Annotated in this window: 113 protein-coding genes, 1 tRNA gene and 1 pseudogene (1 of these 115 only partly in view); 68 read left to right on the forward strand and 47 right to left on the reverse strand. The window is 68.8% G+C overall.

Features of this window, described 5'->3' with window-relative positions; genetic code table 11:
• Window positions 1-38: 38 nt before the first annotated feature.
• Together DEIMA_RS11970 and DEIMA_RS11975 are read left to right on the forward strand one after the other, a co-directional pair.
• The gene (locus DEIMA_RS11970) at window positions 39-425 is read left to right on the forward strand and encodes a nuclear transport factor 2 family protein (protein WP_013557526.1); all 387 of its coding nucleotides are present in this window, start codon (window positions 39-41) and stop codon (window positions 423-425) included.
• Between the two features lie 40 nt (window positions 426-465).
• On the forward strand, window positions 466-1,236 hold the full coding sequence (locus DEIMA_RS11975; RefSeq protein ID WP_043816703.1) for a glutaminyl-peptide cyclotransferase: 771 nt from the start codon (window positions 466-468) through the stop codon (window positions 1,234-1,236).
• A gap of 15 nt (window positions 1,237-1,251) precedes the next feature.
• Here DEIMA_RS11975 and tmk read toward each other — a convergent pair whose 3' ends face one another.
• The 5 genes from tmk to DEIMA_RS12000 all read right to left on the reverse strand — a co-directional run bounded on the left by tmk (window position 1,252) and on the right by DEIMA_RS12000 (window position 5,773).
• A complete protein-coding gene (tmk, locus tag DEIMA_RS11980) occupies window positions 1,252-1,881 on the reverse strand; it encodes a dTMP kinase (RefSeq protein WP_013557528.1) in 630 nt (209 codons plus the stop codon).
• Window positions 1,878-2,648 (reverse strand): Nif3-like dinuclear metal center hexameric protein, encoded by a 771-nt coding sequence (locus tag DEIMA_RS11985; RefSeq protein WP_013557529.1) that lies wholly within the window; start codon window positions 2,646-2,648, stop codon window positions 1,878-1,880. Before DEIMA_RS11985 ends, tmk begins: the two co-directional genes overlap by 4 nt.
• An 18-nt stretch (window positions 2,649-2,666) precedes the next feature.
• Window positions 2,667-3,050, reverse strand: a complete 384-nt coding sequence (locus DEIMA_RS11990; protein WP_013557530.1) for a VOC family protein — start codon at window positions 3,048-3,050, stop codon at window positions 2,667-2,669.
• A 658-nt stretch (window positions 3,051-3,708) separates the two neighbouring features.
• A complete protein-coding gene (locus DEIMA_RS11995; protein ID WP_043816706.1) occupies window positions 3,709-4,377 on the reverse strand; it encodes a TrmB family transcriptional regulator in 669 nt (222 codons plus the stop codon).
• Between the two features lie 64 nt (window positions 4,378-4,441).
• Window positions 4,442-5,773 (reverse strand): S41 family peptidase, encoded by a 1,332-nt coding sequence (locus DEIMA_RS12000; RefSeq protein WP_013557532.1) that lies wholly within the window; start codon window positions 5,771-5,773, stop codon window positions 4,442-4,444.
• 179 nt (window positions 5,774-5,952) lie between these two features.
• On the opposite strand from DEIMA_RS12000, the gene ftsE reads away from it, so the two are divergent.
• The 13 genes from ftsE to DEIMA_RS12065 all read left to right on the forward strand — a co-directional run bounded on the left by ftsE (window position 5,953) and on the right by DEIMA_RS12065 (window position 20,004).
• Window positions 5,953-6,636: a cell division ATP-binding protein FtsE gene (gene ftsE / locus DEIMA_RS12005; protein WP_013557533.1), complete on the forward strand. Its 684-nt coding sequence runs from the start codon at window positions 5,953-5,955 to the stop codon at window positions 6,634-6,636.
• Window positions 6,633-7,496, forward strand: a complete 864-nt coding sequence (locus DEIMA_RS12010) for a cell division protein FtsX (protein ID WP_013557534.1) — start codon at window positions 6,633-6,635, stop codon at window positions 7,494-7,496. The genes ftsE and DEIMA_RS12010 overlap by 4 nt, the downstream gene beginning before the upstream one ends.
• Window positions 7,493-8,983: a peptidoglycan DD-metalloendopeptidase family protein gene (locus tag DEIMA_RS12015; protein WP_013557535.1), complete on the forward strand. Its 1,491-nt coding sequence runs from the start codon at window positions 7,493-7,495 to the stop codon at window positions 8,981-8,983. Before DEIMA_RS12010 ends, DEIMA_RS12015 begins: the two co-directional genes overlap by 4 nt.
• A gap of 308 nt (window positions 8,984-9,291) precedes the next feature.
• Complete coding sequence (gene rpsP / locus DEIMA_RS12020) at window positions 9,292-9,540, forward strand: 30S ribosomal protein S16 (RefSeq protein WP_013557536.1); 249 nt, start codon at window positions 9,292-9,294, stop codon at window positions 9,538-9,540.
• A gap of 104 nt (window positions 9,541-9,644) precedes the next feature.
• On the forward strand, window positions 9,645-9,887 hold the full coding sequence (locus tag DEIMA_RS12025; RefSeq protein WP_013557537.1) for a KH domain-containing protein: 243 nt from the start codon (window positions 9,645-9,647) through the stop codon (window positions 9,885-9,887).
• Between the two features lie 62 nt (window positions 9,888-9,949).
• Entirely contained in the window at window positions 9,950-10,459 is a 510-nt protein-coding gene (rimM, locus tag DEIMA_RS12030) for a ribosome maturation factor RimM (RefSeq protein WP_013557538.1), read from the forward strand.
• Window positions 10,456-11,265, forward strand: coding sequence for a tRNA (guanosine(37)-N1)-methyltransferase TrmD (trmD, locus tag DEIMA_RS12035; RefSeq protein WP_013557539.1), 810 nt, complete (start codon window positions 10,456-10,458; stop codon window positions 11,263-11,265). Before rimM ends, trmD begins: the two co-directional genes overlap by 4 nt.
• Window positions 11,266-11,385: 120 nt before the next feature.
• Window positions 11,386-11,982: an LON peptidase substrate-binding domain-containing protein gene (locus DEIMA_RS12040; RefSeq protein ID WP_013557540.1), complete on the forward strand. Its 597-nt coding sequence runs from the start codon at window positions 11,386-11,388 to the stop codon at window positions 11,980-11,982.
• Window positions 11,983-12,287: 305 nt separating this feature from the next.
• Entirely contained in the window at window positions 12,288-14,744 is a 2,457-nt protein-coding gene (gyrA, locus tag DEIMA_RS12045; RefSeq protein ID WP_013557542.1) for a DNA gyrase subunit A, read from the forward strand.
• Window positions 14,745-15,117: 373 nt separating this feature from the next.
• On the forward strand, window positions 15,118-15,717 hold the full coding sequence (locus DEIMA_RS12050; protein ID WP_013557543.1) for a helix-turn-helix domain-containing protein: 600 nt from the start codon (window positions 15,118-15,120) through the stop codon (window positions 15,715-15,717).
• 133 nt (window positions 15,718-15,850) lie between these two features.
• The gene (locus DEIMA_RS12055) at window positions 15,851-17,218 is read left to right on the forward strand and encodes an FAD-dependent oxidoreductase (RefSeq protein WP_013557544.1); all 1,368 of its coding nucleotides are present in this window, start codon (window positions 15,851-15,853) and stop codon (window positions 17,216-17,218) included.
• 129 nt (window positions 17,219-17,347) lie between these two features.
• Window positions 17,348-19,024: a sensor domain-containing protein gene (locus DEIMA_RS12060; RefSeq protein WP_013557545.1), complete on the forward strand. Its 1,677-nt coding sequence runs from the start codon at window positions 17,348-17,350 to the stop codon at window positions 19,022-19,024.
• A gap of 20 nt (window positions 19,025-19,044) precedes the next feature.
• A complete protein-coding gene (locus DEIMA_RS12065) occupies window positions 19,045-20,004 on the forward strand; it encodes an NAD(P)/FAD-dependent oxidoreductase (protein WP_013557546.1) in 960 nt (319 codons plus the stop codon).
• Window positions 20,005-20,020: 16 nt separating this feature from the next.
• On the opposite strand, the gene DEIMA_RS12070 is transcribed toward DEIMA_RS12065, so the two are convergent.
• Both DEIMA_RS12070 and DEIMA_RS12075 read right to left on the reverse strand, forming a co-directional pair.
• Complete coding sequence (locus tag DEIMA_RS12070) at window positions 20,021-20,827, reverse strand: AAC(3) family N-acetyltransferase (RefSeq protein ID WP_013557547.1); 807 nt, start codon at window positions 20,825-20,827, stop codon at window positions 20,021-20,023.
• 114 nt (window positions 20,828-20,941) lie between these two features.
• Window positions 20,942-23,095, reverse strand: coding sequence for a glutamine synthetase III family protein (locus DEIMA_RS12075; protein ID WP_013557548.1), 2,154 nt, complete (start codon window positions 23,093-23,095; stop codon window positions 20,942-20,944).
• Between the two features lie 277 nt (window positions 23,096-23,372).
• Between DEIMA_RS12075 and glnA the strand changes: the two genes are divergently transcribed.
• The 9 genes from glnA (at window position 23,373) to DEIMA_RS12120 (ending at window position 34,473) form a co-directional block, all read left to right on the forward strand.
• Window positions 23,373-24,713, forward strand: a complete 1,341-nt coding sequence (gene glnA / locus DEIMA_RS12080; protein ID WP_013557549.1) for a type I glutamate--ammonia ligase — start codon at window positions 23,373-23,375, stop codon at window positions 24,711-24,713.
• Between the two features lie 330 nt (window positions 24,714-25,043).
• Window positions 25,044-26,201 (forward strand): branched-chain amino acid ABC transporter substrate-binding protein, encoded by a 1,158-nt coding sequence (locus DEIMA_RS12085; RefSeq protein ID WP_013557550.1) that lies wholly within the window; start codon window positions 25,044-25,046, stop codon window positions 26,199-26,201.
• Window positions 26,202-26,294: 93 nt separating this feature from the next.
• On the forward strand, window positions 26,295-27,308 hold the full coding sequence (locus DEIMA_RS12090; RefSeq protein ID WP_013557551.1) for a branched-chain amino acid ABC transporter permease: 1,014 nt from the start codon (window positions 26,295-26,297) through the stop codon (window positions 27,306-27,308).
• Window positions 27,305-28,930, forward strand: coding sequence for a branched-chain amino acid ABC transporter permease (locus DEIMA_RS12095; RefSeq protein WP_013557552.1), 1,626 nt, complete (start codon window positions 27,305-27,307; stop codon window positions 28,928-28,930). The genes DEIMA_RS12090 and DEIMA_RS12095 overlap by 4 nt, the downstream gene beginning before the upstream one ends.
• Window positions 28,931-29,731 (forward strand): ABC transporter ATP-binding protein, encoded by an 801-nt coding sequence (locus DEIMA_RS12100; protein ID WP_013557553.1) that lies wholly within the window; start codon window positions 28,931-28,933, stop codon window positions 29,729-29,731.
• Complete coding sequence (locus DEIMA_RS12105) at window positions 29,724-30,434, forward strand: ABC transporter ATP-binding protein (protein ID WP_013557554.1); 711 nt, start codon at window positions 29,724-29,726, stop codon at window positions 30,432-30,434. The genes DEIMA_RS12100 and DEIMA_RS12105 overlap by 8 nt, the downstream gene beginning before the upstream one ends.
• Window positions 30,435-30,739: 305 nt before the next feature.
• Entirely contained in the window at window positions 30,740-32,314 is a 1,575-nt protein-coding gene (locus tag DEIMA_RS12110) for an ABC transporter substrate-binding protein (protein ID WP_013557555.1), read from the forward strand.
• A 110-nt stretch (window positions 32,315-32,424) separates the two neighbouring features.
• Complete coding sequence (locus DEIMA_RS12115) at window positions 32,425-33,459, forward strand: ABC transporter permease (protein ID WP_013557556.1); 1,035 nt, start codon at window positions 32,425-32,427, stop codon at window positions 33,457-33,459.
• 9 nt (window positions 33,460-33,468) lie between these two features.
• On the forward strand, window positions 33,469-34,473 hold the full coding sequence (locus DEIMA_RS12120) for an ABC transporter permease (RefSeq protein WP_013557557.1): 1,005 nt from the start codon (window positions 33,469-33,471) through the stop codon (window positions 34,471-34,473).
• Window positions 34,474-34,584: 111 nt separating this feature from the next.
• Here DEIMA_RS12120 and rdgB read toward each other — a convergent pair whose 3' ends face one another.
• The 7 genes from rdgB to DEIMA_RS12155 form a co-directional block, all read right to left on the reverse strand.
• Window positions 34,585-35,208: an RdgB/HAM1 family non-canonical purine NTP pyrophosphatase gene (gene rdgB, locus DEIMA_RS12125; RefSeq protein ID WP_013557558.1), complete on the reverse strand. Its 624-nt coding sequence runs from the start codon at window positions 35,206-35,208 to the stop codon at window positions 34,585-34,587.
• A gap of 51 nt (window positions 35,209-35,259) precedes the next feature.
• Window positions 35,260-35,970: a ribonuclease PH gene (rph, locus tag DEIMA_RS12130; RefSeq protein ID WP_013557559.1), complete on the reverse strand. Its 711-nt coding sequence runs from the start codon at window positions 35,968-35,970 to the stop codon at window positions 35,260-35,262.
• Between the two features lie 8 nt (window positions 35,971-35,978).
• Window positions 35,979-36,818 carry a glutamate racemase gene (gene murI, locus DEIMA_RS12135; protein ID WP_013557560.1) on the reverse strand — a complete coding sequence of 280 codons (840 nt, stop codon included), beginning with the start codon at window positions 36,816-36,818 and terminating at the stop codon, window positions 35,979-35,981.
• Window positions 36,819-36,877: 59 nt separating this feature from the next.
• Window positions 36,878-37,858 (reverse strand): 4Fe-4S binding protein, encoded by a 981-nt coding sequence (locus tag DEIMA_RS12140; protein ID WP_013557561.1) that lies wholly within the window; start codon window positions 37,856-37,858, stop codon window positions 36,878-36,880.
• 45 nt (window positions 37,859-37,903) lie between these two features.
• Entirely contained in the window at window positions 37,904-38,668 is a 765-nt protein-coding gene (locus DEIMA_RS12145; protein ID WP_013557562.1) for a WD40 repeat domain-containing protein, read from the reverse strand.
• A 33-nt stretch (window positions 38,669-38,701) separates the two neighbouring features.
• The gene (locus DEIMA_RS12150; RefSeq protein ID WP_148234960.1) at window positions 38,702-38,947 is read right to left on the reverse strand and encodes a hypothetical protein; all 246 of its coding nucleotides are present in this window, start codon (window positions 38,945-38,947) and stop codon (window positions 38,702-38,704) included.
• 111 nt (window positions 38,948-39,058) lie between these two features.
• On the reverse strand, window positions 39,059-39,973 hold the full coding sequence (locus tag DEIMA_RS12155; protein ID WP_013557564.1) for a LysR family transcriptional regulator: 915 nt from the start codon (window positions 39,971-39,973) through the stop codon (window positions 39,059-39,061).
• Between the two features lie 121 nt (window positions 39,974-40,094).
• On the opposite strand from DEIMA_RS12155, the gene DEIMA_RS12160 reads away from it, so the two are divergent.
• Window positions 40,095-40,346 (forward strand): hypothetical protein, encoded by a 252-nt coding sequence (locus tag DEIMA_RS12160; RefSeq protein WP_013557565.1) that lies wholly within the window; start codon window positions 40,095-40,097, stop codon window positions 40,344-40,346.
• Window positions 40,347-40,353: 7 nt separating this feature from the next.
• Here the strand turns inward: DEIMA_RS12160 and DEIMA_RS12165 are convergent, their stop codons facing one another.
• The 4 genes from DEIMA_RS12165 to glyA form a co-directional block, all read right to left on the reverse strand.
• Window positions 40,354-40,647, reverse strand: coding sequence for a YkgJ family cysteine cluster protein (locus DEIMA_RS12165; protein WP_013557566.1), 294 nt, complete (start codon window positions 40,645-40,647; stop codon window positions 40,354-40,356).
• Complete coding sequence (locus DEIMA_RS12170; RefSeq protein WP_013557567.1) at window positions 40,644-41,096, reverse strand: GNAT family N-acetyltransferase; 453 nt, start codon at window positions 41,094-41,096, stop codon at window positions 40,644-40,646. Before DEIMA_RS12170 ends, DEIMA_RS12165 begins: the two co-directional genes overlap by 4 nt.
• Window positions 41,097-41,140: 44 nt before the next feature.
• The gene (locus tag DEIMA_RS12175) at window positions 41,141-42,127 is read right to left on the reverse strand and encodes a quinone oxidoreductase family protein (protein ID WP_013557568.1); all 987 of its coding nucleotides are present in this window, start codon (window positions 42,125-42,127) and stop codon (window positions 41,141-41,143) included.
• 97 nt (window positions 42,128-42,224) lie between these two features.
• Window positions 42,225-43,442, reverse strand: coding sequence for a serine hydroxymethyltransferase (gene glyA, locus DEIMA_RS12180; RefSeq protein WP_043816708.1), 1,218 nt, complete (start codon window positions 43,440-43,442; stop codon window positions 42,225-42,227).
• A gap of 104 nt (window positions 43,443-43,546) precedes the next feature.
• Here glyA and DEIMA_RS16990 point away from each other — a divergent pair, with 104 nt between their 5' ends.
• The 8 genes from DEIMA_RS16990 to DEIMA_RS17345 all read left to right on the forward strand — a co-directional run bounded on the left by DEIMA_RS16990 (window position 43,547) and on the right by DEIMA_RS17345 (window position 54,258).
• The gene (locus tag DEIMA_RS16990) at window positions 43,547-44,626 is read left to right on the forward strand and encodes a GGDEF domain-containing protein (protein WP_013557570.1); all 1,080 of its coding nucleotides are present in this window, start codon (window positions 43,547-43,549) and stop codon (window positions 44,624-44,626) included.
• Between the two features lie 174 nt (window positions 44,627-44,800).
• Entirely contained in the window at window positions 44,801-47,896 is a 3,096-nt protein-coding gene (locus tag DEIMA_RS16995; RefSeq protein WP_013557571.1) for a PAS domain S-box protein, read from the forward strand.
• Window positions 47,893-49,599, forward strand: coding sequence for a GGDEF domain-containing protein (locus tag DEIMA_RS12195; protein ID WP_013557572.1), 1,707 nt, complete (start codon window positions 47,893-47,895; stop codon window positions 49,597-49,599). Before DEIMA_RS16995 ends, DEIMA_RS12195 begins: the two co-directional genes overlap by 4 nt.
• Before the next feature lie 82 nt (window positions 49,600-49,681).
• A protein-coding gene (gene prfB / locus DEIMA_RS12200) for a peptide chain release factor 2 (protein ID WP_013557573.1) occupies window positions 49,682-50,774 on the forward strand; the annotation gives its coding sequence in 2 pieces (ribosomal slippage) (window positions 49,682-49,726 and window positions 49,728-50,774; 1,092 coding nt in all).
• Between the two features lie 428 nt (window positions 50,775-51,202).
• A complete protein-coding gene (locus DEIMA_RS12205) occupies window positions 51,203-51,586 on the forward strand; it encodes a hypothetical protein (RefSeq protein ID WP_013557574.1) in 384 nt (127 codons plus the stop codon).
• A gap of 1 nt (window position 51,587) precedes the next feature.
• The gene (locus DEIMA_RS12210; RefSeq protein ID WP_013557575.1) at window positions 51,588-52,754 is read left to right on the forward strand and encodes a glutathionylspermidine synthase family protein; all 1,167 of its coding nucleotides are present in this window, start codon (window positions 51,588-51,590) and stop codon (window positions 52,752-52,754) included.
• Window positions 52,755-53,072: 318 nt separating this feature from the next.
• Entirely contained in the window at window positions 53,073-53,324 is a 252-nt protein-coding gene (locus DEIMA_RS12215; protein ID WP_043816709.1) for a hypothetical protein, read from the forward strand.
• Window positions 53,325-53,328: 4 nt separating this feature from the next.
• The gene (locus DEIMA_RS17345; RefSeq protein ID WP_013557576.1) at window positions 53,329-54,258 is read left to right on the forward strand and encodes a recombinase family protein; all 930 of its coding nucleotides are present in this window, start codon (window positions 53,329-53,331) and stop codon (window positions 54,256-54,258) included.
• 500 nt (window positions 54,259-54,758) lie between these two features.
• On the opposite strand, the gene DEIMA_RS17350 is transcribed toward DEIMA_RS17345, so the two are convergent.
• The 4 genes from DEIMA_RS17350 to DEIMA_RS12235 form a co-directional block, all read right to left on the reverse strand.
• Window positions 54,759-55,202, reverse strand: a complete 444-nt coding sequence (locus DEIMA_RS17350) for a type II secretion system protein (protein WP_083810865.1) — start codon at window positions 55,200-55,202, stop codon at window positions 54,759-54,761.
• Window positions 55,203-55,221: 19 nt separating this feature from the next.
• Entirely contained in the window at window positions 55,222-56,298 is a 1,077-nt protein-coding gene (locus DEIMA_RS17565) for an O-antigen ligase family protein (protein WP_169311938.1), read from the reverse strand.
• Window positions 56,299-56,601: 303 nt separating this feature from the next.
• The gene (locus tag DEIMA_RS12230; RefSeq protein WP_013557578.1) at window positions 56,602-57,045 is read right to left on the reverse strand and encodes a prepilin-type N-terminal cleavage/methylation domain-containing protein; all 444 of its coding nucleotides are present in this window, start codon (window positions 57,043-57,045) and stop codon (window positions 56,602-56,604) included.
• Window positions 57,046-57,118: 73 nt separating this feature from the next.
• The gene (locus DEIMA_RS12235) at window positions 57,119-57,538 is read right to left on the reverse strand and encodes a type IV pilin protein (RefSeq protein WP_013557579.1); all 420 of its coding nucleotides are present in this window, start codon (window positions 57,536-57,538) and stop codon (window positions 57,119-57,121) included.
• 484 nt (window positions 57,539-58,022) lie between these two features.
• Here DEIMA_RS12235 and DEIMA_RS18965 point away from each other — a divergent pair, with 484 nt between their 5' ends.
• From DEIMA_RS18965 to DEIMA_RS12245, 3 genes are read left to right on the forward strand one after another with little or no spacing between them, the layout of a single operon-like run.
• Window positions 58,023-58,124 (forward strand): hypothetical protein, encoded by a 102-nt coding sequence (locus DEIMA_RS18965; RefSeq protein WP_425358182.1) that lies wholly within the window; start codon window positions 58,023-58,025, stop codon window positions 58,122-58,124.
• On the forward strand, window positions 58,102-58,584 hold the full coding sequence (locus DEIMA_RS12240; RefSeq protein WP_169311939.1) for a recombinase family protein: 483 nt from the start codon (window positions 58,102-58,104) through the stop codon (window positions 58,582-58,584). The genes DEIMA_RS18965 and DEIMA_RS12240 overlap by 23 nt, the downstream gene beginning before the upstream one ends.
• Window positions 58,585-59,250, forward strand: a complete 666-nt coding sequence (locus DEIMA_RS12245) for a hypothetical protein (RefSeq protein ID WP_043816714.1) — start codon at window positions 58,585-58,587, stop codon at window positions 59,248-59,250.
• Between the two features lie 118 nt (window positions 59,251-59,368).
• Here DEIMA_RS12245 and DEIMA_RS17955 read toward each other — a convergent pair.
• Window positions 59,369-59,469: transfer RNA gene (locus tag DEIMA_RS17955), tRNA-Cys, on the reverse strand.
• Window positions 59,470-59,789: 320 nt separating this feature from the next.
• Between DEIMA_RS17955 and DEIMA_RS12250 the strand changes: the two genes are divergently transcribed.
• From DEIMA_RS12250 to DEIMA_RS17000, 5 genes are all read left to right on the forward strand, one after another.
• The gene (locus DEIMA_RS12250) at window positions 59,790-60,989 is read left to right on the forward strand and encodes a glycosyltransferase (RefSeq protein WP_013557580.1); all 1,200 of its coding nucleotides are present in this window, start codon (window positions 59,790-59,792) and stop codon (window positions 60,987-60,989) included.
• A gap of 90 nt (window positions 60,990-61,079) precedes the next feature.
• Window positions 61,080-61,754 (forward strand): endonuclease III, encoded by a 675-nt coding sequence (nth, locus tag DEIMA_RS12255; protein ID WP_013557581.1) that lies wholly within the window; start codon window positions 61,080-61,082, stop codon window positions 61,752-61,754.
• A gap of 8 nt (window positions 61,755-61,762) precedes the next feature.
• Window positions 61,763-62,977 (forward strand): MFS transporter, encoded by a 1,215-nt coding sequence (locus tag DEIMA_RS12260; RefSeq protein WP_043816716.1) that lies wholly within the window; start codon window positions 61,763-61,765, stop codon window positions 62,975-62,977.
• A gap of 19 nt (window positions 62,978-62,996) precedes the next feature.
• Window positions 62,997-63,716 (forward strand): zinc ribbon domain-containing protein, encoded by a 720-nt coding sequence (locus tag DEIMA_RS12265; RefSeq protein WP_013557583.1) that lies wholly within the window; start codon window positions 62,997-62,999, stop codon window positions 63,714-63,716.
• Between the two features lie 3 nt (window positions 63,717-63,719).
• Window positions 63,720-64,367: a class I SAM-dependent methyltransferase gene (locus DEIMA_RS17000; RefSeq protein ID WP_013557584.1), complete on the forward strand. Its 648-nt coding sequence runs from the start codon at window positions 63,720-63,722 to the stop codon at window positions 64,365-64,367.
• A 41-nt stretch (window positions 64,368-64,408) separates the two neighbouring features.
• On the opposite strand, the gene DEIMA_RS12275 is transcribed toward DEIMA_RS17000, so the two are convergent.
• Window positions 64,409-65,770: a hypothetical protein gene (locus DEIMA_RS12275; protein ID WP_043816718.1), complete on the reverse strand. Its 1,362-nt coding sequence runs from the start codon at window positions 65,768-65,770 to the stop codon at window positions 64,409-64,411.
• 115 nt (window positions 65,771-65,885) lie between these two features.
• Between DEIMA_RS12275 and DEIMA_RS12280 the strand changes: the two genes are divergently transcribed.
• Window positions 65,886-66,308, forward strand: a complete 423-nt coding sequence (locus DEIMA_RS12280) for a hypothetical protein (RefSeq protein ID WP_013557586.1) — start codon at window positions 65,886-65,888, stop codon at window positions 66,306-66,308.
• A 256-nt stretch (window positions 66,309-66,564) separates the two neighbouring features.
• On the forward strand, window positions 66,565-67,215 hold the full coding sequence (locus DEIMA_RS12285; RefSeq protein ID WP_013557587.1) for a hypothetical protein: 651 nt from the start codon (window positions 66,565-66,567) through the stop codon (window positions 67,213-67,215).
• 42 nt (window positions 67,216-67,257) lie between these two features.
• Here DEIMA_RS12285 and DEIMA_RS12290 read toward each other — a convergent pair whose 3' ends face one another.
• A complete protein-coding gene (locus DEIMA_RS12290; RefSeq protein ID WP_013557588.1) occupies window positions 67,258-67,605 on the reverse strand; it encodes a carboxymuconolactone decarboxylase family protein in 348 nt (115 codons plus the stop codon).
• Window positions 67,606-67,665: 60 nt separating this feature from the next.
• On the opposite strand from DEIMA_RS12290, the gene DEIMA_RS12295 reads away from it, so the two are divergent.
• On the forward strand, window positions 67,666-68,253 hold the full coding sequence (locus DEIMA_RS12295; RefSeq protein WP_043816719.1) for a GNAT family N-acetyltransferase: 588 nt from the start codon (window positions 67,666-67,668) through the stop codon (window positions 68,251-68,253).
• An 819-nt stretch (window positions 68,254-69,072) separates the two neighbouring features.
• Here the strand turns inward: DEIMA_RS12295 and DEIMA_RS18910 are convergent.
• Window positions 69,073-69,756, reverse strand: a pseudogene (locus DEIMA_RS18910) (phytoene desaturase family protein); the annotation flags it as partial.
• A 118-nt stretch (window positions 69,757-69,874) separates the two neighbouring features.
• On the opposite strand from DEIMA_RS18910, the gene DEIMA_RS12305 reads away from it, so the two are divergent.
• Together DEIMA_RS12305 and DEIMA_RS12310 are read left to right on the forward strand one after the other, a co-directional pair.
• A complete protein-coding gene (locus tag DEIMA_RS12305; protein ID WP_013557590.1) occupies window positions 69,875-70,381 on the forward strand; it encodes a hypothetical protein in 507 nt (168 codons plus the stop codon).
• 135 nt (window positions 70,382-70,516) lie between these two features.
• A complete protein-coding gene (locus tag DEIMA_RS12310; protein ID WP_013557591.1) occupies window positions 70,517-70,702 on the forward strand; it encodes a DUF1540 domain-containing protein in 186 nt (61 codons plus the stop codon).
• Window positions 70,703-70,726: 24 nt separating this feature from the next.
• Here the strand turns inward: DEIMA_RS12310 and pdxR are convergent, their stop codons facing one another.
• Entirely contained in the window at window positions 70,727-72,229 is a 1,503-nt protein-coding gene (pdxR, locus tag DEIMA_RS12315) for a MocR-like pyridoxine biosynthesis transcription factor PdxR (RefSeq protein ID WP_013557592.1), read from the reverse strand.
• Window positions 72,230-72,333: 104 nt separating this feature from the next.
• Here pdxR and DEIMA_RS12320 point away from each other — a divergent pair, with 104 nt between their 5' ends.
• From DEIMA_RS12320 to DEIMA_RS12340, 5 genes are all read left to right on the forward strand, one after another.
• Window positions 72,334-72,972 carry a pyridoxamine 5'-phosphate oxidase family protein gene (locus tag DEIMA_RS12320; protein WP_013557593.1) on the forward strand — a complete coding sequence of 213 codons (639 nt, stop codon included), beginning with the start codon at window positions 72,334-72,336 and terminating at the stop codon, window positions 72,970-72,972.
• On the forward strand, window positions 72,969-74,207 hold the full coding sequence (locus DEIMA_RS12325; RefSeq protein WP_013557594.1) for an aspartate aminotransferase family protein: 1,239 nt from the start codon (window positions 72,969-72,971) through the stop codon (window positions 74,205-74,207). Before DEIMA_RS12320 ends, DEIMA_RS12325 begins: the two co-directional genes overlap by 4 nt.
• A 95-nt stretch (window positions 74,208-74,302) precedes the next feature.
• Entirely contained in the window at window positions 74,303-74,926 is a 624-nt protein-coding gene (locus tag DEIMA_RS12330) for an HAD-IA family hydrolase (protein ID WP_013557595.1), read from the forward strand.
• A 4-nt stretch (window positions 74,927-74,930) separates the two neighbouring features.
• Entirely contained in the window at window positions 74,931-75,290 is a 360-nt protein-coding gene (locus DEIMA_RS12335) for an ArsC/Spx/MgsR family protein (protein ID WP_013557596.1), read from the forward strand.
• A 119-nt stretch (window positions 75,291-75,409) separates the two neighbouring features.
• Entirely contained in the window at window positions 75,410-76,342 is a 933-nt protein-coding gene (locus DEIMA_RS12340; protein ID WP_013557597.1) for a DUF4384 domain-containing protein, read from the forward strand.
• 68 nt (window positions 76,343-76,410) lie between these two features.
• Here DEIMA_RS12340 and DEIMA_RS12345 read toward each other — a convergent pair whose 3' ends face one another.
• From DEIMA_RS12345 to DEIMA_RS12365, 5 genes are all read right to left on the reverse strand, one after another.
• Window positions 76,411-77,280 (reverse strand): carbohydrate ABC transporter permease, encoded by an 870-nt coding sequence (locus DEIMA_RS12345; protein ID WP_013557598.1) that lies wholly within the window; start codon window positions 77,278-77,280, stop codon window positions 76,411-76,413.
• Window positions 77,277-78,386 carry a carbohydrate ABC transporter permease gene (locus DEIMA_RS12350; protein WP_013557599.1) on the reverse strand — a complete coding sequence of 370 codons (1,110 nt, stop codon included), beginning with the start codon at window positions 78,384-78,386 and terminating at the stop codon, window positions 77,277-77,279. The genes DEIMA_RS12345 and DEIMA_RS12350 overlap by 4 nt, the downstream gene beginning before the upstream one ends.
• A gap of 148 nt (window positions 78,387-78,534) precedes the next feature.
• A complete protein-coding gene (locus DEIMA_RS12355; RefSeq protein WP_013557600.1) occupies window positions 78,535-79,776 on the reverse strand; it encodes an ABC transporter substrate-binding protein in 1,242 nt (413 codons plus the stop codon).
• The gene (locus DEIMA_RS12360; RefSeq protein WP_013557601.1) at window positions 79,773-81,116 is read right to left on the reverse strand and encodes an ROK family transcriptional regulator; all 1,344 of its coding nucleotides are present in this window, start codon (window positions 81,114-81,116) and stop codon (window positions 79,773-79,775) included. Before DEIMA_RS12360 ends, DEIMA_RS12355 begins: the two co-directional genes overlap by 4 nt.
• Window positions 81,117-81,500: 384 nt before the next feature.
• On the reverse strand, window positions 81,501-82,400 hold the full coding sequence (locus DEIMA_RS12365) for a cation diffusion facilitator family transporter (RefSeq protein ID WP_043817370.1): 900 nt from the start codon (window positions 82,398-82,400) through the stop codon (window positions 81,501-81,503).
• Window positions 82,401-82,501: 101 nt separating this feature from the next.
• Between DEIMA_RS12365 and DEIMA_RS12370 the strand changes: the two genes are divergently transcribed.
• On the forward strand, window positions 82,502-83,749 hold the full coding sequence (locus tag DEIMA_RS12370; RefSeq protein ID WP_052303314.1) for a hypothetical protein: 1,248 nt from the start codon (window positions 82,502-82,504) through the stop codon (window positions 83,747-83,749).
• A 45-nt stretch (window positions 83,750-83,794) separates the two neighbouring features.
• Here DEIMA_RS12370 and lysS read toward each other — a convergent pair whose 3' ends face one another.
• The 3 genes from lysS to DEIMA_RS12385 form a co-directional block, all read right to left on the reverse strand.
• Complete coding sequence (gene lysS / locus DEIMA_RS12375) at window positions 83,795-85,318, reverse strand: lysine--tRNA ligase (protein ID WP_013557604.1); 1,524 nt, start codon at window positions 85,316-85,318, stop codon at window positions 83,795-83,797.
• Between the two features lie 87 nt (window positions 85,319-85,405).
• Window positions 85,406-85,888 carry a GreA/GreB family elongation factor gene (locus DEIMA_RS12380; RefSeq protein WP_013557605.1) on the reverse strand — a complete coding sequence of 161 codons (483 nt, stop codon included), beginning with the start codon at window positions 85,886-85,888 and terminating at the stop codon, window positions 85,406-85,408.
• 165 nt (window positions 85,889-86,053) lie between these two features.
• The gene (locus DEIMA_RS12385) at window positions 86,054-86,428 is read right to left on the reverse strand and encodes a hypothetical protein (RefSeq protein WP_013557606.1); all 375 of its coding nucleotides are present in this window, start codon (window positions 86,426-86,428) and stop codon (window positions 86,054-86,056) included.
• Window positions 86,429-86,511: 83 nt separating this feature from the next.
• On the opposite strand from DEIMA_RS12385, the gene recO reads away from it, so the two are divergent.
• The 3 genes from recO (at window position 86,512) to DEIMA_RS12400 (ending at window position 90,060) form a co-directional block, all read left to right on the forward strand.
• Window positions 86,512-87,246 (forward strand): DNA repair protein RecO, encoded by a 735-nt coding sequence (recO, locus tag DEIMA_RS12390; RefSeq protein ID WP_013557607.1) that lies wholly within the window; start codon window positions 86,512-86,514, stop codon window positions 87,244-87,246.
• Between the two features lie 181 nt (window positions 87,247-87,427).
• Window positions 87,428-88,645, forward strand: a complete 1,218-nt coding sequence (locus DEIMA_RS12395) for a PQQ-dependent sugar dehydrogenase (RefSeq protein WP_013557608.1) — start codon at window positions 87,428-87,430, stop codon at window positions 88,643-88,645.
• Window positions 88,642-90,060: a superoxide dismutase family protein gene (locus DEIMA_RS12400; protein WP_013557609.1), complete on the forward strand. Its 1,419-nt coding sequence runs from the start codon at window positions 88,642-88,644 to the stop codon at window positions 90,058-90,060. The genes DEIMA_RS12395 and DEIMA_RS12400 overlap by 4 nt, the downstream gene beginning before the upstream one ends.
• 84 nt (window positions 90,061-90,144) lie before the next feature.
• Here the strand turns inward: DEIMA_RS12400 and DEIMA_RS12405 are convergent, their stop codons facing one another.
• Window positions 90,145-91,989: a glycosyl hydrolase family 18 protein gene (locus DEIMA_RS12405; RefSeq protein ID WP_013557610.1), complete on the reverse strand. Its 1,845-nt coding sequence runs from the start codon at window positions 91,987-91,989 to the stop codon at window positions 90,145-90,147.
• 212 nt (window positions 91,990-92,201) lie between these two features.
• Between DEIMA_RS12405 and DEIMA_RS12410 the strand changes: the two genes are divergently transcribed.
• Both DEIMA_RS12410 and DEIMA_RS12415 read left to right on the forward strand, forming a co-directional pair.
• Window positions 92,202-92,390 (forward strand): hypothetical protein, encoded by a 189-nt coding sequence (locus tag DEIMA_RS12410; protein ID WP_013557611.1) that lies wholly within the window; start codon window positions 92,202-92,204, stop codon window positions 92,388-92,390.
• 303 nt (window positions 92,391-92,693) lie between these two features.
• A complete protein-coding gene (locus DEIMA_RS12415) occupies window positions 92,694-92,882 on the forward strand; it encodes a helix-turn-helix transcriptional regulator (RefSeq protein ID WP_013557613.1) in 189 nt (62 codons plus the stop codon).
• A gap of 32 nt (window positions 92,883-92,914) precedes the next feature.
• On the opposite strand, the gene DEIMA_RS12420 is transcribed toward DEIMA_RS12415, so the two are convergent.
• The 3 genes from DEIMA_RS12420 to DEIMA_RS12430 are packed head-to-tail and all read right to left on the reverse strand — an operon-like array spanning window position 92,915 to window position 95,990.
• The gene (locus DEIMA_RS12420; RefSeq protein WP_013557614.1) at window positions 92,915-94,276 is read right to left on the reverse strand and encodes a phytoene desaturase family protein; all 1,362 of its coding nucleotides are present in this window, start codon (window positions 94,274-94,276) and stop codon (window positions 92,915-92,917) included.
• The gene (locus tag DEIMA_RS12425; protein ID WP_013557615.1) at window positions 94,273-95,148 is read right to left on the reverse strand and encodes a UbiA family prenyltransferase; all 876 of its coding nucleotides are present in this window, start codon (window positions 95,146-95,148) and stop codon (window positions 94,273-94,275) included. Before DEIMA_RS12425 ends, DEIMA_RS12420 begins: the two co-directional genes overlap by 4 nt.
• Window positions 95,145-95,990, reverse strand: a complete 846-nt coding sequence (locus DEIMA_RS12430; protein WP_013557616.1) for a beta/alpha barrel domain-containing protein — start codon at window positions 95,988-95,990, stop codon at window positions 95,145-95,147. The genes DEIMA_RS12425 and DEIMA_RS12430 overlap by 4 nt, the downstream gene beginning before the upstream one ends.
• Window positions 95,991-96,236: 246 nt before the next feature.
• Here DEIMA_RS12430 and DEIMA_RS12435 point away from each other — a divergent pair, with 246 nt between their 5' ends.
• The 3 genes from DEIMA_RS12435 to DEIMA_RS12445 are packed head-to-tail and all read left to right on the forward strand — an operon-like array spanning window position 96,237 to window position 98,631.
• A complete protein-coding gene (locus DEIMA_RS12435) occupies window positions 96,237-97,139 on the forward strand; it encodes a MerR family transcriptional regulator (RefSeq protein WP_013557617.1) in 903 nt (300 codons plus the stop codon).
• Complete coding sequence (locus DEIMA_RS12440; protein ID WP_013557618.1) at window positions 97,136-97,750, forward strand: helix-turn-helix domain-containing protein; 615 nt, start codon at window positions 97,136-97,138, stop codon at window positions 97,748-97,750. The genes DEIMA_RS12435 and DEIMA_RS12440 overlap by 4 nt, the downstream gene beginning before the upstream one ends.
• Window positions 97,747-98,631, forward strand: coding sequence for an NAD-dependent epimerase/dehydratase family protein (locus DEIMA_RS12445; RefSeq protein WP_013557619.1), 885 nt, complete (start codon window positions 97,747-97,749; stop codon window positions 98,629-98,631). Before DEIMA_RS12440 ends, DEIMA_RS12445 begins: the two co-directional genes overlap by 4 nt.
• Before the next feature lie 61 nt (window positions 98,632-98,692).
• Here DEIMA_RS12445 and DEIMA_RS12450 read toward each other — a convergent pair whose 3' ends face one another.
• The 4 genes from DEIMA_RS12450 to DEIMA_RS12465 all read right to left on the reverse strand — a co-directional run bounded on the left by DEIMA_RS12450 (window position 98,693) and on the right by DEIMA_RS12465 (window position 102,831).
• Complete coding sequence (locus DEIMA_RS12450) at window positions 98,693-99,169, reverse strand: transcriptional regulator (protein ID WP_013557620.1); 477 nt, start codon at window positions 99,167-99,169, stop codon at window positions 98,693-98,695.
• A 331-nt stretch (window positions 99,170-99,500) separates the two neighbouring features.
• The gene (gene crtI, locus DEIMA_RS12455; RefSeq protein ID WP_013557621.1) at window positions 99,501-101,168 is read right to left on the reverse strand and encodes a phytoene desaturase family protein; all 1,668 of its coding nucleotides are present in this window, start codon (window positions 101,166-101,168) and stop codon (window positions 99,501-99,503) included.
• A gap of 61 nt (window positions 101,169-101,229) precedes the next feature.
• The gene (locus tag DEIMA_RS12460) at window positions 101,230-102,093 is read right to left on the reverse strand and encodes a phytoene/squalene synthase family protein (RefSeq protein ID WP_013557622.1); all 864 of its coding nucleotides are present in this window, start codon (window positions 102,091-102,093) and stop codon (window positions 101,230-101,232) included.
• A gap of 57 nt (window positions 102,094-102,150) precedes the next feature.
• The gene (locus DEIMA_RS12465) at window positions 102,151-102,831 is read right to left on the reverse strand and encodes a class I SAM-dependent methyltransferase (protein WP_013557623.1); all 681 of its coding nucleotides are present in this window, start codon (window positions 102,829-102,831) and stop codon (window positions 102,151-102,153) included.
• A gap of 73 nt (window positions 102,832-102,904) precedes the next feature.
• On the opposite strand from DEIMA_RS12465, the gene DEIMA_RS17005 reads away from it, so the two are divergent.
• From DEIMA_RS17005 to DEIMA_RS12480, 3 genes are all read left to right on the forward strand, one after another.
• Complete coding sequence (locus DEIMA_RS17005) at window positions 102,905-103,504, forward strand: phage holin family protein (RefSeq protein WP_013557624.1); 600 nt, start codon at window positions 102,905-102,907, stop codon at window positions 103,502-103,504.
• Complete coding sequence (locus DEIMA_RS12475; RefSeq protein WP_013557625.1) at window positions 103,501-103,962, forward strand: hypothetical protein; 462 nt, start codon at window positions 103,501-103,503, stop codon at window positions 103,960-103,962. The genes DEIMA_RS17005 and DEIMA_RS12475 overlap by 4 nt, the downstream gene beginning before the upstream one ends.
• An 84-nt stretch (window positions 103,963-104,046) precedes the next feature.
• Window positions 104,047-104,439, forward strand: a complete 393-nt coding sequence (locus DEIMA_RS12480; protein ID WP_013557626.1) for a Fur family transcriptional regulator — start codon at window positions 104,047-104,049, stop codon at window positions 104,437-104,439.
• Window positions 104,440-104,499: 60 nt separating this feature from the next.
• Here DEIMA_RS12480 and DEIMA_RS12485 read toward each other — a convergent pair whose 3' ends face one another.
• Window positions 104,500-105,318, reverse strand: a complete 819-nt coding sequence (locus DEIMA_RS12485) for a M12 family metallopeptidase (RefSeq protein ID WP_013557627.1) — start codon at window positions 105,316-105,318, stop codon at window positions 104,500-104,502.
• A gap of 230 nt (window positions 105,319-105,548) precedes the next feature.
• On the opposite strand from DEIMA_RS12485, the gene rpmB reads away from it, so the two are divergent.
• From rpmB to mntB, 4 genes are all read left to right on the forward strand, one after another.
• Window positions 105,549-105,782 carry a 50S ribosomal protein L28 gene (gene rpmB, locus DEIMA_RS12490; RefSeq protein WP_013557628.1) on the forward strand — a complete coding sequence of 78 codons (234 nt, stop codon included), beginning with the start codon at window positions 105,549-105,551 and terminating at the stop codon, window positions 105,780-105,782.
• On the forward strand, window positions 105,779-106,669 hold the full coding sequence (gene mntC / locus DEIMA_RS12495) for a manganese ABC transporter substrate-binding protein MntC (protein ID WP_013557629.1): 891 nt from the start codon (window positions 105,779-105,781) through the stop codon (window positions 106,667-106,669). The genes rpmB and mntC overlap by 4 nt, the downstream gene beginning before the upstream one ends.
• 77 nt (window positions 106,670-106,746) lie before the next feature.
• Window positions 106,747-107,487, forward strand: a complete 741-nt coding sequence (mntA, locus tag DEIMA_RS12500) for a manganese ABC transporter ATP-binding protein MntA (RefSeq protein WP_013557630.1) — start codon at window positions 106,747-106,749, stop codon at window positions 107,485-107,487.
• Window positions 107,488-107,505: 18 nt separating this feature from the next.
• Complete coding sequence (mntB, locus tag DEIMA_RS12505) at window positions 107,506-108,345, forward strand: manganese ABC transporter permease MntB (RefSeq protein ID WP_013557631.1); 840 nt, start codon at window positions 107,506-107,508, stop codon at window positions 108,343-108,345.
• A gap of 81 nt (window positions 108,346-108,426) precedes the next feature.
• Here mntB and DEIMA_RS12510 read toward each other — a convergent pair whose 3' ends face one another.
• Window positions 108,427-108,885: a hypothetical protein gene (locus DEIMA_RS12510; RefSeq protein ID WP_013557632.1), complete on the reverse strand. Its 459-nt coding sequence runs from the start codon at window positions 108,883-108,885 to the stop codon at window positions 108,427-108,429.
• Window positions 108,886-109,244: 359 nt separating this feature from the next.
• The gene (locus DEIMA_RS12515) at window positions 109,245-109,865 is read right to left on the reverse strand and encodes a nitroreductase family protein (RefSeq protein ID WP_013557633.1); all 621 of its coding nucleotides are present in this window, start codon (window positions 109,863-109,865) and stop codon (window positions 109,245-109,247) included.
• A gap of 87 nt (window positions 109,866-109,952) precedes the next feature.
• On the opposite strand from DEIMA_RS12515, the gene DEIMA_RS12520 reads away from it, so the two are divergent.
• On the forward strand, window positions 109,953-110,300 hold the full coding sequence (locus DEIMA_RS12520) for a winged helix-turn-helix transcriptional regulator (RefSeq protein WP_013557634.1): 348 nt from the start codon (window positions 109,953-109,955) through the stop codon (window positions 110,298-110,300).
• Between the two features lie 3 nt (window positions 110,301-110,303).
• Here DEIMA_RS12520 and DEIMA_RS12525 read toward each other — a convergent pair whose 3' ends face one another.
• On the reverse strand, window positions 110,304-110,966 hold the 3' portion of the coding sequence (locus DEIMA_RS12525; RefSeq protein ID WP_013557635.1) for an LLM class flavin-dependent oxidoreductase. 345 nt of this gene lie beyond the right edge of the window; only the last 663 of its 1,008 coding nucleotides appear in the window; the start codon falls outside the window, past its right edge; the stop codon is at window positions 110,304-110,306.

The raw sequence follows: 110,966 nt of genomic DNA on the forward strand, positions 1-110,966 counted from the left end.
CTCAGGTGGCAGCCATACGGGCGTGCTGTGCTGAGCGCATGAACCTGACGGAACGATTCATGCAGGCCCTGCAGAGCACCGAGCAGCAGCGCGACCCGGCCCCCCTGGTGGAGCTGTACACCGAGGACGGCACGAGCGAGAACCTCACGCGCGAGACGCACCGCGGCCACGACGGCGCGCAGCAGTTCTGGACGGCGTACCTGGGGAACTTCCAGGACATCCGCAGTGAATTCACGCATCACGCGGACGGGGAGCGACTCGGCGTGATGGAGTGGGTGTCGCGCGGCACCCTGAAGGATGGTCGGCCCATCGAGTACCGCGGCGTGAGCATCATCGAGAAGGACGGGGAGCGCGTCGCGGCGTTCCGGACGTACTACGACAGTGCCGCGTTCGTAGCGCCCGCCGCGGACACGAACGGCGCCTGACGTGCCCGGTTCGCTCACCTGACTCGGGTAACGTGAGGGCATGGTCGTTCGTCCTGTCATGGTCCTGTTGTCGGCGGCGCTCGCGGTGTTCTCCGTGAGCGCCGCGCCGTCGCCTTCTCGCGCGCCGATCCTGAAGCCGAGCGTGGTGCGCACGTACCCGCATGACCCGCGCGCGTTCACGGAGGGCCTGGTGCTGGACGGGAGCACGCTGCTGGAGGGCACGGGCCTGAACGGGCAGTCGGAGGTGCGGCGCGTAGCGCTGGAAACGGGCGCGGTGCTGGCGCGCGCTGCGGTGCCGCGCGAGGTGTTCGGCGAGGGCGTCACGGTCCTGAACGGGCGCGTGTATCAGCTGTCGTGGCGCAACGGGCAGGCGTTCGTGTACGACGCGCGCACCCTGAAGCGCATGGGCACCCTGCCGTACGAGGGCGAGGGGTGGGGCCTCACGACGGACGGGACGCGCCTGATTCAGAGTGACGGCAGTGATCAGCTAACGTTCCGGGACCCGCAGACATTCCGGGTGCTGGGGCGCGTGCGCGTGACGGACGCCGGGCAGGGCGTCGTGAACCTGAACGAACTGGAGTTCGTGAACGGGCAGGTGTACGCGAACGTGTGGATGACGGACCGCATCGCGCGGATCGACGCGAAGACCGGCCGGGTGACGGCGTGGCTGGACCTGTCGGCCGTGGCGCGCCAGCACCCCCGAGTCGACCCGGATGACGTGCTGAACGGTATTGCGTACGACGCGAAAACCGGTCACCTGCTGGTGACCGGGAAACGCTGGAACAGGCTGTACGAGCTCAAGCTGCCCTGAGCGGGCCACCCGGGCTCAGGGCCGTGCGGGGAGGCGGGCGTCCACGCGGGCGGTGATGTGGGCGCTCAGGGCCTCCTGCGGGCGCGTGGCGTCGAGCACCTCGAAACGTGCGGGTTCGGCGGCGGCGAGATCCAGGAAGCGGGCGCGCACGCGGGTGTGAAAGTCGAGGTCGGCACGCTCCAGGCGGTCCGGCTGGCCGCGCGCCGCGACGCGGCCCAGGCCGACGCTCGGGTCGAGGTCGAGCAGGAACGTCAGGTGCGGCGTGAGCCCGCCGGTCGCTTCGTGCGTGATGCGGCGCAGCAGCTCGCTGCTCAGCCCGCGCCCGCCGCCCTGGTACGCGAGGCTGCTGTCGAAGTACCGGTCGCAGATCACGACCTCGCCGCGCGCGAGGGCCGGGCGGATGACGTCCGTGACGAGCTGCGCGCGACTGGCGCTGTACAGCAGGAATTCCGGCAGCGGGTCGATCTGAAGGGTCGGGTCAAGGAGAACGTCGCGGACGCGCGTGCCGAAGGGCGTGCCGCCGGGTTCGCGCGTGAGGGTGTGCGGCACGCCGAGCGCGGCGAGATGCGCGGTGAGGGCGCGCACCTGCGTGCTCTTTCCCGCGCCCTCGGGCCCTTCGAAGGTGATGAACAGCCCCGCGCTCACAGGCCGCTGGGGTGGTGCAGGAACTGCCAGGGCAGCCCGAACGTCTCCTCGATGCGCGCGGCGAGGGCGCGCACGCCGAACACCTCGGTGTCGTAGTGCCCGGCGTAGATGGCGTTCACGCCGTACTCGAAGGGGTCACTGAACGCCTGGTGCTTGGGTTCGCCGGTGATGAACGTGTCGAGGCCTTCACGGGCCGCCTGGGGGATGTGGTCGCTGGCGCTGCCGCTGATGATGCCGACGCGGTGCACCTCGCCGGGGCCGCCGCCGTGCACGAGGCAGATCTCGCCGGTGAGTTTCTGGATGCGGTCCGCGAGGTCCTGGAGGCTCATGGGGAACGGCAGGGTGCCCTGCACGCCGATCTTCAGGCCCTTGTAGTCGCCGAAGCCGCTGCGGTTCTGGAGGCTCAGGGCGCTGGCGATCATGGCGTTGTTGCCGAGTTCCGGGTGCAGGTCGAGGGGGATGTGGCTGGTGTACAGGCTGAGGCCGGCGTCGAGTGCGGCCTGCACGCGGCGTTTGTGCGGGCCGGTGAGCATCATGGGCTGACCCCAGAACAGGCCGTGGTGCGTGATGAGCAGGTCCGCGCCGGCGTCGGCGGCGTCCTGGATGGTGTTGAGGGTGGCGTCGACGGCCACGGCGATGCGGCGCACGTCGCTGCGCCCTTCGATCTGGAGGCCGTTGTTGCTGATGTCGGGGATGGCTCGGGTGTTCAGGGTGGTGTCGAGCCACCCGACGAGGTCCGTGAGGGGAACGCTGGCGGGCGTGGTCATGCGGGGATTGTATAGCGCCTAGTGAGTGGGAACGCTGCTGTGGTGACCTTCGACGATTTCGAGGCGGTTCCCGAAGGGGTCGCGCAGGTACGCGCGGCGCAGCGGGGCGAGGCGCGTGTCCTCCTCGGCGGGGATGCCGTGCGCGCGCGCGTGCGCGAGGAGGGCCGTGAGGTCGCCGGTGCGCAGGCAGGGGTGGCCTTTGTCCCGCGCGGTGAAGTCCTGCACGGTGCCGGTGTGGAGTTGCCGGCCGTCGGGCAGGGCGAACCAGACGCCGCCGTTGGCCTGGAGCGCGGCGGGTTTCTGGAGTTCGGGCAGGCCGAGGAAGGTGCCGTAGAAGGCGCGGGCGGCGTCCTCATGGGCGGGGGGCGCTTCGATCTGGACGTGGTCGAGGCCGGTGATCATGCGCGCAGCGTACACCCCTTGAAGGTGTTGTTCCCATAGGGGGAACGGCTTCCCCGAGCAGCCACTCGGGCCCGCAGGGCGCTCAGAGGTCCATCAGCCCTGGCCAGTACGGTCATGCCCCATCCTTGTCCTGTGGGCCCTGCGGACCCCAACGGTGCCCCACACGCGGAGCGCGCACGCCCCTGGCCATCAATCCACTCCGCACGCCCCTCTGCCAAACGTACCCCTGCACCCTGCAGCGCAGCCAAGTCAACACCGCGTGGACGTTCGGCTGGCCGGAGGGGACGCGGCCCACGTACTGCACATGGCTCCAGGCGGTGCTGGAGCTTGAGGGCCGCCCGGGCCGCTGGATCACAGCAGCGTCAGGCTGCTGTTCCGCAGCAGGAATCGCCTGACAGCAGGCGAGCACGCCATGGAAGTCGCCCTGCTGCGGGCCGCGGAACGGGCGTGTAGCTCATGACCGGGGTACCTCATCGCGACCCCTCAGCCGCTGGACCGCCCTGGGCGGGCTTCCGTACGTCGCCCGTTGCGGTGCCAGCCCGAATCGGGGCGTGTGGGTCCGCTGGCTGCAGCAGTAACCCTGAGTCCCGCACGACCCTTATTGCTCAAAATGCAGGGGCGGACGGGCGTGCACCCATCCGCCCGTTCCCGTGCGCGGTTACTTCGTGGGACGGCTGGCGGCCATCTCCACGTACCCTTCGATCAGGTGCACGATCACCGGGTTGTGCGTGTGCACGCCGTGCGCCTCGCCGAGCGCCGGGTCGTCGTGGAAGTGCGCGACCACGGCGGCCTCGCCGTCACGGGCGAGCAGGAACGCCCGCTGTCCCGCCACGGCGATGGGCGGCAGGCCGGTCAGGCCGGCGCGGCGTACGTGCACGCCGCGCGGCGTGAGGCGCTCCAGGCGTTCGGCGAGTTCGGTGTCGCCTGCGAGGACCAGGGAGCGGCGGGCGTTCAGGGTGAGGTCCTCAAGCATGGCGCGTACGGCGGCCTCGCCGTACAGGTGGTACACGGCTTCCGGCGCGGGCTCCGGCGTGAGGCGGGACAGGTCGCGGTCCAGGGCGTCGAGGCGGTCGTCGAAGGAGCGGCGCGCGCGGGCAAGGTACTCGCGGGCGCTGAGCGGAGCGTACTCCAGGGGGTTCTGGCCGACGCGGGCGGCGAGGCCGCGCCCTTCAAGGCGTTCCAGGGTTTCGTAGATTTTCGGGCGGGGGATGCCGGCTTGCCGTGCCACGCGCGCGGGCACCGCGCGCCCCAGGGCGAGCAGCGCAGTGTACGCGCGCGCCTCGTATTCGGTGAGGCCCAGCGCCTGAAGGTGAATCACGGCACTCATTCCTCCCCAGCATACGGGAAAACCCCCGCCGCGGCGGGGGTCCTCCGTTCAGGGGCGTGCGGAGTTACTTCGCGAGGACTTCGAGGGCCTTGGCAAGCTCCGCGTCGGTTTTCACGTCGACGGTCGCTTCGCCCTGGCTGCTGCTGCGCTGAGGGCGTTTCACGTCGTCGATGAACGTGAACTTGCCGTCCTTGTCGGCGGTGGCGGTGACGGTGCGGCCGCCGATGTTCACGGTGAGCTTCGTGCCGGCAGGAACGCCGCTGCCGCTGAAGTTCAGGGGCGTGGGGTAGCGGGTGTCCTTCACGGTGATTTCCGGCGTGATGCCCTTGCCGTGAATCTGGCGCCCGAGCGGCGTCAGCCATTCGTTCGTGACAATGACGGCGCGGCCGCCGTCGGCGGTCGTGAACGGCGACTGCGCGACGCCCTTCCCGAAGCTCTTCTCGCCGATGAGCGTGGCGCGCTTGTAGTCCTGCAGGGCGCCAGCGACGATCTCGCTCGCGGAGGCGCTGTTGCCGTTGATCAGCACCACGAGTTTGCCGGTGTAGTCGCCGGCTTCCTTGCGGGCGTCACCGACGACCTGCGTGCGGCCGGAGCGGTCGCGCAGGCTGACGATCTTGCCGCTCGGCAGGAACTTGTCAGCGACGAACACGCCGGCGTTCAGAAGACCGCCGCCGTTGTCGCGCAGGTCGAGGATCATCTTCTTCACGCCGCGCTTCTCGGCGTCGCTCACGGCGCGCTCGAACTGCTCTTCGACCTTCTCGTTGTAGAAGGTGTTCAGCGCGATGTAGGCAACGTCGCCGCCCGCCTGCTTCAGGGTGGCCGTTTCGACGGCGGCGATCACCACGGGGCTGCGTTCGATGACGACCTCGTACGTGCTGCTGCCGCGCCCGAAGGTGATGCGGACCTTCGTGCCCTTCTCGCCGCGCACCTTCGTGACGATATCGTTCACGCTGGCGGTGCTGACGTCCTGCCCGTCGATCTTCAGGAAGCGGTCACCGGCCTGCACGCCCGCGCGCGCAGCCGCGTTGTCCTTGTAGACGACGTCGACCTGGCCGCCCACGCCGTCCTTGCCGGGTGCGAGGAGCACGCCGATGCCGTAGAACTCGCCGGCGAGGTTCTGCTCGTCGACCTTGTTCTCTTCGGGCGGCGCGTAGTACGTGAACTGGTCATTCAGGGACGCGAGCATGCCGTTGATGGCGCCGCGCAGCAGGTCGTCGACCTTCACGGGTTTGAGGTAGTTGGCGTTCGTGAACGCGAGGACCTGCTGGAAGGTCTGCCCGACCTTGCTGGCGTTCAGGTTCACGGGGGACGCCTGCGTCTGGAACTGGGCGTACCCGACAGCGGCGGTGGCGGCCAGGGCGCCCGCCACGAGGAGCGTGCGGTTGCGGTTGTTCATCACCGTCCACGATAGCGGGTGCAGGTGAAGGACGCCTAAGGCGCGCACGACAATTCCGGCGGCGCGTCCGTCCTCACACGCGCGCGGCCCTCACCCCTAAAATACCGGGGACTCATGTTACGCCAGGCCCCTGCCCTCCCCTACCGTCACGCCCGTGGCCGCACCGAGCAGGAGCGCGCGTGATTCAGTTTCATCACGTGTCCCTCGCGTATCCCGTGACCGGCACGCACGCCCTCGAGGACATCAATCTGCACGTCAAGAAAGGCGAGTTCGTGTACCTGGTCGGGCACAGCGGCGCTGGCAAAAGCAGCTTCATGAACCTGATCCTGAAACGCACCCTGCCGACCAGCGGGCAGGTGTACATCGCCGGGGAGTCACTCAGCCGCTACCGTGGGCGGCGCGTCGCGCAGCACCGCCGGCGCATCGGCATGGTGTTTCAGGACAACCTGCTGCTGCCCCACCTGAGCGTGCACGACAATATCGCGTTCGCGCTGCGCGTCACGGGCGCGCCCGAGCGGGAGTGGGGCGCGCGCGTCGGGAACGCCCTGCGGGTGGTGGGGCTGGACCACAAGCGGCACGCGCTGCCGATTCAGTTGTCGCAGGGGGAGCAGCAGCGCATCGCCATTGCGCGCGCCATCGTGACGGAGCCGGCGCTGCTGCTCGCAGATGAGCCGACCGGGAACCTCGACCCGGACAACAGCCGCGACATCCTGAAGGTCCTGCAGCACGTGAATCTGCGCGGCACGACCGTGGTGCTCGCGACGCACGCGCGGGACCTCGTGGAGACGTTCCGGCACCGGACCATCACGCTGCGTCAGGGTCGCCTGGTGCGCGATGACCCGTACGGGGGGTACGCGCTGTGAGGTGGCATTTCCGTCAGGCGTGGCTGGCCGCGCGCGGCAACATGACGGCCGCGGTTGCCACGCTGACGACCATGACGCTCACGCTGCTGATCCTGGGGTTCGTGGTGCTGCTCACGCAGAACGCCTCACGGGCGCTGGCGCAGCTGGAAGCGCAGGTGGAGGTCGCGGCGTTCCTGCGGGACGGCACGGACACGCAGGGGCTGCTGCGGCGCGTGCGGACGTTGCCGGGCGTGCAGGACGCGCGGCTCGTCACGAAGGTGCAGGTGCTGGAGGAGATGACCCGGGATTACCCGTACGCGAAGGACGCCGCGGACCTCGCCGGGAACCCGTTCCCGGACACGCTGCGGCTGCGGGTCGCGCGCGTGGAGGATTCCCGCACGGTCGCCGCGAGCGTCTCGCGGCTGGAGGGCGTGCAGGACGTCGAGTATGGCGCCGGGTACGTGGACCAGACGGTGCGGACGCTCTCGGCGGTGCGCGGCGCGGGGTACGTGCTGGTGGGCCTGCTGCTGATCGGGTCGCTGTTCAACATCCTGAACGCGGTGCGGGTGGCGATGTACGCGCGGCGCAATGAGATCAGCGTGATGCGCCTGCTGGGCGCCACGCGCGGCTTCATCCGGCTGCCGTACCTGCTGGAGGGCGTGCTGCTGGGCATCCTGGCGGGCGTCATCGCCGGGAGTGTGCTGTACCCGGCGTACGTGCAGCTGGCGGCGCGCGTGCAGACGCTCGCGCCGGTCCTGCCGGTCATCACGGACCCGCAGGCGCTGCTGATGGTGCTGGGCGCCCTCGTGGGCCTGGGGGCGCTGGTGGGCCTGATCGGGAGCTTCATCGCGTCGGGCCGCTACCTGCGGGAGCTGGAGTGACGCGCCGCCTGGCCGTGCCGCTGACGTTGACGCTGCTCGCCGTGCTCGCGGGCGCGCAGACGACCAGCCAGAAGCTGCAGGACCTGCAGCAGCAGTTGCAGCAGCAGCGGGCGCTGAGCGCGCAGCAGGCGCAGGCGCTGCAGCGCCTGCGGGAGCGTATCAGCACGCTGGGCGCGCAGGGGCAGGCGGCGCTGGAACGTATCGACGCGCTCGCGGCCAGCATCTCCTCGCAGGAGCAGGCCGTGCAGGCGACGCGCGCGCGTACACAGGCGGTGCAGGTCAGCATCGCCACGCTGGACGCGCAGATGGGCGTGACGCAGGCGCGCGTGGAGCAGTTGCAGGCGAGCGTGCGGGCCCTGATGAACGCCCTGTACCGCGAGCGGAGTGAGCGGTACCTGCAGCTGCTGGCGCAGGCGCGGACGCTGCCGGACCTGCTGGTGCGCGCGCGCTACGCGAACCTGAGCGGGCAACAGAACGTCCGCCTGATTCAGATGCTCCGCACGGAACGGGCGCAGCTGGACGCGCAGCGCGCGGAGCAGGCGAAGCTCGCGGCGGAACTCGCGGCGCTGCAGGCGCGGCAGCTCGCGCAGCTGGAGAAGCTGCGGGACGCGCGCGCGCAGCAGCAGCAGCTCTACGCGCAGCTGCGTCAGAGCGAGGCGGGGCAGCGGGCGCTGGCGGTGCAGACGCAGGCGCAGCAGGCGATCACCGGGCAGAACATCGACGCGATTGTGCAGAACATCCAGCAGGAGCGCGCGCGTCTCGCGGAGGAGCGCCGCCGCCGCCTGGAGGAGGAACGCAAGCGGCGCGAGGCGGAGGCGCGGCGCATCCGGGAAGCGCAGGAGCGCGCGCGGCGTGAGCAGGCACGTCTCGCGGAACTCGCGCGGCAGCAGGAGGCGCGGCGCCGGGCTGCGGCGGCGGCGGCCGCGGCGCAGCAGGCGGCGTCGCAGCGTGCTGCGGAAGCGTCGAAGCGCGCGGCGGAGGCGGCGCGGCAGCGCGAGGAGGCGCAGCGGGTGCAGGCGGCGCGGGCGCGCGTCACGGCGGAACAGCAGGCGCTCGCGCAACGTCAGGAACAACTGGACGTGCAGGCCGCGCAGGCGGAGGCGCTCGCGGCGCCGCTGCCGAGCAGCGTGGGGGCCCTGGCGTTCCCGCTGCCGGGCGGGCGGGTGAGCAGCGCGTTCGGGGCGTCCGGGCCGTGGGTGGTGCTGAGCGGCGCGCCCGGGCAGACGGCGGTGGCGGCGGCGCGCGCGGACGTGCTGGCGGTCACGAACAACGCGAACCTCGGCTGGGTGGTGCTGCTGGATCACGGTGCGGCGATCAGCGCGTACTTCGGGCTGTCGCAGCCGCTGGTGCAGGCGGGCGACCGGGTGGAGCGCGGCGCGAACGTCGGCGTGGTGGGCGGCAGTCCGCAGTTCGGCGCGGACAGCATGGCCATGCAGCTGATCCGCATTGATGGAGGCGTGCGCCGCGTCGTCGCGCCGGACTTCTGAGGCGTTGAGCAACGCCCCTGAGCTGGCCTGAGGTGCTGCGCACGCTGGAGGATGTGCGCCCTGATGTTCCTGTTCGGTGCGTCCTGGGCGCAGCAGACGCGCCGGACGCCTGAGGCGGGTGGTTCGCGGGGTGGTGTTCGCGCCGGTCACCGGGTTGGGCTTGCTGCACCGGACCGCTGTGAGGGCCGGTGCGCGAGGGGCCCTTGCTGCGTGGGCGGCGCGTTTGCTACACTTCTTCGGTGCGCTCCGGCTGGCTGCTGACGGGCGTGCAACAAGCCCAACCCTCAACCCACTGGAGTTCTTCTATCATGGTGAAAATCCGTCTGTCGCGTTTCGGCTCGAAGCACAACCCGCACTACCGTATCGTCGTCGCTGACGTCCGCCGTCCCCGTGACGGTGGCTACATCGAGAGCATCGGCTATTACGACCCCCGCAAGACCACCGAGAACTTCCTGAAGGTCGACGCGGACCGTGCGGCGTACTGGCTCAGCCAGGGTGCGCAGCCCACGATGACGGCCCGCCGCCTGCTCAAGGCGCAGGGCGTCCAGGTCAAGTAAGCGCGACCTGCGTTCGGCCGCCGCACGTTCGTGCGGCGGCTTTTGTTTGGCTGCGTGCGGGGCATGCGGCGCGACCGGGCAGGTTCGGCTTTATAATTCGCGGCATGAAGACCGACGTGGCGGAACTCACGCTGTTTCTGGCGCAGAGCATGGTGGATCAGCCGTCGCAGGTGCGGGTATCGCAGCGCGGCGGGAACGTGCTGGTGCGCGTGGCGCCCGGCGAGGAGGGCCGCCTGATCGGCCGGCAGGGACGCGTCATTCAGGCGATGCGGACGCTGGTGCGCGCGGTCGCGGACCCGCGCGAGCGGGTGAGTGTGGATCTGGACGCGCCCCGGCGCGAACGATAAGCGCAGCGGGCGCGCGGGCGGCGGGGCAGCCCGTCCGCCCGCGCGCGTCTTGGAGGGAAGACATGGCGGAATTGATTCGGGTAGGGCATGTGCTTGCGCCGTTCGGCGTGCAGGGCGCAGTGAAGGTGTACGTGATCGGCGATCCGGAGCAGCTGCTGGACCTGACGCGCGTGAGTGTCGAGAAGCTCGGCTGGCTGCGCGTTACGGGCGTGGAGCTGCACGGGCCCGGCGTGGTCATGGCGCTGGCTGGCGTCGCGGACCGGACGGCGGCGGAGCGCCTGCGCAACCGCGGTGTGTATGTGGACGAGGCGGAGCTGCCGCCGCTGGATGACGGGTCGTACTACTACCATGAGCTCACGGGGCTGCCGGTGGTCGCGCCGGACGGGCGCACGCTCGGCGACGTGCGGGACGTGATGGACGGCGGGCACCAGGACCTGCTGGTGGTCCGGCATCCGCGCGGGGAGTCGCTGGTGCCGCTGCAGGCGCCGTACGTGGAGGTCGTGCGCGGGGAGCGGATCGTGCTGGACGCCCCGCCGGGCCTGCTGGGGGATGAGCCCGGGGACGACGCGTGACGCGCAGCGGGCCGCTGCGGTTCTCGCTGCTGACGCTGTTTCCGGAGCTGCTGCGCCCGTGGGCGCAGGAGGCGCTGATCGGGAAGGCCGCGGCGCGCGGCCTGATTGCGGCGGACGTGGTGGACCTGCGGGCTTTCGCGGAGAACAAGCACCGCAAGGTGGATGACACGCCGTACGGCGGCGGGGCGGGCATGGTGATCCGCGTGGACGTGGCCGAGCGGGCGCTGGCGTCGCTGGACGCGCCAGACGAGGTGATTCTGCTGACGCCGGCGGGGCAGCCGTTCTCGCAGGCGATGGCGGAGGAGCTGAGCACGCGCGCGCACCTGGCGGTGCTGTGTGGGCGCTATGAGGGGTTCGACGCGCGCGTGGAGTCGCTGGTGACGCGCGAGGTGAGCATCGGCGATTTCGTGATGATGGGCGGTGAGGCGGCGGCGGCGTGTCTGCTGGAGGCCGTGGCGCGGCTGGTGCCGGGCGTGATCGGCGATGAGGAGAGCCACCGGCAGGACAGTTTCAGCAGCGGGCTGCTGGATTACCCGGAGTTCACGCGGCCGATGACGTGGCGGGAGCAGTCGGTGCCGGAGGTTCTTATGCGTGGGGATCACGCGCGCATTGCGGCGTGGCGGCGCGCGGAGGCGCTGGCGCGGACACTGGCACGCCGACCGGACCTGCTGCCGGGCACGGGTCTGACGCCGCAGGACAGCGCGGCGCTGTTGGCGTTGGGGGTGACGTCGGCGCAGTTGGAGGCGTGGGGGGCGCCGCCACCGCCGGCGCCGAAACGCCCGAAGAAGCGGCGCGCGGATTCATAGTAGGCGTCGGTTGGGGCGTGCGCGTCGGCGGTGGTCCCGCCCGGCGGGCGGACCGGGCAGGGTGAGGTTTGTGGGGTTCGCAAACGTTAAGTCTGCGCGCAGGGCGCAGCATGGGGGCACATGAGCGTGCCGCTGTTCCCGTTGCCGAACCTGGTGCTGCTGCCCGGGTTGGTCGTGCCGCTCTATATTTTTGAGCCGCGCTACCGGGCGTTGCTGGCGCGCGTGCAGGCGTCCGGGGAGCCGTTCGGGATCGTGCGGATTGAGGTGCCGCGTGATGCGAGTGACCGGCCGGTGACGGAGCGGATCGCGCGGGTGGGGACGCTCGCGTACGTGCGTGAGGTGGTGACGCATGAGGACGGCACGTCGAGCATCACGGTGGTGGGGGGTGAGCGCTTCCGGACGGTGGGGTATGACGAGTCGCACAGTTACCTGAGTGCGGCGGTGGAGGTGTGGCCGCTTGAGGCGTCGCCGGAGCCGGGGGTGGTGTTGGCGTTGGCGGAGCGGGTGCGCGTGGGGGTGCTGGCGGCGCGGTCGGCGGAGGCGGCGCAGGCGCAGGCGGTGATGCCGGAGGACGCGGTGCTGCTGGCGTCGTATGCGGCGGCGGTGTTGCCGTTGTCGGGTGCGGAGCGTCAGGCGGTGCTGGAGGCGTCGTCGCTGGTGGACCGGTTGTCGTTGCTGGTGGCGTCGTTGCCGCCGCATGTGCGCACCCTGAACTGAGGAGGTGGAGGCGTGAGGGCCGCCGGGCTGGGGGTGATGTGGCCTCTGAGGGGAGCGTGATGTTGAGCGGGGTTCCGGAGGGGGCCTCGTGGGGTGGTTTTGGCGGTGGGGTGGGCATTCTGGGCGGGGTCGGAGTCCATTCATTTATTACGCTGCCAACATAATTCGGGGGGATATGCTATACTCATGGCATTGGTTCTGGCGACGCGCCGAACCGTCACCGCCCTCCCCCGGCGGCACCACCCCACCCCGGCGAACCGCGCCGGGCCGACGTGTGTGCTCGCGCTGAACACCCTGGAGAGAACGTGTCATCAACCCTCCCCGTCGATATCACCAACGAAGTCAAAACCAACTTCATCAACTACGCCATGAACGTCATCGTGGACCGCGCGCTCCCCGATGTTCGTGACGGCCTCAAACCCGTCCACCGCCGCATCATGTACGCCATGCTGCAAGAAGGCCTCTTCAGCAACCAGAAGCACGCCAAGAGCGCGGCCGTGGTCGGCGAGGTCATGAAGAAGTACCACCCGCACGGCGACTCCCCCATCTACGACGCGATGGTCCGCCTGGGGCAATGGTGGAACATGCGCTACCCCATGGTCGACCCGCAGGGGAACTTCGGCAGCATCGACGGCGACATGGCCGCCGCCATGCGCTACACCGAAGCGCGCATGACGAAGCTCGCCGAGGAACTCCTCGCCGACCTCGAAAAGGAAACCGTCGACCTCAAACCCAACTACGACGAGACCACCACCGAACCCTCGGTGCTGCCGTCCGCCGTCCCGAACCTGCTTGTCAACGGCTCGGCCGGCATTGCCGTGGGCATGGCGACGAACATCCCGCCGCACAACCTCACGGAAATCGTGAACGGCCTGATCTCCATCATCGACAAGCCGGGCCGCACCGCCGAGGAAAAAGCGGCGCAGGTCAGCCTCGATGAACTCATGGTCCACGTGCAGGGCCCGGACTTCCCCACGGGCGGGCGCATCAGCCGCTCCGGCATCCGCGACGCGTACGCCACCGGCCACGCCGGCCTGAAGGTGCGCGGCAAGGCCCGCATCGACGAGAAGAACGGCCGCACGCAGATCATCATCAGCGAGATCCCGTATCAGGTGAACAAAACCAACCTGATCCAGACCATCAGCGCGATGTACAAGGCCGGGAAGATCCCGGACATCAGCGCTCTGCGCGACGAGTCGGACCGCAAGGAGCCCGTGCGCATCGTCGTGGAGCTCAAACGCGGCGCCATCCCCACGCTCGTGCTGAACCAGCTGTACAAGTACACGCAGCTGCAGACGACCTTCACGGTCATCAACCTCAGCATCGTGAACGGCGAACCGAAAGTGCTGCCGCTGCTCGACACCATGCGCTACTTCCTGGAGCACCGCGCGGACGTCGTCACGCGCCGCACCGCGTACGAGCTGCGTAAGGCGCAGGAACGCGCCCACATCCTGGAAGGCCTGCTGAAGGCGCTCGATCACATCGACGAAGTGATCGCGCTGATCCGCCGCAGTCAGACCGGCGCCGAAGCGCGCGACGGCCTGATGACCCGCTTCCAGCTGACCGACGTGCAGGCCCAGGCGATCCTCGACATGCGGCTGCAGCGCCTCGTCGGCCTGGAACGCGAGAAGCTGCAGGGCGAATACAACGAGCTGATGACCCTGATCGACCGCCTCAAGGCGATTCTCGGTGACGAGAAGCTGCTGTGGCGCGAAATCAAGAAGGAACTCAAGGACATCCGTGACCGCTACGGCGACGAGCGCCGCAGCACCATCACGCAGCTTGAGGAGGACATCAGCAAGGAGGACCTGATCGCCGTGGAGGACATGGTCATCACCATGACCCGCGCCGGGTACCTGAAGCGCACGAAGCTCGACGCGTACCGCGCGCAGAGCCGTGGCGGCCGCGGCTCCAGCGGCGGCAAGCTCCGCGAGGAGGACGTGAACACCCGCGTGTTCGTGGGCAGCACGCACGACTACCTGCTGTTCTTCACGGACCAGGGGCGCCTGTTCCACGAAAAGATCTACGACCTGCCGGAAGCGGGCCGTGACGCCAAGGGCACGCACATCAAGAACCTGCTGCCGGGCCTGCGTGAGAACGAGAGCGTCGCGTCGGTGCTGGCCATCAAGGACTTCGATGAGGCGGGCAGCTTCGTGTTCGCCACGAAGCGCGGCATGATCAAGAAGACCCAGATCCGCGACTACGGCAACATTACGTCGGCGGGCCTGATTGCCCTGAACCTGCAGGACGACGATGGCCTGATCGGCGTCGGCATCCAGCGCGACGGCGACCACATCGTGCTCGCCACGAGCGACGGTCAGGCGATGCGCTTCGGCGCGAACGAGGTCCGCGATACGGGCCGCGCGACGCAGGGCGTGATCGGCATTCGCCTGCGCGACGGCGACCACGTGGTGAGCATGGCGGTCGTGCCCGGCGACGACGAGGACAGCGAACTGCTGGCGATCTCGGAGTGTGGCCTCGGGAAGCGCACGCCGGTGAGCGATTACCCCAGTAAGGGACGCGGCGGCCTGGGCGTGATCACGCTCGACGTGACCGAGAAGACCGGGAAGCTGGTCGCGCTCGCCCGCGTGGCCGGGGACGAGGAGCTGATGGTGCTGACGCAGAAGGGCACGGTCATCCGGACGCGCGTGGAGGAAGTGCGCGTGACGGGCCGTAACGCCCAGGGCGTGAAGATCATCAACCTCGGCGACGGCGACTGCGTGATCAGCGCGTTCCCCATCCGTAAGGAAGACGAACTGTAATTCTGCGCGCTGGGCGGGGCGGCGGGGGTCCTCGCCGCCCCGCTTGTGTATGGCTGGGCCGCTGCTGAGGGATGAGGTGTAAGGCGGCTTGGGTTGTTTGTCAGCTTTTTAAGCACAGGGCATGTAAGGGTTTCGTAACGCGTTATCCCGTCTGATGGGGGAGCGTTGGTGCGGCATTGGGGTTCTCGGGAACTGCTCATGTTGCGTGGCGTGCAGGCGCGGGTTTATTCTTCAGGCTGCTTTGCTTGATAAAGCAGAAATAAAGAAACATTTTTGTTTACAAAATTGTGACGAAGGTGTACACTGTGACTACATCGGGAGTTGGTCCCGATCCCCAACAGAAAACCACTCAGGGTGACCCAGGAGGGACGCCATGTTGCTCGAAAAAACGTTCGTTGACGCCATTACCTACCGCCCCGGCGCCGTAATCCTCTACCCCGGCAAAAGCGACATGCTCTACCGCGTGCAAAGCGGCCTCGTCCGCGTCCACACCATGGACGACGAAGGCAACGGCCTCACGCTGCGCTACGTCAAACCCGGCGAGTTCTTCGGCGAGGAAGCCCTCGCGGGCGTCGAACGCCACTACTTCGCGGAAGCCGTGACCGACAGCACCGTCGACGTCATCAACCCCGCGCTGATGAACGCCGAGGACAACCTCGAAGTCACCACGCACCTCGTCAAGACGCTCGACCGCGCCTACGACAACATCTACCGCCTGGTCGGCAAACGCCTGCGCGCCCGCATCGCCGGTGAACTCCTCGAACTCAAGGACACCGCTCTCGCCACGCAGCTCCAGACCGGCGAAACCATGATCTACGCCACCCACGACGAACTCGCCGCCGCCGTCGGCAGCGTCCGCGAGACCGTCACCAAGGTCGTCGGCGAACTCAGCCGCGAAGGCGTCATCAGCGCCGGCTACGGCAAGATCACCCTCAAGAACGAACGCGCCCTCGCGGACATCGCCGCCGAGTGAGCTGCCGCCCACACGCCGCCCGCCACCACGCGGGCGGCGTGTTCTTGCACCCCACCTGCGTTCCAGGCCGCAACCCCACACGTCCATATCTGGCCGCGCTCCACGGTAAGCGTGCCCTGTACACTTGCAACGTATGACGCATGCCTACACCCAGGATCGCCCGCTGCGCGTCGCCGTGATCGGCAGCGGCCCCAGCGGCGTGTTCGCCGCCGAGGCCCTCATCAAGCAGACGGACCTCCCCGTTCAGGTGGACGTGTTCGACCGCCTGCCCACCCCCTACGGCCTCGTGCGCTACGGCGTCGCCCCCGACCACCTCAAGATCAAGAGCGTCGTCAGCGGCTTCGAGAAGACCCTGAACGACCCGCGCGTGCGCTTCCTCGGCCACGTGGAATTCGGCCGTGACCTCACCGCCGAGGACCTGCAGCAGCACTACGACGCCACCGTGTACGCCGTGGGTGCCTCCAGTGACCGCCGCCTCGGCATCCCCGGCGAGGACCTGCGCGGCAGCCTCAGCGCCACCGAATTCGTCGCGTGGTACAACGGCCACCCCGACGCCGCCGCCCGCGACATGCTCCTGCACGCCAGCGGCGTCGCCGTGATCGGCGTCGGCAACGTCGCCCTCGACGTGAGTCGCATCCTCAGCAAGACCGTCGAGGAACTGCACGAGAGCGACATCGCCCCCCACGCGCTCGACGCCCTGCAGCGCAGCCACGTCAGCGACGTGTACATCCTCGGACGCCGCGGCGCCGCCCAGGCGAAATTCACCACCAAGGAACTCCGCGAATTCGGCGAACTGCACGTCTCCGAACCCATCGTGAAACCCGAGGAGATCGCCGTGAGCGACGAGGAACTCGCCGGCATCACGGACAACACCGTCAAGAAGAACCTTGAGGTGCTGCGCGACTTCGCCGCGCGCGAACGCGAAGGCAAGGAACGCCGCCTGCACATCCGCTTCCTCGTCTCCCCCACCGAGATCCTTGACGACGGCCAGGGCAACGTCGCCGGACTCAAGATCGAACGCAACCGCCTCGACGAGAGCGGCAACGCGGTCGGCACCGGCGAAACCGAAGTGCTGCCCGTGCAGATGGTCCTGCGGTCCGTCGGGTACAAGGGCGTCGCCCTGCCCGGTGTGCCGTTCGACGAGCGCCGCGGCGTGATCCCCAACGAGGGCGGCCGCGTGACCGGCCTGACTGGCGCGTACACCGCCGGCTGGATCAAGCGCGGCCCGAGCGGCGTGATCGGCACCAACCGCCAGGACGCCGTGGAAAGCGTGCGCGCGCTGCTGGAGGACGCTGCCAGCGGCGCTCTCCCCCTCGCGCCCCACGCGAGCACCGACGCGGTCGACGCCCTGCTGCGCGCGCGCGGCGTGGACGTGTACACCTTCGAGGACTGGCAGGCCCTCGACGCGCACGAACGCGCCCAAGGACAGGCCACCGGCCGCCCGCGCGTGAAGGTCGTGCACCGCGAGCACATGCTCCGCCACCGCAAAACGCTCGCCTGACCCTCACACGGCCGCCCAGGACGCGCTGAACCCGGCCGGGTTCAGCGCGTCTTCACCCGCTGCTCCGCCCAGGCGTGGACGTGCGAACATGCACGTATGATGAGGGCGCGATCGTCATGAGGGCCTCACATGGATAAAGGCGCGGCTGCCCGCCGCGCACACCTCGCGCCATCCCTGCCGGACGGTTACTTCCGCGCGGCTTTCGACACCAGCCCGGTCGGCGTGGCCGTCCTCGACGCCCGCACCGGCCAGGTCGTCCACGCGAACCCGGCGCTGCTGGCCCTCACCAGCGTGCCCCTCAGCGGCCTGATCGGGCGCACCGGCCCCGAACTGCACCTGTGGCCGGACGGTGACCCCATGCGCTGGACCAGCCCGTGCGAACGCGACACGCAGCTGCGCGCCCGCGACGGCCGCGTCCTGCCTGTGACCGTCAACCGCTGCGACCTCACGGTGCAGGGCCGCCCCTGCACGCTCCTGCACGTGCGCGCTGCTCTCAGCGCGCCGCAGGGCCCGCCTCCGCATGACGCGCTGACCGGCCTGCCCAACCGCACCACCCTCATGACCCGCCTGGAGGGCCTGCTGCGCACCGCGCGGGCGCGCACCGTGGGCGTGCTCCTCGTGAACTTCACGGCGTTCCCGCAGGTGGACGCCACGCTCGGCTTTCAGGTCGGCGACGCCGCCGTCGTGGCCGTCGCCGAGCGACTCGCGCAGCTGACCAACGCGGTGCCCGGCGCGATCCTGGGGCGCATTGACGGACCGCTGTTCGTCGTGGCGCGTCCCGCGCAGAGTGCCGCCGACCTGGAAGCGTACGCGGAAGCGCTGCTGCGCAACCTCGACATGCCCTTCGAGGTGCAGGGGCATGATCTGCACCTGTCCCCGCGCGTCGGCCTGAGCGTCGCCCCGCGGGACGGCGTGGGCGCCGGAACGCTGTTCAGCCGCGCGTCCGTGGCGCTCGCCGCCGCGTGCCGCCGCCCCATCGTGAACGCCGAGGTGTACCGCGAGGCGCTCACGCAGGCCGCGCGGGACCGCCTGCGTCTGGAGGAGGACCTGCGCCGCGCCGTGCGAGACGGCGAGGGCTTCGTCGTGGAGTACCAGCCGATCATCGACGCGGCGCGCGGTGTTGTCGCGTCCGCCGAAGCGTTGATTCGCTGGGCGCACCCGACGCGGGGGCTGCTGCCACCGGGCGCGTTCATGGGCCTCGCGGAAGGCAGCGGCCTGATCGTGGACCTGGGGCGCCTCGTCCTGCGCGGCGCGTGCGCGCAGGTGGCGGCGTGGGCCCGCGAGGGGCTGCACGTGCACCTGAACGTGAATGTCGCCGCCGCGCAGTTCGAGCGGGGCGATCTGGTTCCGACCGTGGCGCAGGCGCTGTCCGACACGGGCCTCCCGCCCGCGCAGCTGACGCTGGAACTGTCCGAACAGGTCCTCCTCGAGGACGCGCATAACGCGGCCGTGCAGCTCGCGCGGCTGCGGGTGCTGGGCGTGCGCGTCGCCGTGGACGATTTCGGGACGGGGTACTCGAACCTCGCGGGCCTGGTGCGCCTGCCAGTGGATGACCTGAAACTGGACCGCAGCTTCATGCAGGACCTCGAACTGGGCGGCGGGGCGCTGGCGGTCGTGGAGAGCACGCTGCTGCTCACGCGCCGCCTTGACCTGAAAGTGGTCGTGGAGGGCGTGGAGACCGTGCCGCAACTGGAGCAGGTGCGGCGCCTGGGCTGCCACCTGATCCAGGGCTTCTATTTCGCGCGTCCGCTCAGCGCCGACGCGTTCCTCGCGTTCGCGCGGGCGTTCGAGATCCGCCCGTCCTGAACGTCCCGTATCCTGCGGGCATGGTGACGGATGTGCTGGTGATCGGCGCCGGCCCGGTGGGGCTGTACGCGGCGTTCTATGTGGCGTGGCGTGGCCTGCGCGTGGTGATCGCGGACGCGCGGCCCGAGCCGGGCGGTCAGCTTGCGGCGCTGTACCCGGACAAGGTGATGTACGACGTGCCCGGCTTCGTGGAGGTCCGTGCGGGCGCGCTCGTGCAGCACCTCGTGCGGCAGCTGGACCTGCCGGGCGTGACGTGGCGCCTGGGCGAAACCGTTCAGGGCCTCGCGCCCGAGGAGGAGGGCTGGGTCGCGGCGTTGCCGGGCGGGGCCGTGCGGGCGGGCGCGGTGATCCTCGCAGGCGGCCTGGGGGCGCTGCAGCCGCGCGCAGCGAGCGTGCCGGGCGCAGGGTCCCTGCCGACCTTCACGGACGTCATGGACGCCCGCACCCTGGCGCCGCGCCGCGCGCTCGTATGGGGCGGCGTGCCGCAGGCGACGCGAATGGCCGTGGACCTCGCGGATGCCGGCGCCCACGTGACGCTCGCGCACCGGCGCGCGCTGTTCCGCGGCTCGCCCGAGGACCTCGCCCGTCTGGACGCGCTGCGTGCGAAGGGCACGCTGGAGGTGCGCGCGCCCGCCGACCTGCAGTCACTCCGCGCTGAAGAGGCCGTGCTGGACGACGTGGCCGTCCCGGTCGACGTGGCGTTCGTGCTGAACGGGTACCTGCCGGACCTCGCGCCGCTGCAGGGTGTGCGGGGGCTCACGTGGGACGGCGAGTACGTCGTGGCGGACGAGGTGGGGCGCACGACCCTGCCGGGCGTGTTCGTGGCCGGGGACCTGAGCTCGTCAGGCGGGTCGTTCAAGCTGCTGTCGCGCGGGTTTTCCGACGCGGCCCTCACCGCGAACCATGCGGCGCATCACGTGAACCCGGACCTGAAGGTCCGCCCGGGTCACAGCAGCGACAAGCGCCGCCCGGCCCGCTGAGGGCGGGGCGCGGCGCTCAGCGGAGCGTGGGCGTGTGCGGGCGGGGCGTGAGCCCTTCGGCGCGCACGCGGCGGCGCACCTCCTGGCAGCGGCAGCCGGGGTACGTGCACAGCAGCACTTCCGGGTCGCGTTCGATCAAGGTGCGGGCGGCGTCCACGAGGTCCCGCACGCGGTACGCGCGCAGTCGCGCGTTGCCGGCGCGCGACTCGCGGGCCTGCACGAACGGCGCGACGTGCTCGAAGTCCGCCGAGCAGTTCGGGAAGGCAGTGGCGACGACGCGCCCGCCGTGCGGGACGTACTTCGTGAGGAGCGGCATGCCCGCCCAGTGCTCGCCGTAATGCACGCTGGTGTTGCTGCTGTGGTCCACGCCGAGCAGCAGGGCCACGCCGTCCAGGTCGTAGAGCGCGCCGATGGGCGCGTACGGACTTTCGAGCGACTGGGTGTTCAGGATGGCGCGCGCGTCCGGGCCAACGGCGACGTAACTGAGGGCCGGGTGGAAGGACCGTTCGGCTTCGGGGGTGTCCACGAGGGCCTGCGGCACGGCGCCGATGTCGCTGCTGACGCGGCTCTCGCGGTGCAGGGTGGCGTGGATGGACGCGGTCGGGCCGGGCAGCAGCGTGTAGTACGTGAACGCGGGCGTGACGAGCGTGCGCGTCCGGGCGCGCAGGGCGTCCACGACGGCGCTCGCACCTCCCTCGACATTCCCGAAGGACCGCAGCGACACGTGCGCGATGGCCGCCTGCGTGCCATCGAGGCCGAGGTCAGCGAGCGCGTCGTCCAGGTCGGCAGGCGTCACGTTCGGGCGGCGCAGGAAGTTCAGCACACTTCAGTGTAGATCGGGCGGGTGAGGGGCACCGTGGCAACCTCGCGAAGGAAGCCTTCAGATGCGTCACAGACGAGGGCGGGCGCCGCGCGGCGCACGCCCTCGGGGAGGCGTTTACTTCATGAACAGCAGCTGGCGGTAGCTGGGCAGCGGCCAGTGCGCGTCGCTCACGACGCGTTCCAGGCGGTCGGCGGCAGCGCGGACGGCCTGCATGGCGGGGAGCACGTGGTCGCGCATGTGGTGCGCCTTCTCGTGGATCTCCTCGCCGCCGGTCGCGGCGTTCTGTGCGCGGAGGTCCTGCAGGGCGTCGTACAGTTCGTCCGTCAGGGCGGTGACTTCCTGCGTGAGGGCCTGCGCGGCGCGGCCGACCTGGACGCTGGACAGGTCGCGCAGGTAGTTGATGGTGGCGGGCAGGAGCATGGTCTGCGCGATGTACTCGGTGGTTTCGCCTTCGATGTTGACGGTCTTGAAGTAGATGTCGTACATGATCTCTTCGCGCGCTTTGACTTCACGCTCGGAGAGCACGCCGAACTTCTCGAACAGCGCGACGTTCTTGGCGCTGCTGAGGTGCGGGATGGCGTCGAGGGTGGTGCGCAGGTTCAGCAGGCCACGCTCCTGCTCCGCCTCGATGTGCCACGCTTCGCTGTAGCCGTCGCCGTTGAAGACGATGCGCTTGTGCTTGGTGTACGTGGCCTTGATGATGTCGCCGACGGCGTCCTCAAGGCTCTGACCGCCGTCGAGTTTCGCCTGGAGTTCGGCGGTGAGCTGCTGCACGGCGTCCGCGACGATGGTGTTCAGCACCGTGATGGGCATGCTGATGCTCTGGCTGCTGCCGGCGGCGCGGAACTCGAACTTGTTGCCGGTGAACGCGAACGGGCTGGTGCGGTTGCGGTCGCCGGCGTGGCGCGGAAGGGGCGGCAGGACGCTGGTGCCGAGGCCGAGTACGCCCGCTTCGGTGCCGCGCCCGCCCTCGCCGCTCTCGACGCGGTCGAGGATGTCCGTGAGTTCGCTGCCGAGGAAGATGCTGATGATGGCGGGCGGCGCTTCGTTCGCGCCGAGGCGGTGGTCGTTGCTGGCGCTGGCGACGCTGACGCGCAGCAGGTCCTGGTGCTCGTCGACGGCCTTGATGACGGCGGCGCAGAAGAACAGGAACTGGATGTTCTCGTGCGGCGTGTCGCCGGGTTCGAGGAGGTTGTCGCCCGCGTCGGTGCTCATGCTCCAGTTGCAGTGCTTGCCGCTGCCGTTCACGCCGGCGAAGGGCTTCTCGTGCAGCAGCGCGACGAGGCCGTACTTGCGGGCGGTGTTGCGCAGGACCTGCATGACGAGCTGCTGGTGGTCAGCGGCGATGTTGCTCTGCTCGAAGATGGGCGCGATCTCGAACTGGCCGGGCGCGACCTCGTTGTGACGGGTCTTGACGGGGATGCCGAGGGCGTACATCTGGTGTTCGGCGTCGGTCATGAAGCTGAGTACGCGGTCGGGAATGGCGCCGAAGTAGTGGTCCTCGAGTTCCTGGCCGCGCGGGGGTTTCGCGCCGAACAGGGTGCGGCCGCTCATGGCGAGGTCCGGGCGGCGGTAGTAGTATTCCTCGGCGATCAGGAAGTACTCCTGTTCGGCGCCGAGGGTGCTGCCGACCCGGTTGGCTTTGGTGCCAAACAGCTTGAGGGCGGGCGTGACGGCCTGGTTGAGCGCCTCGATGCTGCGCAGCAGGGGGGTTTTCAGGTCGAGCGCTTCGCCGGTCCAGGAGGCGAACGCGGTGGGGATGCACAGGGTGGCGCCGTTGGCGTGGCGCATGATGAACGCGGGGCTGCTGGGGTCCCAGGCGGTGTAGCCGCGCGCTTCGAAGGTGGCGCGCAGGCCGCCGCTGGGGAAGCTGCTGGCGTCGGGTTCAGCCTGGATGAGTTCCTTGCCGCTGAAGGTGGCGATGGCGCCGCCCTCGTCGGTGGGGCTCACGAAGCTGTCGTGCTTCTCGGCAGTGGCGCCGGTGAGCGGCTGGAACCAGTGGGTGTAGTGCGTGGCGCCTTTTTCCATCGCCCAGGTCTTCATGGCGAGCGCGACGGTGTCGGCGATGCTCGGGTCGAGGACGGCGCCGCGTTCGAGGGTCGCCTGGAGGCTCTTGAACACGGGACGGCTGAGGCGCTGGCGCAGGGCGTCGAGAGTGAGGACGTCACTGGCGAAGACTTCCTCGATGACTTTGCTCGGCGCGTGGAGTTCGCGGGGGTCGAGGCGCCAGTTGCGGGCGGCGGTCAGCACGTCTTGATCGTGGTTCATGAGGCTCCTTGCTGAGCATGAAGTGAAGTGGGTCTGGCGCGGGGGCGCTCAGGCTGCGAGGAGTATAAGGAGCGCTGCCAGGACGCGTCAATTGAAGACCTGACAGATTGCAGACAACTGCCTTTCTTCACGGGTGAAACATTCGCTTCTCTGCATTTTGTGCGACGAGTTTCGGACATCTGAACGCTTTGCGCTGCGCACAGCCTTCACGTGTTGCTCCCTTCTCCCGCTCTGCGCTACGTTCGGGCGACAGCGGCGCACGCGCCGAGGAGGCAGCATGACTCGTACCGCAGCAGACATCCTTCAACAACTTCACGCCGACGACGTCCGGTTCCTGCGCCTGCAGTTCTCGGACATTCTCGGCAGCGTCAAGAACATCGAGGTGCCCGCCAGCCAGTTCGAAAAGGCCCTGAGCGGCGACGTCATGTTCGACGGCAGCGCCGTTCAGGGCTTCACGCGCATCGAGGAATCCGACATGCTCCTGCGCCCGGACCTGAGCACCTTCCTGGTGCTGCCGCCCTTCAGCGCGGCGGAAGGCGAGCGCGGACGCGTCGCCCGCCTGATCTGCGACGTGTACCTGCCGGACGGCACGCCGTTCGAGGGCGACCCGCGCTTCGTGCTGCGCCGACAGGTGGAGCGGGCCGCGCGCATGGGCTTCGAGTTCTACTGCGGGCCGGAACCGGAATTCTTCCTGTTCGAACGCGCCGCAAACGGGGACAGTACCACCGTCACGCACGATAAGGCCGGCTACTTCGACCTGGCGCCCATTGACCGTGGGGAGCGCATCCGGCGGGAAATCACCAACAAGCTCGTGGAGATGGGCTTCGAGATCGAGGCGGCGCACCATGAGGTCGCGCCCGGGCAGCACGAGATCGACTTCCGGTACGCCGACGCGCTGAAAACGGCCGATAACATCGCCACGTTCAAGTTCGCAGTGAAACGCGTGGCGCTGGAGTACGGACTGCTCGCGAGCTTCCTGCCGAAGCCGGTGGCGGGCATCAACGGGAGCGGCATGCACTGCCACCTGAGCCTGTTCCGTAATGGCCAGAACGCCTTCTATGACGAGCGGGCCGAGTACGGGCTGTCACTGACGGCGCTGCACTTTATTGGGGGGCTGCTGGAGCACGCGCCTGGGCTGGTGGCGGTCACGAATCCGCTCGTGAACAGCTACAAACGCCTGGTGCCGGGGTTCGAGGCGCCGATCAACGTGGCGTGGAGCACCAGCAACCGTTCCGCCATGATTCGCGTGCCCGCGAAACGTGGGAACAGCACGCGCGCGGAGTTCCGCCTGCCTGATCCGTCCTGCAACCCCTACCTGGCGCTCGCGGTGATGCTCGCGGCAGGCCTGGACGGGATCGAGGAGAAGATGGAGCCGCCGCCGGCCATTCAGCGCAACATCTACAAGATGACCGTACGCGAGAAGCGGCATCACCGTATCCGTGAGCTGCCGGCGAACCTGAGTGAGGCGCTGGAGGCGCTGGAGCGTGACGAGGTGATGCGCGAGACGCTGGGTGAGCATGTACTGTCGAACTTCGTGCAGGCGAAACGTGCGGAGTGGGTGGCGTACAGCGCGGCTGTGCATCAGTGGGAGCTGGATCAGTACCTGGACCTGGTGTGAGGAGCGTGGCGCGGCCGGTGGTGGCCGCGCCACCTGGTTTAGGGCGGGTGCGGCGACACCCCCGTCCAGCGGGGGCGAGTGGGTGGCGCCTGGTGCATGCCACACGCCTCTAAGTGGAACATTTTGCAGTCATGAGCGATAGGTGTGCGTCCTGCCGCCGATCTGGTGCAGCCTGTTGCGAATGTGCGCTATTTCATTGCAGACCGTTTTTGTCTGTTGATTTTTTGTTGCGTATACAAGCATGAATCACGCATTGACATTCCATAAAGGCCTGCCTAGAATGCGGGAAATTTCCAAGACGGCGCGAAAGCGCACCCCCCAGGAGGAACGATGAAGAAATTCGGTCTTACCGCCATGATGCTTGCTGGCGCCCTCGCGCTCGGCAACGCCAGCGCCGCCACCGTCATCAAGATTGCCACGCTGTCCCCCCTCAGCGGCGGCCAGAGCGACCTCGGCACTCAGATCAAGAACGGCGCCCAACTCGCCGTGAATGAATACAAGGCGCAATTCGCCAAGCTCGGCTTCGACCTGCAACTCGTCGGCTACGACGACCAAGCCGACCCCGCCACCGGCACCGCCTCCGCCCGCAAAATCGCCGCCGACAAGAGCATCCTCGCCGTCGTCGGCACCCTGAACAGCGGCGTCGCCATCCCGTCCAGCGCCGCGCTGCAACCCAGCCACGTCGCCATGGTGTCCCCCGCCAACACCGCCAACCAGGTCACCGACCGCGGCCTCAGCAACATGAACCGCATCGTCGCCCGTGACGACGCGCAGGGCCCCGCCGGCGCCAACTTCATCATGAGCAACCTCAAAGCCAAGAAGGTCTACATCATCAACGATAAGACCGCCTACGGCGAAGGGCTCGCGAAGGAAGTCGAGAAGGCCCTCAAGGCCAAGAACGTCCAGGTCGTCGCGTACGAAGGTACCGAAGAGAAGAACGACTTCAGCAGCATCATCGCCAAGATCCAGCTGCAGAAGCCCGACGCGGTGTACTTCGGCGGCATCTACAACCAGGCCGGCGTGTTCATCAAGCAGCTGCGCGACAAGGGCCTCGACACGCCCGTGATCGGCGGCGACGGCTTCGACAGCGCCGAACTCGCCACCATCGCCGGTGCGGGCGCCAACAACATCTACTTCACGACGGTCGCGGCGCCCATCGACGCGCTTCCCGCCGCCAAGATCTTCGCGGGCAACTACCAGAAGGCCTTCAAGAAACCCGCTCAGGGCTTCGGTGCCTTCGGCTACGACGCCGGCAAGGTCGTCGTGCAGGGCGTGCTCGCCGCCATCAAGAACAACGGCAACAAGCTCCCGACCCGCGTGCAGGTCGAGAACGCCATCCGCAAGGGCGCCTTCAGCGGTCTGCTCTCCGGCAGCGTCACGTTCAACAGCGTCGGCGACCGCAAGGCCGCGAAGATGTACGTCATGAACGTGCAGGGCGGCAAGTACAAGCTCGCCACCACCGTCAACGTCAGCGCGCCCCGAAATTAAGGCACTTCGGGAACCGCACCAATGGAGGTACGGGGCCGGGCACACCGCTCGGCCCCCTTTTTTTAAGTCCCTCACTCGTAAGGAGTTCTCGTCTTGGATCTTTCGACTCTCGCGCCGTTCCTCGTGAACGTGGTGGTCGGTGGCCTGGTACTCGGGTTCGTGTACGCCATCATCGCGCTCGGGTACACCATGGTGTACGGCGTCCTGCAGCTGATCAACTTCGCGCACAGCGAGGTGTTCGTGACCGGCGCCATCGTCGGCTATGAAGTCTTCCGGGTGCTGGAACCCAGCCCCATGAACGGCTACCTCAAGCTCATCATCGCGCTCATCGCCGCCATGATCGTCTCCGGCGGCCTGAACGTCCTGATCGAGCGCCTCGCGTACCGCCCGCTGCGCAACGCGCCCAAGCTGGTGCCGCTCATCACGGCCATCGGCGTCTCGCTGATCCTGCAGGACCTCCTGAAGATCATCGAGGGCCTGCAGGGCCGCTTCGACCTGACGTACACCCTCCCGCAGGGCTTCAGCAACAAGTTCTGCGCGACCGGCAGCAGCTGCGCGGCGTTCGGCGACACCCTGCGCCGCATCGGCGTGGACCTGCAGGTCAAGGACATCATCCTGGTGGTCGTGGCGCTGCTGTCCCTGGCGGTCCTGAACTACCTCGTGAACCACACGCGCCTGGGCCGCGCCATCCGCGCTGTCGCGCAGGACCGCGTCACGGCAGGCCTGATGGGCATCGACAGCAACCGCATGATCAGCGCGACCTTCCTGATCGGCGGCGCGCTCGGCGGCGTCAGCGGCGTGCTGTTCGGCATGAAGTTCGGCACCGTCAACGCGTACAGCGGCTTCGACCCGGGCATCATCGCGTTCACCGCCGCGGTGCTGGGCGGCATCGGCTCCATTCCCGGCGCCGTGCTCGGCGGGTTGCTGCTCGGCGTGATCCAGAACCTGATCGGCGTGACGAACGTGCTCGGCAGCATCACCGGCATCGCGAACCTCGCCGCGATTGACGCCTCGTACCAGCGCATCGGTGCGTTCATCGTGCTGGTGCTGATCCTGATCTTCAAACCGACCGGCCTGCTCGGCAAGTCCAACACGGAGAAAGTATGACCGCCGCCCCCACCCAAGCCCGCCGCAGGCAGGACATGACCCTGCCGCTGCTGCTGCTGGCCGCCGTGACCAGCCTCGTCCTCATCATCTCCCAGCACGGCGACGTGCTCGCCCGCCTGGGCGGCCTGGGCACCTTCCTCGGCAACCCGCTCGTGCGCGCCGTGGTGCTGTCCCTGTTCCTCGCGAACCTGCTGTTCGCGTACCGCTGGCGCACGCAACCCTGGGCGAAGGTGCTGGTCGGCGCGGCGTGCCTGCTGCTGGTGCTGCCCTGGGCGGGCCGTGACAACACCAGCCTGTTCGACACCGCCATCCAGATCGGCATCTTCGCGGCGCTCGCGCTCGGCCTGAACATCGTGGTCGGCCTCGCCGGCCTGCTGGACCTCGGGTACGTCGCGTTCTTCGCGGTCGGCGCGTACATGTGGGGCATCTTCGGCAGCGGTCAGATCGCCACCATCCTCAAGTACTACGGTGAGCACGCCGGCGCGACCAACGCGGGCACGCTCGTGATCGGGCTGCTGCTCACGGTCATCACGGCGGCCAGCATGCTGTTCATCCGCCGCGCCGGGAAGGGCCGCGCGCCCAGCCGCGCCTCGTCCATCAGCTTCGGGCTCGCGTCGTTCGGGCTGGTTGCCGGGCTGACCCTCACGGGCCGCGCGCTGCTGGTCCTGAACGCCGCCAAGGCACAGGGCCTCGCCACCGGCCTCGATGCGGGCTTCTTCTGGCTGTTCCTGGCGCTGAGCATCTTCGCGGCGGCCGTCATGGGCGTGCTCATCGGCCTGCCGGTGCTGCGCCTCAAGGGTGACTACCTGGCGATCATCACGCTCGGCCTCGGTGAGGTCATCCGCGTGCTCGCCAACAACCTCACGCTGTACACGAACGGCTCGCAGGGCACGCCGCCCATCAAGAGCGCGTCCGTGCCGTGGCTGGACGCCCTGGCGGGCCGCCTCGGGTTCTCGCCGGATCAGTACCCGCTGTTCTTCCTGTACTTCCTGGTGCTGATCATCATCAGTCTGATCATCCTCGTGAACATCCGCTTGGACCGCTCCCGCATCGGCCGCGCGTGGATCGCCATCCGCGACGACGAGGTGGCCGCGCAGGCGATGGGCATCCCGCTGATGCGCACGAAACTGATCGCGTTCGCCACGGGCGCGAGCTTCGCAGGGATCATGGGCATGATCTTCGCGGCGAAACAGGCGGCGACCATCACACCCGAGTCGTTCGTGCTCAACCAGTCCATCGGCGTGCTCAGCATGGTCATTCTGGGCGGCATGGGCAGCATCCCCGGCGTGATCCTGGGTGCCGCTGTGGTGACGCTGCTGAACCTCAGCATCCTGCCGAGCCTCGGGGAAGCCACCGCCAACATGAACATCCCGCAGCAGGTGAACCCCGCCCAGCTGCAACGCCTCGTGTTCGGCGTCATTCTAGTGGTCGCCATGCTGTTCCGCCCGGAAGGACTGCTGCCCAACCAGCGTCAGGCGATGCAGCTGCACGAAGGCGAAGACGACAACGCGCCCGCCGTGGACAGCATCGAAGCGGACAGCGGGCAGGACGCGCACGCGGAAATGGCGTCGCCGGGCCTCGCGGGCCGCGAGGACGACGAACGCACCGGAGGAGTGAAGTAAATGCTGGAAGTCCGTGACCTCACCAAAACCTTCGGGGGGCTGCTGGCCGTCAACAGCGTGAACCTCACCGTGCCGGACCGCACCATCGTGAGTGTGATCGGCCCGAACGGCGCCGGCAAAACCACCTTCTTCAATATGATCACTGGCATCTACCAGCCGGACAAAGGCAGCATCCAGCTGGCCGGTCGGGAACTGGTGGGGCTGCGGCCCGACCAGGTGACCGAAGCCGGGATTGCGCGGACGTTCCAGAACATCCGCCTGTTCTCCACCATGACCGTCGAGGAGAACCTGATGATCGGCCGGCACCCGCGCCTCAAGGCGAGTTACGTGGACGCGCTGTTCCGCACGCGCCGCTTCCATGAGGATGAGCGCGAGGCGCGCGAGGCCGCGCGGGCCATCCTAGACTTCGTGGGACTGGGCCGGTACCTCAAGGAGATGGCCGTGAACCTCCCGTACGGCGATCAGCGCACCCTGGAGATCGCGCGCGCGCTCGCCACCACCCCGAAGCTGGTGCTGCTCGACGAGCCGGCGGCCGGCATGAACCCGCGCGAGACGGAGACGCTCAAGGCCCTGATTCGCCGCATCCGTGACGACCTGGGCGTGACGGTCGTGCTGATCGAGCACGACATGCGACTCGTGATGACCCTGTCCGAACACATCACCGTGCTGGACTACGGCACGAAAATCGCCGAGGGTCTCCCCCACCAGATCCGCAACGACCCGCGCGTGATGGAAGCGTACCTGGGCCGCGGCGCCGCCGCGGGCGACTACGGCAAGGAAGGCGGCGAGGTCCGTGCTTGAACTGAAGAATGTCCAGACGTACTACGGCCACATTCACGCCCTGAAGGGCATCAGCATGGTGGTGCCCGAAGGTGAGATCGTCGCGCTGATCGGCGGGAACGGCGCCGGCAAGACGACGACGCTGCGCACGGTGAGCGGCATGATCAAGGCCCGCAGCGGCGAGGTGCTGCTGCGCGGCCGGAACATCAATGGGCTGTCGCCGAACGCGATCATGCAGATGGGCATGAGCCACGTGCCTGAGGGACGCCGCATCTTCCCGCAGCTGTCGGTGCTGGAGAACCTGGAGATCGGCGCGTACACCATCACGGACCGCAAGGTGGTGGCGGAGCGCATCGAGGAGGGGTTCGCGTTGTTCCCGCGTCTGGCGGAGCGTCAGAAGCAGATGGGCGGGACGCTCAGCGGCGGGGAGCAGCAGATGCTCGCCATTGCGCGCGCGCTGATGGTCGACCCGAAGCTGCTGCTGCTGGACGAGCCGAGCATGGGCCTGAGCCCGAAGTTCGTGGAAGTGATCTTCGACATCATCGAGAAGCTGAACCGCGAGCGGAGCACGACGATCCTGCTGGTGGAGCAGAACGCCAGCATGGCGCTCGCGGTGGCGAAGCACGCGTACGTGCTGCAGACCGGCGAGCTTCGCCTGTCGGGGTTCGCGGCGGACATCGCGCGCGACGAGAGCGTCCGCAAGGCGTACCTGGGCGAGGAGTAAGGCCGTCGGGCGGCGCCGATGTCGGCGCTGCCCTGCAGTGCGCCTCCCCCGCGTCGGCGGGATGGAGGGCGGGGGACGCGTCTGGCGCGTCCCCCGCTCGTGTTTTCTCGGCTGGGACGAGCTTGACAGGGCGTCCGGGGCCCCATAGGCTAAGGCCCAAGCACAACCCGCGCTCCCCCTCGTGTGTCCTGCTACACGTCGCGCATCAACATACATGTCAGACCAGCAAACGTGGCCGAAACACGTATAGCCATGCATGACCACGTACTTTGATACACTTTGGGCGCACAACCCCAGGAGGCTCCATGAAGAAAGTGATCCTTACCGCCCTGCTGTCCGCCGGCCTGCTCGGCAGCGCCCAGGCCGCCACCCTCGTGTACGGCGCCGGCGGCGAACCCGTCAGCCTCGAAAGCGGCAACATCACCGACGGCAACAGTATCTACGTGCAGCGCCAGATCTACGACACCCTCGTGGACTTCAAGGACGGCACCACCACCCCCGTCCCCGGCCTCGCGCTGTCCTGGACCAGCAACGCCAACGCCACCAGCTGGACCTTCAAGCTCCGCAAAAACGTCAAGTTCCACGACGGCACCCCGTTCAACGCCGACGCCGTCGTCTTCAACGTCAACCGCTGGTGGGACAAGAAAGACCCCACCAACAACGGCCGCACCTTCGAAATCTGGGGCCAGCTGATGGGCGGCTACAAAGGCGACGCCAGCAGCGTCCTCAAGAGCGTCACCAAAGTCGACGACGCCACCGTGCGCTTCGACCTGAACAAGCCCTCCACGGTGTTCCCCAGCCTGATCGGCGCCGGGTACTTCGGCATCGCCAGCCCCACCGCCGTCAAGAACGGCGGCGCGAAGTACGGCACCCCCGCCGTCAAGCCCATCGGCACCGGCCCGTTCACGTTCACTAGCTGGAACAGCGGCGACCGCATCACCCTCGCGCCCTACAAAGCGTACTGGGGCAGCAAGGCCAAAGTGGACGGCATCGTCTTCCGTTTCATCAAGGACCCCAGCGCCCGCCTGAACGAACTCAAGGCCGGCACCATCGACCTGACCAGTGACCTGACGCCGGACAGCCTAAACTCCGTCAAGGCCGACCGTAACCTCACGCCCGTCCTGAAGCCCAGCTTCAACGTCGGCTTCCTGAGCCTCAACGTCAAGAACAAGTACCTCGCCAACGAGAAGGTCCGCCAGGCGATCAGCATGGCCATCAACAAAAAGGCCATCGTGAACGCCTTCTGGAACGGCCTCGGCATCAGCAGCGCCAGCTTCCTGCCCCCGGTGCTCAACTGGGCGAACAGCAAGGACGTCCCCGCGGACTACACCTACAACCCCGCGCAGGCCAAGAAGCTCCTCGCCGAAGCCGGCTACGCCAACGGCTTCAGCCTGGACCTCTGGTACATGCCGGTCAGCCGCCCGTACTTCCCCACGCCCAAACCCATCGCGGAAGCCATGGCGGCGGACCTCGCCGGCATCGGCATCAAGGTCAACCTCAAGACCGAAGACTGGGGCAAGTACCTCGAGGACCGCAACAAGGAACCCGGCTTCGACATGTACATGATCGGCTGGACCGGCGACTACGGTGACCCCGACAACTTCTACGCCGCGTACTACGGCCCCACCGCCAGCGACGACAGCAACTGGCGCCCCGCCGCGCTCGACAAGCTCCTCGAGCAGGGCCGCGCCGCCGTCGGCCAGGCCGCCAAAGCCAAGATCTACGCGCAGATCCACGAAATCACCTACAAAGGCAACGTCCGCATCCCCGTCGTGCACAGCCAGCCGCTCGCGGCCGCCCGCACGTACGTGAAAGGCTGGATCCCCAGCCCGCTCGGCAGCGAAGCCTTCAACACCATCACCCTGACCGGCAAGAAATAACCCAGGGCCGCCGGCCCCAGGTCGGCCAGCGAACCGGGCGGGCGGGGCACCATGCCCCGCCCGCCCCGCGCTGCGCCCCACCCCCCGCGCGAACAACAGGAGAGTTCGTTTTGACCGGATACATTTTGCGACGCGTCCTGCGCACCCTCGCCGTCGTCATCGGCATCAGCGTGGTCGTGTTCGCGTTCGTGCGCTCCATCCCCGGCGACCCCGCCACCGTCCTGCTCGGCGAACGCGCCACCCCCCAGGCCGCCGCCGCCCTGCGTGAACAGCTCGGCCTGAACAAGCCCTGGTTCCTGAACTTCAGCGGTGGCAACCCCCTCGACGCGCAGTACCCCAAGTACGTCGGGCAGTTGCTCAGCGGCGACCTCGGCAGCGGCATCAAGAGCAACATCGCCGTGCGCGAGGAACTCAAGCAGCGCTTCCCCGCCACCGTGGAACTGTCCATCGCCGCGATCCTGTTCGCGCTGCTCATCGGCATGCCGCTCGGCATTCTCGCGGCGCTGCGCCGCAACAGCGCCTGGGACAACACCGCCACCGTCGTCAGCCTGCTCGGCGTGAGCATGCCCGTGTTCTGGCTCGGGCTGCTCCTCAGCTACTTCTTCGCCGCGAAACTCGGCTGGTTGCCGCCCAGCGCGCGCCTGTCGGTCGGCCTGGACTTCCAGCCCGTCACGGGCCTGTACATCATTGACGGCCTGCTCCGCGGCCGCCCGGACATCAGCTGGGACGCGCTGCGGCACCTGCTGCTCCCCGCCATTGCGCTCGGCACGATCCCCATGGCGATCATCGCGCGCATCACCCGCAGCAGCCTCCTCGACGTACTCGGCCAGGACTACGTCCGCACCGCCAAAGCCAAAGGGCTTGCGCCGCGCCGCGTCACCATCAAGCACGCGCTCCGCAACGCCCTGCTGCCCGTCGTGACCGTCATCGGCCTGCAGATCGGCGCGCTGCTTGGCGGCGCCGTACTCACCGAAACGATCTTCTCGTGGCCCGGCCTCGGCAGTTACGTGTTCGACGGCATCAACAACCGCGACTACCCCGTCATCCAGGGCGGCGTGATCTTCGCGGCGCTGATCGTGTCCGTCGTGAACCTGCTCGTCGACCTCAGCTACGCGGCGCTCGACCCGCGCATTCAATACCACTAAGGAGCGCCCGTGACGACCACCACCCCCACCCAGGCGACCCCCCGCAAACGCTCACAGAGCGTCTTCTGGCGCCGCTTCCGCCGCAGCACGCCCGGCAAGGTCGGCGCGGTCATCGTGATCGTGTTCGTGCTGCTCGCGCTGCTCGCCCCCGTCATCAAGCCCTACAACCCCACGGGCGACGTCGACTACCTGTTCCGCCTGAAGGCGCCCAGCATCATGGCGCTGTGGAACAAGGACGTCGCCACGACGTACACCGACGCCACCACCGGCAAGGTGGACATCTGGCGGCACCCGTTCGGCACCGACAACCTCGGCCGTGACATCGCCACGCGCGTCCTGCACGGCACGCAGATCAGCCTGAAAGTCGGCGTGCTGTCCACCGTGCTCGCCATGCTGCTCGGCACGCTCCTCGGCGTGCTCAGCGGGTACTACGGCGGGTGGATCGATACGCTCACCGGGTACGTCGGTGACGTGATGCTCGCGTTCCCGAGCATCCTGCTCGCCATCGGCTTCGCGAGCATTTTCAGCGGGGACCAGTCGCCGCTGTTCATTCAGGCCATCGACCGCTTGTTCGCGCTGAACAGCCCGCAGCTGGTGACCGCCATGCTGGCCGTGTCGCTCGTGCAGGTGCCGGTGTACATGCGCCTCGCGCGCGCCGTCGTGCTCAGCGTCCGCGAACGCGAGTTCGTGCAGGCCGCCGGCGCGCTCGGTGCCACGCAGAGCCGCACTATCTTCCGCCACGTCCTCCCGAACAGCCTGTCGCCGCTGATCGTGCAGGGCGCCCTGAGCGTCGCCACGGCCACCATCGAGGTGGCGGCGCTGGGCTTCATCGGCCTGGGCGCGCAGCCGCCCCTGCCGGAGTGGGGCACCATGCTGGCCGACAGCAAGGAGTACTACACCACCGCCGCGTGGACGATGATCTTCCCGGGTCTGGCGATCCTGCTGACCGTGCTGGGCTTCAACCTGCTCGGCGACGGTCTGCGCGACGTCCTCGACCCCCGCAGCACCAACTGAGGGTTAGACACGAGAGGGGAAGAGGCGTGCGCCTTTTCCCCTCTCGCCTTTCCGGATGCTCCGCCAGTGAGAGGGGCGGGCCGTGGCCCGCCCCTCTCGTCATAGGCCGCCTCAGTCGACGCGGATGACTTCGCGGTCCGGCGCGCCGTTCTGGTGCGCCGTCCGCAGCGCCGCGAGCGCCTGCCCACGGTGCGACACGGCGCGTTTCTGCGCCAGGTCCAGTTCCGCCATGGTCTTGCCCAGGCCGTCCACCTCGAACAGAGGGTCGTACCCGAACCCGCCATCGCCGCGCGGGCCTTCCAGGATGCGGCCCGCCACCTCGCCGCGGTACGTTTCCAGGTGCCCGTCCGGGTACGCGAGAACGATGGCGCTCACGAACTTCGCGCGGCGGTCCTTGTGGCCGCGCAGACGCTCGAGCAGGTAGAGGTTGCGTTCCAGGTCGCTGGAGCGGTTCCCGAAACGCGCGCTGTAGATGCCGGGCTCGCCGTTCAGCGACTCGACTTCCAGGCCGCTGTCGTCGGCGAGGGCCGGCAGGCCGGTCTGCACGGCAACCGCGCAGGCCTTGAGGGCGGCATTTTCCTCGTACGTGGCGGCGTCCTCGGGGGGGAGCATGAGGCCGTCCAGGGGCTGAAGGGTCCAGCCGAGCCCGGCGAGCGCCTCGGTAAATTCACGGACTTTGCCGGGGTTGGTGGTGGCCACCACCACGCGGTCGAGTTGATTCGTCACGCCTCCCATGATACGGGCAGGCCCGGGGGGTGGGAATGTGACGAGCGCCGCCCCCGCCGCTCAGGACCGCGCGAGGTCCTCATGAACGCGCGCCAGGAGCGTGCGCGTGCCGTCCAGCCCCGCGCGGAGCAGCTGCTCGTACACGCCCGGCGCGATGGGCGCGCCCTCCGCGCCACCCTGCGCCTCGATCAGCAGGCCCGACGAGGTCGCCACGACGTTCAGGTCCGCTTCGGCCTGCACGTCCTCAAGGTAGTCGAGGTCCACGCGCACCTCGCCGCCTACCAGGCCCACGCTGCACGCCCCCACCTCGTGCAGCAGCGGCCACTCGCTGAGCTTGCCCGTGCGGATCAGGCGATCCGCGTAGTCCCACAGGGCGGCGTACCCGGCGAGCACGGACGCGACGCGCGTGCCGCCGTCCGCCTGCAGCACGTCGCAGTCCACGACGAGCGTGCGGTCCCGGAAGTGCCGCAGGTCCACGGTCGCGCGGAACGCCCGGCCAAGCAGACGCTGAATCTCATGGCGGCGGCCGTTGCTGAGGTTGCGGTCGCGGGGCGTGCGGTCCTGCGTGGCGCGGGGCATCATGCTGTATTCGGCCATCAGCCAGCCGGTCTTCTTGCCGCGCATGTGCGGCGGCACCTTCGGGTCGACAGTGACGGTCGCGAGGACCTGGGTGCGGCCGAGGTGCAGCAGGGCGCTGCCTTCGGCGTGCATATTCACGCCGCGGGTGACGTGCAGCGGTCGGGGTTCAGTGGTAGGGCGCGCGCGGGTCATTCAGTCGGTCAGCTTAACGCAAGCGTGGCGTGCGCGCGCGTCACGCCGAGCGGCGCGCCGTGCAGCCGCTCGATGATCCCGGCGCTCGCGGCGGGGTCGCCGGTCGTGAAGGCCCGCACGGTCCCGGGGGTGCCCGTGGGGGCGCGCAGCAGGCCGCGCTCCGCGAGGACCGCGCGGGTGCGGCGCGCGACGCCCGCGCCGGAGTCGAACAGCGCGAGGTCCGGGCCGTACAGGTGCCGCAGGGCCGACGTGAGGAACGGGTAGTGCGTGCACCCCAGCACGAGCGCGTCCGCGCCCGCCCCCACCACCGGGTCGAGGGTTTCGCGGAGCGCCGCGAGCGTTTCGGGCGCGTCGGCGAGGCCCGACTCGACGAGCGGCACGAGGCGCAGGTCCGCGCAGGGCACGACGCGCACGCCGCGCGGCGTGGCATGCTGCGCGACGACGTCCTGCAGCAGGGCGCCGCGCAGGGTGGCGGGCGTGGCGAGCACGCCGATCACGCCGCTGCGCGTGGCGGCCACGGCAGGCTTCACGGCGGGCACGAGGCCCACGACGGGCCGCGCGTCGCCCGCCCACGCGCGCAGCGGCGCTAGGCTGAACGCGGACGCCGTGTTGCACGCCACCACCACGCTCTTGGCGCCATGATCGAACAGCCAGCGGGCCGCGCGGCCTGTGAGGTCGCGGATGTCGTCGTCGGCGCGCGGGCCGTACGGGACGTGCGCGGTGTCCGCGAGGTACAGGTAGTCCTCGTTCGGCAGCTCGCGGCGCAGCGCCGCGAGGACGCTCAGGCCGCCGACCCCAGAATCGAACACGCCGATGGGCGCGTGCGGGTGAGGGTCGGCGGCGGTCATGGGTGCAGTGTACCGCTGCGCGTCCGGGCGCCGTCCGTGGCGCGCGTCACGCGCGGGCGTCAGAGAGGGCTGCCGCCCACGCGGATGACCTGCCCTTCCCCGAACGCCTCAATGGGCCACTCGGGCTGCAGGGTGATCGCCTGCGGCGGGCAGGACTGCGCGCACGCATTGCAGGACGTGCACGCCGCCAGGTCCAGCGTGAGCGTCACCTCGCCGGTCGGCTGGAAGTCGCGGGTGATGGCGTTCGTGGGGCAGACGTTCGCGCATACTGGGCAGTCGATGCAGGTGTCGTCCACCACCGGGGCGGGCCAGTGCACGGGCGTGCCCGGCGCGGGCGTGGGCTTGAGGGCGCGGGCGCGCCACACCCAGTCCTGCGGGACGCGCTCCTCCGGGACGCTCCAGTCCACGAACGGCAGCGGCTGATCCGGGATGCTCTGCGCGACCACGGTGCGCGCCCCGCGGAACAGCGTGCCGAACATGCCGCGGCGGGAGACGCGCTCCCCGCTCGTCTCGCCGGCCTGCGCGGGCCGCAACGTGACCTGCGCGGCGCGGCCAGTCGAGGCGCGCAGCTGCTGCGCCGCGTCAATGACCGCCTGGGTGCTTTCGGGCACGGTGGGGCCGCCCAGGTCGCAAGTCGCGCAGTCGCCGTGCACGAGCGTAAGCGGCTTGTCCCACGCGCCCGCCGCGACGATGGCGCTGGGCGTGATGCGCGCCAGGCACGGCAGCGTCCGGCCGGGCTCGCCGGCTTTGCTGCACACGAGTTTCGCGTCGCCGTCCTGATCACGGATGCCGGTCAGGACGCCCGTGACATCGAATTCCAGGGCGCCGCTGGGGCAGGCCTGCACGCACAGGCCGCAGCCGGTGCAGTTCGCCTCGTTGATCTCGACCGTGTGCGTGAGGATCACCGCGTCGTGCGGGCAGGCGCGGGCGCAGGCGTCGCATCCGCCGACGTTCTGCCGCACGGTGAGGCAGCGTTGCGCGGTGAATCTCGGGACGGGGTTCCCGAGATCACCGAGCACTTTCAGGAGGCCATCGAGCATACCTGGAGTCTATGCGGGCGGCGCCGAATCAGATGTTCCGCAGGCTCAATCCGGGTGGGTGGGCGCGCGCACCAGCCAGGCCTGGCGTGTCGTAGTGAGCAGCAAGGTGGTGACGGAGGGCCACTGCACACTCGACGCGCCCTGAAACCAGGAACTCCAGAGGACCTGCTGCTGAACGCCGCCGGGCCCAGCCCAGCTGACGACGGTGCATTCGCTGCGCCACCACCGGCAGCGACCGAAGCCCGAGGAGGCCAGCGCGGTCCCCTCCGGATTCCAGGTGAGCGCGCGGCTCAGGCCCGCGTACGGCCGGGTCCGCCAGGTTTCCCGTCCCGTGCGGCTGTTCCATACCATGATCCAGCCGTCGGAGTACCCGGCGGCCACTTCCGCGCCGTCTGGTCGCACCGCAACCTTGACGGGGACCGCCGAACTGTCCGGGCGGGTGAGGGTACGCCCCGGGGTGCGGCGGTGCAGGTCGAACAGCTGAACGCGGACGGTCCCCTGAGTGTTCAGCAGGGCCGCGAGGGTGCGGCCGTCACGGTCGGCGCTGGTTGACAGGGGGCAGGGCATGGGGGTCCGCCACTGTGCCCGCAGGGTCGGCCAGGTGCGGAGCGTCAACCACGTGGCGCGCGTGTTCGGGTCGCGTTCGGTGTGCAGCAGCCCCTGGGGCACGAACGTGAGCAGGCACGGTGCGGGGTGGTGGGTGTTGAGTTGCGCTGTCCGGCGTCCTGTGGCCGCGTCGAACACGTCGATTCGGCCGTCGCTGAGGGCCAGCACGGCCCGGTTGTCCGGGGCCCAGGTGAGCTGGTCCACGTCACGGATGAAGGTGCTGGGCAGCGTGGCCTGTCAGCGGCGCCGCTTGGTGGCGCTGTCCCACACGATCAGACGTCCGTCGAACTGCTGGTCGTGCGTGTGGGCGGTGACGCCGCCCGCGGCGATGAGCCGGCCGTCGGGTGAGCGCCGCGCGATCGACAGGCCCTCGTAGGGTTGCGGCCAGACCGCCGCGAAGCCGGCGTTGAGCCCCAGCGCCCCACCAGGGCGGGCGGCACCGTCAGCGTGGGCCAGAGCACCACGAGGGGCAGGGCGATGCACAGGAGGGACCGGACCCCCAGTGCACCGGGCGGGCCAGAAGCGCAGGCGCATCCTTATCAGCCTAGGGGGAGTTGCTGGCGTACGGGGCCGAAGTTGCGGCGCGCGGGGCGGTCAGTCGGCGCTGAGGGGAAGGCCCGTGGCGTGCGGGGTGACGTGGGCGCGCAGCGCGCTGATGAGCGCGCTGATGTGCGGGAGGTTCGCGCGGCCGGGGCGGACGGCGATGCTGAGGGTACGCGTGAGCGGCGTGGGGAGCGGCAGCGCGATCAGGCCGGCGCGCAGGGGCGTGACGGCGAGGCGCGGCTGCAGGGCGATGCCGAGGCCGTGCTCGACCATGGCGAGGATCACGTCGTCTTCGGCCACCTCGATGACGTGCGGGTCGGTGACGCCGTGCGCGTGCAGGTGGGGTCGGAGGGTGCGGTTGCAGGTGTTCCCGGCGGGTGAAAGGAGCAGGGGGTGCGCGGCGATTTCCGTCCAGGTGGTGGGGGTGCGTCCGCGCCGCGCGGGGAATACGGCGAGGTAGTCGTCGCGGATCAGCGGGTAGGTGAGGAGGGGCGCGTCGTCGGGAACGGTGATGAGGCCGACGTCGGCCTGGCCGTCGCGGATGAGGCGGAGGCCGCCTTCGCCGTCGGTTTCGCCGTCGGTGATGCGGACGTCGAGGTGGGGGTGGGTGCGGCGGAGGCTGGCGAGGACGGGTGCGAGGAGGTGCATGCCGGCGGAGCGGTAGGACGCGATGGTGAGGGTGCCTTTGAGGGCAGCGTCGTCGTGCAGGGCGAGGTGCAGGTCGTCGACGGCGAGGACGGCGCTGCGGGCGTGGTCGAGGGCGCGGGTGCCGGCGTCGGTGAGCGTGACGCCGGTGCGGGTGCGGCGCAGCAGGGGTCGTCCGAGGGTGCGTTCGAGGGTGGCGATGGCTTCGCTGAGGGTGCTCTGGGACAGGCCGAGTTCGGCGGCGGCGGTGCTGAACGTACCGTGGTCCGCGACGGCGACGAACAGGCGGAGTTGCGCGAGGGTCGGGCGGGCGGCGTTCATGCTTCAGTGTACGGCCCGCTCACGCCACGCATCGGGTTTCCCGATACATGAAAATCGCGCGCCTGACGCTTCCGATGGTCAGCGCGCCGCTGGACGCGCACCCTGGAAGCAGGAGGTTCTCATGACGCAGTGGGCAGGGGTTGACGGTGAAGTGCTGGGCGCGCTGTTTTTCGAGGTGTTGACGCCCGAGCCGGGCGCGGACGCACCGACGCTGCCGGGATGGCAGGTGCGGTTGTGGCCGCAGGCGCGCCTGGGTGACGCGACGGTGGAGGCCATTCCCGAGGCGGACGGCGCGCGCGCCACGGCACTCCTGACGGGTCTGCGCGCGGCGGGGTTCACGCCGCTGGGCCGCCCGGTCCTGCACCCGCATTGACCGGGGTTCAGGTCTGGTCGAGCAGGCCGTAGATGTCGAGGAAGCGCCGCGCGCGGGCGTCCAGGGTGGGCAGGGGCGCGACCTCGCCGCACACCCAGTCCGGCTGGTAGTTGCGGCACACGGCGGGACGGCTGGTGTACACGGCGCACAGGCAATCGGCGCGCAGGTGCGCGCAGGGCACGCCGAGCGGTTTGGCGAGCGCATGGATATCCGGGGCGGTGCAGCACGCGCCGCACGCCGTGCAGTCGCGGTGCCACGCGCTGCGGGGCGCATACTCGGGCGGAGCGTCGAAGGCGGTCACGTGAGGTTCAGGGCGTAGCAGACGCTCTGGGGGCTGTCCACGTAGTAGCCGTAGTTGGGGATGCGCGTGAACCCGGCGCGTTCGTACAGCCTGATGGCTTCGGGCTGTTTCACGCCGGTTTCGAGGACGATGCGGGTGAAGCCGTGCGTGCGCGCGTGCTGGGTCAGGGCGTCCACGATGCGGTGCCCGAGGCGCTGGCCGCGCGCATCGGGCGCGGTGTACATGCGTTTGAGTTCCGCTTCGGTTTCGCTGAGGGGCTTGAGGCCGCCGCACGCGAGGAGCTGCGCGCCGTCCTGAATGGCGAACAGCGCGGCGCGCGGGGTGGCAAGCGTCAGGGGGTCGAACGGTTCGGTGCTGTTGGGCGCGTAACGGCGCTCCAGTTCGGCCTGCTGGGCGTCCATGAGCGCCAGGACGCGCGGGTCGGTGGGGTGGAGTTCGACCAGCTGCATGCGGGCAGTGTAGTGGGGCTGGGTGGGGGGCGCGGCGCAGTGGGTTACACAGGGTGGGGGGCGTCGAGCAGGACGCGTCCGTTGCCCTGCCGGGCCTCGACGCGTTCGTGGGCGCGGGCGGCGTCATGCAGGGGGTACCGGGCGTCGATGGGGACGTGCACGCGGCCCGAGCGGAGAAGCTCGAAGGCCGCGTGCACGCTGGCGCGCAGCGATTCCGGGTGGGCCTTGCGGAGGTGGCCGCTGCTGTAGCCGATGACGGCGCGGTTCGTGCGGTGCAGCAGGTCCGTGCGGAGGGTGGCGGGGCGCCCGCCGGCCTGCCCGAACGTGACGAGCCGCCCGAGCGGCGCGAGGCACGTGAGGCCGCGCTCCAGCGTGTCGCCGGAGACGGTGTCGAGGATGACGTCCGCGCCGACGCCGCCGGTGAGGTGCAGGGTGCGTTCGGCGAAGTCCTCGCGGGTGTGCACGATGGGGTCGGCGCCAAGGGCGCGGATGAAAGCGGCGCGGGCGTCGTGGCTGACGACGCCGATGACCCGGGCGGCGCCGAGGGCGCGGGCGAACTGCACGGCGAGGCTGCCGACGGCGCCAGCGGCGGCGTGCACGAGGACCGTCTCTCCGGCGTGCAGGTGGGCGGCGCGGGTGAGGGCGTTGTAGGCGGTGACGAGGGGCGTGAGCGCGGAGGCCGCCTCGTCCGGGAGGTCGTTGGGGAGCGGGTACGTGAGGACGGCGGGGGCGAGGACGTGCGTGCCGTACGCGCCGCCGAGCGGGAACGCGGCGACCCGCTGGCCGGGGTGCAGGTCCTGGACGCCCTCGCCGACCGCGTCGATCACGCCGACGGCGTCCAGGCCGGGGGTGAAGGGGGGGGTGGCGCCCGCGTCGTACCCGCCGCGCCGCGCGAGGACGTCGGCGTAGTTCACTCCGGTGAGGGTGGTGCGGAGGCGCACCTGTCCCGGGCCAGGCGTAGGGGTAGGTACGGGTTGCCATTGCAGGACGTCCGGGCCGCCGTGCGTGTGGACGAGGATGGCGTGGGCCATGGCGGTATTGTGGGCGGTTCGCACCCATCCAGGGCGGTACTCCCTCAGAAACAACAAGGGAGGCCGCAGTGCTGCGGCCTCCCCTACTCCACGCCGCTCAGGGCAGCGGGAAGCGGCTCGCGAAGGCGTGCACTTCCGCCTGTACGTCCTGCCCCTGCAGGGCCCGGTCGATCAGGTCCGCGACGGTGCGCATGTCCGCCTCCACCATGCCGCGCGTCGTGACAGCGGGCGTGCCGAGGCGGATGCCGCCGCCGTGCAGGATCTTCTCGGTGTCGTACGGCAGGGTGCTCTTGCTGATCGTGATGTGTGCAGCGTCCAGAAGCTTCGTGGCCTTCGTGCCGTTCAGCCCCTGCGGGCGCAGGTCCAGCACCAGCAGGTGGTTGTCCGTACCGCCCGACACGACGCGGTACCCTTTCGCCTGGAATTCCGCCGCGAGCGCCTGCGCGTTCTTGATGACCTGCGCGCTGTACTCCTTGAACTCCGGCTGCAGCGCCTCCCAGAACGCCACGGCCTTCCCGGCGATCACGTGCTCCAGCGGGCCACCCTGGTGCCCGGGGAAGATCGCGCGGTCCAGCTTCGCGGCAATGTCGAGGTCGTTGCTGAGCAGCAGCCCGGAGCGCGGCCCGCGCAGCGTCTTGTGCGTGGTGCTCGCCACGACGTGCGCGTGCGGCAGCGGGCTGGGGTGCAGGCCCGCCGCGACAAGGCCCGCGATGTGCGCGATGTCCGCAAACAGCAGCGCGCCCACTTCGTCCGCAATGGCGCGGAACGCGGCGAAATCAATGGTGCGGCTGTACGCGCTCGCGCCCGCGATGATCATCTTCGGCTGGTGCTCATGCGCGAGCTTGCGGACGAGGTCCATGTCGAGGCGTTCCGTGTCGCGGTCCACCTGGTACCCGACGATCTTGTAGCGCAGGCCGCTGAAGTTCACGGGGCTGCCGTGCGTCAGGTGCCCGCCGTGGCTGAGGTCCATGCCGAGGACCGTGTCGCCCGGTTCGAGCAGCGCGCCGTACACGGCGAGGTTCGCGCTGGAACCGCTGTGCGGCTGCACGTTCGCCCACGCCGCGCCGAACAGCTGCTTGGCGCGGTCAATGGCGAGCAGCTCCACCTGGTCCACGACCTCGCACCCGCCGTACCAGCGTTTGCCGGGGTACCCTTCGGCGTACTTGTTGGTGAGGACGCTGCCGACGGCCTCGCGCACGGCCGCGGAGGTGAAGTTCTCGCTGGCGATGAGTTCCAGCCCGGTCAGCTGACGCTGGCGTTCCTGCTGGATCAGGTCGAAGATCTGGGGGTCGCGGGCGGTGGTGGCGCTCGTCATGCGGTGAGCGTACCACGCAGTCATGAGCTCGCCCGGTGCGTGTGTAGATGCCGGACGGCGCGCCTGTGAGAAGCCTGACAGGGACCGTTCGGTACCCTGCAGGCATGCCCGTCCGCCCTGCACGGCCGCGTCTCGATCCGCACGTGGAGTTCCAACGCCACGCGCTGCTGTCGATCATCGCCATTGCGTTCGTGACGTCCGTGGTGACGCTCGGCGTGGCCCTGACGCTCGGCTGGAACGTCGGGGACCGGCTGGGCCTGACGATTCTCACCCTCAAGAACGCCGCGCTGCTGGCGTGGCTGCTGTGGCGGCGTGAGCAGGGGCACGCCGTGGCGGTCGGCATCGTGTACTTCGTGACGCTCGCCGCGACCGGCCTCTGGAAGTTCCACGACGCCCTGCTGGTGCAGCAGGCCGCGAACGGCCTGGGGCACTACTCGTACTGGCTGCCGCTGGCGTACCTGGTGCCGTTCCTGGTGTTCCGTCCGGCGTGGGCGCTCGGCTCGACGTTGACGGTGTTCGCCGCGCTGCTCGGCATGGGCGTGGCGTTCTGGGTGTCGCCGGTCATTCCGGAAGCGACCAAGACGGCGCACGTGGCGCTACTCGTGCAGATGTACCTGACGCACGTGACGTTCCTGAGCTTCCTGGCGCTGCACGACGTGCTGCTCCGACGGTACGTGCGCACGGTGCAGCAGGCGCGCAGCGAAGCGCTCCTCGCGAACCTGGACGCCCTCACGGGCCTGCCGAACCGCCGCCAGCTGCTCACGTGGCTGGGCGAGCACGTACCGGTCCAGACGGACGCGCCCTTGAGCGTGATCCTGTTCGACCTGGACCACTTCAAGCGCGTGAACGACACGTTCGGGCACGACGTCGGTGACGACGTGCTGCGCGCGACCGCCGCCGTCATGGGCGGGGCGCTGCGGCGCGAAACGCCGTTCGGCCGCTGGGGCGGCGAGGAGTTCCTGGTGGTGCTGCCCGGCGCGGACGTCGCGCACGCGCAGGCCGTCGCGGAGCGCGTGCGTTCCGCCCTGGCAAGCGGGCCGATGACGCGCGCCGGGCGGGTCACCGCGAGTTTCGGGGTGACGCAGGCCCAGCCCGGCGAAAGTGTGGAAGGCGTCCTGAAGCGCGCCGACGACGCGCTCTACGCCGCGAAGCACGCGGGCCGCGATCAGGTGCTGGCCGCCTGAGCAGAATTCTGTCAGAACAATGGCCGCACCCTCACCTGTTCGCTCAGGCCATGCGGTAAATTGCGCAAATTCCCGTTCAACGCGTAAGAAGCCCGTGACTCGGCAAGGTTTACGCTGCAGCTACAGCCACCGCGCGTCATCCGGCGTCCGCCGCGCTGCACCAGAGGAAGATTCATGACGTACCCGCATCCGCACCCTTCGTCTGCTGCGCTGCCCGGTTCTCTCTGGCAGGCGCTGGTCGAGCACACCCCCACCCTGACGATGCTGCTCTCGCCGGGCGGAGCGGTCCGCTACGTCAGCCCCAGCGTCACGGACCTGCTTGGCCACGCCGCAGCCACGCTGCTCACCGAGTTCACGCCGCACCTGCACGCCAGCGACCTGCCGCACCTGCGCGCGTGCCTGCAGCGCGCCCACACGGACACGCACGCCGTGCGCCTCTCCCCGTTCCGCGTGCGCCACGCGCTCGGCCACTGGGTGTGGCTCGAAGGCAGCCTGTCGAACCTCACGGCGCACCCGGACGTGGGCGCGCTCGTCGTGCAGGTGCAGCCCACGCAGGACCGCGTGCAGGCGCTCGAACGCGTCGAGGTGCTGCTCGGCATCACCGCGGCGCTGTCCGGCTGCGTCACGCCCGGCGAGGCCATCCACGCGGTCCTGCATCAGGGCCTGCGGGCCCTCGGCGCGGATGCCGGCGGGGTCCTGCTCCTCAGCGAGGCCGGTCAGCACCTCGAACTCGCCGGGCAACTCCACTACCCGGACGACATCGTCCGCATGCTGCAGTGCGTCCCGCTGGACGCCCCCCTGCTCGTCGCGGAAGTTGCCCGTGACGGCCGCGCGCGCTACTACACCGAACGCCAGTACGCCGCGCGGTACCCGCACCTGCAAGGCACCCGCCCGGACGGCGCGCGCAGCGCCGCGGCCCTGCCGCTGGTGGTGCAGGGCCGCGTCATTGGCGCCGTCGGCCTGACCTTCCACCAGGACCGCACCTTCTCGTCCGACGACCAGACGTTCATGGAGACGCTCGCCCACCAGTGCGCGCAGGCCATCGACCGCACGCGCCTCGCGCAGCTGATGGAGCAGCGCACGCGGCGCGAACGCACGCTGACGCAGTACAGCACCGACGTGGTCACGATCCTCGGCCTGGACGGCACGCTGCTGTACTGCAGCCCGTCCGTGGCGCGCGTCATCGGCCTGAACGCGCCGTCACTCAATGAAGTGCTCGCCCGCGTGCACCCCGAGGACCACGCCGCCGTGCTCGCCACGTACCACGCGGCCGCCGAGCAACCCGGCGCGACCCTGCAGGTCACGTACCGCTTCCGGCACGGCGAGGGCCACTGGGTGTGGCTGGAAGCGCACCTCGTGAACCAGGGGCAGGACCCCACGGTCGGCGGCATCGTGATCACCACGCACGATGTGACCGCACGCGAACAGTCAACGGAACTGCTCGCGCGCAGCGAGGCAGCGTTCCAGCAGCTGTTCACGGCCAACCCCCTCCCGATGTGGGTGTTCGACCGTCAGACCCTGCGGTTCCTCGCGGTCAACGACGCGGCCATCTGGCATTACGGCTACCCGCGAGAGGCGTTCCTGAACATGCGCCTGACGGACATCCGCGCACCCGAAGAGCACGACGACCTGCAGCGGCGCGTGGAGGAACTGGAGCTCACGAGCGGCCTCAGGATGTACGCCCAGCACCGACTGCGCACCGGCGCGCGCATCGACGTGCAGGCCTGCTACCACCAGCTCGACTTCGGCGGGGTACCCGCCGCGTTCGGCGTGATCGAGGACGTCACGGCGCAGCGGGCGGCGCAGCGCGCGCTGGAGGACAGCGAGCAGCGCTACCGCCTGCTGTCCGAGAACGCCCCCAGCCTGATCCGGCGCTTCCGGCGGGACGGCGCGTGCGTGTACGCGAGCAGCGCCGCCCGCACCCTGCTCGGCCACGAACCGAGCGACCTGATCGGCCTGGACGTGTGCCACACCGTGCACCCGGACGACCTGCCGGGCGTGATGGAAGCCGCGGCGCGCGCCTTCGAGGACCCGTCGCGGTTCGAGCCGCAGACGTACCGCATGCGCCGGCAGGACGGCACGCACGTGTGGGTCGAAACGACCATGCGCGCCATCATCGACCCGAACACGAACGAACTGCTGGAGTACCAGGCGTCCACGGTCGACATCAGTGCCCGCCAGGCCGCCGAAGCGGAAGTGCAGGAGCAGCTGCGCCGCTACCGCGACCTGCTCAGCCTGACGGGCGCGCTGGAACAGCCGCGCGCGCCGGAATGCGTGGCGCAGGAAGCGCTGGAACGCTGCCTGGCCCTCACGGAATACACGCACGGGTACGTCGTGGAACTGAAAGGTGAGGAGATCGTCACGACCGCCACGCGCGGCGGGGATGCCGCGGCCATGCAGCGCGCCGTCCAGCGGATCGCCGCGCGTCAGCACCTGACGGTGATCCGCGAGGCCCTCCGCGCGCAGCAGCCGTTCTTCGCGGAGCAGCACGCGCCCACGCAGGCGGACGTGCACGCCGGGCACTTCCCGAACTTCTGCCTGCTGCCCCTCACCGGCATGGAGAACATGCAGGCCGCCCTCGTGTTCGTGCGCGCCGGGCAGGACACGGGCGTGCGCGAGGAAACCCGCAGCCTGCTGACGATCGTCGCGGACCGCGTGCGGCACGCGTTCGAGCGCAGCATGCACCTGCAGGACCTTCAGGTGTCCCGGCACGAGACGCTGCGCGCGCTCGGCCTCGCGCTGGAGTACCGCGACTACGAAACCAAGGGGCACACCGACCGCGTGCTCCGCTGGACGGAACGCCTCGGCACGGCCCTCGGCGTGCGCGACGACGACCTGGACGCGCTGCGCTGGGGGGCGCTGCTGCACGACACCGGCAAGGTCGCCATGCCGGACGGCATCCTGCTCAAGCCCGGCCGGCTCACGCCCGAGGAGTTCGAGGTCATCAAACGCCACCCCGTCATCGGCTTCGAGATGCTCGAACACATCCCCAGCCTGCCCGCCACCACCCTGGACGTCGTCCTGTACCACCAGGAACGCTGGAACGGCAGCGGCTACCCGACCGCGCGTGCCGGGCATGACATCCCCCTCGCCGCGCGGATCTTCGCGGTCGTGGACGTGTACGACGCCCTCACCAGCGAACGCCCGTACAAGCACGCCTGGACGCACGAGGCCGCCACCGAACAGCTCCGCGCGGACGCCGGCGTGCTCCTCGACCCGCAAATCGTCGAGGCGTTCCTCGCCCTGTTTGACCCCGTGAGCACCGCATGACCGCCCAGAATGACCTTCCCGCCCTGGAACGCGCCGTCCGCGAGGTCGAGTGGCTGTGCGCCCTGGAGGACGTACGCGCCCTGAGCGCCGCGCAGGACACCCTGCACCTCGCGCAGACCCTGCACGCCCCCGCGCACGAGGTCCGCGTGCGCCTCGCGGTCGCGTGGACGCTGCTCGACCAGGACCCGCACGCCGCCGGCGAGGACGTGGAGCGCGCCGCCGCGCTCGCCGCGCCCCTGAACGACGCGGCGCTCACCGCGCACGTGGAATGCATGGCCGCGCGCGTCGCCCTCAGCCAGGGCGACGCGCCCACCGTCCTCGGCACCGCCCGCCGCGCCCTCGCCGCCGCCGAAGCCGCCGAGCACGCCGAGCACTGCGCGCACGCGCACAGCCTGATCGGCGTGGCCCTGCTCATGATGGGCGATTACGCGCACGCGCTGCTGCACCACCAGGAGGTCCTCAAGCACCTCGGGCGCGTGACGTCGCCGTCCCTGCGGGCCTGCCTGCTGTGCGACATCGGCGCGAACTTCAACGACTTCGGCACGCCCGAGGACGCCCGCGCGTTCCTGGAGCAGGCGCTCGCCGTCGCCGACGAGCACCAGCTGCGCTTCTCGCGCGTCATGACGCGCGAGAACCTCGGGCGGACCCTGATGCAGCTCGGGCAGTGCGACAATGGCGCGCGCCTGCTGCACGAGGGCCTCGACGCGGCCCTGCACGAAGGCATTCCCCGCTGGGAAGCGTACTTCCGCTCCACCATCGGCGAAGTCGACCTGGAACGCGGCCGCGTGGACGCCGCGTACGCGCAGCTCACGCGCGCGGCCCACGTCGCCGACGACGTGAGCGACGCGTACCTCACCACCACGGTGTACAGCGTCCTGGGCCGCGTGCTGCGCGCGCTGGGCCGCCTCGACGAGGCGCGCACGCACCTGGAACGGGCCCTCGCGGACGCCACGCAGGCCGAACTGCTCGGCCCCGCGAAAAACGCACACCGCGCCCTCAGCGACGTCCTCGCCGAGCAGGGCGCGTACCGCGAGGCGCTCACGCACTTCCAGCAGTACCACGACCTCGCCATGAAGGTGCAGGTCGAGGAGGTCCGCCGTCACACGCAGCTGCTGCAGGTGCAGCGTGAACTGGAACTGGAACGCAGCAGCGTTCAGGCGCAGCGCCGCCTGAACGAGGAACTGCAGCGCGCGAACGCGCAGGTGCAGGAACACGCCACGGAACTGGCCCGCCTCGCGCGGGAGGACGCCCTGACCGGTGTGGCGAACCGTCGGCACTTCATGGACCACCTGACCCTCCAGGCGCGGCACGCGCCGACCTTCGCGGCGATCGTCCTCGACGCGGACCACTTCAAGAGCATCAACGACCAGTTCGGGCACCCGACCGGCGACGAGGTCCTGCGCGTGATCGGCCGGGTCCTGCAGCAGCACGTCCGCGCCGGCGACGTCGTCGCGCGCCTCGGCGGTGAGGAATTCGGCGTGCTGCTGCTCGACGCGGACCGTGCGCGCGCCCTGGACGTCGCCGAACGCATCCGCGCCGCGCTCGCCACGCACCCGTGGGCGGACGTTGCGCCCGGCGCGCACGTGACCGTGAGTGCCGGCGTCGCGCACGCCACCGAGGTGGACTCGCCCGACGCGCTCATCGCCCTCGCGGACCGCCGCTTGTACCAGGCGAAACAGGGTGGCCGCGACCGCGTCGTGTGACCCCCACGCGGTATACTCGCCGTTGGTAACGCGCGCGTCCGCACCCAGCGTGGCGTGGACGCGCGGCAGGGAGAGACACGCCATGCAGGAACTGCTTGAGAAGCTGGCGGCACTCCGGGAGTATCTTTGACATTCCCGGCAAAACACGCCGCCTGAACGAACTCGACAAGGAACTCGAAGACCCGAACCTCTGGAACGACCAGGAGCGCGCGCGGCGCGTGACGCAGGAAGCCACCACCCTGCGCCGCGTCACCGAAGGGTACGCCAGCCTGTCCAGTGACGCACAGGGCCTCTCAGAAATGCTGGACATCGCCAGCGACGACGAAAAAGAGATGCTCGAGGAGGAACAGGCGAGCATTCAGCAGCGCGTGGACGACCTGTACCGTGAAACGCTGTTCACCATGAAGCACAGCGAGGCGCCCGCCATCATCCGCATCAAGAGCGGCGCGGGCGGCACCGAGTCGCAGGACTGGGCGGGCATGCTGATGCGCATGTACATCCGCTGGGCGGAACGGCGCGGCTTCAAAACCGAAATCCTCGACCAGCAGGACGGCGAACAGGCCGGCATCACCAGCGCGGAATTCATCGTGCGCGGCGACCGCGCGTACGGCATGATGGCCCCCGAGCACGGCGTGCACCGCCTCGTGCGCGTCAGCCCGTTCGACAGCAACAACCGCCGTCACACGTCGTTCGCGTCCGTCGACATCGTGCCGGAAGTGCCGGAAGAGCAGATCGACATTCACGTACCCGACAGTGACGTGCGCGTGGACGTGTACCGCTCGCAGGGCGCGGGCGGTCAGGGCGTCAACACGACCGACTCCGCCGTTCGCGTGACCCACCTGCCGACGGGCCTGATGGTCGCCATCCAGGTGACCCGCAGCCAGATCAAGAACCGCGAAATGGCCTTCCAGATCCTCAAGCAGCGCCTCTACGACATTGAAGTCAAGAAGCGCGAAGCGGAGGAAATGAAGGCACGCGGCGAGCAGAAGGCCATCGAGTGGGGCAGCCAGATCCGCTCGTACGTGCTCGACAAGCAGTACGTGAAGGACCACCGCACGGGCGTGATGCGCCACGACACCGGCAACGTCCTCGACGGCGACATCGAGGAGTACATGTGGGCTGGCCTGGAGTGGCTGGCGGGGAAACGCGCCGCCGAGAACAACGACGACGAATAACCCCCTCAGCAGAGGCGGCCACCCGGGGACTTCGCGGGTGGCCGCCTCTGCTCTACGCCAGCACGCGTTCGTGGAGCCCCTGAGTTCCGGCGTTCAGTCCCGCCCATCAACCCGCCGGGGGGTGAAGCCCTGGATCCGGCCTCACCCCCGCAGGCCGGAGCGCCACCCGGACGCTCCGACCTGCCGCGTCTCCGGTGGTGGGGCTTGCCGGGCTGCCCGCCCGGGCGCTGCGAGTGGCACGTCACCCTGGCGGCACTCCCGAACAGGGCGTCCACCACGTCGGGCCTCGTGAGGCCCGACGTGGTGGACGGGCGCGGCTCACCCTTGCCTCTCCGTGCCTGCCCCTACCACAGCGCGCACGGCCCAACAGGCCTTCATGGACGCGGCAACTTCCCCCGCGCAATCTTCGTACTGTGGAAGGGATCCTGATGAACAAGACGATTCGCCTCACCCTGCTGACCTCCATCCCGGCGATGCTGGCGGCATGCGCCTCGGACGTCGTCCCGTACGGCAACTACACGCGGACGTTCTACCCCTCGTACGCCAGCTGTCTCGCGGCGTACGCGATGATCCCGAACCTCCTGTACCCCTGCGTGGCGTCCGGAACGGGGTATTACGGACCGTACGTGAGCACGGGCGGCGCCTCGTGGCTGTACATCGGGTACACCAGCAGCGGCGGCCTGTACCGGCGGGGCATCTCGTACAACCCCACGAACCGCACGTACGCGACGTTCACGCCGCAGACGCGCAAGGTGACGCGCGGCGGATTCGGGTCGAGCAGCCGCTCCGGCGGGCGCTCGTTCGGCGGCTGACGTGCAGCGCCTGACGCTGCCGGAACGGCCGGACTGGCCCGCCCGACTCGAACGCGTCGGCATGGACTGGTACGCGGCCACCCCCGAGCACCCCGTGCCGTACTGGGCGGAAGACGCGTGCTACGCCTTCACGCCTGCGGAAATCACCCGAATTCAGGCGGACGCCGCGCGGCTCGCGCGGGCGGTGCTGGACGCCACCGACCACGCCATCGAACGCGGCCTGCTGGGCGCACTCGGCCTGCCGGAATTCCTGCACGGCGCTGTGCGGGACAGCTGGGAGCGAGACGACCCGACCGTGTACATGCGCCTCGACCTCGCCCTCGACGCGGACGGCCAGGTGCACCTGCTGGAAGTGAACGGGCAGACGCCCACGAGCCTCGTGGAAGCGGCCGTGTGCCAGTGGCACTGGCTTGAGGACCGCCAGGCGCGCGGTGAGCTGCCGGGCGCCACACAGTGGAACACCGTGCATGAGGCGCTGCTGGAGCAGTGGGGGCACCTGCGCAGCGCGCGGGGGGTGCAGCACGTGCACTTCGCGGCGGCGCACGGCGCGCACGAGGATTTCGCCACGGTGCAGTACCTGCGGGACCTCGCCACGCAGGCGGACCTCTCCACCTCGTACCTCGACGTGGAAGACGTAGGCGCGTCCCCTGACCGCGCGTTCCTGCTGGACCGCCAGGAACGCGACATGACGCACCTGATGTGGCTGTGGCCATTCGAATTCGCGTGGGAAGAAGCGTTCGCGCCGCACCTCGCCCGCACCCACACACGCTTCGTGGAACCGCTCTGGAAGGCCGTCACGAGCAGCAAGGGTCTCCTGGCGGTCCTCAGCGACCTGTACGCGGGCACGCGCGGCATTCTCCACGCCTCCCTGCACGTCGGTGACGTGGACGGCCCTGTCGTGCGCAAACCGCTGTTCTCCCGCGAGGGCCAGAACGTGACCATCACCGGCATGCACGCGCAGGAAACGCACGGCGCGTACGCAGACCTGCGCGTCATCGAGCAGGCGTACGTGGAGCTCCCCACATTCACCGCCCAGGACGGGCCACGCTACCCCATCCTGGGGGTCTGGGTTGCCGGGGATGAGGTGTGCGGCCTCGGCGTCCGCGAAGGCCGCTCGCGCGTGACCGACAACCGCGCCTCATTCGTGCCACACGTGGTCCACCCATGACGTCACCCCGCTGGGCGCGCGCGCAGCGTCTCGTCTACGACTTCCTCGACCCCGACCCCAGCCCTCCACCTGCCGAGCGCCTCTTCAACGCCCTTCTGGCCGCGTTGATCCTGCTGAACATCACCGCGGTCATCGTCGGCACGGTCCCGGGGGTGCTGACCCATTACGAAGGCGTCGTTCGCGCGCTGGAGGTGACGTCCGCGGTGGTGTTCACACTGGAGTACGTCGGGCGCCTGTGGGTCGCGCCACTCAAGCCCGCGCTGGGCGGTGGCTGGGGCGCGCGACTCCGGACTCCGGTGGGCGCTCAGCCCCCTCGGGATGCTGGACGCGCTGATCATCGCCTCCCTGATCATGCCGGGGCTCGTGGACCTCACGACGCTCAAGGCCCTGCGGCTCCTGAAGCTCCTGAGCCTCCTCAAACTCGGCCGGTGCTCTGCCGCGCTCGGCATGATCGGCCGGGTCGTACGCGCCCGCCGAGATGAACGCACTATGATGGCCGTCATCGTCGTCGTGCTGGTCCTCCTGAGCGCCACGGCGCTGTACGACGCGAAGGCGGCGCGAGTCGAATAACTCTATGACTGACTCTCCGACCCCCCTCGCCTACATCCGCAGCAATTCCTTCACAACCAGCGCCACCGTCGACCTGAATGCGCAACGTCAGTTATTGACCTCCCATGCCCAAGCGGTTGGCCTGCCGACACCACAGTTCTTCGACGACCACACCCGCCCCGGCACCCCAGATGTACGCCCAGGGCTCGAAGCTCTTCTATCTTCCCTCCAACCCAAACAGTTGGTCATCACACCCAGCCTCGCCACTATTGGACAGCGGGATGCGGCGCACACACTTGCGCTACTGGACCGCATTACCGCCATCCTGGCCCACTTACTCACACTCCAAGAACACATCGATACACGCGACCCAAGCACGATGGATCTCCGAGCAATCCTGCAGGCGCTTGATCACATCCAGCGTGAATACAGCAGCACCCGCAACCTCGCAGAACGCGTGCAAGCAATTAAGCAAGGCGCCTTCCCGCTCGGCGAGCAGAACCTTCCATACGTATACACCAAAGACGCTGAAGGACAGATCATCCTCGATGCGAAAGCGCGAGACGCGGCCCGTCAAATCTTCCTGCTCAAACCCGGACGCGGGGTCAAACAACTCAGTGAGGAACTCGCGCGCCAGGGCATCTCCACACCCACCGGCGGGACCTCTTGGGCGCCCAACGTGCTGCGCAACATCCTGATTAACACTGCCTACAAAAGCAAATTGGTTTACGGTCAGAAGACATACCCAGATGAACCTGACCGTCCCAGCGCTGGTCAGCGAGGACGAATGGGCGGTAGCGCAACTCGACGCCTGGCAGAAGACTTCCGTCAGCTCACCAGACAAATACCCCCTCACGGGGCACCTCAAGTGCGCGTGCGGTGCGTCGCTGATTGGCGCAATCGGCCGCATGCAACCCGGAGGGGTACGGTATCAGTACTACGCGTGCCTGCCTGAGATTCGGAAGACGCCTACGTGTCCCAGCAACGGCAAGAAGTCACGCTTCTGGCGCGCGGATGCGATAGAGCCGCAAGCGCGAGACTTGCTGGCAAAGGTCTTACGTGACCTCAACGCGCCTGAGCATCGCCTGCTGCTGCGCCCACGCCTCTCAGACCCCCGCCAGGCGGAACGTGCTGCACTACAGGAACAGCATGATGCCTTGCTGGATATGCGGCAGCGGGGGCGGATTGATGAGAATGCCTTTGAACTACGGCGACAGGTGCTTATTGATCGCCTCGCAGAAGTGACGGGACCGGAGGAGCTGCCGGTTCAGACGGCGGCCACAGCAGCGCGTAGTGTGCCAGACGCCAGCAACGTTACCCCGTCTGACCTTTTGGATGATTGGGGTGTGACGTTTGGCCTGGATATGAACGGCAGAGTTTACGTGATGGCTTTACGACCCCGATAAGCAGAGGAGGCGATCAGCCCTGATCGCCTCCTCTGCCTTGTTGATTCAGTTAGGGCATGTTGCTGCTGCCAGCACCTGTATTTGAGAACGCTGTGGCGCCCGGCGCATTCGGAATGAACGACTGTGGGGTGATCGTGAATACCTTGCTGCCACGACGATCCCAGACGTCGATCGTATACGCCGAAACGATGTCTGCGGCGCTACTACGCTCTTTGATGAAGACATCCGGGAGTAGGCAGGCAGGATTTATACCGTCTGTACTACGGTTCAATTTATCTGCGCCACCGCCAATAAGGAGAAACGTCCGGTTATCCACCTGTGCAATGCCTTGGGCGGTCTGAATGCTCTTCGCGCAGGCTTGCGCTCCTGCATCGTACGAACGTTTTTGTGCGCCAATCAAAGCGGGCACCAAAAGGCTGGCAAGCACCCCGATGATTGCGATGACAATCAGAAGTTCCAGCAATGTAAACCCAGAAGTCTTGTTTTTGATCATGGAAACCACCTTACAATGTCTAAGATCTTTCGCTTATTTGGATTCTAGAGGAGACAACATGCTCTGAAGAAACAGCATACGCGATACCAAGAATTGCCCAAGCGATAGGAGCTAGTCGCAGACTCTCAGGCCAGGTCAGCAGATAAACCATATACGCAAGAAGTGCCGAAGCAGCCCAGGGCGATTTCTTCCAAGAGCGCAAAATTCCCAGTAAAAACAGCAAAACAAAGGATATTGCAGTCGGAATACCAAAATTTAGAGCGTACTCCAAATATTCATTATGAACAGCATTGATATTCTGAAATACTCTTTCGCTCTTCCCATTGCTGGTAAAACGCCATTGCAAAGCCCCACCTTGTTCAAACGGCAACCTCTCGACAACCTTACCTTGAGTTTTAATATTCATTTCTTGTAAGATCTCAACATCACGACGCTGCGCCATGATGTCGATGAGGTGGCCTGGACCCCAACCAAAAACAGGTTTTTGTTGAATTCCGTAGATTGCTGACCACCAAAGTACAGAGCGACCACTACTGTTGCTCAAGCCATCCGAATAAACTCGCGCGTTTTTAGATCCAAATGGCAGAACCGGCAATAGCAAGCCGACTACCACAACAAAAAACGGAATTATTAACAGTCTACGCTTTTGTATTATGAGGGTAAAAATACCCACAAGAGCTGCCAGCATAGCGCCCCTTGTAGATGTAACTGTCATTCCCGCTCCGCACAACAAGACTGACAGCAGCAAGCCTCTTTTCTTATCAGAAAAGTGTAGACATATCGGAAGCAGCAGACTCAGGAGACCAGCAAGATAGCCTTTGTTGCCAAGTGTAGAACCTGCAACCGTTGGCATGATACCGGACGTAGTGTCTAACCCTATCACTCCAAGCAGATCATAGTACTGCGCTATCGAATACAGACACAACGGCACACATGTCCAAGAGAGTGCGATTCCAATTCTATTTGAAAAAGATCTGAAGTCACTCTTCGCAAGTGTAAATGCTGCTACCAAAATTGCAGAATAAGATATATAAATAGGTAAACCTTGATATCTATCTGGTGCGCCATTAATCATCGATTTTATGTCGCCGACCACCAGGAATGATAAAAATATTGTTATTAACCATATATACAAAAAGGGAAACTGATTAAATTGAGGAATATTCTTATGGAATATCCAAATAGAAATAGGCAAAAGTAAACAATATATCCAAACCAATTTAGTATAGCTATATACCTCGTTAGCGTTTAAGGATATAACTGGATTTATAAGCAACGGAAATATAGCTAAGCAAAAAACAAACAGAGAGACTTGTAGTACTGGCCTATCCATGCATTTGACTCCAAAAAAAGAGAACGACCGCGAAAGTCGTTCTCTTTTTAAAGCTGGAAGCGTAGATCAGCTCGGAGCGCCGCCCGCACTGCTCAGGGCTTCAGGGGTAATCGTGAAGGTCTTGCTTCCACGGGTGTCGCCTACCGTGATGGTGTACGTCGTGCCACTCGCAGCGCCCGTGGTCACAATGCGCATCTGATCAATGCTGCAGGAGCTGCTAAGACCAGCATCAGCAAGCGCCGGTGCGCCAGCAGCGGCGATAGTACCCGCTGTGAGCGCAGGAGCGGCCGCACTCGTCTTGTTGATAGTGAAGTACGCCTGCTTGTCAATTTGGAAAGTTGCTTCAGCTGTCTGGATGCTCTTGGCACAGCTCTGAGCGCCGGTGTCGTAGGCACGCTTCTGAGCGCCGAGGAGGTTCGGAATCAGGACCGCAGCCAGAATACCGATGATGGCAATGACGATCAGAAGTTCGATCAGGGTAAAACCTTGGGTACGTTTGCTGTTGTTCATGAAGCTTCTCCTTCTGAGGGTTTCAATAAGTTGAGTGGCGTCCCCGCCACTCAACTTTTACGCCATTAACCTATTAGGAGAGGGGCGCGCCGCCGCTGGCGGGGAGAGCAACCGGGGTCAGACCCGAGGGCGTGATCTTGTAGCCCTTGCTGCCACGGACATCCCAGACCGTGATGTCATACGTCGTACCAGTGGGTGCAGCGTTCTGAAGCACACGGGTGTTGGTATCGCTGCACACCGTGGCCACGCCTTCGGTCGCCTTGACAATAGCGTTGGTGCCCGTTTGGATCGGGGAGTAAGTCTGATTGTCAATTTGAGCCTGAGCCTGGACGGTCTGGATGCTCTTGGCGCAGCTCTGAGCACCGGTGTCGTAGGCACGCTTCTGAGCGCCGAGGAGGTTCGGGATCAGGACCGCAGCCAGAATACCGATGATGGCAATGACGATCAGAAGTTCGATCAGGGTGAAGCCTTCGGTGCGTTTGCTGTTGTTCATGGTGTCTCCTGGATGCCGTTCCGGATAAAGGATGTATGGAAACCGGTTCGGCGAGGTTAGGGCTAGAAGCAGCGGGGATGGTGTTGTTCTCGTCTGCTGCTTGGTTGAATCCTACGCAAATAGGACTTACAGCCGTCTTACAGAATGAGGGCACTTTAAGAGATATGTAGAGGAAAACCTCACAAAACTACCTTTATGCAAAAAAACTCACATTTTCAAGGTGTCCCATACCTAAAATCAGCAACCTTCTACAATAGATACCCATGGGCGTTACTACCGCCGTCATCACTCAGTGTCGCGAATAGGTCAAGCTGGCATGACTGCCCACATCTACCTCCGCGTCAGCACCACCGCCCAGGTCGAACGCTACGGCCTGGGCGCCCAGCGCACCGCCGCTGAGGACTAATGCCGCTACCAGAAACTCCGCGACCTCCAGTACTACGGAGACGCTGGAATCAGCGGGCGCCGCGACGACCGGCCCGGCCTGCACGCTCTCCTCGCAGACCTGCAACGCGGGGACACCGTGATCGTCCACAGCCTCAGCCGCCTAGGGCGTGGGGGCCGTGCAGCTGCTCGGCATCACTAAGCGCATCAGCAACGCCGGCGCGCACCTGGTCAGTCTTACCGAGAACATCGACACAGACACCCCCGCCGGGCGCCTCATGCTCACCATCCTCGCCGCGCTCGCGGGACTGGAGCTCGAAACCACCCGCGAACGCACTGCCGGTGGCCGCCTGCAGGCCGCGCAGCAGGGCATCATGCCCGTCGCTGGGCGTGGCCTTCCCATGGGCTATCGCCGCGGCCAGGACGGGCGCGTGCTCCTTGATGACCCCATGGCGGACGCCGTGCGCGCGGTATTCAGCGCCGCGCAGAACGCCACGCCGTACGCCGTGGTCGCCGCGCGCCTCGACGCGCAGGGCATCCCCACGCAACGCGGCGGCGGGTGGACCGCCTCGCAGGTGCGCTTCATCATCACCACTGAGGCGTATTACCAGGGCGTCCTCCAGTTCGGGCGGCACCGCCACGCCGACGACCCCACACGGTGAGTGCCCGTTCCCGTGCCGGTCATCGTCGATGAGGCCACATGGGTGAGCGCGCAACGCACCAACGTGCAGACGCACGCGCGCCGTGACGCGAGCCGCTACCCCCTCAAGGGGCACTTCCTCTGCGCGTGCGGCGCCCCTATGAACGGCTACCAGAAACCCAAGCCGGGCCGCAACTTCCTGTACTATCGCTGCACGTTCGGCCTGCACCTCCGCCTCCCCTGCCCCGCATTCGGACGCCGCGCGCCGGCCGTCCGCGCGGACCTCATGGAGCAGCGGGCCCGTGAGGCGCTGAGCTCCTGGTTCGACGCGCCGAACCTCGCGCAGCTGTTGAATGCACACTCAAGTGCGCAGCCCGACCCGTACGCTGAACAGCGTGAGGACCTGGACGCGAAGATGGCGAAGCTGGTCGACCTGCACCTCGACAGCCTCATTGACCGGCCCACGTTCGAGCGCCGGCGCAACGCCCTGCTGATCGAGCGCGCGAATCTGGAACCCGCCCCGCTACCCGCGCCAGTCCTGCCACCGGATCTGTCCGGCCTGCAGGCGCAACTCGCGGGGGCCAGCGCGGCAGAACTGACGGAACTCCTCGAACTGCTGCAGGTGCGGTTCCAGTTGAATGAGGACCTGAGCGTGAACCTCGTCTCACTCGCTATTCCCCTGAGCTGAGCACGTGTGTGCGTGAGTGACGCACACTGTGTACGGTCGGCTACGGTGACGTCTACTCTAGAGCGTGTTTGCAAAGTGCTTAAAAGGCGAGCTCGCCTCTGTAAAGATGGCGAGCTCGTGGGGCGTAAGGGATTCGAACCCTTGTGGACTCTCCCTTGCGGGCGCCAGAGGACGTCCTTGCGGCGGCTCCTCACATTCGGCCACTCTGTCAAGCGCCCCAATGTCAGCATGACAGACTTTGCGAACACGCTCTAGTACACCCTTTGGGAAGGTCCTCGCAGGATTCATCATGGTGCTGAGCGTAGGTATCGTGGCTCTCCCCGCGGGCCTGATCGCCAGCGGCTTCGCAGAGGAGCTGAGGCGGTCCCGGCAGCGGCACACCTGCCCACATTGCGGACGGGAACTCCCGGACACTTGAGGTGCTCGGCATGCAGTCCACAGACAAGTTCCCAGTGGGTGCTGGTGGTGGCGGCGCTGCGTCTAAACGAAACCAGAAGGTCGCGTGAAGGGCCCGCCTCAGTAAGCTTGGAGCACGCCGCATGACGAGCTCCCACCCGCTGCCCCCACCTCCGCACACCCCACCGGCCCCCGGGCGGATCGCCGCCGTCATGGACGCCTACCTGCCCGGCCGACTCGCCGGCGGCCCCGTCACCACCCTGGCGAACATGACCGCCGCCCTGAGCGGCGAGCTGGACTTCCTCGTCATCACCCGCAACAAGGACATCGACGGGCAGGTCTACGCCGACCTCACCCCCAACACCCTGATCCAGACGCCCCACTCCCACAACCTCTACCTGGACGACGCGCACTTCACCGCCGCCCACATCGTGCAGCGCGCGCTGGACCTGGGCGCGCAGTACCTGTACCTGAACAGCTTCTTCTCGCCTACGGTGATCCGCCTGCTGCTGTACCTGCGCCGCACGCGCCCCCCCCTGAAGGTGGTGCTCGCCCCACGCGGCGAGTTCTCCCCGGGCGCCCTGCAGCTCAAACGCGCCAAGAAGCAGCTGTACCTGACGTTCTTCCGCCGCCTGCGCCTCGATCGAGTCGTGGACGTCTTCCAGGCGTCCGCCTTCCTGGAGGAGTGCGACATCCGCCGACAGCTCGGGCCCGTCCACGTTCAGATCGCCCCGAATATTCCGGACGCGGTGGGCGACACCCCCGCGCCCCGCTTCACGCGGGGCGCCGTGCCGCGCCTGGTGTTCCTGTCGCGCATCACGCCGAAGAAGAACCTGCTGTACGCGCTGAAGCTGCTGGCGCAGTGGCCCACCCCGTTGGCGCTCGACGTGTACGGCCCGCTGGAGGACCGCGCGTACTGGGAAGCCTGCCGCGCAGCGATGCGGCACCTGCCCGAGCACGTGCAGGTCACCTACCGGGACGTGGTCGACCACGCCGAGGCCCACACGGTGTTCGGGCAGTACGACGGGTTCCTGTTTCCGACGCAGGGGGAGAACTTCGGGCACGTGATTCTGGAGGCGCTGGGCGCCGGCTGCCCGGTGGTGCTGAGTGACCAGACGCCGTGGCAGGACCTGGACGCCGAGGGGGTGGGCTGGGTGTGCGACCTGCACCACCCTGAACAGTTCCTGCGCGCCCTCGAGGCCCTGCTGGCCACCCCGGACGACGCCCTGCAGGCCCGCCGGGACCGCTGCGTGGCGTACGCGCGCCGCACCGCCCATGATCCCCTCGTCCGCGCCAGCAACCTCCACCTCTTCCCGCACGCCCTGCGTCCTTCCCACGAGTAACGGAGGATGCACAATGGCGGAGGGACCCAGTCCCTCCGCCATTGTGCGTAGGGTAGAGCTCATCCGAACGGGCGTTATGCTGTCCCGGCCATGACGTCCCGTTCCCCTGCACCTCGCGTGCCGCCCGCCTTGCGTCAGCGTGCCACTGAGGTGCTCGCCCGTCTGCAGGACCTCTACCCGGATGCCCGTACGGAGCTGGCGTTCCGGAATCCTTTTGAGTTGCTGGTCGCCACGGTTCTGAGTGCGCAGGCGACGGACAAGAGCGTGAACGCGGCGACCCCGGCCCTGTTTGCCGCGTACCCGGATGCGTTCGCGCTCGCCGCAGCACGCGTGGAGGATGTGGAGGGGTTCATCCGTACGATTGGCCTGTACCGCAACAAGGCGCGGAATCTGGTGGCGCTCGCGGGGCTGCTGGTGGAGCGCCATGGTGGAGACGTCCCGAATGATTTTGATGCAGTGGTGGCACTGCCGGGTGCGGGCCGCAAGACGGCGAACGTCGTGTTGAGTAATGCGTTCGGGTTTCCGGCGATTGCGGTGGATACGCACGTGGGTCGCCTGGCGCGGCGTCTGGGGTTCACGGCGGAGACGAATCCTGACAAGGTGGAGGTGCAGTTGCAGCGCCTGTTCCCGCGGGAGCAGTGGGTGTTTCTGCATCACGCGCTGATTCTGCATGGGCGGCGGGTGTGTCTGGCGCGGCGTCCGGTGTGCAGTGCCTGCGCGCTCGCGGCGGTGTGCCCGCAGGTGGGTGTGGAGGTGAGTACGTGACCGCCGGTATGTCGTGGCGGTTCACGCGACCGGTGTGGTTGTTTCTGGCGGGGTCATTTTCGTTCGGGCTGGCGCAGGCGTTCAATGCGTTGTTCCTGAATTTTTACCTGCGGGCGTTGGGGTTGGGCGCGGAGTGGCAGGGGTTCGTCAATGCTCTGCCGGCGTTGACGTTGGTGGTGGCGGGCATCCCGGCGGCATCGCTGGCGCGGCGCATTTCGAATGCGCGGACGTTGCAGATCGGGGCGGCGCTGGGGGTGGTGGGGACGGCGTTGCTGGCGTGCGCGAATGGTGCGGGCCTCGCGGTGGCAGGGGGACTTGTGCAGGGTGTCGGCGCGGCGTTTCTGGTGGTGTCGAGCGCGCCGTTCATGGCGAACCACAGTGATGAGGCGTCGCGCGTGACGATGTTCAGTGCGCAGAGTGCGCTGATGACCGGGGCGGGGTTTCTGGGGAACCTGCTGGGGGGGCGCGTGCCGACGTGGGCGGCGAGCGTGCTGGGTGGCGGCGCGCATGACCTGCGGGCGCTGCGGGTGGCGATTATTGCGTCGGCGGTGATGCAGTTGCTGGGGTTGCTGCCGTTGTTGCGGTTGCGTCCGAGTGGGCGGCCACGGAAGGCGCTGCAGGGGCGGACGCTGGCGGTGCGGGACCGCGCGCAGATGTTCCGCCTGGTGTTCCCGAACGTGCTGGTGGGGTTGGGGGCGGGCGCGACGATTCCGTTCCTGAATGTGTTCATTGAGGGGAAATTCCAGGTGAGTTACGCGAGCCTGGGGACGCTGTTCGCGTGGACGAGTCTGGCGACGGCAGTGACGGCGTTGGTGCAGCCGTGGCTGGTGCGGCGCCTGGGGCAGATTCGCGCGGTGCTGGTCGTGCAGGCGAGCAGCCTGCCGTTCCTGGCGTTGCTGGGGTTCGCGCCGGAGTTGTGGATGGTGTCGGTGGCGCTGTTCACGCGGGGCGCGCTGATGAACGCGGCGGGGCCGGTGTACAGCGCGTATGCGATGGACACGTTGCATGAGGGGGACCGGAATGCGTACAGCGCCGTGAACACGATTGCGTGGGATTTGGGGTGGGCGCTGAGCAGCCTCGCGTCGGGGGTGGTGCGCGCGCATCTGCCGTTTGGGTCGGCGTTCACGGTGCTGTTCACGGTGACGCTGCTGATGTATGCGGGGTCGGTGCTGGCGATTTACGTGGGGTTGTACCGTCGGGCGCGCGCCGTTCGGTCTGCGTGATCGGGGTACACTGGGCACGATGACTCAGAGCGGCCCCCTCGAACGCCTGTACCGTGTGCAGCAGTTGGACCTTGAACTCGACCGGTTGCAGGGTGAAGAAGCCGGCATTCCTGATGCGCTGCGGGATGCGCGCGCAGAGCAGGAACGCATCAACAACGCCCTCGAAGATGCCGAGATCGAACTGGAGCGCGTGGAGCGGCAGGTGCGTCAGACGGAACTGGATCTCGGTACGACCCGGGAGCAGGTTGAGCGTAACCGCGCGGAGCAGGAGAAGAACGCCTTCAACGCGAAGGTGCAGTCGCAGTACGAGAACCTGATTCAGCAGTTGTCGGAGCGCGTCACGGATTACGAGGAGACGCTCGCGCCGCTGTACGAGCGGCGCGAAACGCTCACGGGCACCGCAGCGGGCCTGCGCGGCGAGCACCGCGCGCTGCGTCCGCACCTGGGCGGTCTGGAGGAGCAGGACGAGGCGCGCGTGGGTGCGTTGCGCGCCGAGGCGGACAAGATCCGCGCGGAACGCGACGCGATCGCGGCGGAGATTGACCGCCGCCTCGTGAAGGAGTATGACCTGATCCGCAAGGCGAAGAAGGGCCTGGGTATCGTGCCGTTCACGGGCGGGCGCTGCCAGGGCTGCAACGTGAACCTGCCGGTGAACGTGCAGCAGCGTGCGGCGCAGGGGAAACTCCCGGCGGTGAAGTGCCCGTCGTGCGGGCGGTTCCTGATCAAACTGAGTGCCTGACCCGTGCGGGACCCGGCGGACGTGTGGCGCGCCTGGGCGGAGGTCTGGCCGGCGCGCCGCGCGGAACGCACGGGCGCGCCGGATGACGCGATCCTCTCGTTTGCGCGCACCCACCTTCCGGTGGGTGCGCGCGTGCTGGATGCCGGGTGCGGCGACGGGACGTACGCGGCAGCCCTGCACGCCCGGGGACTGGACGTGCAGGGCGTGGACTTGAGTGAGGCGCTGCTCGTTCAGGCGCGTGCGCGGTTCCCGGAAGTGCCGTTCGTCCGCGCGGCCCTGGAGGCGCTTCCCTTCCCCGACGGGGCATTCGGGGGGGCGTTGTGCCTGACGGCGCTGGAATGGGTCGCGGGCCCGCTGGCCGCGCTGCGGGAACTGGCGCGCGTGACGCGTGGCCCTGTGGTGTTGGGGGTGCTGGGCGCGGGGAACCGCACGCGCGCGCTGCACCTTGCGCGGCTGTACGCGGAGGCGTCACCGATGAACGGGCTCACGCCGTTCGAGGTGGCGTGGCTGCTGGAGCGTGAGGGGTGGACGGTGACCGCGGAAGCGGGCGTGACCCGCGAGGGACCGTGCCCGCCGGGCCGCGCAAGTATGGCCGAGGCGATGGTGTACCTCTGGGCGGCGTGGCCGCCGGGTCACCCTGCCACCCCATGAGCAGGAGGGCGCGCGTGCAGCGCGCCCTCCTGCTCTCCGGTTCAGTCGACCTGGACGCCGGCGGCGCGGAGTTCTTCGCGCTGCTGATCGAAGCCGGGGCGGCCCATCAGCGCGTACGTGAGGACCTTGCCGAGTTCCACGCCGGGCTGGTCGAAGGCGTTGATGCCGAGCAGCTCGCCCACCACGGCCGTCTGCAGCATCAGGAACTGCAGGAGGTGCCCGAGTTGCTCAGCGTCGATGCGTTCCAGGCTGAGGGTGTAGTTCATCTGCCCGGCCTGCGCGAGCGCGTGCGCCGTCGCGACGAGTTCCGCGTTCATCAGGCGGCCGTACGGAGCGTCCGCGAGGTAGTTCATTTCCGGCTCGTTCGGCTCCGCGTTCGGGATGCGCGCGTCACGGTCGGGCGCGTCCACGCGGACGAACACCACGAGTTTGTCGCTCGGGCCCTCGCGGTACAGCTGCACCTGCGAGTGCTGGTCGGTCGTGCCGACGGCCTTCACCGGCGTCGTGCCGGTGTGCCCGCCGCCCGGCTTGTGCTTCCCGAGGCTCTCCGCCCACAGCTGCGCGAACCAGTCGCTGAGGTAGCGCAGGCGCGTGCTGTACGGCATGAACACCAGGATGTTGCGGCCCGCCTCGCCCGCCAGCCAGTTCACCAGGGCCGTCTGCAGGATCGCGTTGTCGTGCGCACCCGCGCGGAACGCTTCGTTCGCGCGGCGCGCGCCCCGCAGCAGCGCCTCGACGTCCACGCCGCCGAGCGCGGCGGGGAGCAGGCCCACGGCGGACAGCACGCTGAAGCGCCCGCCGACGTTCGGCGGCACCGGCAACGTCGCGTACCCTTCGCGCTGCGCGAGGGGCCGCAGGATGCCCTTCTGCGGATCGGTCGTGGCGATGATCTGCCGCGCGTACCCCTCACCGACGTGCTGCTGCAGCCACGCCTTGCACGTCAGGTACGCGGCCATCGTTTCGGTGGTGGTTCCACTCTTGGAAATGACGTTCACGAGCGTGCGGGCGGGGTCCAGTACCTCCAGCAGCCCCGTGATGACGTCCCCGTCGACGTTGTCAATGAAGTGCACGCGCAGGGCGGGCCGCTCGCGCATCAGGTTGTGGTAGGGGTGCTGCAGGGCCGTGAGGACCGTCAGGCCACCCAGGCTGCTCCCGCCGATCCCGAGCACCACCAGATCGTCGAACTCCCCCGCGTACTGCGCGGCGAGCGCCTGCACTTCGCCCAGCACCTCGCCGTCCGGCAGGTCGATCCAGCCGAGGTACGGGTCCTGCCCGCTCGCGTGGCGCTGCAGGATCGCGTCGCGGGCCGCCTCAAGGCGGGACGCGTGCTGTTCGAGGGCGTTCGGCCAGTCCAGACCGGCGGTGCCGACGCCGTCGCTTGTGACGTTCTTCAGGTTCACCATGCGCCGAGTGTACGTCACACACGAACTCCCTGGGGGCAACATGAGAGGTCCATACACTGCCGCTGAACAGCTTCTGGCTGACCTCACGTGTACCATTCGGCTCAGGAGGTCTCTCATGAAAAAAACCCTGATGCTTCTGGCGCTCGCTGTGACCAGCGCCGCGGGCGCACAAGCCCTCACGTTCAACCTCGCCGGGAACTTCGGCAGCACCGTTGGCGTGAACGTCGGCGTGACCGCCCGCAACCTCGCGAACCTCAGTGGCTACAGCATCGACGGTCGCCTGTCTGCCGACCTGCTCGGCAGCGCCCGCCTGAACGCGGACGCCCTCGTGAACTTTGACGCCGGTCAGCTCGGCGTGTACGTCGGCCCCGGCGTTTCACTTGGCTTCTTCGGGAACAGCGTCACCGTGAACCCTGCTCTCACTGCGGGTGTGAACGTCCCCCTGGACGGCCAGTTCGGGCTGTTCGGTGAAGCGACCTACCGGTTCCTGAACAACGGTGGATTTGCCGGTCGCGTTGGCGTCACGTACAACTTCTGACCACACGCAACGGTGCGGGCGAGGCACAACCTCGCCCGCACCGTTGCATGCTGTTCAGCAGTTTCAAGGTCCAAAAATCCAGGCTTTATCATGAGAAGTCTGACGCAGTCTTTTGAACCCCGCTTCTGAGGAGGCGTTGAAGTGCGGGCGGAACGCTCTTCCCAGCGAAACCTGATTGAGCACTCCTCATGAAATAAAGACGTTCGTGGGGTTTCTGAGGAGCCTTCCTCATCTTTGGTCGCCATCTTGGTGAGGTATGAAGAAGACCCTGATGACCCTCGTTCTTGCTGGCGCCGCCACGGCCGCCGCGCAAACCTCCAACTTCCAGCTTGGCCTGACCGGCGGTTTTTCCGGCGGCCTCGGCGGCGAAGTCAGCGTCCACGCGCCCAACCTCTTCAACGGGCTGGGGCTGCGTGCCACCACCGCTTACACCGGCGTTGATGCCTTCAACGACCAATCAACGGCCTTCGCCGCCATTGGTTACCCCACCTTCGCCGCTTACAAGACGGGCACCAACAGCACGGAAAGCGGCAGCAACACCACGGTCGGCGTGGACGTAACCTATGGCCTGGGCACCCTGGCGCAGAACACCACGGCCACGCTGTACGCCGGCCCGCGCTACAACATGTTCCGCGGCACGATCACCACCCCTGGCGCCACGACCACCACGTCGGATTACACCACCAACCAGTTCGGTCTGGGCGCGGGCGTCCTGCTGGACTACGGCATTGACCGCAACCTCAGCCTGCTTGGCGACCTGGGCTTCGACCAGTTCTTTGCGGCGCCCATCACCAGCAACGGCGTGACCACGCAGCCCGGCACCGACGCCTACCGCGCCGACGACAACCTGGTGAACCAGCCCGGCAGCGTCTTCAAGTTCAAGGTCGGGATCGGTTACCGCTTCTAACCTCTATGAAAGGCGGCCTCTGCTCTGTGCAGGGGCCTTTTCTTATTCCGTCATGTCCTGCAGGTGCGCGAGGGCCGCGACGACGCGGGGGAAGCCGAGGTACGGGATACACAGCAGGAGCGTCTCGCGGATGTCCTGGTCGGTGGCACCTGCGCGGCGGGCGCCGCGCAGGTGCGTGCGGAGTTCGGGGGGGCTGCCGAGGGAGGTGAGCAGCGCGCAGGCGATGAGTTCCTTGGTTTTCAGGTCGAGGCCGGGGCGGTCGTAGATGGTGTCGTACGCGAAGTCGCGGATGTACGTGGCGAGGTCCGGGTCGAGGCGCGCGAGGCGTTCGAGGATGCGGTCGTGCTGGTCGCCGAAGATGGTGTGGCGGGCGTTGGGAGTATCGGTCATGAGGTTCAGGGTACGCTGGTCTGCGCATGCCGCGAGCGGTGGGAGGCTTTACCCTGACGCATGTCGATTCCTGCGGTGTTGAGTGGTGATCGGGTGGTGTTGTCGAAGTTGCGGCGGGAGGACGTGCCGGTGTTCGCGCCGCATTTCCAGAATCTGGAGTTGACGTCGTACCTGCGGGGCGCGGGGGTGGCGTTCAGCCTGGAGGATGAACTGGCGTGGTTCGAGAGTGTGAGCCGCGTGCAGGAGCGCTCGGTGACGCTGGGGGTGTATGAGCGCGGGACGGGGCGCGTGGTGGGTGTCGTGGATCTGCGGGACGTGGATCACCGGCAGGGCACGGCGGAGTTGGGGGTGTGCGTGTTCGATCCGGCGGATTGGGGGTCGGGGTTCGGGTCGGAGGCGACGCGGTTGATGGTGGAGTACGGGGTGTTTCACCTGGGGCTGCAGAACGTGATGTTGCGGGTGTATGCGTTCAATACGCGCGCGATTCGCAGTTACGAGAAGGTGGGATTCCGGACGTTTGGCCGGCGTTCGGGGGCGGTGCGGCTGGGCGCGGAGCGGTTCGATCTGGTGTTCATGGAGGTGACGGCGGACCGGGTGGATACGTCGGCGTTGCGGGCGCAGTTGCGGCTGCTGCCGCCGGTGGAGTAGGGGCGGCGTGAGGCCGCGCTGGGCGGGGAGTGGTGCGGCTCCCCGCCCGGCGCGTGCGGCTCCCCGCCCGGCGCAGCTTCGTGTGGCTTCAGTGGCCGTAGGTGTCGGTGAGGGCGGTGAGGGCGGCGAGGTGGCCGCCCATGCCGTGGACGCCGCCGCCGGGGGGGTGCTGGCGCTGCAGAGGTACACGCCGGGCAGGGGGGTGCGGTATGGGGTGGGTGAGAAGACGGGCCGGGCGAGGGTCTGCCAGAGGGTGTTGAGGCCGCCGGCGACGTCGCCGCCGAGGAGGTTGCGGTTGTCGGCCTGCGCTTGGGTGGGGGTGGTGACGGTGCGGGCGAGGATGACGTCGCGGAAGCCGGGCGCGAACCGTTCGATTTGTGCTTCGAGGTTCGGGAGGAGGTGGGGGTCGCTGCCGTTGGGGACGTGGCCGTACACCCAGGCGGTGTGCTGGCCGTGGGGGGCGCGGGTGGGGTCGAAGGGGGTGTGCTGGGCGAGGAGGAGGTAGGGGCGGTGTGGGGCGTGGTGGGGGGCGGCGGCTTCGCTGGTGACGACGTCGGCGAGGGGGCCGGCGACGTGGACGGTGCCGGCGCGGCGAGCGCGGGGGTCGCGCCACGGGATGGGTTCGCTGAGGGCGTAGTCGACTTTGTAGATGCCGGGGCCGAAGCGGTAGCGGCGGAGCCGGACAGCGTAGGGGGCGGGCAGGGTGTCGCCGGCGAGGCGCAGGAGTTCGGGGGGGGTGACGTTGAGGAGTTTGAGGTCCGCGTCGAGTTCGCGGAGGTGGTTGATGGGGGTGCTCAGGTGGATGCGTCCGCCGAGGTGCTGGAGGTACGCGATGAGGACGTCGGTAAGGGTGCCGGCGCCGCCGCGCGGGAAGGGCCAGCCGACGGCGTGGGCGGTGAGGGCGAGCATGAGGCCGTAGGCGCTGCTGCCGGGCGTGCTGAGGGGGAGGTTGGCGTGGGCGCTGAGGCCGGCGAACAGGGCGCGGGCGCGGGGGGTGCGGAAGGCGGCGCGGGCGAGCAGTTCGGCGGGGGGCAGGCCGAGCAGGCCGAAGCGGGCGAGGGCGAAGGGGTGCGGGGGGAGGCGCAGGAGGGGGTGGAGGGTGGCGTCGAACAGGGCGTCGGCGTGGTCGACGAGGGGTTGCAGGAGTCGGCGGTAGGCGGGGCCGTCTGGGCCGAGTTCGTCGGCGGTGGCGTCGACGCTGCGGTGGAGGATGACGGCGTCGTCGTCGAGGGGGTGTGCGACGGGGTGGTCGGGGTGGACCCACTGCAGGCCGTAGCGTTCGAGGGGGAGGGTGCGGAAGAAGGGGCTGGCGAGGGCGAGGGGGTGGATGGCGGAGCCGACGTCGTGGGTGAAGCCGGGGAGGGTGAGGGGGGCGCTGCGGAGGGCGCCGCCGGGGTGGGGGGCGGCTTCGTACACGTCGACGCGCAGGCCGGCGCGGGCGAGCGTGATGGCGGCGGCAAGGCCGTTGGGGCCGGAGCCGACGATGGCGGCGCGGTGGGTCATGCGTGCATTACATCGGGTGGGGGGGTGGGGGTGGTAGTGGGCGTTTCTCCATGCATGGGGTGGGGAAAGGTGCCTGCGTCCCTTGCGGGGGCAAACCTGATCGGTATAGTTGGTTTTGATGGACGCCCTGCTGCAGACCCCGCTGCCCTCCCCCACCGATGAGGTTTCCGTTCGTGCGCACGCCTTGGCGGCGGAGGCCGTACTGGCTCTGAGCCTGGACCGTCCGGCGGTGCGGGTGTCGAGCGTGTCGGTGCGCGGGCAGGGCGGCGTGGTGTACGCGAGCCGCGTGCTGCCGGAAGCGGCGCGCCTGAACCGCGCGTTGCTGGAGGAGGACGCGTTGGTGCGCGTGGCGGGCGCGGCGGCGCGCGAACTGCAGGGGCTCACGCCCGGGTCGCTGGCAGACGCGGAAGACTGGCTGCGCCGCACGCTGAACGCCGATGAGGCGCAGGAGGTGTCCGCGTACGCGCGCGTGCTGCTGGCGCGTGCGCGCGGTGTGCTGCGCGCGCAGTGGACGGAAGTGTCGGTGGTGGCGCTGGGGTTGCAGGCGCATGGGACGCTGGACGCGCAGGAGGTCCGGCACCGCGTGCAGTGCGCGCGGGGCATTCGGGGCGCGTTGCTGAATTAACCCGGGTGGTTCTCATGCGGGGGTGTGCGCGTCGGGGCGCGCGCTTAAGGAAGCCTGCGGGCGGCCTTCACCTTGCAGCGGCCCTCACGCTTGGGGCGTGGAGGGTCGTGGAGCATGGCGGCAAGGAGGTCCATCATGACGCAGCAAGACACCAGCATCGTTGGCGTGTGCGAGGCCCAGGACTGCCGTTTCAACCAGGAGCGCCGTTGCCACGCGGGGCAGATCGAGGTGAGCTTCTCAGGGACGCAGGCAGCGTGCATGACGTACAGCCCGTCCGGTGACGCGCAGGGCACCGGCGAGCAGCCGCAGCAACGTCAGTAACTCACGAGGAGGGGGCAGCCTGGGTCAGGCTGCCCCCTCCTCGTCGCGCAGGGCCATGATGACGCTGCGCAGGGTGCGCGCGGCGTGCTGCGCGTCGGCGTGGGTGAGTGAGCCGTACCCGAGCAGGAGCGCCTGGTGCTCGCTCGGCTCGGCGTAGTAACCGCGCAGGGTCTGCACGTGCACGCCGCGCGTGGCGAGGGCAGCAGCCACCCGGTCCGCCCGCAGGGGCGGGGCGAGGTCCAGGCAGGCGTGCAGGCCGGCGTCGAGGCCGCGCAGGGTCGCGTGCGGTTTGAGGGGCAGGAGGGCGTCGCTGAGGGTCTGGCGGACCTGCGCGTAGGTGCGGGCGGTGCGGCGCACGTGACGGTCGAGGTGCCCGCCGGCGATGAAGTGCGCGAGCGCCGCCTGCGTGATGGCGTCACCGCCCGCGTCGGTGACCTGCCGGGCGCGGGTGAGGCGCGCGGCGAGGGGCGGCGCGGCATGGATGAAGGCGGTGCGGACGGCGGGCGTGAGGACCTTGCTGAGCGTGCCGACGTACAGGACGCGGCCGGTGTTGTCGAGGCTGGCGAGCGGGGGGAGCGGGGGCGCGTCGTACCGATATTCGCCGTCGTAGTCGTCTTCGATGATGAGGGCGTCGTGCGCGCGGGCCCAGGCGAGCAGGGCGAGGCGGCGCGGGAGGGCGAGGCGCACGCCGAGCGGGTACTGGTGGCTGGGCGTCACGAAGACCAGGCGGGGCGCGTCGGGACCGACGGGGAGGGTGTCGACGCGCAGGCCGTCGTCATCGACGGCGATGGGCAGGATGCGCGCGCCCGCTTCGGCGAGGGCGGTGCGTGCGAGGCGGTACCCGGGGTCCTCGAAGGCGACGGTCGCGCTCGGCGGCAGGAGGGCGCGCGCGATGAGCGTGATGGCCTGCGCGCTGCCGTTCGTGAGGATCAGGTCGTCCGGGTGGGCGCTGAGGGCGCGGGCGCGGCCAATGAACGTGGCGAGGGCGGCGCGCAGCGCGGGGTCGCCGCGCGGGTCGCCGTAGTCGTCGGGTGGGGCGGCGCGGGTGGCGTGCGTCCAGGCGGCGCGCCATGCGTGGGTGTCGAGCGTGCGGGTGGTGGGCTGCCCAAGGCGCAGGTGCACCCCGCCGGGCGTGGCGGGCGGGTCCACCGGGGCGGGGATGAGTGGCGGGAGCCAGGTGGGCGGCGCGGCGCGCACGGGGGTGGGCGCGCCGGGGGGGAGGTCCCGGGCGACGCGGGTGCCGCTGCCATGCTGCGCTTCGAGGTAGCCCTCGGTGAGGAGGTGCGCGTAGGCGTCGAGGGGGACGCCGCGGGAGACGCCGAGGTCGCGGGCGAGGGCGCGGGAGCTGGGGAGGGGCGTGCCGGGGGGGAGGCGGCCGTCGCGGATGGCGGCGCGCAGGTACGCGGCGATCTGCTGCGGGAGCGACTCGGGCGCCTCCCGGTCGAGGGGGATGGTGAACGGGAGGGCCGCGCGCGCGGCAAGTGGCCTGCGCGCTTTGGCTTCGAGTGGTGCTGGTGTCCGGGCCACTTCCTCCGTAGCGTACCAGCATGCGCACCACGGTCACGCGCGAGCGGCCGCTCACCCAGGCCCTCACACGCTCGACGGCGGACGCCCCTTCAGGAGGAACACCCATGACGTACTACGACCCGAACGTGCGGGACGCCAGCTTGAGCCGCCGCCCGCAGAACCGCCGCGACGCCGCCTGGATCCGCGCGCTGCTGGAGCGCGTTCCGGTGTGCCGCGTCGCGACGCGCTGGGAGGACTGGCCGTTCGTGCACCCCACGTCGTTCGTGTACCGCGCGGCCACGCACGACGTCATCTACCACTCGAACATCGCCGGGCGGCTCCGCGCGAACACCGACCGGCACGAACGCGTGTGCCTGGAGGCGTCCGAAGTGGGCGCGCTGCTGCCCAGCAACGACCCCCTGGAGCTGAGCATGCAGTACCGCAGCGTCATGGTGTTCGGCACGGCCCGCGTGCTGGACGACGCGGACGAGGCGCGCGCCGCGCTGGACGCCCTGACGGCGAAGTACTTCCCGGACCTGCGCCCCGGTCAGGAGCTCATGCCGATCAGTGAGGCGGCGTTGGCGCGCACGACCGTGTACGCCCTGAGTGTGGAGCGCTGGAGCGGCAAGGAGAACTGGTCGGCGCAGGCCGTCCAGACATCCGACTGGCCGGCGTTGCCGCCGTCACCGACGCCGCATGACGACGGGTTTAGACTGAAGGGCACGCCGGGCGCGCCCCGCGAGACCAAGGAGGAAACGGCATGACCGTGACGCAAGACAACTGGCTGGAACTCGAAAACACCCTCGACAGCGGCGTGTACAACAAGCACAACGTCGTGATGAGCCGCGCGGAAGGCGCGACCGTCTGGGACACCGAAGGGCGCGCCTACATCGACTGCGTCGCCGGGTACGGCGTCGCGAACGTCGGCCACAGCAACCCCGACGTGGTGAAGGCCGTGCAGGAGCAGGCCGCGCAGCTGATGGTGATGCCGCAGACCGTCCCGAACGACAAACGCGCGCAGTTCCTGCGTGATCTCGTGGACGTCCTGCCGGGCGACCTGAACCGCGTCTTCCTGTGCAACAGCGGCACCGAGGCCATGGAGGCCGCGAAGAAGTTCGCCATCACCGCGACGGGCCGCAGCAAGTTCGTGAGCATGAAGCGCGGCTTCTCGGGCCGCACCCTGGGCGCGTTGGCGTTCACGTGGGAACCGAAGTACCGCGAGCCGTTCGGCGCCGCCGTCGACAACGAGCACGTGACGTTCGTGACGTACGGCAATATCGAGGAGCTGCGCGCTGCCATCACGGAGGAGACGGCCGCCGTGATCATGGAGCCGGTGCAGGGCGAGGGCGGCGTGCGCCCGGCTGACCCGGAGTTCATCCGCGCGGCGCGTGAATTCACGCGCGAGAAGGGCGCCCTGCTGATCCTCGACGAGATTCAGACGGGCTTCTGCCGCACCGGGAAGATGTTCGCGTCGGAGCACAGCGGCGTCGTGCCGGACGGCATGACCCTCGCGAAGGGCATGGCGGGCGGCGTGCCCATCGGCGCGTTCGCGATGAGCGAGGACGTCGCGAACAAGATGCCCAAGGGTGGGCACGGCACGACGTTCGGCGGGAACCCGCTCAGCATGGCGGCGGGCATCGCGGCCATCGGGTTCATGCGGCGCGAGCGCCTGTGGGAGCAGGCGGCGGAGAAGGGCGCGTACTTCATGGAGAAGCTGCGCGCGATCCAGTCGCCGAAGATCCGCGAGGTGCGCGGCCTGGGCCTGATGATCGGCGTGGAACTCAAGGAGAAGAGCGCGCCGTACATCACGGCGCTGGAGCATGACGAGGGCGTGCTGACGCTGCAGGCGACGCCGCTGGTCGTGCGGTTCCTGCCGCCGCTCACGATCAGCAAGGCGCAGATCGACGAGGTCGTCGCGGCGTTCGAGCGGGTGCTCACGAACGTGAACCCGCGCGAGGAACGCCTCGCGCAGCTCAAGGAAGACAAGCAGAGCGAGTAACGCCTGAGGGGCAGGGGGCGCGGGGTTCCGCGCCCCCTGCCTTTGGTCCGGGCGGGGCTGTGCGCGCCGTTTTGCCGGCTGGGGTAGCATCGCGCATGACCATTCGCGTGATCTTCTGGGATATCGGCGGGGTGCTGCTCACGAACGGCTGGGACCGGGAGCAGCGCGCGCGCGTCGTCGAGCAGTTCGGGCTGGACGCCGAGACGTTCGACGCGCGGCACCGCCTGATCGCGCCGGAACTGGAAGCGGGCCGCGTGACGCTCGACGACTACCTCGCGCAGACGGTGTTCGGCGGCGGCGCGGCGCCGTGCAGCGCGGACGCGTTCCGCGCGGCGATGTTCGCGCAGAGCCAGCCGCACGCGGACACGCTCACGCTCGCGCGGGCCCTGGCGGGCGCGGGGGCGCGGATGTACGCCCTGAACAACGAGTCGCGGGAGCTGAACGCGCACCGCATCGGGACGTTCGCGCTGGACGCGTTCCTGCTGGGGTTCTTCAGCAGCTGCTACCTGGGCCTCACGAAGCCGGGCCTGTCGATCTTCCGGGTGGCGCTGGACCTGGCGCACGTCCGCGCGGACGAAGCGGTCATGATCGATGACCGCGCGCAGAACATCGAGGCGGCGCGCACGGTGGGCCTGCACGGCATCGTGCACACGGGCGCGGACGCGACGCTGGCGGCGCTGCGGACGCTGGGAGTTCCGGCGGCACTGGCGCTACCCTGAGCGCATGCCGAGCGAAGTGAGCGTGCAGATTTTCGGGTTGAAGAAGAGCGCGGCGACGCGCGCCGCCGAGCGATTCTTCAAGGAGCGCAAGGTGAAGATCCATTACGTGGACCTCGCCGCGAAACCGATCAGCAAGGGGGAACTGGCGAGGTTCACGCAGAAGTTCGGCTTGACGGCGCTGCTGGACACGGAAGGCAAGGCGTACGAGCGCCTGAACCTCGCGTACCTGCGCCTCAGCGAGGACGGGTACGTGCAGCGGGTCATGGACCACCCAGAGCTGCTGCGCCTGCCGCTGGTGCGCGGCGGGAAGGTGCTGGCGTTCGGGGAGGACCCGGCGGCGTGGGCGCGCATGCTGGAAGGCTGAGCGGCTCTCCCCTGCCGGCGCGCTGGCGCACGGCGGCATGAGGGGGGACTGAGCGCACGCCTCAGGTGCTTCATGGGGCGCGTCAGGCTCGGGTCACTGCGCGGGGGCAGGATGACCCCATGAACAAGTTCCTGCTTCCCCTGACCCTGCTGCTCGGCACTGCGAGCGCGGCGCCGCAGATCAGCGCGCAGAGCATCATCGTGAACCCCGTGAAGCCCAGCCTGGGCGTGAAGGTCTGGACGGACCGCGACGCGACTGGCGCGCAGACGCCCATCTACCGCGTCGGTGAGCGCATCCGCCTGTTCGTGACGCCCAGCCAGGACGCGTACGTGTACCTGTTCAACGTGAACCCGGACGGCCGCGTCGACCAGATCCTCCCGAACAAGTTCGCGAGCGGCGACGCGTTCGTGAAGGCGAACACCGTCAAGGCGTTCCCGGGCACGAATGACCGCTTCACGTTCGATATTGCCGGGCCGAACGGCGTGAACAAGGTGCTGGCGCTCGCCAGCAAGACGCCGCTGAACCTGTCGCAGCTGAGCAGCTTCAAGAGCAGCCAGGACAGCTTCGCGACCGTGAACGTGACCGGGCAGGAGAAGTTCGCGCAGGCGCTCAGCATCGTCGTGAATCCCGTTCCGCAGAACAACTGGGTGACGGACACCGCGGCGTACAACGTGGCGGGCGCCACGCAGGCGACCCAGCCGGCCCCGCCCGCCGCGCAGCCGTTGGCGACGCAACCCGCGCAGAACGCGCCGGCGGAGCGCCAGAAGGTGCTGGTGCAGTCCATCACGACGCAGCCGGCGCAGAACGCACCCGCGTGGACGCAGTCCGGCGACTGGAAGTACAGCTTCACGAACCGTCAGCAGACGCTGCGGAGCGTGTACGACCACTACAACCGCGAACTGCAGGGCCAGGGGTACAAGATGGTCAGCATGAACGCGAAAGGCAACCAGATCACCGCGCAGTACCGTCGTGACGGGGGCACCGCGACCCTGACCGTGAAGGGCATGGGGAACAGCGGGAAGTTCGAAGTGCGCGTCCAGCGCCGCTCGTAACCCTCCACCATGAAAGAGAAGGCCACCCGGATGGGTGGCCTTCTCTTTTGTGCAGCTGGACTGTCAACTCAGCCTTTGACGGAGCCGGCGAGCAGGCCGCGCACGAAGTACCGCCCGAGCAGGATGTACACGAGCAGCGTCGGGAGCGCCGCGAGGATCGCGCCGGCCATGGGGAGGTTCCAGCTGACCGCCTGACCGCCCGCAAGCTGAGACAGCGCGTACGTGACGGGCTGGCTGCTGGGGCTGGTGAGCGTCGCGGCGAACAGGAACTCGTTCCAGACCTGCGTGAATTGCCAGATGATCACGACGACGAAGCCGGGGATGCTGATCGGGAAGATCACCTTGCTGTAGATGCTCCAGAAGCCCGCGCCGTCGATGGTGGCGGCCTCGATGAGCGCGTCGGGCACGTCCGCGTAGAAGTTGCGGAAGATCAGCGTCGTGATGGGCAGGCCGTACACGACGTGCGCGAGCACGAGCGCCCAGATGCTGCCGTACAGGCCGATGCTCTTCACGAACTCGAACAGCGGAATCAGGACGCTCTGGTACGGGATGAACATGCCGAACAGCATCAGCGCGAACAGGGTGTTGGCGCCGCGGAACTTCCATTTGCTGAGGGCGTACCCGTTGAGGCTGCCGATGACGGCGCTGAGCAGCGTCGCGGTGACGGCCAGGAACAGGCTGTTGCCGAGGTTCCCGCCGATTTTCGCCCACGCTTCCGAGAAGCTCGCCCAGTTGATGATGCGGGGGAACTGCCAGGTGGTGGCGAGGTCAATGGATTCCGGCGTTTTGAGGGCCGTGATGATGAGCAGGTAGATGGGCGTGAGGAAGAACAGCGCCGCGATGATCAGCCCGAGGTACATCAGGGGGCGCCCGATGTTCATGCGGGGGCGGTTGCTGCTCTTGGCCGTGACGCCTTTGGGGGCGGGAGTGGTCGTCATGCGCGTTTCTCCCCTCGGAACTGGCTGGCGAGGTACGGGACGATGATGATGGCCACGAGGATCAGCAGGACCACGCCGATGGCGGCACCGACGGCGAACTGGTTCGCGCGGAACGACGTGATGTACATCAGCAGCGCGGGCACGGAGGTGGGCGCGTTGTCCGGGCCGGTCATGGCGTACACGAGGTCGAAGATCTTCAGGCTGATGTGCCCGAGGACGATCATGGCGCTGAGTGTGATGGGGGCGAGCAGCGGGAACACGACGTGGCGGTACGTGCCCCATTCGTTCGCGCCGTCCACGCGGGCCGCTTCGCGCAGCTCGTCGGGGATGCCGCGCAGGCCGGCGAGGTACAGCGCCATGGTGTAGCCGCTCATCTGCCAAATGGCGGCGATGAGGATGCCGATGAAGGCGATGTTGAAGCCGTGCAGTTCAGGGACGGGAATGAACTTGAGGCGCGGGGCGACGAGCAGCGCCCAGGCGAGCAGCAGCGCGGCGCACGCGAAGGCGACGATGGTGCGCGTGCGGTTCGCGTCGCGCAGGGCGCGGACGCCGACGGCGGCGAGGACCACGGCCACGACGATGGCGGTGATGAGCGGGACTTTGTTCCAGTCGAACTGCCAGATGCTGGAGCGGCTGGTGAGCCACTCGTACTTGTCGGGGTCCAGGCCGAACAGTTTGTTCACGCCGCCCTGGGGTTGCAGCATCCAGCGCCAGATGGTGCCTGTCACGATGAACGACAGGCTCATGGGGAACAGGAAGATGGTGCGCCACAGCCCTTCGGCTTTGGGGTTGCGGTCGAGCATCAGCGCGAGGCCGAGGCCCAGGCCGAGGCAGCCGGCGATGAAGAACACCGTGAAGAACAGGGTGTTCACGAGGTCCTGGCGGAAGCGGGCGTTCAGCAGGCTCGTGAAGAGGTCCTGGTAGTTCGCGAGGCCGATGAAGTTGTGCTTGACGGTGGTGTCGAGCGCCAGGGAGTTGTTGCCCCAGTCGGTCAGGCTGGTGTAGCCGGTGCGGATGATAAAGCCGTACACGAACACCGCCAGCAGAATCACGGACGGTGCGAGGACGAGCATGGACCACAAGCGGTCCGTAGACAGGCGTTTCACAGGGGGCGTCCCCTCCTTTCAAGCGAGAGGACGGCGGGGGGCCGCCGTCCCGGTTCGCTCATGACGTGCCTTGCAGGCGTGCGCGGGCGCAGCGCGCCGGCGCGTGGACGCAGCGCGCGGTGGAGGGTTTCTCCACCGCGCGGGTGCGTTACTTGCCGAGGCCGGCTTTGTCCGCGAGTTGCTGCGTGGTGGCCGCGGCGACCTGCGCGTTGCGGCTGGCGACGAACGCGTCGATGACCGTGCCGAAGGTGCTGGTGAAGCTTTCCGGGGCGACGGCGCCGTGCGTGAGGCTGCCGACGATCTTGTTGCTCTTCCAGTCCTTCGCGGCGCTCTGGCTGTAGGTGCTGTACTTGCTCAGGTCGCTGTCGACGCGCGCGGCGATGCTGCCCTTGAGCGGGTTGAAGGTGTCCTGGCCCTGTTTGCTGCCGAGCAGCTTGAGCCAGCTGAGGGCTTCGGCGCGGTCCTTGGCGCCCTTGGGCAGGCCGAAGCTGTCCGCGAGGAAGATGAAGGTGCCGCTGGTGCTGGGGCTGGGCGCCCAGCCGAAGCCGGTGCCGGGCTTGAGTTTCTTGGTGGTGCTGAGGTAGCCGGCGGCCCAGTCACCCATGATGTTGAACGCGGCCTGGCCGTTGACGACGCGGTCGGTGGCCTGCTGCCAGGAGAGGCCGGAGGCGTCCTTGTTCGTGCAGTCGAGGACTTTGCCGAAGGTGTCCCAGACCTTCACGACTTTGGGGTCGGTGAACTTGAGCTTGCCGCTCCAGAGGTTCTGCCAGCCCTGCGCGCCGAGCGTGCCGACGGCGACGCTTTCCCAGAGGTGCTGCTGCGTCCAGTTTTCGCCGAGGGCGAGGGGCGTGACGTTTTTGGTCTTGAGGGTCTTGCAGGTGGTGAGGAACTGGTCCCAGGTCTTGGGCGCGGTGACGCCCCACTTCTTGAGGTTGGCGGGGATGTACCACATGACGTTGCTGCGGTGCACGTTCACGGGGACGCTCCAGATGCCGCCTTTGCTGCTGATGAGCGGGAGGAGGTCTTTGGGGAACTTGGTGGTCCAGCCTTCGCTCTTGAAGAGGCTGCTGAGGTCCTCCATGCGGTTCGCGACGACCCAGGTGCCGATGAGTTCCTGGCCGGCGTGCGCCTGGAAGCTGTCTGGCGGATCGCCGCCGAGCATGCGGGTCTTGAGGACGGCCTTGGCGTTCGTGCCGGCGCCGCCGGCGACGGTGGCGTTCACGACGTCGACGCTCGGGTACTTCTGCTTGTAGAGCTTCACGAGCGCTTCGAGGGCGGGGCCTTCGTCACCGGACCACCAGGAGAAGATCTCCAGTTTTCCGGCGGCGCTGGCGCTGCTGGCCAGCAGCGCCGCGGTGGTGACGAGCAGGGCGGCTTTGATTCGTTTCATGTGGTCCCTCCTGGGATGAGCGTGGGGCGTGTTTGGAGCGCGGTCCGGTCGGTGCCCGTGTGGGCGACGAGCAGTGGGGGCGCGCGGGGTGGAGCGGGGGCGTAGGCGCTGCCGTTCGCGACGGCGTACAGGTGGCGCAGGCCGGTGGGCGTGAAGAGGTGGTCGAGGAGCATGACGCCGGCGCCGAGCACGGTGGTCATGGCGCCGAGCGTGCCGAGGTCGATGTGCACGCGGTCGCGGTTGATGCTCATGGCGCGGTGCTGGACGACGGCGCGCACCGCGTGCAGCAGGGGCTCGCCGGCGCGCGAGAGGGTGCCGCCGAGGACCACTGCGCCGGGGTTGAAGAGGTTGAGCATGGTGGTGACGGCAATGCCGAGGTGCTGCCCGGTTTCCTGCCAGACGCGGCGGGCGAGGGGGTCGCGGTCGGCGGCGCGCATCAGGCCGGTGAGGTCGGTGTCGGCGGGCAGGCTGGTGGTGGCGCCGGCGCGGGCGTATGCGCGGAAGATGTCGAGGATGACGGGGGCGCTGGCGTAGCTTTCCAGACTGCCGGGGTTGCCGCTGCGGCCGGCGGGGCCGTGTTCGTTGATGCTGATGTGGCCGACTTCGCCGGCGCCGCCGCGCGCGCCGCGGTGCAGGCGTCCGCCGAGGATGACGCCGGCGCCGATGCCGGTGGCGGCCTTGACGTATACGAGGTCGGCGGTGCCGGCGCGCTGCCCGAAGCGGTGTTCGGCGAGGGCGCCGAGGTTGGCGTCGTTGTCGACGTACACGGGGGCGGGGTAGGTGCGTTCCAGGTTGCCGGCGACGTTCTCGTCGTCCCAGCCGCGCATGTTGGGGGGGCTGACGACGCGGCCGGTGTGGTGGTCGACGGGGCCGGGGATGCCGACGCCGATCATGGCGACGCGTTCGACGCTGACGCTGGCGTCGGCGAGCACGGCGGCGATGAGTTCGTGAATCGCGGCGTAGGTGCGCTCCGGGCCGGTCTGGATGTCGTGGGGGACTTCGCGGGTGCTGAGGACGCGGCAGCGCAGGTCGAGCAGGGCGGCGCGGACGTGGGTGGCGCCGAGGTCGACGGCGATCAGGAAGGCGGCCTGCGCGTTGAGGGTGAGGACGGTGGCGCGGCGTCCGGCGTGGTGGCGTTCGCGGCGGCCGACTTCGAGGACCAGGTGCGCGGCGTGCAGTTCGTTGATGATGCTGCTGATGGCGCTGCGGGACAGGCCGACGCGGGCGGCGAGGTCGACACGGGCGAGGTCTTCGTGCCAGAGCTGGTCGAGGATCAGCAGGGTGTGGCGGGCGCGGACGGCGGCGGGGTCGAGGACGTCGGTGCGGGCGTGGTGGGGCATGGGTTCACCTCCTTTGCTGCGGGGCCGAATCTTCCGTTTTTTCGGAACTTACGAAGGGAATCTACGCGCTGCTCTGCGTGTACGTCAAGCGAAACGGCACGTTGCGAGGGCGTTGACGGGGGACGAAACCGCCACAGCAATCAATTGCAGCGCCGGACCTGCGCGCTTCCGTTCCTGGGTTGACTTGATTGCAAGGTAGGGTGAGGTGATTTTGTTTGTCAAATGAACAAATTAATCTTTATCTCGTCTGGGAACGCTTCCAGACAGGTCATTCCAGTGCCGAATTGGCCTGCAAAAGTGGCCGAAGCCCGCCCAGACCACGCCGAGCAGTAACCACCAACGCGCATTTCTCCACCCGAAGGTGTAATGCTGGGGGCACGCCCATCACAGCCGCAGGTCCAGTTTGGTCCCCTGCGCGAACGCTTCCGGCTCCACGTGAATGACAATGCTCACGTCCGGCAGCACCTCATGGATACTCGCCTCGATGTCGTCCATCAAGTCATGCGCCGCCTGCAAGGGCAGCGCGCCCGGCAGCACCAGATGAAAATCCACGAACGCCGCCCGACCCGCCCGGCGCGTCCGCAGGTCGTGGTACTCCAGAAATGCCCCCCGGTGCCGCTCGATGGCCGCCCGCAGGCGCTCCACCTCCCCGGCCGGCAGCGTTTCATCCAGCAGGCCCCCCAGCGACCGCCGCACCACCCGCCACGCCACCACCAGAATGCCTAGGGCCACCGCTAGACCCACCAGCGGGTCCAGCCACGACCACCCCGTCAGCATGGCCACCAGCACGCCCGCCAGCACGGCCGCGCTGCTCCACACGTCGCTCAGCACGTGATGCCCGTCGCCCTCCAGCGCCACGCTCCGCTGCGCGCGCCCCACCCTCACCAGATACGTCCCGACCGCGGCATTGATGGCGCTCGCCAGCACCGTCAGCGCCACGGCCGAGCCACTGAACTCCAGGTACTCCGGGTGCAGCAGCCGGCCCACGCTCGCCTCCACAATCAGCGCGCCCGCCACGCCGATCAGGAGCCCCTCCGCGAAGCTGCTGACGTACTCCGCCTTCGCGTGCCCGTACGGGTGCGACGCGTCCGCCGGGCGCGCCGCGAACCGCACGCTCAGGCCCAGCAACAACGCCGCCGCGATGTTCACGGTGCTTTCCAGCGCGTCCGACAGCAACCCGACCGACCCGGTCAGGGCGTACCCGCCGAGCTTCAACGCAAACACCGCCACGCCCGCCAGCAGGCTCAGGCGCGCGGCCCGCGCCGCCGGAGATTCAGAGGTCATCTGCGCAGCCATGATGTTGCGGTCCCGCCGCACACCGAGTGTACCGGGCGCAAGCGCATGTGCGCCCGCCGCCACCCCGGGCGCATGCCACCATGCCCGGCATGGGCCGTCACCACCGCACCGCCACGCTCCTCGCCTGCACCGTCCTCGGCGCCGCACACGCCGTCACCCTGCGCCTGTACCCGGACTTCACGGAGGTGCGCGCCGCCGCCCGCGCCCCGAACGGTGCCATCACCGTGAGCTTCCCGCCGGGCGTCGCCCCGCACGTCATCCCCGGCAGTCTGGACCTCGAGAGCGTGCGCGTGCTGTCCATGACGACCCGCAAAGTCCCGTCGTGGCTGCGCACCCAGGAGGGCCGGACGGTGTGGTGGGCGCGCGCCGGGAAGGACACCCCCGTCACGCTTGTCAGCGCCGAGGACCTCGTGGTCCGCGACGCGCAGGGCCGCTACCGCACCGTGAGCCTGCGCGACCTGTCATTCGGCGGACGCCCGCCCGCCAACCCGCAGGCGCGCGACACGCAGTACACCTTCCGCGTGCAGGGGCAGAACGCCACGCTGAGCTACCTGACGCGCGGCGTGCGCTGGTCCGCGCGGTACACGCTGCGCGCCAGCGGCAAAACAGCCACGCTCACGGGCCTCGCGGACCTCCGCAACGCCACCACGCAAGCGCTGAAGGTGGACGCCGGGGCGGAACTGTTCGCCGGGGCGGTGCAGCTGCGCTCACAGGCGGGAGACCTGCCGTACCCGACGCCCACGACCGCCGGATCCACCTCCGAGGGGTCGACCCCGGCGGTCGTGTCCGTGGGGAGCCTGCGGGGCCTGCAGCGGTACACCCTGCCGCAGGCCTTCACGCTGCCCGCCGAGGCGACCCTCACCCTCCCCTTCCTGAACCCCGCCGTGACCCTGAGCCGCTACAGCGCCCTGAACATCCCGTTCAGTGCCACGAGCAGCGACGGGAACCTGCAGCGCGCGTACCGGATGCGCGCCGACGCCTTCCTGCCCGGCGGCGCCCTCACCGTCCGCGACGAGAACCGCATCGTGGGACAGACGCGCCTCGGCGACACCCCCCCGAACAGGGCCGTGGACCTGAAGCTCGGTGCGGACCCGGACGTCACGTACACCCGCACCGTGAAGGTCATCGCACGTGACCGCGCGAGCAGCACGTACCGCGTGACCCTCACGGCCCGCAACCGCCGCGCCAGCCCCACCCGCCTGGACGTGCGCGAGTACCTGCCTGCCGGCGGGCAGGTGAGCGGTGAGGCGCAGCAGACCGCGTCGGGCCTGCAGGTGCAGGCGCCGGTGCCCGCGCGCGGGAGCGTCACGCGCACGTACACTGTCGAAACCCGCTGACGCGCGAGGGGCCCCGGCGGGCTCCGGAGCCCCTCGCGTCCGGCGTTACGCCTCGTCTTTGGGTTCGCCGCCCGTGCCTTCGGGACGCAGCAGCGGGAACAGCAGCACGTCGCGGATGCTGTCGCTGCCCGTGAGCAGCATGGCAAGGCGGTCAATGCCGATGCCGAGGCCCCCGGCGGGCGGCATGCCGTACTCCAGGGCAAGCAGGAAGTCCTCGTCCTGCGCGTGCGCCTCGTCGTCGCCGGCGTCGCGGCGCTGACTCTGCGCCTCGAACCGCTCGCGCTGGTCGAGCGCGTCGTTCAGTTCACTGAAGGCGTTCGCCAGCTCGAACCCGCTGCAGAACACCTCGAAGCGTTCCGTGACGCCCTCGCGCTCGCGGTGCTTCTTGGCGAGCGGGCTGATGACGACCGGGTGGTCCATCACGAACGTCGGGTTGGTGAGGAGCGGCTCGACGTACTCGCCGAACAGCTTGTCGAGCAGCTTGTAGTCCGGCACCTTGCGCCACTCCGGGTGGCGCTCGTCGCAGTACGCGCGGAGCTTCTCGAAGTCCAGCGGGTCGAAATCCAGGTCCGGCACGTGCTCGCGCAGGCCGCCGAGGTAGTCGACGCGCGCGAACGGCGGCGTGAAGTCCAGCGTGCGCCCGCCGTACTCGAAAGTGTAGCTGCCGTGCACCTCGCGCGCCAGGCCGCTCAGGAGATCCTCGACCAACTTCGCGATGTCGCTGTAATCCACGTACGCCCAGTACAGCTCCAGCATCGTGAACTCCGGGTTGTGCGTCCGGTCGATGCCTTCGTTGCGGTACACGCGGCCGATCTCGTAGACCTTCTCGAACCCGCCGACGAGCAGGCGCTTGAGGTACAGCTCCAGGCTGATGCGCAGCTTGAAGTCGTGACTCAGGGCGTTGTGGTGCGTCATGAACGGGCGCGCCTCCGCGCCGCCCGCCGTGACCTGCAGCGTGGGCCCTTCCACTTCCACGAACCCCTGCTGGTCGAGGGTGTTGCGGATGAAGCGGATCATGCGGCTGCGGGCGAGGAACTTCTCGCGGGCGCCCTCGGTCACCATCAAGTCGAGGTAGCGGCGGCGCGCGCGGAGCTCCTCGTCCTGCAGGCCATGGAATTTGCTGGGCAGCGGGTGGAGGCTCTTCACGAGCGGCTGCCATGCTGTGACGCGCAGCGTGAGCTGCCCGGTGCGCGTCACGAACGGGAAGCCGGTCACGCCGACAATGTCGCCCAGGTCGAGTTTCTTGGTGGCCTCGAAGTCCGCGGTGTCCTGCTTGCTGAAGTGCAGCTGGATCTTGCCGCGTTCGTCCTGCAGGTCCGCGAAGGCGGCCTTGCCCATGTGGCGCATCAGGGTGATGCGGCCCGCGAGGGCGTAGGTTTCCTCCGGCCACTCCTGGCCGGGCTCCACCTGCGGGTGCGCGGCGAGAACGTCGGCTGCGCCGTGCGTTTTCGGGTAGCTGTACGGGTGCGTGTCGAAGCCTGCTTCGTTCAGGGCCGCCTGGTTGTTGAGGCGCGCGATCGTCTGCTCATGCAGCTCGCGGTGCGCGCTGGGGTGCTCGCCGTCGGACATAACGCGCAGTATAAACGCCGCCCCTCTGGCCGGGCGCGCCCGCGCCCGGTCCCTGAACGGCGAACGCGCAGCCTCGGGGCCGCGCGCTCAGTATTCGACGTTCTTGACTTTGTATTTGACCTGTTTGCCGTTCTCGAGGTTCACGACGAAGCTCTCGCCGGTCTTGCGCCCGAGCAGTTGCGTGCCGACCGGACTGTCGTCGCTGATTTTCGGGAGGCTGCCGCCGAGGACGCTCGCTTCGGGAGCGCTGACGATCTGCACGCGCATGTCTTTTTTGGTGGCTTCGTTGTGCAGCACGACGATCGCGCCGAGCGCCACGTGCCCGGCGTCCTCGCTGTGGTCCTCAATGAGGGTGGCGCGCGCGAGGGTGTCCTCAAGGTCGTCGATGCGCGCCTCGATGCTCATCTTTTCGCGCTTGGCGTCTTCCAGCCCGGTGTCCTCGTTGTCGGCGGAGGCTTCCATCTGCTCCTGCAGGATGCGCGTGGCTTCTTCCAGGCGCTCACGCTCGTGATCGAGGGTTCTCTGAAGGCGCTCGAAGCCTTCACGGGTCAGTTTGATGTCTCGTGCCATGCGCCCTCCGCTCACGTGCTCGGGTGGAAATGGAACTGCTGGGGTGGATTGCACCGCAATTCTGCCACAAAGGCCCAGGGGCGGCAACAGAACGTTTTTCCGCGCGCCTGGCGCCGGACCGAGCCGGGGTGACGCGGGGCCCGGCTCAGGTTGCGGGGCGCCGGTTCAGGCGTGTTCGATGGGGAACACGCGGTCCGCGAGCGCACTGAGGCGGGCGGCCCCGGCGCGCTGCTGGCAGGCGGGGGTGTTCGTGCACAGCGTGAGGTACAGGTAACGGCGCGCGGCGACGCCGACGCGGTACACGTTCACCTCGTCGCGGCTGCGGGTGACCTGACACAGGTCGCACATGAACGCGGCCTTCCCGGCGCGTTCCAGCGGTTCGAGTTCGGCGAGCTGGTCGCCCTGCACCAGCGCGAGGCGCCCGTCCGGAACCGGATACAGGCCCAGGGTCGTGCGTTCGGTCGGGCCGTCGCCGTACTCCTCGCGGGCGGTGTCGGGAAACAGTTCGCGCAGCAGGTCGCGCTCGCTGTGGTCTTTCATGCGCCGTATTGTACGGGCGTCGCGGCGTGCGAAATGGGCGCTCCGTGCCGTTCCCGCGCGGTCCGGGGCGGTACAATCTGTGGGTGAGGTCCCGCACTGCGAACCGTGTCGGCATCGTGATCCGACGGGCTGTGATGCCCGCCGGCGACGTAATCCTGACGCTGCTGACACCCCAGGGGAAAGTGAAGGGTATTGCGCGCGGCGGCGCGCGCGGCGCGCTGATGAGCCGCCTGAATCTGTTCCAGCATCTCGCGGTGCAGCTGTACCAGACGCCGAACAATGACCTGGCGACCATCCAGCAGGCGACGCTGGAGGGCGCGCTGCCGCGCCTGTCCGAACCGGAACGCTACCCGCTCGCGCACCTGCTGGCGGAACTCGCGGACGCGCTGTTTCAGGAGGGTGAGCACAGTGAGCAGGCGTTCGAGCTGTTCGCGGCGGCGCTACGCGGCGTGGCGTTCCAGCCGGACCCGGAGTGGGTGGCGCTGGTCATGAGCTACAAGCTGCTGGCCTTCGCGGGGTTCGTAACGCGGGCGGAACGGTGCGCGCGCTGCGGCGCCGCGGACCCGACGGGGCTGGACGCGCTGAGCGGGCACGTGGTGTGCCGCGCATGCTCGAACCTGCCACGCCTGCCGGATGAGCTGCTGGGGTTCCTGCGGAGCGTGGCGCGCACCAGCGTGCGCGGCCTGATGGAGGTGCCGCTGCCGCGCGAGGTACGCCCGGCGGCGTGGCGGGCGCTGGAGCGGTTCGTGACGGCGCAGGTGGGGGACGTGCGGTCGTGGCGGTCCCTGGTGAGCACGCAACTGCCCGCCACCGCCTGAGCCACATCTCCGCCCGCCGTCGTTTTGGGTGTGGCGCCACTTCACCAACGTTCGACGTCAATTGAATGTCGGTTCGCCTACCGGGTGAGAAAACCCGGTAGGCGAACTGGACGGACGCTCAAGCGACCCACAATGGGCGCCCACGCACGCGCTGCCTACAATCACCGCGGAGGGTACCTCAATGAAGCACTACCTCACGCTGGCGCTCGCCTGCGCCACTCTTGCGGGCGCGCAGGCCACCCCGACCGTCCCGCAGCCGTCTCCCCTGCCGCCCGACCAGACTCCACAAACCCTCAACGCCACCATCAACGAACCCAAAGCGCTCGGGTTCACACCTGAGCAGCTCGCGCGCCTGCGCGTCCCCGCCGGGTTCACCGTGAAGGTCTTCGCCAAGGACGTCGGCAACGCCCGCATGATGCAGGTCATGCCGGACGGCACCGTGTACCTCACGCGCCGCAAACAGGGCGACGTCATGATGCTCCGCGACACGGACAAAGACGGGGCCGCCGACGTGCAGCAGATCGTCGCGCAGAACCTGAACTTCATCAACGGCATCACCGCCCGGGACGGCAAACTGTACCTCGCCACCGACAAGCGCGTGTGGGTGGCGGACATCCTGCCCGGCGGGAAGCTCAGCGTGCCGCGCGTGTTCGTGGACGACCTGCCCGATGCGGGCCAGCACCCGAACCGCACGCTCGCATGGGGCCCGGACGGCTTCCTGTACGTCACAGTCGGCAGCACCTGCAACAACTGCATGGAAACCAACCCCGAGAACGCCACCATCCTGCGCGTCGCGCCGGACGGCAAATCCCGCGAAGTGTACGCGCGCGGGCTGCGCAACACCATCGGGTTCGGGTGGCACCCCACCAGCAGGAAGCTCGTGGGCCTCGACCACGGCAGCGACTGGCGCGGCGACGACCAGCCGCCCGAGGAGATCAACGTCATCGAACGCGGCGTGCATTACGGCTGGCCGTACTGCTTCGCGGACCAGCAGCCGGACCTGTACGGCACCGCCGACCCCCCAGGGAACGTCCCCAAGGAGGCGTTCTGCAAGACCACCCGCGGCCCCGCCCTCACGTACACCGCGCACGCCGCGCCCATCGGGATGGTGTTCTACACCGGCAGCATGTTCGGCGCGGAATACCGCAACGACGCGTTCGTGGCGATGCGCGGCTCCTGGAACCGCACGACGCCGAGCGGGTACAACATCGTCCGCATTCACTTCGACGCGAACGGCACGCCTGTGAGCACCGAGGACTTCGTGAGCGGCTGGGCGTACCAACAGGACGGCCGTGACGTGCAATTCGGGCGCGTGGCGGGCGTCGCGCAGTACACGGACGGGTCGCTGCTGATCGCCGAGGACCAGAACGGCGTGATCTACCGGGTGGTGAAGCCATGAACGCGAAACGCAGCAGGATCGCGGTGCTGGGCGCGCTGCTGACCGGCGCGGCCCTGGCCGGCGGCGCGGGCGTCATGGCCCTGAACGCCACGCCGAGCCGCGCGACCGCGAACCTCCTCAACGAGACCGGGGCGGTGGTCGGCACGGCCACGTTCGAGGCCGTCACGGGCGGCACGCGCGTGACCGTGCAGGCATTCGGGCTGACGCCGGGCATGCACGGCATGCACGTTCATGACCGCGGCGCGTGCGTGCCCGGCATCGACCCGGAGAAGAACATCGTCGTGCCGTTCGGCGGGGCGGGCGGGCACCTCGATCCGCACAGCACGCACAACCACGACGACCCGACCGCGCCGAACACCGTCGGGCACACCGGCGACCTGCCCATGCTGCAGGCGGGCACGGACGGCCGCGCGAACGCGGCGTTCACCAGCAGCAAGATCATGCTGGTCGGCGAGGACACCATCCTGGAGCGCAGCCTCGTGGTGCACGCGAACGCCGACGATTACGCCACCGACCCGTCTGGGAAGTCCGGCGCGCGCGTGCTGTGCGGCCGGATTCTCGCGAGCGACGTGAGCGCCCGCACGTACGCCCTGCCGGGCACCGAGACGTACCCGGAGGGCGTCGTGGTGCGCGGGAATGTCGTCCTGAGCGGCAGCGCGCGTGACGGCACCATCTACGCCGTGAATGCCGAGAGTGGCGCCGTGAGCGTGTTCTCGCCGGGCGGCGCGATGGGGCGCCAGTCCGCGCTCGGCCTGAAACTCCACGAGAATCACCTGTACGTGGCGGGCGGAGCGACCGGCATGGTGAGCGTCCTCGACGCGCGCGACGGCACGCCCGTCACGACGCTGAAGTCCCCGCCGAGCCCGCAGGCGTTCATCAACGACCTCGCGGTCACGCGGGACGGCGCCGCGTACGTGACGGACAGCAAACGTCCGGTGATCTTCCGCGTCCGCCCGGACCTGAAGGTCATGGAAGCATGGCTGGACCTGCAACGCACGCCCATCCGGTACGCGCCGGGCGTGAACCTGAACGGCATCGTCGTGACGGCGGACAGCCGGGCGCTGCTGGCCGTGCAGACGAACACCGGACAGTTGTGGCGCATCGACCTGGCGTCCAAGGCGGTGCGCGAAGTGAAGCTCGACGGCGGGCCGCTCGTGGGCGGCGACGGGCTGCTGCTGCGCGGGAACACGCTGTACGTCGCGCAGAACAGGATGAACGCCGTGACGCGCGTGGATCTCGCCGCGGACGGCCTGAGCGGCCGCGTGGTGGGCATGAACGGCGTGACGGGCCTGCGGTACCCGTCGACGCTCGCGGCGCTCGGCGACGACGTGGTCATCGTGAACAGCCAGCTCGACAAGATGAGCGGCGGCGTGCCGGAAACGCCGTTCACGCTGACGCGCACGAAGCTGTTCTGAGCGGTGCAGCGTCAACGCGGCGGCCCTACGGGCCGCCGCGTTCCGGTGTGCCCCTGGCTGGGGCCGAGGCCTGAGCGCTCGGGGTCACTGCACCGGGGCGAGGTTCGGGAGGGCCTGCGTGCAGTCCGGACCGGTACTGAGGATCTTGCACACGAGCTGCCCGGTGGCGTTCACGCTTGCGGCGCCGCTGGGCGCGGGGGCATACACCCGTTCCTTCCAGATCTGCCAGATCATCATGCCGTCGCCACTCCGCCCGCGGGCCTTGACGTAGTTGGCGAGCGTTTCGACGTTGTAGATGGTGCTGGCGTCGTTCAGGCCGTTGTACATCAGGCCGTCCCAGTTGGGGCCGACGTTGACGCTGGCGTCCCGGTTGAGTTTCAGGACGGCGCCGCCAGACCCTTCGGGCGCGACTTCCAGGCCCATGGCGATGGGGCCGGCGTAGATGGCGCGGTACGCTTCGAACGCTTCGCGCGGGTCGAAGTAGGTGCCGGCGTCGTACGACATCAGGTTGATGTGGCTGAGGAGGTTGCCGTGGTTCTTGACGAGGTTGTACATGGTGCCGCCGTACGGGCTGCCCCACTGCACCTTGCCTTCTTCCCAGTTGGTGCCTTTGACGTAGTACGCGCCGGTGGACCACCCGGCGATGCTGATGCCGAGGTTGAGGTTGCGGCTCTTGATGGTGTTGCTGAGGTTCACGATCAGGGCGCTGATGACACTGTCCTGGCTGCACGCGAACTGGTCCGCGCCGAGTTTGTTGCAGCTGCTGCCGCTGGCTTCCCAGTCGATGTCGAGGCCGTCCACGCCGAGGTCCTGCGCGAGGTCGACGAGGGCAGTGGGGTTGAAGCGGTCCCAGCCGTGCTGTTCGTTGCTGTACGTCCAGCCGCCCACGGAGAGGTAGACCTTGGTGCCGCGCGCGCGGAGGTTGCGGATGTTGGTGATGAGCGTCTGGGCCTGCGCGGGCGTGAAGGTGCGCTGGCCGGCGTTGGTGGTGGCGCCTTCCGCGAACTGCAGGCCGGTCTGCGTCTGGTCGAAGGCGAGGCTGCCTTTCTTGTAGGCGAGGGCGGGGTTCACGAACGCGAGGTTCACGTGGGTGTAATAGCTGGGGATGATCTGCGGCGTGAAGTCGTTGATGCTGGCGTTCCAGGTGCTGGCGTACCCGACGTAGATGGCCTTCCCGGTCGGCGTGGGGGTGGCGGTGAGGTTGACGGTGACGGGGGCGGCGGCGGAGGTTCGGGTGTTGCCGGCGGCGTCGTAGGCCTTGGCGGTGTAGCTGTAGCTGCCGTTCTGGGCGCTGCTGCTGAACGCGTCCGTGGCGCTGTAGGGGCTGCTGGTGTCGGTGGCCAGCAGCGTCGTCCCGCGGTAGAACTCCACCTTGCTGACCCCCACGTTGTCTGCGGCGGTGGCCGTGAGGGTCACGTTTCCGGCGCTGGTGAGGGTGCTGGGGGTGGCGCTCAGGCTGACGGTGGGCGCGGTGGTGTCCCCGCCCGGGGTGGGGGTGGTGCCGCCGCTGCAGGGGGCGCCGTTGAGGGTGCAGGTGTTCACGCCGCTGTACGTGCCGCTGCCGCCGTAGTTCACGGTGACGCTGCCGTTCGCGGGGATGGTGCTGCCGCCCCAGGTGTTGGGGGTGATGGTGACGGTGCCGTCGCTGGCAGTGGTGACGCTGCCGCCGGCGCCCCAGACGCTGGTGGTGCTGGCGGCGCCGTTGAATTTGAACTTCAGGGTCCAGGTGGTGAGGGGCGTGCTGGTGGGGTTGCTGAGCGTGATGACGCCGTTGAAGCCGCCGTCCCAGCTGCTGCTGGTGCTGAAGGTCGCTGTCGCGCTCGTTGCCTGCCCGTGCAGGGCGCTGGTGCCCGGCGTGCCGGGGCTCTGGGCGCATGCCACCAGGGTCAGCGCGAGCGTCAGGGCAGTGGCGATGTGTTTGATGGTCATGGTGTCCCTCCCCAGGGCGAGTGGCACGCTCTGCCCGGAAATAAATCCCAGACAGAGCGTTGCATATAGAAATATTTTCCGACGTCTGCATTCTGCTCTCTGGACAAAGGCCAGAGAAGTACGCCGCGTTACGTTCCGATACTCGTCAACTCTCAAAGCCTCTGGAACTCCTAATGCCCAGAATTCTTGACATCAGGACAAGGAGAGTAGACATGCCATTCCGTAACGCCAACGTCCTGAACGCCGCCATCCTCGGCGGCCTCGACACCACCCTCCTCATCCCCGCCGCCCAGCACCCGAACGCCGGCGCACTCACCCAGGCCCTGCCCACCCTTGTTCCCGGCATCGCCCTGCCGGCCCTGATCATCAGCGTCGCGGCGACCCGTCGCCCCCGCACATGACGTACAAAGGTCACCTCCAGAGCCGCCAATGGCCCTACCCACTCGCGCAGGCGCTCCTGGCCATCCTCGCTTGCGCCCTGCTCGTCTTCGGGCCCAAAGGTCACGTGAACGTCCCAGCGACCGCCCTACCGTTCCTCGACGCCGTGCACTTCAACAACGGGACCGTCACAGCGACGAGTACCAGCGCACCCTCATTCTCAAGAGCGTCGTCGTGGCCTTCCTCGTCGTCATGATCGCCCTGATAATCATGGTGTTCGTCACTGCGGCCTCCTCGGCGGAGTACCTTCCGCCGCACCGCTCATCGTGTACGGCGTAGACTACGGCCTGTTCGCTTTCACGCAGGCCGACCTCGCCCAGCACATGCAGGTGTCCCGGCAGACCATCAATGCCCTCGAAACCGGCAAGTACGACCCCAGCCTGCCGCTCCCCTACAAACGCGCGCGGCTGTTCGGCGTGCGCGTCGAGGACGTCTTCCCCGACGAAGCCCCCTGAACGTCCGGCCGGGGAGCGTTCAGGCCCAGACGTTACAGCCGTGAGCGCGCCATCAGGGTGTCCACGATCAACGCGCCCCCCAGCACGGCCGGAATGCCGCCGCCCGGGTGCACGCCGCTGCCCGCCTGCCACACGCGCGCGTGCGGGCGGTACGGCGTGGGATGGAACGGCCCGGCCCGCCACGCAGGAGGCGTGAGGCCATAAATGGCGCCGCCCGGCGTGCCGAGCCGGGCGTAGTCCGCCGGGCTCAGGACAGCGGTAGCCTGCGCGGACGCCAGCAGCCCCGGCTGCCCGAGCGTGCGCTCCACGCGTGCCAGCTGCCCCTGCACCCACGGGTGCGTGAGGTCCATATCGAGGCCCGTGGCGGGCGCGGTCAGCAGGACGCTCAGCTGACGACCGTCCGCGTGGACGAGTGTCATGGTGCCGGCCGGAAGGGCGGGTATCCGGCGGGCGTCGTCGAGCGCGTCAAGGTCGTCCGGCAGCAGGACACTGGTGGGCGGGAGCGGCGCGGGGACCGGCAGCGCGGCGTATATGGCCAGGCCGGACACGCTGCGCTGCCCGCGCGGTTCGGGGCGGCCCAGCAGGCGCGCCGTGACGCCCGGGTCGAGGGTGCTGACGAACAGGTCGTGCCGCACGGTCGCACCGCCGTGCAGTGTGGCCTCTGCCCTGCGCACGTCGAGGCGCTCCACGGGCGTGCCTGAGCGCACCTGCACCCCGGCTTCCGCGCCGAAGCGCAGCAGGGTGTCCAGCAGGGCGCCCATCCCGGCGGCGGGGCGCGCGACGTCGTGCGCGATCAGGGCGGGCAGCAGGGCGTACAGGGCGCTGCCGCTGCGTGGGCCGACGCCGGCGTTCAGGGCGTGCGTGGCGAGCGCCGCGTGCAGGGCGGGTGGGAGGCGCAGGGCGCGCAGGTACGCGTGCGCGCTGACGTGCGGGCCGAGGACGCGGCCCAGGCGGGCGCTCGCGGTGACGAACTGCGGGTCCGTGAGGCGCGGCGGGCGCGTCAGCAGGTCCGTGATGGCGTCGCGGGCGGGCGCAGCGGCGCGCACGTACCGGGCCCAGTGCGGGTACAGCGGGTGCCCGGGGGGGACGGGCAGGGGGACCGGCCCGTGCGGCGTGTGGTGCACGCCCAGCCCGCCCGGCAGGGGCCGCAGGTCGAGCGGGTCCGAGCGGCCGAGCCGCTCGAGGTACGCGCGCCACACGCCCGGGAAGGTGAACAGGCTCGGGCCGGTGTCGAAGATGAGGTCCGCGACGGGCAGGCGCCGGAGTTTCCCGCCGGGGGTGCCCGCTTCGTATACGGTGACGGCGTGGCCGCGCCGGGCGAGGAGCGCCGCGAGCGCGAGGCCCGCGAGGCCGCCGCCGAGCACGCCGATGCTGCGGGCGCCGGGCGTCCTCATGGGAACAGGGCGTGCCCGCGCGCGAGGTGGTACACGAGCTGCACGCCGCTGGCCGCGCCGATCAGCCACGGGCTGATGATGCTGGCCGGGTACAGGCGCCGCGCGGTTGGGACGTCGGGCGTCTGCAGCAGCCGCAGGGCGAGCCCGCCCGCCACCAGCCACACGGCGGCGGCGCTCACGACGCTGAGCGGGAGCAGCAGCGCGCCCGCGAGCACGAACCACGCGCCCGCGTACTGCACGGCGCCGCGCACGCCGAGGCGCGTGGCGACGGTGCGGACGCCGGCGAGGCGGGCCACGTCGAGGTCCTGGATGGCGTCGAAGGCGTGCTTCCCGACCGAGTACGCCATGAGTGCGCCGAGGGCGTTCGCGTTCGGTGTGTGCCCGAGCGCCAGGGCGGGCACGGCGAGCGGCAGGGCGTACGCGACGTTGCTGAGCCCGTCAAGGAACGGGCGGGCCTTGAGGCGCGCGGGCGGTACGCTGTACGCCGCGAAGAGGGCGCCCGCGAGGAGCAGCACGCCCAGCGCGGCGGAGGGCAGCAGCAGCGCGAGCGCCACCAGGAACGGCCCGTTCAGCGCCGTGATCCAGCCGAGCAGCGGGCGCCGTTCCGCCACGAGCAGTTGCGCGCCCTGCACGCCGCCCTTGCGGGGGTTCGCGGCGTCCTCCGCGTGGTCCGCGAGGTCGTTGAGGCCGTAGATCAGCAGGTTGAACGGCAACGTCAGGTACGCGAGCAGCGTGAGCCACCATGCGGAGAACGTCCACAGGGTGCCGGTGAGCCACAGGCCCGTGACGGCCACGCCGAGCGTGTTGACCCACAGGGCGGGCCGGGCGATCAGCAGTAGGCGCGCGGGCGTCAGGGTGCGCCCGGTCGTCATTCGGCGTGCGCGAGGGTGCGGGCGCGCACGGCGAGGTCGTCCAGGCCTCGGTACGGGAGGTGCAGCAGGTCCGCGAGGCGTTCGGTGGGGAGGTTGCCGACGAGGGCGTCCCCGGCGAACGGGCAGCCACCGAGGCCGCCGAGCGCGCCCTCGAACCAGCGGATGCCGGCGTCTAGGGCGGCCTGCGCGAGGGCGGCGGCGCCGTCCGGGCGGGCGTGGAGGTGCACGCCGAGGCCGTCGGCGCCGAAGCGCGCGGTGGCGCGTGCGCTCAGGGCACGCACGAGGTCCGGGGTGGCGCGGCCGACGGTGTCCGCGAGGGCGACGTCCTGAATGCCGAGGTCGCGGACGCGCGCGACGGCGTCGAGGGTGGTGTCGGGCGTCCAGGGGTCTCCGTCGGGGTTGCCGAAGCCCATGCTGAGGTACACGACGAGGCGCTTCCTGGCGTCGCGGGCGCCTGCAGCCAGGTCCGCGAGGAGCGGCCAGGACTCCTCGACGGTGCGGCCGGTGTTGCGCACCTGGAAGGCGTCGCTGACGCTCAGGGGGTAGCCGACGCTGGTGACGCGCGCCTGCGTGGCAGCGCGTTCCAGGCCGCGGGCGTTCGCGATGATGCACAGGTAGTCGCGGCCGGCCGGGTCCGGGAGTTCCGCGAGGACCGCTTCGGTGTCCGCGAGTTGCGGGATGGCGCGGGCACTCACGAACGACCCGAGGTCGAGGTGCGTGAAGCCGGCGTCCAGCAGGGCGTGCAGGTGCTCGATTTTCGCGGCGGTGGGGATGGTGGTGTGCAGGCCCTGCCAGGAGTCGCGGGGGCATTCCACGTACGTGACGGGCGGCGTGGCGGTCATGACGTGAGTATACGGACGGTCCGGCCCGCCCGGGTGGGGCGCTGGGCGTTCAGACGTTGTACACGCGCGGGCAGTTGCGGCAATCCTTACGGTGTCGGACGAACAGGCGTGGCCGAATGAGGCATGATCGCGGCGGCGAGTTTCCCCCCATGCCATAGTGTGGTTCCGCAGGGTCGGCGCGGCCCGGCGCGGTTCGCGGCGATCCACGCCCTGTTCATCAAACATTCCACACGCGCAGGGGGCGTCATGTCCAACGTGTCCAACAACGCCACCGGCCTGTATACCACCAGTGAGGTGGAGGCCCGCACCGGCGTGCCTGCCACGACGCTGCGTCAGTGGGAACGGCGCTACGGCCTGCCGAACCCCACGCGCAGCGCCAGCGGGTACCGCCTGTACAGCGAGCACGACCTGCAACTGATCGAGTTCATGCAGTTGCAGCTCGCGCGAGGCATCACGATCAGCCGCGCCGCGGAACTCGCGCGCGCGCGGCCCGAGGAGCTGCCGGCGCAGCCGGCCACGGTGTCGCTGGCGGCAGAACTGTGCGCGGCACTGATGCGCGCCGACCACACGCGCGCCGGGGAGATCCTGAGCCGCGCGCACGCGCACCTGAGCGTGGAGCGCGTGCTGATGGAGGTAATCACGCCGACGCTCGTGGAGATCGGCATGCTGTGGGAGCGCGGCGAGATCACGGTCGCGCATGAGCATCAGGCGAGCGCGTACCTGCGCGCTCGCCTCACGGCCATGCTGGAGTTCGCGGGGACGGACACGTGGGGGCCGAGCGTGGTGCTGGCGTGTGCGCCGGGTGAGCAGCACGAGCTGGGGTTGCTGATGGTGGCGGTGGTGCTGCGGCGCGCGGGCGTGCGCGTGCACTACATGGGCGCGAACACGCCGCTGGCGGACCTCGCGGTGTACGCGCGGCTGGTGGGCGCGCGGGCGGTGCTGCTGAGCCTGAACGGCACGGTCGCCCTGGATGAGACGCGCGCGCACCTGCGGGACCTGGCGGACCTGCGCATGCCGGTGTTCTACGGCGGGTCGCTGATGAACGCGAGCCCGGAGGTCGCGGAGACGCTGGGTGGCCTGTTCGCCGGGCCGGACGCGGTGCAGGCCGCGCGGCAACTGCTCGCGGCGTTGCGGGAGGCGGGCGCGTGAGCGTGCGGTTCCGCTGCGCCCGCGGCGAGTTCGTGTATCAGCAGGGCGAGCAGGCGGCGCGGCTGTACCGTGCCGAGACGGGCCTGCTGCGGCTCGCGCGCACGACGGGACGCGGGCGGACCGTGACAGTCCGGCACGTGCTGCCCGGCGATTACTTCGGAGAGGACGCGCTGCAGGGTGCCGTGCGTGCACAAGGGGCGGAGGCCCTCACGAACGCCACCATCACCCGTTTCGAGGCGGCGGACCTGGACGGCGACACGCTGCTGGACCTCACGCGGAACCTCGGGGAGCAGCTGCGGCGCGCGATGATGCATGAGGTGCACCTGCAGAGCGGTGACCTGCGGCAGCGCCTCGTGCGGTACCTGCTGGAACTCGCAGACACGCCGCTGGGCGCGGAGGACGCCGAGAATCACCTGTACGTGCGCGCAACGCATGAGCTGCTGGCGGAGGGCAGCGGGAGCACGCGGGAGAGCGTGAGCAAGATCATCACGGACCTGCGGTCCGAAGCGCTGATTGAGAGTGGATACCGGCACGTGACGCTGCTGGACCTGGAGGGCCTGCGGACCATCGCGGCGCCCGCCACGGCGTCCGGCGAGGAGGTGCAGGCATGAGTGCGCAGCGGGTGCTGGTGACGGGCGCGAGCGGGTTCGTGGGCCGCGCGGTCGTGGCGGCGCTGGCGGCACGTGGGCACGCGGTGTTTGCCGGGTCACGCGGTGGGGCGGACGTGGCGGGCGCGCCGGGCGTGCCGCTGGACGTCACGGTGCCGGATGAGGTGACGCGCGCGGTGCTGCGGGTGCAGCCGGACGCGGTGGTGCACCTGGTGGGCATCATCGAGGCGCGCGGGAATCAGACGTTCGAGCGGGTGCACGTGGAAGGCACCCGGAACGTGCTGGCGGCCCTGCCGGACGGCACGCGGTTCCTGCACATGAGCGCGCTGGGCGCGCGGGTGTCATCGGCAAGCGCGTACAGCAGCAGCAAGGCGCGCGCGGAGGGGCTGGTGCGGGCGAGTGGCCTGCCGTTCACGATCTTCCGGCCGAGCCTGATTTTCGGTCCGGGGGATGACTTCTTCGGGCGGGTGCTGCGGGAACTGGTGCTGGCCGCTCCGGTCGTGCCGGTGATTGGCCGTGGGGACTTCCCGTTCCGGCCGGTGAGCGTGCGGGACGTGGCGCTTGCGTTCGTGAACGCGCTGGAGCGCGCGCATACGGCGACGCGAACGTTCGAGCTGACCGGCCCGCAGGAGTACACCTTTGAGGCGCTGTTGCAGCTGGAGTTGCAGGCGCTCGGTCGGCGTAAGCCGTTGGTGCACGTGCCGCTGGGCCTGATGAACCTGGCAGTGCCGCTGATGCAGGTGCTGCCGCGCCCGCCGATCACGCGGGATCAGTACGCCATGCTCACCGAGGGGAACACCGCCCCGAACGAGCCGGCACGCACGGACCTGGCACTGCCGATGGACCGCCTGGAGGACGCCCTGCCGGGCATCGTGCGGCGCTGAGGTCAAAGGCGAGGGCCCCGCAAGACGGATCTTGCGGGGCCCTCGCCTTTGGTGGGGTCGTTCAGGCGACCTGTTTGCTGCTCTGGTCGACGCGCGCTTCGCGGAGGCGGAAGATCACGAGGCTGCCGACGAAGGTGCAGGTGATCAGGCCGTGCGCGTTGAGGAGGCTGAAGGCGGCCATGACTTCCTCGCGGGTCATGCGGAGCTGCTCGGCGGTGTGCAGAGCGCTGTCGGCGCGGCCTTCGAGGTACGCCTTGACTTTCTTGGCGTTGGCGGTGAGGGGCGTGGCGGGCACGTCGGCGAGGCCGGGGTCGGCGAGGCCGTACACGGCGCGGGTGCCGGTGCCGGGGAGGCGGCGCACACGGCCCTGGTCGAGCAGGCTGGCGAGCGCGGCACGCAGGTGCGACAGGGCGAGGCCGGTGGTTTTCGCGAGTTCGGTCTCGACCCACTCGGGCTTGCTGTCAAGCGCGGCAAGCACGAGCTTTTCGTTGGCGCGACGGGTTTCTTGCAGGTCTTCGACGGTGGGGGGGTTAAACATCGCGTTCCTCCGAGATGGGGTCACTGCTTGGCACTGCGACCGTTCACGCCGAAAGGGGGGTGGGCGTGTGACCGCAGGGGTTGGGTGGCTGAGATGCGCGGCGCGGCTGAGTAACGATCACTCACCATGAGCGCAACTTTCCTATTGTTACATGCCGAGGAGGGTTTTTGATGAGAGCGACGTTGACCGGGCACGCAGATCGGGGCCGGCCACACTGCGATCAGCAGCACGCACCGGGTTCTTCCCCTGGTTATCAGTATGCGCCACCCGCATGAATCGCGACCGGGAGCGGTGTGAGAAGCGCGCCCGGTCCGGTAAAGTGCGCGTCAGGTCAACGCGGCTCGGCGCCCACGGCGACTGCCGCAGAACCATGAACGAGGTCCGCGTGCACCCCGAAGTCCTGCGCGATCAGGCGCGCGGTCATCTTGGCGCTCATCATGACGCTCGGCGTGCCCGCGCCCGGCTGCGCGCCGGCGCCCACGAGGTACAGGTTCCGGACGTCCTCGGAGCGGTTGTGCGGACGCATGAACGCGCTCTGCGCCAGCAGCGGCTCTGGCCCGAACGCGTTCCCGAGGTGCGCGCCGAGCGTCCCCTCGAAGTAGTCCGGCGTGATGTGCGACACGTGCGTGAGGCGCGCGCGCAGGTTCGGGATGTGCCCGCGCTCGTCGAGGAACGTCAGAACCCGGTCCACGAGCGCCGGGCCGACCTCCGCCCAGTTCAGGCCGCTGCCGTTGTGCGGCACGGGCACCAGGGTGTACGCCGCGTGGTGCCCGGCCGGCGCGAGGCTGGGGTCGGTGAGGGTCGGGACGTGCAGGTACTGGCTGAAGTCGTCGGCGAGGTGCAGGTTCCGGAAGATGTCCGTGAGCAGGCCCTCGTAGCGCGGGCCCAGGATGATGTTGTGGTGCCGCAGGTCCAGCGGCCGGCCGTCGTCGCGGAACCCGAAGTACACGACCAGCAGGCTCATGCTCTGCCGCGCGAGGCGCACGCGCGCGTCGGAGTTCACGAGGCGCGCGCGCGGCTCCACGAGCTTCATGTAGGTGTTCGCCCAGTCGCCGTTGCTGACCACGACGTCCGCGTGCAGTTCCTCGCCGCCCTGCAGGCGCACGCCGCGCGCCACGCGCGCGCCCAGCGGGGCGCGCACGGGCCGCCCACGGTCGTCGGTCACGAGGATGCGCTCCACGGGGGCGGCGAGGCGCAGCGTGCCGCCGAGTTCACGGTACTTGCGCACGAACGCGTCCACGAGCGCGCCCGTGCCGCCCATGGCGTAGTGAATCCCCCAGGTCTTCTCGACGAAGTGGATCATGGCGTAGATGGCGGGCACGCTCAGGGGGTTCCCGCCGACCAGCAGCGTCTCGAAGCTGAACACCTGCTGCATCTTCGGGTTGCGGAAGTACTTGCGGGTGAAGCTGAACAGCGTCCGCACGGCGTCGAGGCGCAGGAGGTCCGGCACGACGCGCAGCATGCTGGGTAGGTCCCCGAAGTGCGTGTACCCGAGTTCCAGGAAGCCCCGTTCGAAGATGGCGCGGGCGTCCGCGTGGAAGCGTTCGTACGCTTCGAGGTCTTCGGGGGCGAGCGCGCGGATCTGCGCGCGGGTGCTGTCCGGGTCGCCGTCGTAGTCGAAATGCGTGCCGTCGTCGAAGATGATGCGGTAGAAGGGCAGGATCGGCACGAGCCGCACGTAGTCGCGGGTGCGCGGGCCGCCGCTGTCGCCCTCGCGGACGCGTTCGGCGTGGCGCACGTGCTCCGGGAAGTCCGGGTCGTGCAGGCGCCCACCGTCGCGTTCGAGCGCGAAGAGTTCCTCAATGAAGTGCGGCACCGTGATGACGGTGGGGCCCATGTCGAACACGTACCCGTCCGGTGTGCGTTTCTGGTAGGCGCGGCCGCCGGGCTGGTCGAGCGCCTCGACGATGGTGGTGTCGAACCCGAGGCTTTGCAGGCGGATGCCGAGCGCGAGGCCGCCGAAGCCCGCACCAATGATGATGGCCGTTTTACGTCGCACGAAGGTCAGGTCTCCAGTGTGGGGCAGCGCGGGAGCGCCGGGGGAGGTGGGGTGGGCGCATTCAGGCGCGGCACTCCCACCACACCTGGGGGAGCAGCAGCAGTTTGCGGGTGCCGCTCACGTGCGCGCGCGCGTTGAAGTTGTCGTAGTCGTTGCGTTCGAGCGCGTCGAGGATGCCTTCGTAGGCGCGGGCGGCGGCGGCCACCGCGAGGCGTCCGCCCCCGTGCAGGCGCGGGATGCCCGCGCGGCCCTGCGCGTACCACGTGCGCGCCTGCGCGCACAGGTGCCGCATGAGCGCGCGGTACTCGGGCGTGACGGTGCCGCGCGCCAGCATGGTGCGGGTCACGCCGTACTGCTCCAGCAGCGTCTGCGGCAGGTACACGCGTTCGCGCGCCCAGTCCTCGCCGACGTCGCGCAGGATGTTGGTCAGCTGCATGGCCTGCCCGAGACGCAGGGCGTGCTGGAGGGTGGCGTCACCCCCGTCGAAGCCGCTGATGGGCGCGATCATGAAGCCGACGACCCCGGCGACGCGCCGGCAGTACAGTTCGAGGTCCTCAGCCGTGTCGTACGCGTGCCCGGCGAGGTCCATACGCAGGCCCTCGTACAGTTCCTCGAAGGCCGATTCGGGAATGGGGTACGTGCGCGCGGCCCAGGCGAGGGCGTCGCTGACGTGGTCGCCGCTGCCCTCGCCGTTCAGGGCGCGGCGCACGCGCGCCCACCAGGCGTCCAGGTGCGCCGCGCGGTCCCACGCGGGCGACTCGTCGGCGATGTCGTCGCCTTCGCGGCACGCGGCGTACACCGCCCAGACGGCCTGGCGTTGCGCGCGCGGGAAGAACCGCGAGCCGAAATAAAAGGTTTTTGAGTGCGCGCGGGTCTGGTCGCGGCAGCGTTCGATGGCCCGTGCAGGCAGGTGCTCTTCTCGCATTCGCTCCCTCTCGACCGGCAGTGTACGTGGCGTGCCCGCGCCGGAACGTCTTTTTTCTTACAAATCCCGGATGTACAACTCGAACGTCACGTCGCCCACCTGGAAGAGCAGAGCGCGCCGCAACGGCCGGAGGTGCCTTTCGACGCGCGCGGGGTCGGGGAAGGTGAGGCCGCCAGCGCGGGCGAGCGCGCGCTGACCGAAACGGCCGCTGCGCGCGACGTACATCAGCCAGACGCGCCCGCCAGGGCGGACGAGGCGGGCACTTTCGCGCAGCAGCGCGTCCGGGTCGCGCGTCTCGTTTAGGGTCGCGCCGATGGTGACGCCGTCGAGACTGGCGGACGGCAGGCCGGTGCGCTCGGCGTTCAGGAGCGCCCAGTCGATGCGGGCGCCGGGTGCGTGCGCCCGGGCGGCGCGCAGCATGGCGGGGCTGAGGTCCGCAGCGAGGACGCGCGCGCCGGCCTGCGCGAGCAGGGCCGCGTAGAAGCCGGCGCTGGTGCCGGCGTCGAGCCACCACTCGCCGGGGCGGGGGCGCGCGTGATGCAGGAACAGCTGCGCTTCGCGGGGCAGCGGGAAGGGCTGGCCGGTCAGCAGCGTGAGGGAATGCGCGCGCCACGTGGCGTACCCGCGCGCCGTGAGGGTGAGGAAATTGCTGCGCTGCGCGGGCGTGAGCGCGGACGGCACGCTTTCGCTCAGGTTAAGGCTGCTTTTAAGGTGCCGTAAGGCGTGCACGGAATTCATTATGCTGTGGGGCGTTTCAACGGTGTGCGCGACGATGCGCGCGACGTGCTCGCCAAACCAAAGGACGTGGACCATGAGTGAGAACAAGAGCATTGGTGGAGCGCTGGTGGACGTATTCGACGCTGCCGTTTCGCTGGTGAAGACTGAAGTGACGTTGCTGGCGCGGCGGATCGGCCAGATCGCGAAGGCCAAGGGCCTGGGTGTGGTGCTGCTGCTCGGCGCGGTCGCGCCCCTGACGATGGCGCTGATCTTCCTGATCCTGGCGGTGTTCTACGGCCTGATGCGCCTGGGTCTGGGGGCGTGGGCGGCCGCCCTGGTGATCGCCCTCGTGAGCTTCGTGGTGACGGGCGTGCTGGTGATGATGGGCATCAAGAAGCTCACCGCGGATGTGGATGACGGCACCGGCCACGGCCGCAGCGATCATGATCACGACGCGCCTCGTCCTCAGGGTCAGGCGCACGGCCACGCGGCGGCGACGGCTGCGGCGGGCGGCGAGCGTCCGCACGGCGACATCATGAACCCCGAGACGCGCGCGCAGCATGAGCGCGAACGTGAGCAGCAGCAGCGCCGCATGGAGGAAATGCGCGAGCAGCGTGAACGCGAACGTCAGTACGTCGCGGAGCACGGCATTCCGGTGAGCACCAAGCCGACGTTCGAGGAGGACATGAAATGAACGACAACCGCCAGGATGCGCGCGCACGGCTGCGCGACAGTGTGAACACGCTCGCGGCGCAGGCGAACCTGCACGCGCAGATGCAGAAGGAGCCGCTCAAGATGCTGGGGGGCGCCTCGGCGGTGGGGCTGGTGCTGGGCGCGCTGGTGGGCAGCCGCGTGCGCCGCACCCGGAAGGTGTACGTGGACGCCGCGAGCAACAAGCGTGAGCAGAAGGCGTTCATGAAGGCGCAGGCGCGCGTTGCGAAGCAGCAGAAGGGCGGCGGCCTGGGCGGCATGCTGATGGGCCTGGTCGTGACGACTGGCGTGAAGCTGCTGCAGGAGCGGGTGCTGGCCCCGAAGCTGGAGGAGCTGACCAGCAAGCTCGCGGATCAGCAGCAGGCGCGCGCGGGCGGTCAGGTGGACCTGCACAAGGGGCCGGTGGTGCGCACGGCCGAGGCGGATACGCGCCGCATGTGAGTGCGGGCGGGCACGCTCGGGGCCGCCCTTCGGGGCGGCCCGTTTGTTGAGAGGGCGTTCTCAGCGGCGTGGTAAACTGGTGGGGTGACTGCCCCCCGTTCCACCCGCCAGCGCGAAGTGATCGTCCGCGTCATCGAGGACGCGCCCGGCCCCTTGAGCGTGCCGGAGCTGCTGGCCCGCGCGCAGCAGGACCTGCCGGGCCTGGGCGTGGCGACCGTGTACCGCACCCTGAAACTGCTGCAGGAGCAGGGCGTGGTGCATCCTGTGCATCTGGACGGGGAGTCGCGGTTCGAGCGGGCGGGACGCGGGCATCATCACCATTTCGCGTGCCGGACGTGCGCGCGCGTGTTCGACTTGCATCAGTGCCCGGTGGCGCTCCCGAAGGGCACCGTGTACCCGGGCGGCTTCGTGGTGGAGGCGCACGAGGTGACGCTGTACGGCCTGTGCCCGGAGTGCGCGGCGCGCCCGCCCGCCTGAACGGGCAGGGCATGAACGCAGGCGCCCCGACGCATGGTCGGGGCGCCTGCGCGTTGTGGTTCAGGGGTACATGGCGTTGATGACGGCGCGGTCGGTGGCGCTGTAACCGTTGCGCTGGCCCATGCGGTTCACGTCGATCTTGGCGTCGAGGGGTTGAATGGCGAGTTTCCCGTCGAAGTAGGCGGGGTAGTGCATGATCGAGTCGAAATCGTACGCGCCGTAGCCGGCGCTGCCGGAGCGGATTTCGTACTGGCTCTGCCAGTCGGCGGGGATGTTCTCCCAGAGGATGCGCACGGCCTTGTCGCGGTCCGGGCGGGTCTGCTCGTGGAAGAGGCCCATGGTGTGGCCGACCTCGTGCATGATCGTGCCGGTGGTGCAGCGGTCCGCGAGGTTCACGTACTGGCGTCCGCCGACGCGGCCCAGCGAGGAGGAGCAGGTGGTGCCGGAGGCGGGGCGGAACTCGATGTAGTCGGCCTGGCTGGTGCGGGCGACGAGGCGGACGTTGGTGGTGTTCTGGATGTTGGTGATGGCCTGCTTGATGCGGTCGCGCATGGTGGTGGAGAGCGAGGCGTTGAAGGTGTAGGGGATGGTGCGGTTGGGCCAGCGGGTGGCGGTGTTGGTGGTGTAGGTGCCCTGGCTGTGCAGGTCGGCGTCACCGAGGACGATGTCGTCCTGGAAGAGCAGCTGGCCGTCGCGCACTTCGGCTTTGACGAGCTGGTCGCCGGCGCCTTCGACGCGCCAGTTGACGTTCTGGAAGGTCGCGCCGGGGTGGGAGGCGAGGGTGTTTTGGGCGGCCTGGTCGGTGGTGGCCGTCTGGGTGCTGCAGGAGGCGAGGATCAGGGACAGGCCGATGAGGCCGGCGAAACCGGTTTTACGCATAGGAGGACACCAAACCGCCGGGGCGGTTCCTTTCAGGGTTCGTTTGGGTGGCGCCACCGTAACAAGCCTGCCGGGGGGTGCATGCGGATTTTTTCACGCTCGGTCTAGATCAGTGATGAATGTGGACAGACCAGCTGGCCGGGCCGTCAAAAGTGTTCGGATGCCTTGACTTGATAATGCACTCTCAATTAGGCTGAGCAGACCGCGCCCCCGGGCGCCCAAGGAGTCCCATGGCCAGAACCTGCTTCATCACCGGCAAGAAGAACAAGGTCGTCAACCGCGTCACCCGCCGCGGCAAAGCCCGCGCCGCCGGCGGCGTCGGCCGCAAGACCACCGGCATTCACAAACGCACCCAGAAAGCCAACCTCCAGAAAAAAACCGTTCTCGTGCACGGCGAACGCCGCCGCGTGTGGCTCAGCGCCAAGGCCCTGCGCCGTCTGCCCGACGGCGTGGAACTCGCATGAACCGCGCCCTCCCCCTGCTCGCCCTGCTGGCCGGCGCCGCCCACGCCACGCCCCTCCCCGTCACCGCCACGAACAGCATCATCGCGGACTTCGTGCGCAGCGTCGGCGGCGCCCGCGTGAACATCACCACCCTCGTACCAGTCAGTGCCGACGCGCATACGTTCCAGCCCGGCACCCGCGAGGTCCGCGCGCTCGCCAGCAGCACCCTGGCCTTCCAGAACGGCGCGAACCTCGAACCGTGGTTCGCCCGCCTGCGCAGCAGCGCCGCGCCCACCCTCAAGGTCATCACCCTCACCGACGGCCTCAAGCTGCGCGCCGCCACCGAACTCGATGAGCACGACGATCACGACGGTGACCACGCCGACCCGCACGCCTGGTGGGACGTCACGAACGCCGCCGCGTACACCCGCAAGGTCCGCGACGCCCTCATCCAGGCCGACCCGGCTGGGCGCGCCACGTACACGAACAACGCGCAGAAGCACCTCAAAGCCCTTCAGGCCGCCGACGCGTACGCGAAAGCCACCTTCGCGAAACTGCCCGCCGCGAAACGCCAGCTGGTCACGAACCACGACGCGCTCGGGTACTTCGCCGCCCGCTACGGCTTCCGCGTGATCGGGCAGGTCATTCCCGGCCTCGGCACCGAACGCGACCCGAGCGCGCGCGAAACGGCCACCCTGATCACTGCGATCCGTAAGGCCGGCGTCCGCGCGATCTTCACGGAGAACACCGTGAACGCGCGCCTCGCGCAGGCCATCGCCCGCGACACCGGCGCGCGCATTGCCCCCCCGCTGTACACGGACGCGCTCGGCCCGGCTGGCAGCGCCGGCGACACGTTCCTGCGCGCCTTCCGCTCGAACGTGGACACCATCTACCGCGCCCTGAAATAAGGTCCCGTATACCCGGCCTGCGTTGCAGGCCGGGTATACTTCTGCAGTTGAGTTCGCATTCTCAACCGTGTGCCCGCATGACCGATCCTCTTCTTCACACCCACGACCTGACCGTCCAGTACGGGACGCACGTCGCCCTGCACAGCGCGAACATCGCCCTGCACGCGGGCGATTTCGTGGCGGTCATCGGCCCGAACGGCGCCGGCAAAAGCACCCTGCTCAAGTCCCTGGTGGGCCTCACGACGCCCACGAGCGGCCAGGTGCGCTTCGCACCCTCGCTCGGCCCGCGCCCGCAGGACGCGCTCGCGTACGTCCCGCAGCAGCAGACCCTCGACTGGACCTTCCCTGTGACCGCGTGGGACACCGTCATGATGGGCCGCACCGGACGCGTCGGCTGGCTGCGCTGGCCAGGGCACCGCGACCGCGAGATCGTCCGCGACGCCCTGGACCGCGCGGGCGTGCTGGACCTCGCCGGGCGGCACATCGGTGCGCTCAGCGGCGGGCAGCGGCAACGCGTGCTGCTGGCGCGCATGCTTGCGCGCCAGGCGGACCTGCTGCTGCTCGACGAGCCTCTCACCGGCGTGGACGCCGGGACCGGCGAGCGCCTGATGGCCCTGATGCAGGCGGAAGCGCGCGCGGGCCGCGCCGTTCTGATGGTCACGCACGACCTCGACGCCGCCGCCGCGTGGTGCGACCGCCTGATTCTGGTGAACCGCACCGTCATCGCGCAGGGCACGCCCGCGCAGGTGTACACCCCTGAGAACGTGCAGGCCACGTTCACGCACTCCATGCTCGGGCACACGCACGCGAGCGCCTGACCGCCCGAGAGGACCCTCATGCTTCACGCCGCCCTGCACGCTGTCACCGACCCCCTGACCTTCGAGTTCTTCACGCGCGCCCTGATCGGCGTGGTGCTGGTGAGCGTCCTGTGCGCCATGGTCGGCGCGTACGTCGTGCTGCGCGGCCTGTCGTATATCGGCGACGCCATGAGCCACGCCGTGTTTCCCGGCATCGTCGGCGCGTACCTGCTGCACGCAAACCTGCTGATCGGCGCGATCCTCGCGTCGATCCTCACGAGCCTCGGGATCGGGTACGTAACGCAGCGCAGCGGCCTGCGGCAGGACAGCGCCATCGGCATCGTGTTCGTCGGGATGTTCGCGTTGGGCGTCACGCTGCTGTCCCGTGCGGACGGCGGCTCGCGCGACCTCGCGAGTTTCCTCGTGGGGAACCCGCTCGGGGTGAGCGGCGCGGACCTGACGCTCGCGGCGGTCGTGACGGGCGTGGTCGCGCTGGTGCTGCTGGGCGTCCAGAAGGAACTGCTGCTCGTGAGTTTCGACCCGACCGAGGCGCGCGCCATCGGCCTGCCCGTGCGGCGCCTGAACAACCTGCTGCTGATCCTGATCGGCCTGGTCGTGGTGCTGACCATTCAGCTCGTCGGCACCACGCTGTCCGTGAGCATGCTGATCACGTCCAGCGCGAGCGCGCGCCTGCTGACCACCAGCCTGAAACGCATGATGGTGCTCGCGGCTGTGCTGGGCAGTGTGGGCGGCGCTGCGGGGCTGTACGCGAGCTACTACCTGGACCTCGCGCCGGGCGCGACGATCGTGCTGACGAACACGGCGGTGTTCCTGCTGTCGCTGATGTTCCGGCGGCGGGATCAGGCGCCTGCGCCGTAAAGCGGAGGCTCCGGGGCGTGGGGGCTGCTCCGGACCCTGGGTGATCGTCTCCCCTGCCAGGCGTGGGCAGCATCGCGGGGTTCAGGTGGGGGTGGACGGGGCGATGGGGCAGTTCGCACAGCGGTGGCCCTCAAGAACGTGGAAGCAGCAGGTGCCGCGCACGAGAGCCGGGCCGGTGTCGTCGTGGCTGACGGCGGTGCGGGTGCGCGTGGGCCACAGGTCGTCGGTGAGGCGCGCGCTCCACTGCACAGCGCGGTCGTGGTTGCCGGTGGCGTGCCCGAGAAGCAGCAGGGCCTGAACGGTGCGGTCGCAGGCGACGGCGAGCAGGGGGCGTTCGCGCAGGCGGGTGTGGGGCTGCGCGGCGTGGCACGCGGCGATGATGGCGTCCACCGCGTCGGCGAGGGGGTCGGTGCTAAGGCTGAGGTGGGCGTCGGCAAGCGTGACGGTGCTGAACGGGAAAGGGTCCGCGTCGGGCCAGTCGGTGTGCAGGGTGCCGTGCACGCGGACGCCGTGGCGGAAGGCGGCGGCGAGGTGAAGCATGGCGACGGGCCACAGCAGGGCGTTGAGGAGAAGGACGTCGGCGGTGTTGGCGCGGTGGGCGGGGCGGGCGGCGAGGGTGCGGGCCCGCCAGATGTCCCACTGGCGTACGGCCTGAGGGAGGGGTGCACCGGTACGTCCGGGCAGGACGCTGAGGTAGAGGGGCAGCGACCGCAGGTCGTGGAGCAGGGCCGTGGCGGTGAGGGGGGCGGGGTGGGGGTAGGCAAGGGACGCTCCTTAAATCCGACGTTTTCACTCAAGATTATAGGGTGGAGGTGCGACAGCGGTCCTGTTGCTCCGCGCCGCCACCAAGGAGAGAGGGGCCGGGACGCGTGGTCCCGGCCCCTCTCTCCTTGGTGAGGTCAGTAGAACTTCGTGATGCGCTCGAGGCTGTGGCGGTGGTGCGGGAAGCCGTCTTCGGCGCGCTTGCCGATGGGCAGGATGCCGGCGAACTGCACGTGCTCGGGCAGGCCGAGGAGTTCCTTGACCTTCTCAGGCTGGAAGCCGAGCATGGGGACGGTGTCGTAGCCGAGGCCGCGAGCGGCGAGCATCAGGAAGGCGAAAGCGAGGTTCGCCTGGGTCAGGCCCCACTGGCCGCGCTGGGCGACGTCCTGGTTCTGGAAGTTGCCGCGCAGGCCGTCGGCGCGGCTCTTGATCTGCTCGGCGCCCATGCCGGGGTGGACGGTTTCCTCGGCGGTGGCGAGGGTGTCTTCCATGTCGCTGTAGACGACGATGACGGCGGGGGCGTTGGTGACCTGGCCCTGGTTGTAGCTGACGTCCTGCAGTTTGGCCTGCAGTTCGGGGTTCTGGATGACCGCGAAGCGCCAGGTCTGGACGTTGTTGGCGCTGGGCGCGAGGCTGGCGAGGCGCAGGATTTCGCGCAGGTCGTCCTGGTTCATGGGTTCCTGGACGTATTTGCGGATGCTGCGGCGGGTTTCGATGGCTTCCTTGATGCTCAGGGGTTTGATTTCGGTCGCGGTCATGCCAAGAGATTAAACAAGCCGGTTTATTTTGTCAAGCAGTGTGATTCCTGGCGCAATGTGTCAGACGCGCTGATGTACACTTGACACATGAGCCAATCCGACCACACCTTCTGTCCGGTGTATCGGGCCATCGGCGTGCTGCAGGAAAAATGGGTGTTGCACATCGTCCGCGCCCTGCTCGGCGGTGAAAAGGGCTTCAACGAGCTCGCCCGCGCCGTCGGCGGGTGCAACAGTGCCACCCTCGCCCAGCGCCTCGAACAGCTCGAAACGCTCGGCATCATCAGCAAAGCCACCGACACCAGCAGCGCCAACACCAAACTGGCGCGCAGCATCTACAGCCTCACCCCTGCCGGACAGCAACTCCAGGGCGTCATCGACGCCATCAGCGACTGGGGCAGCGCCCACCTGATCGCCGAAGACGCCCCCTGCGTCTGACCCTCACCCCCCCAGCCCGAACGCCTCCGCCACCAACGCGTACGAACGCACGCGCGCCGCGTGGTCATGCACCATCGTGCTGACCATCACCTCGTCCGCCGCGAACTGCCGCGCCAGCGCCGTCAGGCGCGCCCGCACCCGCGCCGGACTGCCGATCACCTGCGTGGCGCGGTACGACGCCAGCGCCACGCGCTCCGCTTCCGAATACGGGTACGCGCGCGCCTCCTCCACACTCGGGTAACGCGCGCGCCGCCCCAGACGCAGATTCAGGAACGCCAGGTCCTGCGACACGGCCAGCTTCTCCGCCTCGGCGTCCGTCTCCGCGCAGACCACCGACACCGTCAGGATCGCGTGCGGCGCGCCCAGCGTCGCCGAAGGCCGGAATCCCTCGCGGTACGCGCTCATCGCCACCGGCGCGGCGTCCGCGCTGAAGTGATACGCGAACGCGAACCCGCGCCCCTGCGCCGCCGCCAGACGCGCGCTGTAATCGCTGGACCCCAGCAGCCAGATCGGCGGGAGCGGCACCTCATCCGGCGCCGCCGTGACGCGCCCGAACGGATGCCCGTCCGGGAACGCGCCCACGCCCGCGAACGCCTCCACCTGCGCCAGCTGCCCCGGCAGATCGTCGGTCCCCTCCGCCGAACGCCGCAGCGCCATGGCCGTCAG

Source organism: Deinococcus maricopensis DSM 21211 (assembly GCF_000186385.1).
GTDB classification, from domain to species: domain Bacteria; phylum Deinococcota; class Deinococci; order Deinococcales; family Deinococcaceae; genus Deinococcus_B; species Deinococcus_B maricopensis.

Coding starts and splice junctions, on each gene's coding strand:
- DEIMA_RS11970 (WP_013557526.1), top strand. CDS start 39: ATGAACCTGACGGAACGATTCATGCAGGCCCTGCAGAGCACCGAGCAG.
- DEIMA_RS11975 (WP_043816703.1), top strand. CDS start 466: ATGGTCGTTCGTCCTGTCATGGTCCTGTTGTCGGCGGCGCTCGCGGTG.
- DEIMA_RS11985 (WP_013557529.1), bottom strand. CDS start 2,648: ATGACCACGCCCGCCAGCGTTCCCCTCACGGACCTCGTCGGGTGGCTC.
- DEIMA_RS11990 (WP_013557530.1), bottom strand. CDS start 3,050: ATGATCACCGGCCTCGACCACGTCCAGATCGAAGCGCCCCCCGCCCAT.
- DEIMA_RS11995 (WP_043816706.1), bottom strand. CDS start 4,377: ATGAGTGCCGTGATTCACCTTCAGGCGCTGGGCCTCACCGAATACGAG.
- DEIMA_RS12000 (WP_013557532.1), bottom strand. CDS start 5,773: ATGAACAACCGCAACCGCACGCTCCTCGTGGCGGGCGCCCTGGCCGCC.
- rpsP (WP_013557536.1), top strand. CDS start 9,292: ATGGTGAAAATCCGTCTGTCGCGTTTCGGCTCGAAGCACAACCCGCAC.
- DEIMA_RS12025 (WP_013557537.1), top strand. CDS start 9,645: ATGAAGACCGACGTGGCGGAACTCACGCTGTTTCTGGCGCAGAGCATG.
- rimM (WP_013557538.1), top strand. CDS start 9,950: ATGGCGGAATTGATTCGGGTAGGGCATGTGCTTGCGCCGTTCGGCGTG.
- DEIMA_RS12040 (WP_013557540.1), top strand. CDS start 11,386: ATGAGCGTGCCGCTGTTCCCGTTGCCGAACCTGGTGCTGCTGCCCGGG.
- DEIMA_RS12050 (WP_013557543.1), top strand. CDS start 15,118: ATGTTGCTCGAAAAAACGTTCGTTGACGCCATTACCTACCGCCCCGGC.
- DEIMA_RS12055 (WP_013557544.1), top strand. CDS start 15,851: ATGACGCATGCCTACACCCAGGATCGCCCGCTGCGCGTCGCCGTGATC.
- DEIMA_RS12060 (WP_013557545.1), top strand. CDS start 17,348: ATGGATAAAGGCGCGGCTGCCCGCCGCGCACACCTCGCGCCATCCCTG.
- DEIMA_RS12065 (WP_013557546.1), top strand. CDS start 19,045: ATGGTGACGGATGTGCTGGTGATCGGCGCCGGCCCGGTGGGGCTGTAC.
- DEIMA_RS12075 (WP_013557548.1), bottom strand. CDS start 23,095: ATGAACCACGATCAAGACGTGCTGACCGCCGCCCGCAACTGGCGCCTC.
- glnA (WP_013557549.1), top strand. CDS start 23,373: ATGACTCGTACCGCAGCAGACATCCTTCAACAACTTCACGCCGACGAC.
- DEIMA_RS12085 (WP_013557550.1), top strand. CDS start 25,044: ATGAAGAAATTCGGTCTTACCGCCATGATGCTTGCTGGCGCCCTCGCG.
- DEIMA_RS12095 (WP_013557552.1), top strand. CDS start 27,305: ATGACCGCCGCCCCCACCCAAGCCCGCCGCAGGCAGGACATGACCCTG.
- DEIMA_RS12100 (WP_013557553.1), top strand. CDS start 28,931: ATGCTGGAAGTCCGTGACCTCACCAAAACCTTCGGGGGGCTGCTGGCC.
- DEIMA_RS12110 (WP_013557555.1), top strand. CDS start 30,740: ATGAAGAAAGTGATCCTTACCGCCCTGCTGTCCGCCGGCCTGCTCGGC.
- rdgB (WP_013557558.1), bottom strand. CDS start 35,208: ATGGGAGGCGTGACGAATCAACTCGACCGCGTGGTGGTGGCCACCACC.
- rph (WP_013557559.1), bottom strand. CDS start 35,970: ATGACCCGCGCGCGCCCTACCACTGAACCCCGACCGCTGCACGTCACC.
- murI (WP_013557560.1), bottom strand. CDS start 36,818: ATGACCGCCGCCGACCCTCACCCGCACGCGCCCATCGGCGTGTTCGAT.
- DEIMA_RS12140 (WP_013557561.1), bottom strand. CDS start 37,858: ATGCTCGATGGCCTCCTGAAAGTGCTCGGTGATCTCGGGAACCCCGTC.
- DEIMA_RS12155 (WP_013557564.1), bottom strand. CDS start 39,973: ATGAACGCCGCCCGCCCGACCCTCGCGCAACTCCGCCTGTTCGTCGCC.
- DEIMA_RS12160 (WP_013557565.1), top strand. CDS start 40,095: ATGACGCAGTGGGCAGGGGTTGACGGTGAAGTGCTGGGCGCGCTGTTT.
- DEIMA_RS12170 (WP_013557567.1), bottom strand. CDS start 41,096: ATGCAGCTGGTCGAACTCCACCCCACCGACCCGCGCGTCCTGGCGCTC.
- DEIMA_RS12175 (WP_013557568.1), bottom strand. CDS start 42,127: ATGGCCCACGCCATCCTCGTCCACACGCACGGCGGCCCGGACGTCCTG.
- glyA (WP_043816708.1), bottom strand. CDS start 43,442: ATGACGAGCGCCACCACCGCCCGCGACCCCCAGATCTTCGACCTGATC.
- DEIMA_RS16990 (WP_013557570.1), top strand. CDS start 43,547: ATGCCCGTCCGCCCTGCACGGCCGCGTCTCGATCCGCACGTGGAGTTC.
- DEIMA_RS16995 (WP_013557571.1), top strand. CDS start 44,801: ATGACGTACCCGCATCCGCACCCTTCGTCTGCTGCGCTGCCCGGTTCT.
- DEIMA_RS12195 (WP_013557572.1), top strand. CDS start 47,893: ATGACCGCCCAGAATGACCTTCCCGCCCTGGAACGCGCCGTCCGCGAG.
- DEIMA_RS12205 (WP_013557574.1), top strand. CDS start 51,203: ATGAACAAGACGATTCGCCTCACCCTGCTGACCTCCATCCCGGCGATG.
- DEIMA_RS12215 (WP_043816709.1), top strand. CDS start 53,073: ATGCTGGACGCGCTGATCATCGCCTCCCTGATCATGCCGGGGCTCGTG.
- DEIMA_RS17345 (WP_013557576.1), top strand. CDS start 53,329: ATGACTGACTCTCCGACCCCCCTCGCCTACATCCGCAGCAATTCCTTC.
- DEIMA_RS17350 (WP_083810865.1), bottom strand. CDS start 55,202: ATGATCAAAAACAAGACTTCTGGGTTTACATTGCTGGAACTTCTGATT.
- DEIMA_RS12230 (WP_013557578.1), bottom strand. CDS start 57,045: ATGAACAACAGCAAACGTACCCAAGGTTTTACCCTGATCGAACTTCTG.
- DEIMA_RS12235 (WP_013557579.1), bottom strand. CDS start 57,538: ATGAACAACAGCAAACGCACCGAAGGCTTCACCCTGATCGAACTTCTG.
- DEIMA_RS12250 (WP_013557580.1), top strand. CDS start 59,790: ATGACGAGCTCCCACCCGCTGCCCCCACCTCCGCACACCCCACCGGCC.
- nth (WP_013557581.1), top strand. CDS start 61,080: ATGACGTCCCGTTCCCCTGCACCTCGCGTGCCGCCCGCCTTGCGTCAG.
- DEIMA_RS12260 (WP_043816716.1), top strand. CDS start 61,763: ATGTCGTGGCGGTTCACGCGACCGGTGTGGTTGTTTCTGGCGGGGTCA.
- DEIMA_RS12265 (WP_013557583.1), top strand. CDS start 62,997: ATGACTCAGAGCGGCCCCCTCGAACGCCTGTACCGTGTGCAGCAGTTG.
- DEIMA_RS12275 (WP_043816718.1), bottom strand. CDS start 65,770: ATGGTGAACCTGAAGAACGTCACAAGCGACGGCGTCGGCACCGCCGGT.
- DEIMA_RS12280 (WP_013557586.1), top strand. CDS start 65,886: ATGAAAAAAACCCTGATGCTTCTGGCGCTCGCTGTGACCAGCGCCGCG.
- DEIMA_RS12285 (WP_013557587.1), top strand. CDS start 66,565: ATGAAGAAGACCCTGATGACCCTCGTTCTTGCTGGCGCCGCCACGGCC.
- DEIMA_RS12290 (WP_013557588.1), bottom strand. CDS start 67,605: ATGACCGATACTCCCAACGCCCGCCACACCATCTTCGGCGACCAGCAC.
- DEIMA_RS12295 (WP_043816719.1), top strand. CDS start 67,666: ATGTCGATTCCTGCGGTGTTGAGTGGTGATCGGGTGGTGTTGTCGAAG.
- DEIMA_RS12305 (WP_013557590.1), top strand. CDS start 69,875: ATGGACGCCCTGCTGCAGACCCCGCTGCCCTCCCCCACCGATGAGGTT.
- DEIMA_RS12310 (WP_013557591.1), top strand. CDS start 70,517: ATGACGCAGCAAGACACCAGCATCGTTGGCGTGTGCGAGGCCCAGGAC.
- DEIMA_RS12320 (WP_013557593.1), top strand. CDS start 72,334: ATGACGTACTACGACCCGAACGTGCGGGACGCCAGCTTGAGCCGCCGC.
- DEIMA_RS12325 (WP_013557594.1), top strand. CDS start 72,969: ATGACCGTGACGCAAGACAACTGGCTGGAACTCGAAAACACCCTCGAC.
- DEIMA_RS12330 (WP_013557595.1), top strand. CDS start 74,303: ATGACCATTCGCGTGATCTTCTGGGATATCGGCGGGGTGCTGCTCACG.
- DEIMA_RS12335 (WP_013557596.1), top strand. CDS start 74,931: ATGCCGAGCGAAGTGAGCGTGCAGATTTTCGGGTTGAAGAAGAGCGCG.
- DEIMA_RS12340 (WP_013557597.1), top strand. CDS start 75,410: ATGAACAAGTTCCTGCTTCCCCTGACCCTGCTGCTCGGCACTGCGAGC.
- DEIMA_RS12345 (WP_013557598.1), bottom strand. CDS start 77,280: ATGACGACCACTCCCGCCCCCAAAGGCGTCACGGCCAAGAGCAGCAAC.
- DEIMA_RS12355 (WP_013557600.1), bottom strand. CDS start 79,776: ATGAAACGAATCAAAGCCGCCCTGCTCGTCACCACCGCGGCGCTGCTG.
- DEIMA_RS12360 (WP_013557601.1), bottom strand. CDS start 81,116: ATGCCCCACCACGCCCGCACCGACGTCCTCGACCCCGCCGCCGTCCGC.
- DEIMA_RS12365 (WP_043817370.1), bottom strand. CDS start 82,400: ATGACCTCTGAATCTCCGGCGGCGCGGGCCGCGCGCCTGAGCCTGCTG.
- DEIMA_RS12370 (WP_052303314.1), top strand. CDS start 82,502: ATGGGCCGTCACCACCGCACCGCCACGCTCCTCGCCTGCACCGTCCTC.
- lysS (WP_013557604.1), bottom strand. CDS start 85,318: ATGTCCGACGGCGAGCACCCCAGCGCGCACCGCGAGCTGCATGAGCAG.
- DEIMA_RS12380 (WP_013557605.1), bottom strand. CDS start 85,888: ATGGCACGAGACATCAAACTGACCCGTGAAGGCTTCGAGCGCCTTCAG.
- DEIMA_RS12385 (WP_013557606.1), bottom strand. CDS start 86,428: ATGAAAGACCACAGCGAGCGCGACCTGCTGCGCGAACTGTTTCCCGAC.
- DEIMA_RS12395 (WP_013557608.1), top strand. CDS start 87,428: ATGAAGCACTACCTCACGCTGGCGCTCGCCTGCGCCACTCTTGCGGGC.
- DEIMA_RS12400 (WP_013557609.1), top strand. CDS start 88,642: ATGAACGCGAAACGCAGCAGGATCGCGGTGCTGGGCGCGCTGCTGACC.
- DEIMA_RS12405 (WP_013557610.1), bottom strand. CDS start 91,989: ATGACCATCAAACACATCGCCACTGCCCTGACGCTCGCGCTGACCCTG.
- DEIMA_RS12410 (WP_013557611.1), top strand. CDS start 92,202: ATGCCATTCCGTAACGCCAACGTCCTGAACGCCGCCATCCTCGGCGGC.
- DEIMA_RS12420 (WP_013557614.1), bottom strand. CDS start 94,276: ATGAGGACGCCCGGCGCCCGCAGCATCGGCGTGCTCGGCGGCGGCCTC.
- DEIMA_RS12425 (WP_013557615.1), bottom strand. CDS start 95,148: ATGACGACCGGGCGCACCCTGACGCCCGCGCGCCTACTGCTGATCGCC.
- DEIMA_RS12430 (WP_013557616.1), bottom strand. CDS start 95,990: ATGACCGCCACGCCGCCCGTCACGTACGTGGAATGCCCCCGCGACTCC.
- DEIMA_RS12435 (WP_013557617.1), top strand. CDS start 96,237: ATGTCCAACGTGTCCAACAACGCCACCGGCCTGTATACCACCAGTGAG.
- DEIMA_RS12445 (WP_013557619.1), top strand. CDS start 97,747: ATGAGTGCGCAGCGGGTGCTGGTGACGGGCGCGAGCGGGTTCGTGGGC.
- DEIMA_RS12450 (WP_013557620.1), bottom strand. CDS start 99,169: ATGTTTAACCCCCCCACCGTCGAAGACCTGCAAGAAACCCGTCGCGCC.
- DEIMA_RS12460 (WP_013557622.1), bottom strand. CDS start 102,093: ATGCGAGAAGAGCACCTGCCTGCACGGGCCATCGAACGCTGCCGCGAC.
- DEIMA_RS12465 (WP_013557623.1), bottom strand. CDS start 102,831: ATGAATTCCGTGCACGCCTTACGGCACCTTAAAAGCAGCCTTAACCTG.
- DEIMA_RS17005 (WP_013557624.1), top strand. CDS start 102,905: ATGAGTGAGAACAAGAGCATTGGTGGAGCGCTGGTGGACGTATTCGAC.
- DEIMA_RS12475 (WP_013557625.1), top strand. CDS start 103,501: ATGAACGACAACCGCCAGGATGCGCGCGCACGGCTGCGCGACAGTGTG.
- DEIMA_RS12485 (WP_013557627.1), bottom strand. CDS start 105,318: ATGCGTAAAACCGGTTTCGCCGGCCTCATCGGCCTGTCCCTGATCCTC.
- rpmB (WP_013557628.1), top strand. CDS start 105,549: ATGGCCAGAACCTGCTTCATCACCGGCAAGAAGAACAAGGTCGTCAAC.
- mntC (WP_013557629.1), top strand. CDS start 105,779: ATGAACCGCGCCCTCCCCCTGCTCGCCCTGCTGGCCGGCGCCGCCCAC.
- mntA (WP_013557630.1), top strand. CDS start 106,747: ATGACCGATCCTCTTCTTCACACCCACGACCTGACCGTCCAGTACGGG.
- mntB (WP_013557631.1), top strand. CDS start 107,506: ATGCTTCACGCCGCCCTGCACGCTGTCACCGACCCCCTGACCTTCGAG.
- DEIMA_RS12510 (WP_013557632.1), bottom strand. CDS start 108,885: ATGCTTCACCTCGCCGCCGCCTTCCGCCACGGCGTCCGCGTGCACGGC.
- DEIMA_RS12515 (WP_013557633.1), bottom strand. CDS start 109,865: ATGACCGCGACCGAAATCAAACCCCTGAGCATCAAGGAAGCCATCGAA.
- DEIMA_RS12520 (WP_013557634.1), top strand. CDS start 109,953: ATGAGCCAATCCGACCACACCTTCTGTCCGGTGTATCGGGCCATCGGC.